The 112,925-nt window shown below is 53.4% G+C and carries 115 protein-coding genes, 5 tRNA genes and 1 pseudogene (1 of these 121 running past the window's edge); 48 read left to right on the top strand and 73 right to left on the bottom strand.

The window, feature by feature from the left end; translation table 11 throughout:
* The 7 genes from ABKW30_RS15955 to ABKW30_RS15925 all read right to left on the bottom strand — a co-directional run.
* Window positions 1–352 carry the 5' end (the start) of a type VI secretion protein ImpB gene (locus ABKW30_RS15955; RefSeq protein WP_348599927.1) on the bottom strand. 893 nt of this gene lie to the left of the window's left edge, so only the first 352 of its 1,245 coding nucleotides appear in the window; the start codon lies at window positions 350–352; its stop codon lies off the left edge, out of view.
* Window positions 353–420: 68 nt separating this feature from the next.
* Window positions 421–2,211, bottom strand: coding sequence for a single-stranded-DNA-specific exonuclease RecJ (gene recJ / locus ABKW30_RS15950; protein WP_348599926.1), 1,791 nt, complete (start codon window positions 2,209–2,211; stop codon window positions 421–423).
* Window positions 2,212–2,273: 62 nt separating this feature from the next.
* On the bottom strand, window positions 2,274–3,263 hold the full coding sequence (gene glpX, locus ABKW30_RS15945; RefSeq protein WP_115051677.1) for a class II fructose-bisphosphatase: 990 nt from the start codon (window positions 3,261–3,263) through the stop codon (window positions 2,274–2,276).
* A 169-nt stretch (window positions 3,264–3,432) separates the two neighbouring features.
* Window positions 3,433–4,749 (bottom strand): homoserine dehydrogenase, encoded by a 1,317-nt coding sequence (locus tag ABKW30_RS15940; protein ID WP_348599925.1) that lies wholly within the window; start codon window positions 4,747–4,749, stop codon window positions 3,433–3,435.
* A gap of 72 nt (window positions 4,750–4,821) precedes the next feature.
* Entirely contained in the window at window positions 4,822–6,039 is a 1,218-nt protein-coding gene (locus ABKW30_RS15935; RefSeq protein ID WP_348599924.1) for an LL-diaminopimelate aminotransferase, read from the bottom strand.
* 184 nt (window positions 6,040–6,223) lie between these two features.
* Window positions 6,224–6,406 (bottom strand): Flp family type IVb pilin, encoded by a 183-nt coding sequence (locus ABKW30_RS15930; RefSeq protein ID WP_348599923.1) that lies wholly within the window; start codon window positions 6,404–6,406, stop codon window positions 6,224–6,226.
* 246 nt (window positions 6,407–6,652) lie between these two features.
* Window positions 6,653–7,426, bottom strand: coding sequence for an SDR family oxidoreductase (locus tag ABKW30_RS15925; protein ID WP_348599922.1), 774 nt, complete (start codon window positions 7,424–7,426; stop codon window positions 6,653–6,655).
* A 136-nt stretch (window positions 7,427–7,562) separates the two neighbouring features.
* On the opposite strand from ABKW30_RS15925, the gene ABKW30_RS15920 reads away from it, so the two are divergent.
* Window positions 7,563–8,468, top strand: a complete 906-nt coding sequence (locus ABKW30_RS15920; RefSeq protein ID WP_348599921.1) for a LysR family transcriptional regulator — start codon at window positions 7,563–7,565, stop codon at window positions 8,466–8,468.
* A 163-nt stretch (window positions 8,469–8,631) separates the two neighbouring features.
* On the opposite strand, the gene ABKW30_RS15915 is transcribed toward ABKW30_RS15920, so the two are convergent.
* Window positions 8,632–8,708, bottom strand: a tRNA-Asp gene (locus tag ABKW30_RS15915).
* A 190-nt stretch (window positions 8,709–8,898) separates the two neighbouring features.
* Between ABKW30_RS15915 and ABKW30_RS15910 the strand changes: the two genes are divergently transcribed.
* Together ABKW30_RS15910 and ABKW30_RS15905 are read left to right on the top strand one after the other, a co-directional pair.
* Window positions 8,899–8,974, top strand: a tRNA-Val gene (locus ABKW30_RS15910).
* 181 nt (window positions 8,975–9,155) lie between these two features.
* Entirely contained in the window at window positions 9,156–10,142 is a 987-nt protein-coding gene (locus ABKW30_RS15905) for a Dyp-type peroxidase (RefSeq protein ID WP_348599920.1), read from the top strand.
* Window positions 10,143–10,212: 70 nt separating this feature from the next.
* On the opposite strand, the gene lon is transcribed toward ABKW30_RS15905, so the two are convergent.
* The 9 genes from lon to ABKW30_RS15860 form a co-directional block, all read right to left on the bottom strand.
* The gene (gene lon, locus ABKW30_RS15900; protein WP_348599919.1) at window positions 10,213–12,633 is read right to left on the bottom strand and encodes an endopeptidase La; all 2,421 of its coding nucleotides are present in this window, start codon (window positions 12,631–12,633) and stop codon (window positions 10,213–10,215) included.
* A gap of 329 nt (window positions 12,634–12,962) precedes the next feature.
* The gene (clpX, locus tag ABKW30_RS15895) at window positions 12,963–14,237 is read right to left on the bottom strand and encodes an ATP-dependent Clp protease ATP-binding subunit ClpX (RefSeq protein ID WP_008120789.1); all 1,275 of its coding nucleotides are present in this window, start codon (window positions 14,235–14,237) and stop codon (window positions 12,963–12,965) included.
* 217 nt (window positions 14,238–14,454) lie between these two features.
* Window positions 14,455–15,084, bottom strand: a complete 630-nt coding sequence (locus ABKW30_RS15890) for an ATP-dependent Clp protease proteolytic subunit (protein ID WP_008120787.1) — start codon at window positions 15,082–15,084, stop codon at window positions 14,455–14,457.
* A 147-nt stretch (window positions 15,085–15,231) separates the two neighbouring features.
* On the bottom strand, window positions 15,232–16,335 hold the full coding sequence (locus ABKW30_RS15885) for an FAD-dependent oxidoreductase (protein ID WP_348599918.1): 1,104 nt from the start codon (window positions 16,333–16,335) through the stop codon (window positions 15,232–15,234).
* Between the two features lie 56 nt (window positions 16,336–16,391).
* Window positions 16,392–16,736 (bottom strand): cupin domain-containing protein, encoded by a 345-nt coding sequence (locus ABKW30_RS15880; protein ID WP_348599916.1) that lies wholly within the window; start codon window positions 16,734–16,736, stop codon window positions 16,392–16,394.
* Between the two features lie 4 nt (window positions 16,737–16,740).
* On the bottom strand, window positions 16,741–18,024 hold the full coding sequence (locus tag ABKW30_RS15875) for an O-acetylhomoserine aminocarboxypropyltransferase (RefSeq protein ID WP_348599915.1): 1,284 nt from the start codon (window positions 18,022–18,024) through the stop codon (window positions 16,741–16,743).
* A 250-nt stretch (window positions 18,025–18,274) separates the two neighbouring features.
* Entirely contained in the window at window positions 18,275–18,799 is a 525-nt protein-coding gene (locus ABKW30_RS15870; RefSeq protein WP_348600415.1) for a CoA-binding protein, read from the bottom strand.
* Window positions 18,800–18,804: 5 nt separating this feature from the next.
* On the bottom strand, window positions 18,805–19,629 hold the full coding sequence (locus ABKW30_RS15865; RefSeq protein WP_348599914.1) for an enoyl-CoA hydratase: 825 nt from the start codon (window positions 19,627–19,629) through the stop codon (window positions 18,805–18,807).
* 18 nt (window positions 19,630–19,647) lie between these two features.
* Entirely contained in the window at window positions 19,648–20,193 is a 546-nt protein-coding gene (locus tag ABKW30_RS15860) for a hypothetical protein (RefSeq protein WP_348599913.1), read from the bottom strand.
* Window positions 20,194–20,273: 80 nt separating this feature from the next.
* Here ABKW30_RS15860 and ABKW30_RS15855 point away from each other — a divergent pair, with 80 nt between their 5' ends.
* Both ABKW30_RS15855 and ABKW30_RS15850 read left to right on the top strand, forming a co-directional pair.
* Window positions 20,274–20,702 (top strand): PaaI family thioesterase, encoded by a 429-nt coding sequence (locus ABKW30_RS15855; RefSeq protein ID WP_348599912.1) that lies wholly within the window; start codon window positions 20,274–20,276, stop codon window positions 20,700–20,702.
* Window positions 20,703–20,799: 97 nt separating this feature from the next.
* The gene (locus ABKW30_RS15850; protein ID WP_348599911.1) at window positions 20,800–21,270 is read left to right on the top strand and encodes a hypothetical protein; all 471 of its coding nucleotides are present in this window, start codon (window positions 20,800–20,802) and stop codon (window positions 21,268–21,270) included.
* Window positions 21,271–21,365: 95 nt separating this feature from the next.
* Here the strand turns inward: ABKW30_RS15850 and mbfA are convergent, their stop codons facing one another.
* Window positions 21,366–22,349, bottom strand: coding sequence for an iron exporter MbfA (gene mbfA / locus ABKW30_RS15845; protein ID WP_348599910.1), 984 nt, complete (start codon window positions 22,347–22,349; stop codon window positions 21,366–21,368).
* 413 nt (window positions 22,350–22,762) lie between these two features.
* On the opposite strand from mbfA, the gene ABKW30_RS15840 reads away from it, so the two are divergent.
* Window positions 22,763–23,383 carry a LysE family translocator gene (locus ABKW30_RS15840; protein ID WP_348600414.1) on the top strand — a complete coding sequence of 207 codons (621 nt, stop codon included), beginning with the start codon at window positions 22,763–22,765 and terminating at the stop codon, window positions 23,381–23,383.
* Window positions 23,384–23,526: 143 nt separating this feature from the next.
* Window positions 23,527–24,501 carry a cysteine synthase A gene (gene cysK / locus ABKW30_RS15835; RefSeq protein ID WP_348599909.1) on the top strand — a complete coding sequence of 325 codons (975 nt, stop codon included), beginning with the start codon at window positions 23,527–23,529 and terminating at the stop codon, window positions 24,499–24,501.
* A 48-nt stretch (window positions 24,502–24,549) separates the two neighbouring features.
* Here the strand turns inward: cysK and ABKW30_RS15830 are convergent, their stop codons facing one another.
* The gene (locus ABKW30_RS15830) at window positions 24,550–24,837 is read right to left on the bottom strand and encodes a HigA family addiction module antitoxin (RefSeq protein ID WP_348599908.1); all 288 of its coding nucleotides are present in this window, start codon (window positions 24,835–24,837) and stop codon (window positions 24,550–24,552) included.
* A gap of 11 nt (window positions 24,838–24,848) precedes the next feature.
* A complete protein-coding gene (locus tag ABKW30_RS15825) occupies window positions 24,849–25,127 on the bottom strand; it encodes a type II toxin-antitoxin system RelE/ParE family toxin (RefSeq protein WP_348599906.1) in 279 nt (92 codons plus the stop codon).
* 301 nt (window positions 25,128–25,428) lie between these two features.
* On the opposite strand from ABKW30_RS15825, the gene rplM reads away from it, so the two are divergent.
* From rplM to ABKW30_RS15800, 5 genes are all read left to right on the top strand, one after another.
* Complete coding sequence (gene rplM / locus ABKW30_RS15820; protein ID WP_008120765.1) at window positions 25,429–25,893, top strand: 50S ribosomal protein L13; 465 nt, start codon at window positions 25,429–25,431, stop codon at window positions 25,891–25,893.
* A 2-nt stretch (window positions 25,894–25,895) separates the two neighbouring features.
* Window positions 25,896–26,372 (top strand): 30S ribosomal protein S9, encoded by a 477-nt coding sequence (gene rpsI, locus ABKW30_RS15815; protein ID WP_122084539.1) that lies wholly within the window; start codon window positions 25,896–25,898, stop codon window positions 26,370–26,372.
* A 261-nt stretch (window positions 26,373–26,633) separates the two neighbouring features.
* Window positions 26,634–27,587: an agmatinase gene (gene speB, locus ABKW30_RS15810; protein ID WP_348599905.1), complete on the top strand. Its 954-nt coding sequence runs from the start codon at window positions 26,634–26,636 to the stop codon at window positions 27,585–27,587.
* Window positions 27,588–27,779: 192 nt separating this feature from the next.
* Window positions 27,780–28,715 carry an N-acetyl-gamma-glutamyl-phosphate reductase gene (argC, locus tag ABKW30_RS15805; protein WP_348599904.1) on the top strand — a complete coding sequence of 312 codons (936 nt, stop codon included), beginning with the start codon at window positions 27,780–27,782 and terminating at the stop codon, window positions 28,713–28,715.
* Complete coding sequence (locus tag ABKW30_RS15800) at window positions 28,708–29,562, top strand: aminoglycoside phosphotransferase family protein (protein WP_348599903.1); 855 nt, start codon at window positions 28,708–28,710, stop codon at window positions 29,560–29,562. The genes argC and ABKW30_RS15800 overlap by 8 nt, the downstream gene beginning before the upstream one ends.
* Here ABKW30_RS15800 and arsK read toward each other — a convergent pair.
* Together arsK and ABKW30_RS15790 are read right to left on the bottom strand one after the other, a co-directional pair.
* Entirely contained in the window at window positions 29,551–30,768 is a 1,218-nt protein-coding gene (gene arsK / locus ABKW30_RS15795) for an arsenite efflux MFS transporter ArsK (protein WP_348599902.1), read from the bottom strand. The two genes, ABKW30_RS15800 and arsK, sit on opposite strands and share 12 nt — an antisense overlap.
* A 65-nt stretch (window positions 30,769–30,833) precedes the next feature.
* A complete protein-coding gene (locus ABKW30_RS15790) occupies window positions 30,834–31,931 on the bottom strand; it encodes a COX15/CtaA family protein (RefSeq protein WP_348599901.1) in 1,098 nt (365 codons plus the stop codon).
* Window positions 31,932–32,094: 163 nt separating this feature from the next.
* Between ABKW30_RS15790 and ABKW30_RS15785 the strand changes: the two genes are divergently transcribed.
* A complete protein-coding gene (locus tag ABKW30_RS15785) occupies window positions 32,095–32,304 on the top strand; it encodes a DUF2842 domain-containing protein (protein WP_348599900.1) in 210 nt (69 codons plus the stop codon).
* On the opposite strand, the gene ABKW30_RS15780 is transcribed toward ABKW30_RS15785, so the two are convergent.
* The gene (locus ABKW30_RS15780; RefSeq protein ID WP_348599899.1) at window positions 32,301–33,317 is read right to left on the bottom strand and encodes a polysaccharide deacetylase family protein; all 1,017 of its coding nucleotides are present in this window, start codon (window positions 33,315–33,317) and stop codon (window positions 32,301–32,303) included. The two genes, ABKW30_RS15785 and ABKW30_RS15780, sit on opposite strands and share 4 nt — an antisense overlap.
* Before the next feature lie 158 nt (window positions 33,318–33,475).
* Here ABKW30_RS15780 and ABKW30_RS15775 point away from each other — a divergent pair, with 158 nt between their 5' ends.
* Window positions 33,476–34,606, top strand: a complete 1,131-nt coding sequence (locus tag ABKW30_RS15775; RefSeq protein ID WP_348599898.1) for a GNAT family N-acetyltransferase — start codon at window positions 33,476–33,478, stop codon at window positions 34,604–34,606.
* Window positions 34,607–34,627: 21 nt separating this feature from the next.
* Here ABKW30_RS15775 and ABKW30_RS15770 read toward each other — a convergent pair whose 3' ends face one another.
* Window positions 34,628–36,799 carry an exopolysaccharide transport family protein gene (locus ABKW30_RS15770; RefSeq protein WP_348599897.1) on the bottom strand — a complete coding sequence of 724 codons (2,172 nt, stop codon included), beginning with the start codon at window positions 36,797–36,799 and terminating at the stop codon, window positions 34,628–34,630.
* A 232-nt stretch (window positions 36,800–37,031) separates the two neighbouring features.
* Between ABKW30_RS15770 and ABKW30_RS15765 the strand changes: the two genes are divergently transcribed.
* The 5 genes from ABKW30_RS15765 to ABKW30_RS15745 all read left to right on the top strand — a co-directional run bounded on the left by ABKW30_RS15765 (window position 37,032) and on the right by ABKW30_RS15745 (window position 42,007).
* Window positions 37,032–37,553 carry a polysaccharide biosynthesis/export family protein gene (locus ABKW30_RS15765; RefSeq protein WP_348600413.1) on the top strand — a complete coding sequence of 174 codons (522 nt, stop codon included), beginning with the start codon at window positions 37,032–37,034 and terminating at the stop codon, window positions 37,551–37,553.
* A gap of 9 nt (window positions 37,554–37,562) precedes the next feature.
* Window positions 37,563–38,699 (top strand): glycosyltransferase family 4 protein, encoded by a 1,137-nt coding sequence (locus ABKW30_RS15760; protein ID WP_348599896.1) that lies wholly within the window; start codon window positions 37,563–37,565, stop codon window positions 38,697–38,699.
* Window positions 38,700–38,744: 45 nt separating this feature from the next.
* The gene (locus ABKW30_RS15755) at window positions 38,745–40,280 is read left to right on the top strand and encodes an undecaprenyl-phosphate glucose phosphotransferase (RefSeq protein ID WP_348599895.1); all 1,536 of its coding nucleotides are present in this window, start codon (window positions 38,745–38,747) and stop codon (window positions 40,278–40,280) included.
* Complete coding sequence (locus ABKW30_RS15750; RefSeq protein ID WP_348599894.1) at window positions 40,277–41,530, top strand: O-antigen ligase family protein; 1,254 nt, start codon at window positions 40,277–40,279, stop codon at window positions 41,528–41,530. Before ABKW30_RS15755 ends, ABKW30_RS15750 begins: the two co-directional genes overlap by 4 nt.
* Window positions 41,531–41,770: 240 nt before the next feature.
* On the top strand, window positions 41,771–42,007 hold the full coding sequence (locus ABKW30_RS15745; protein WP_348599893.1) for a hypothetical protein: 237 nt from the start codon (window positions 41,771–41,773) through the stop codon (window positions 42,005–42,007).
* A gap of 14 nt (window positions 42,008–42,021) precedes the next feature.
* Here the strand turns inward: ABKW30_RS15745 and ABKW30_RS15740 are convergent, their stop codons facing one another.
* The 3 genes from ABKW30_RS15740 to ABKW30_RS15730 all read right to left on the bottom strand — a co-directional run bounded on the left by ABKW30_RS15740 (window position 42,022) and on the right by ABKW30_RS15730 (window position 43,466).
* Entirely contained in the window at window positions 42,022–42,411 is a 390-nt protein-coding gene (locus tag ABKW30_RS15740) for a hypothetical protein (RefSeq protein ID WP_348599892.1), read from the bottom strand.
* Between the two features lie 92 nt (window positions 42,412–42,503).
* Window positions 42,504–43,154, bottom strand: coding sequence for a pentapeptide repeat-containing protein (locus ABKW30_RS15735; protein ID WP_348600412.1), 651 nt, complete (start codon window positions 43,152–43,154; stop codon window positions 42,504–42,506).
* 235 nt (window positions 43,155–43,389) lie between these two features.
* Window positions 43,390–43,466 (bottom strand) — tRNA-Pro (locus tag ABKW30_RS15730).
* 305 nt (window positions 43,467–43,771) lie between these two features.
* Between ABKW30_RS15730 and ABKW30_RS15725 the strand changes: the two are divergent.
* From ABKW30_RS15725 to ABKW30_RS15715, 3 genes and pseudogenes are all read left to right on the top strand, one after another.
* Window positions 43,772–43,943: pseudogene (locus tag ABKW30_RS15725) on the top strand (DUF899 family protein); the annotation flags it as partial.
* Between the two features lie 526 nt (window positions 43,944–44,469).
* A complete protein-coding gene (locus ABKW30_RS15720; RefSeq protein WP_008128362.1) occupies window positions 44,470–44,721 on the top strand; it encodes a hypothetical protein in 252 nt (83 codons plus the stop codon).
* A 17-nt stretch (window positions 44,722–44,738) separates the two neighbouring features.
* The gene (locus tag ABKW30_RS15715; RefSeq protein ID WP_348599891.1) at window positions 44,739–45,056 is read left to right on the top strand and encodes a hypothetical protein; all 318 of its coding nucleotides are present in this window, start codon (window positions 44,739–44,741) and stop codon (window positions 45,054–45,056) included.
* 145 nt (window positions 45,057–45,201) lie between these two features.
* Here ABKW30_RS15715 and ABKW30_RS15710 read toward each other — a convergent pair whose 3' ends face one another.
* From ABKW30_RS15710 to ABKW30_RS15685, 6 genes are all read right to left on the bottom strand, one after another.
* On the bottom strand, window positions 45,202–45,759 hold the full coding sequence (locus ABKW30_RS15710) for a MerR family transcriptional regulator (protein WP_348599890.1): 558 nt from the start codon (window positions 45,757–45,759) through the stop codon (window positions 45,202–45,204).
* Window positions 45,760–45,929: 170 nt separating this feature from the next.
* Window positions 45,930–46,250 carry an integration host factor subunit alpha gene (locus ABKW30_RS15705; RefSeq protein WP_008128366.1) on the bottom strand — a complete coding sequence of 107 codons (321 nt, stop codon included), beginning with the start codon at window positions 46,248–46,250 and terminating at the stop codon, window positions 45,930–45,932.
* Between the two features lie 123 nt (window positions 46,251–46,373).
* Window positions 46,374–47,345 (bottom strand): beta-ketoacyl-ACP synthase III, encoded by a 972-nt coding sequence (locus ABKW30_RS15700; protein WP_348599889.1) that lies wholly within the window; start codon window positions 47,343–47,345, stop codon window positions 46,374–46,376.
* Window positions 47,342–48,430, bottom strand: coding sequence for a phosphate acyltransferase PlsX (plsX, locus tag ABKW30_RS15695; RefSeq protein WP_348599888.1), 1,089 nt, complete (start codon window positions 48,428–48,430; stop codon window positions 47,342–47,344). Before plsX ends, ABKW30_RS15700 begins: the two co-directional genes overlap by 4 nt.
* A gap of 201 nt (window positions 48,431–48,631) precedes the next feature.
* The gene (locus tag ABKW30_RS15690; protein ID WP_348599887.1) at window positions 48,632–49,198 is read right to left on the bottom strand and encodes a DUF177 domain-containing protein; all 567 of its coding nucleotides are present in this window, start codon (window positions 49,196–49,198) and stop codon (window positions 48,632–48,634) included.
* Window positions 49,199–49,208: 10 nt separating this feature from the next.
* Window positions 49,209–49,769 carry a ubiquinol-cytochrome C chaperone family protein gene (locus ABKW30_RS15685; protein ID WP_348599886.1) on the bottom strand — a complete coding sequence of 187 codons (561 nt, stop codon included), beginning with the start codon at window positions 49,767–49,769 and terminating at the stop codon, window positions 49,209–49,211.
* 112 nt (window positions 49,770–49,881) lie between these two features.
* Between ABKW30_RS15685 and ABKW30_RS15680 the strand changes: the two genes are divergently transcribed.
* Window positions 49,882–50,397 (top strand): outer membrane protein assembly factor BamE, encoded by a 516-nt coding sequence (locus tag ABKW30_RS15680; RefSeq protein WP_348599885.1) that lies wholly within the window; start codon window positions 49,882–49,884, stop codon window positions 50,395–50,397.
* Window positions 50,398–50,496: 99 nt separating this feature from the next.
* On the opposite strand, the gene ABKW30_RS15675 is transcribed toward ABKW30_RS15680, so the two are convergent.
* A complete protein-coding gene (locus ABKW30_RS15675) occupies window positions 50,497–52,653 on the bottom strand; it encodes a sodium-translocating pyrophosphatase (protein WP_348599884.1) in 2,157 nt (718 codons plus the stop codon).
* 448 nt (window positions 52,654–53,101) lie between these two features.
* Between ABKW30_RS15675 and ABKW30_RS15670 the strand changes: the two genes are divergently transcribed.
* Window positions 53,102–53,227, top strand: coding sequence for a hypothetical protein (locus ABKW30_RS15670; RefSeq protein WP_348599883.1), 126 nt, complete (start codon window positions 53,102–53,104; stop codon window positions 53,225–53,227).
* Here the strand turns inward: ABKW30_RS15670 and nusB are convergent, their stop codons facing one another.
* The 10 genes from nusB to ABKW30_RS15620 form a co-directional block, all read right to left on the bottom strand.
* A complete protein-coding gene (gene nusB, locus ABKW30_RS15665; protein WP_348599882.1) occupies window positions 53,228–53,734 on the bottom strand; it encodes a transcription antitermination factor NusB in 507 nt (168 codons plus the stop codon).
* A gap of 3 nt (window positions 53,735–53,737) precedes the next feature.
* On the bottom strand, window positions 53,738–54,199 hold the full coding sequence (locus ABKW30_RS15660) for a 6,7-dimethyl-8-ribityllumazine synthase (protein ID WP_122084642.1): 462 nt from the start codon (window positions 54,197–54,199) through the stop codon (window positions 53,738–53,740).
* Between the two features lie 44 nt (window positions 54,200–54,243).
* The gene (locus ABKW30_RS15655) at window positions 54,244–54,858 is read right to left on the bottom strand and encodes a riboflavin synthase (protein ID WP_348599881.1); all 615 of its coding nucleotides are present in this window, start codon (window positions 54,856–54,858) and stop codon (window positions 54,244–54,246) included.
* A gap of 10 nt (window positions 54,859–54,868) precedes the next feature.
* Window positions 54,869–55,963: a bifunctional diaminohydroxyphosphoribosylaminopyrimidine deaminase/5-amino-6-(5-phosphoribosylamino)uracil reductase RibD gene (gene ribD, locus ABKW30_RS15650; protein WP_348599880.1), complete on the bottom strand. Its 1,095-nt coding sequence runs from the start codon at window positions 55,961–55,963 to the stop codon at window positions 54,869–54,871.
* 5 nt (window positions 55,964–55,968) lie between these two features.
* Window positions 55,969–56,451: a transcriptional regulator NrdR gene (nrdR, locus tag ABKW30_RS15645; protein ID WP_008128388.1), complete on the bottom strand. Its 483-nt coding sequence runs from the start codon at window positions 56,449–56,451 to the stop codon at window positions 55,969–55,971.
* Between the two features lie 121 nt (window positions 56,452–56,572).
* Entirely contained in the window at window positions 56,573–57,868 is a 1,296-nt protein-coding gene (gene glyA, locus ABKW30_RS15640) for a serine hydroxymethyltransferase (RefSeq protein WP_348599879.1), read from the bottom strand.
* 172 nt (window positions 57,869–58,040) lie between these two features.
* Entirely contained in the window at window positions 58,041–59,321 is a 1,281-nt protein-coding gene (locus tag ABKW30_RS15635; RefSeq protein ID WP_348599878.1) for a L,D-transpeptidase family protein, read from the bottom strand.
* Window positions 59,322–59,663: 342 nt separating this feature from the next.
* Entirely contained in the window at window positions 59,664–60,179 is a 516-nt protein-coding gene (locus ABKW30_RS15630; protein ID WP_008128391.1) for a winged helix DNA-binding protein, read from the bottom strand.
* A 161-nt stretch (window positions 60,180–60,340) separates the two neighbouring features.
* Window positions 60,341–60,769, bottom strand: coding sequence for a DUF6163 family protein (locus ABKW30_RS15625; protein WP_348599877.1), 429 nt, complete (start codon window positions 60,767–60,769; stop codon window positions 60,341–60,343).
* The gene (locus ABKW30_RS15620) at window positions 60,766–61,821 is read right to left on the bottom strand and encodes an enoyl-CoA hydratase/isomerase family protein (RefSeq protein ID WP_348599876.1); all 1,056 of its coding nucleotides are present in this window, start codon (window positions 61,819–61,821) and stop codon (window positions 60,766–60,768) included. Before ABKW30_RS15620 ends, ABKW30_RS15625 begins: the two co-directional genes overlap by 4 nt.
* Window positions 61,822–62,049: 228 nt before the next feature.
* On the opposite strand from ABKW30_RS15620, the gene hemB reads away from it, so the two are divergent.
* The 5 genes from hemB to ABKW30_RS15595 all read left to right on the top strand — a co-directional run bounded on the left by hemB (window position 62,050) and on the right by ABKW30_RS15595 (window position 65,913).
* On the top strand, window positions 62,050–63,087 hold the full coding sequence (hemB, locus tag ABKW30_RS15615; protein WP_348599875.1) for a porphobilinogen synthase: 1,038 nt from the start codon (window positions 62,050–62,052) through the stop codon (window positions 63,085–63,087).
* Between the two features lie 68 nt (window positions 63,088–63,155).
* The gene (locus ABKW30_RS15610) at window positions 63,156–63,626 is read left to right on the top strand and encodes an RDD family protein (RefSeq protein WP_348599874.1); all 471 of its coding nucleotides are present in this window, start codon (window positions 63,156–63,158) and stop codon (window positions 63,624–63,626) included.
* 47 nt (window positions 63,627–63,673) lie between these two features.
* Window positions 63,674–64,087 carry a hypothetical protein gene (locus ABKW30_RS15605; RefSeq protein WP_348599873.1) on the top strand — a complete coding sequence of 138 codons (414 nt, stop codon included), beginning with the start codon at window positions 63,674–63,676 and terminating at the stop codon, window positions 64,085–64,087.
* Between the two features lie 102 nt (window positions 64,088–64,189).
* Entirely contained in the window at window positions 64,190–64,939 is a 750-nt protein-coding gene (locus ABKW30_RS15600) for an arginyltransferase (protein ID WP_348599872.1), read from the top strand.
* 74 nt (window positions 64,940–65,013) lie between these two features.
* Entirely contained in the window at window positions 65,014–65,913 is a 900-nt protein-coding gene (locus tag ABKW30_RS15595) for a DMT family transporter (RefSeq protein WP_348599871.1), read from the top strand.
* Between the two features lie 3 nt (window positions 65,914–65,916).
* Here ABKW30_RS15595 and ABKW30_RS15590 read toward each other — a convergent pair whose 3' ends face one another.
* Entirely contained in the window at window positions 65,917–66,591 is a 675-nt protein-coding gene (locus ABKW30_RS15590) for a TetR/AcrR family transcriptional regulator (RefSeq protein ID WP_348599870.1), read from the bottom strand.
* On the opposite strand from ABKW30_RS15590, the gene ABKW30_RS15585 reads away from it, so the two are divergent.
* Window positions 66,590–67,171 (top strand): DinB family protein, encoded by a 582-nt coding sequence (locus ABKW30_RS15585; protein WP_348599869.1) that lies wholly within the window; start codon window positions 66,590–66,592, stop codon window positions 67,169–67,171. The genes ABKW30_RS15590 and ABKW30_RS15585 overlap by 2 nt on opposite strands.
* A gap of 53 nt (window positions 67,172–67,224) precedes the next feature.
* Here ABKW30_RS15585 and parC read toward each other — a convergent pair whose 3' ends face one another.
* Entirely contained in the window at window positions 67,225–69,540 is a 2,316-nt protein-coding gene (gene parC, locus ABKW30_RS15580) for a DNA topoisomerase IV subunit A (RefSeq protein ID WP_348599868.1), read from the bottom strand.
* A gap of 226 nt (window positions 69,541–69,766) precedes the next feature.
* On the opposite strand from parC, the gene ABKW30_RS15575 reads away from it, so the two are divergent.
* Window positions 69,767–70,966 (top strand): hypothetical protein, encoded by a 1,200-nt coding sequence (locus ABKW30_RS15575; RefSeq protein WP_348599867.1) that lies wholly within the window; start codon window positions 69,767–69,769, stop codon window positions 70,964–70,966.
* 75 nt (window positions 70,967–71,041) lie between these two features.
* On the opposite strand, the gene aspS is transcribed toward ABKW30_RS15575, so the two are convergent.
* Window positions 71,042–72,832, bottom strand: a complete 1,791-nt coding sequence (gene aspS / locus ABKW30_RS15570; protein WP_348599866.1) for an aspartate--tRNA ligase — start codon at window positions 72,830–72,832, stop codon at window positions 71,042–71,044.
* A 142-nt stretch (window positions 72,833–72,974) separates the two neighbouring features.
* On the opposite strand from aspS, the gene rnd reads away from it, so the two are divergent.
* The gene (gene rnd / locus ABKW30_RS15565) at window positions 72,975–74,135 is read left to right on the top strand and encodes a ribonuclease D (protein WP_348599865.1); all 1,161 of its coding nucleotides are present in this window, start codon (window positions 72,975–72,977) and stop codon (window positions 74,133–74,135) included.
* Between the two features lie 236 nt (window positions 74,136–74,371).
* On the top strand, window positions 74,372–75,292 hold the full coding sequence (locus ABKW30_RS15560; protein ID WP_348599864.1) for an EamA family transporter: 921 nt from the start codon (window positions 74,372–74,374) through the stop codon (window positions 75,290–75,292).
* Here ABKW30_RS15560 and ABKW30_RS15555 read toward each other — a convergent pair whose 3' ends face one another.
* The 3 genes from ABKW30_RS15555 to ABKW30_RS15545 form a co-directional block, all read right to left on the bottom strand.
* On the bottom strand, window positions 75,293–76,354 hold the full coding sequence (locus ABKW30_RS15555) for a serine hydrolase (protein WP_348599863.1): 1,062 nt from the start codon (window positions 76,352–76,354) through the stop codon (window positions 75,293–75,295).
* An 81-nt stretch (window positions 76,355–76,435) separates the two neighbouring features.
* Window positions 76,436–77,467: a cupin domain-containing protein gene (locus tag ABKW30_RS15550; protein ID WP_348599862.1), complete on the bottom strand. Its 1,032-nt coding sequence runs from the start codon at window positions 77,465–77,467 to the stop codon at window positions 76,436–76,438.
* 169 nt (window positions 77,468–77,636) lie between these two features.
* Complete coding sequence (locus ABKW30_RS15545; RefSeq protein ID WP_348599861.1) at window positions 77,637–78,290, bottom strand: TetR family transcriptional regulator; 654 nt, start codon at window positions 78,288–78,290, stop codon at window positions 77,637–77,639.
* A gap of 109 nt (window positions 78,291–78,399) precedes the next feature.
* On the opposite strand from ABKW30_RS15545, the gene ABKW30_RS15540 reads away from it, so the two are divergent.
* Window positions 78,400–79,593 carry a TCR/Tet family MFS transporter gene (locus tag ABKW30_RS15540; protein ID WP_348599860.1) on the top strand — a complete coding sequence of 398 codons (1,194 nt, stop codon included), beginning with the start codon at window positions 78,400–78,402 and terminating at the stop codon, window positions 79,591–79,593.
* Between the two features lie 54 nt (window positions 79,594–79,647).
* On the opposite strand, the gene ppx is transcribed toward ABKW30_RS15540, so the two are convergent.
* The gene (gene ppx, locus ABKW30_RS15535; RefSeq protein ID WP_348599859.1) at window positions 79,648–81,159 is read right to left on the bottom strand and encodes an exopolyphosphatase; all 1,512 of its coding nucleotides are present in this window, start codon (window positions 81,157–81,159) and stop codon (window positions 79,648–79,650) included.
* A 58-nt stretch (window positions 81,160–81,217) separates the two neighbouring features.
* Window positions 81,218–83,353 (bottom strand): RNA degradosome polyphosphate kinase, encoded by a 2,136-nt coding sequence (locus tag ABKW30_RS15530; protein ID WP_348600411.1) that lies wholly within the window; start codon window positions 83,351–83,353, stop codon window positions 81,218–81,220.
* Window positions 83,354–83,590: 237 nt separating this feature from the next.
* Between ABKW30_RS15530 and ABKW30_RS15525 the strand changes: the two genes are divergently transcribed.
* Window positions 83,591–83,836 carry a zinc-finger domain-containing protein gene (locus tag ABKW30_RS15525; RefSeq protein ID WP_348599858.1) on the top strand — a complete coding sequence of 82 codons (246 nt, stop codon included), beginning with the start codon at window positions 83,591–83,593 and terminating at the stop codon, window positions 83,834–83,836.
* Window positions 83,833–85,131 carry an FAD-dependent monooxygenase gene (locus tag ABKW30_RS15520; protein ID WP_348599857.1) on the top strand — a complete coding sequence of 433 codons (1,299 nt, stop codon included), beginning with the start codon at window positions 83,833–83,835 and terminating at the stop codon, window positions 85,129–85,131. The genes ABKW30_RS15525 and ABKW30_RS15520 overlap by 4 nt, the downstream gene beginning before the upstream one ends.
* Before the next feature lie 239 nt (window positions 85,132–85,370).
* On the opposite strand, the gene ABKW30_RS15515 is transcribed toward ABKW30_RS15520, so the two are convergent.
* From ABKW30_RS15515 to ABKW30_RS15475, 9 genes are all read right to left on the bottom strand, one after another.
* Complete coding sequence (locus tag ABKW30_RS15515) at window positions 85,371–85,682, bottom strand: hypothetical protein (protein WP_348599856.1); 312 nt, start codon at window positions 85,680–85,682, stop codon at window positions 85,371–85,373.
* Window positions 85,683–85,762: 80 nt separating this feature from the next.
* Window positions 85,763–86,449 (bottom strand): TIGR02117 family protein, encoded by a 687-nt coding sequence (locus ABKW30_RS15510; RefSeq protein ID WP_348599855.1) that lies wholly within the window; start codon window positions 86,447–86,449, stop codon window positions 85,763–85,765.
* Window positions 86,446–87,249: an amino acid ABC transporter ATP-binding protein gene (locus ABKW30_RS15505; RefSeq protein ID WP_348599854.1), complete on the bottom strand. Its 804-nt coding sequence runs from the start codon at window positions 87,247–87,249 to the stop codon at window positions 86,446–86,448. The genes ABKW30_RS15510 and ABKW30_RS15505 overlap by 4 nt, the downstream gene beginning before the upstream one ends.
* 12 nt (window positions 87,250–87,261) lie before the next feature.
* Window positions 87,262–88,419, bottom strand: coding sequence for an amino acid ABC transporter permease (locus tag ABKW30_RS15500; protein WP_348599853.1), 1,158 nt, complete (start codon window positions 88,417–88,419; stop codon window positions 87,262–87,264).
* 2 nt (window positions 88,420–88,421) lie between these two features.
* A complete protein-coding gene (locus ABKW30_RS15495; protein WP_348599852.1) occupies window positions 88,422–89,615 on the bottom strand; it encodes an amino acid ABC transporter permease in 1,194 nt (397 codons plus the stop codon).
* Window positions 89,616–89,721: 106 nt separating this feature from the next.
* Complete coding sequence (locus ABKW30_RS15490) at window positions 89,722–90,750, bottom strand: amino acid ABC transporter substrate-binding protein (RefSeq protein ID WP_348599851.1); 1,029 nt, start codon at window positions 90,748–90,750, stop codon at window positions 89,722–89,724.
* A 287-nt stretch (window positions 90,751–91,037) separates the two neighbouring features.
* Window positions 91,038–92,066, bottom strand: a complete 1,029-nt coding sequence (locus tag ABKW30_RS15485) for an amino acid ABC transporter substrate-binding protein (RefSeq protein WP_348599850.1) — start codon at window positions 92,064–92,066, stop codon at window positions 91,038–91,040.
* Between the two features lie 153 nt (window positions 92,067–92,219).
* Entirely contained in the window at window positions 92,220–93,248 is a 1,029-nt protein-coding gene (locus tag ABKW30_RS15480) for an amino acid ABC transporter substrate-binding protein (RefSeq protein WP_348599849.1), read from the bottom strand.
* Window positions 93,249–93,352: 104 nt separating this feature from the next.
* Window positions 93,353–94,117, bottom strand: coding sequence for a phosphatase PAP2 family protein (locus ABKW30_RS15475; RefSeq protein ID WP_348599848.1), 765 nt, complete (start codon window positions 94,115–94,117; stop codon window positions 93,353–93,355).
* 94 nt (window positions 94,118–94,211) lie between these two features.
* On the opposite strand from ABKW30_RS15475, the gene ABKW30_RS15470 reads away from it, so the two are divergent.
* Window positions 94,212–95,381 carry a cystathionine beta-lyase gene (locus tag ABKW30_RS15470; protein WP_348599847.1) on the top strand — a complete coding sequence of 390 codons (1,170 nt, stop codon included), beginning with the start codon at window positions 94,212–94,214 and terminating at the stop codon, window positions 95,379–95,381.
* Window positions 95,382–95,464: 83 nt separating this feature from the next.
* Window positions 95,465–95,851 (top strand): DUF305 domain-containing protein, encoded by a 387-nt coding sequence (locus ABKW30_RS15465; protein WP_348599846.1) that lies wholly within the window; start codon window positions 95,465–95,467, stop codon window positions 95,849–95,851.
* A gap of 80 nt (window positions 95,852–95,931) precedes the next feature.
* Here the strand turns inward: ABKW30_RS15465 and ABKW30_RS15460 are convergent, their stop codons facing one another.
* Window positions 95,932–96,270, bottom strand: a complete 339-nt coding sequence (locus ABKW30_RS15460) for a hypothetical protein (RefSeq protein WP_348599845.1) — start codon at window positions 96,268–96,270, stop codon at window positions 95,932–95,934.
* A 530-nt stretch (window positions 96,271–96,800) separates the two neighbouring features.
* Between ABKW30_RS15460 and ABKW30_RS15455 the strand changes: the two genes are divergently transcribed.
* Window positions 96,801–97,133, top strand: coding sequence for a hypothetical protein (locus ABKW30_RS15455; protein ID WP_348599844.1), 333 nt, complete (start codon window positions 96,801–96,803; stop codon window positions 97,131–97,133).
* Between the two features lie 496 nt (window positions 97,134–97,629).
* Window positions 97,630–97,794, top strand: a complete 165-nt coding sequence (locus ABKW30_RS15450) for a hypothetical protein (protein ID WP_348599843.1) — start codon at window positions 97,630–97,632, stop codon at window positions 97,792–97,794.
* A 27-nt stretch (window positions 97,795–97,821) separates the two neighbouring features.
* Here ABKW30_RS15450 and ABKW30_RS15445 read toward each other — a convergent pair whose 3' ends face one another.
* Entirely contained in the window at window positions 97,822–98,808 is a 987-nt protein-coding gene (locus ABKW30_RS15445) for an MlaD family protein (protein ID WP_348599842.1), read from the bottom strand.
* A gap of 210 nt (window positions 98,809–99,018) precedes the next feature.
* On the opposite strand from ABKW30_RS15445, the gene chrA reads away from it, so the two are divergent.
* Genes chrA through ABKW30_RS15430 form a run of 3 tightly spaced genes read left to right on the top strand, consistent with a single transcriptional unit; the run spans window position 99,019 to window position 101,195 of the window.
* Window positions 99,019–100,212 (top strand): chromate efflux transporter, encoded by a 1,194-nt coding sequence (gene chrA / locus ABKW30_RS15440; RefSeq protein ID WP_348599841.1) that lies wholly within the window; start codon window positions 99,019–99,021, stop codon window positions 100,210–100,212.
* A gap of 58 nt (window positions 100,213–100,270) precedes the next feature.
* Window positions 100,271–100,903, top strand: a complete 633-nt coding sequence (locus ABKW30_RS15435) for a LysE family translocator (protein ID WP_348599840.1) — start codon at window positions 100,271–100,273, stop codon at window positions 100,901–100,903.
* 55 nt (window positions 100,904–100,958) lie between these two features.
* Window positions 100,959–101,195 carry a hypothetical protein gene (locus ABKW30_RS15430; protein WP_348599839.1) on the top strand — a complete coding sequence of 79 codons (237 nt, stop codon included), beginning with the start codon at window positions 100,959–100,961 and terminating at the stop codon, window positions 101,193–101,195.
* Between the two features lie 716 nt (window positions 101,196–101,911).
* Here the strand turns inward: ABKW30_RS15430 and ABKW30_RS15425 are convergent.
* From ABKW30_RS15425 to ABKW30_RS15400, 6 genes are all read right to left on the bottom strand, one after another.
* Window positions 101,912–102,304, bottom strand: coding sequence for a ribonuclease inhibitor (locus ABKW30_RS15425; RefSeq protein ID WP_348599838.1), 393 nt, complete (start codon window positions 102,302–102,304; stop codon window positions 101,912–101,914).
* Window positions 102,305–102,357: 53 nt separating this feature from the next.
* Window positions 102,358–102,434: transfer RNA gene (locus ABKW30_RS15420), tRNA-Arg, on the bottom strand.
* An 11-nt stretch (window positions 102,435–102,445) separates the two neighbouring features.
* Entirely contained in the window at window positions 102,446–102,751 is a 306-nt protein-coding gene (locus ABKW30_RS15415) for an ETC complex I subunit (RefSeq protein ID WP_348599837.1), read from the bottom strand.
* A 75-nt stretch (window positions 102,752–102,826) separates the two neighbouring features.
* Window positions 102,827–102,903: transfer RNA gene (locus tag ABKW30_RS15410), tRNA-Pro, on the bottom strand.
* A gap of 124 nt (window positions 102,904–103,027) precedes the next feature.
* Window positions 103,028–103,720, bottom strand: a complete 693-nt coding sequence (hdaA, locus tag ABKW30_RS15405; RefSeq protein ID WP_348599836.1) for a DnaA regulatory inactivator HdaA — start codon at window positions 103,718–103,720, stop codon at window positions 103,028–103,030.
* Between the two features lie 34 nt (window positions 103,721–103,754).
* Window positions 103,755–104,951, bottom strand: coding sequence for an AI-2E family transporter (locus tag ABKW30_RS15400; RefSeq protein WP_348599835.1), 1,197 nt, complete (start codon window positions 104,949–104,951; stop codon window positions 103,755–103,757).
* Between the two features lie 152 nt (window positions 104,952–105,103).
* On the opposite strand from ABKW30_RS15400, the gene purM reads away from it, so the two are divergent.
* Complete coding sequence (gene purM, locus ABKW30_RS15395) at window positions 105,104–106,180, top strand: phosphoribosylformylglycinamidine cyclo-ligase (RefSeq protein ID WP_348599834.1); 1,077 nt, start codon at window positions 105,104–105,106, stop codon at window positions 106,178–106,180.
* Window positions 106,181–106,191: 11 nt separating this feature from the next.
* Window positions 106,192–106,803 (top strand): phosphoribosylglycinamide formyltransferase, encoded by a 612-nt coding sequence (gene purN, locus ABKW30_RS15390; RefSeq protein WP_348599833.1) that lies wholly within the window; start codon window positions 106,192–106,194, stop codon window positions 106,801–106,803.
* Between the two features lie 13 nt (window positions 106,804–106,816).
* Here the strand turns inward: purN and ABKW30_RS15385 are convergent, their stop codons facing one another.
* The 4 genes from ABKW30_RS15385 to ABKW30_RS15370 form a co-directional block, all read right to left on the bottom strand.
* Complete coding sequence (locus ABKW30_RS15385; RefSeq protein ID WP_348600410.1) at window positions 106,817–107,119, bottom strand: addiction module antidote protein; 303 nt, start codon at window positions 107,117–107,119, stop codon at window positions 106,817–106,819.
* Entirely contained in the window at window positions 107,119–107,427 is a 309-nt protein-coding gene (locus ABKW30_RS15380) for a type II toxin-antitoxin system RelE/ParE family toxin (RefSeq protein ID WP_348599832.1), read from the bottom strand. The genes ABKW30_RS15385 and ABKW30_RS15380 overlap by 1 nt, the downstream gene beginning before the upstream one ends.
* A gap of 69 nt (window positions 107,428–107,496) precedes the next feature.
* Window positions 107,497–109,602 carry a molybdopterin oxidoreductase family protein gene (locus tag ABKW30_RS15375; RefSeq protein ID WP_348599831.1) on the bottom strand — a complete coding sequence of 702 codons (2,106 nt, stop codon included), beginning with the start codon at window positions 109,600–109,602 and terminating at the stop codon, window positions 107,497–107,499.
* Window positions 109,603–109,672: 70 nt separating this feature from the next.
* Window positions 109,673–110,515, bottom strand: coding sequence for an EamA family transporter (locus tag ABKW30_RS15370; protein WP_348599830.1), 843 nt, complete (start codon window positions 110,513–110,515; stop codon window positions 109,673–109,675).
* Between the two features lie 188 nt (window positions 110,516–110,703).
* On the opposite strand from ABKW30_RS15370, the gene ABKW30_RS15365 reads away from it, so the two are divergent.
* From ABKW30_RS15365 to ABKW30_RS15355, 3 genes are read left to right on the top strand one after another with little or no spacing between them, the layout of a single operon-like run.
* Window positions 110,704–111,564, top strand: a complete 861-nt coding sequence (locus tag ABKW30_RS15365; protein ID WP_348599829.1) for a 23S rRNA (adenine(2030)-N(6))-methyltransferase RlmJ — start codon at window positions 110,704–110,706, stop codon at window positions 111,562–111,564.
* Window positions 111,565–111,623: 59 nt separating this feature from the next.
* Complete coding sequence (locus ABKW30_RS15360; protein WP_348599828.1) at window positions 111,624–112,070, top strand: hypothetical protein; 447 nt, start codon at window positions 111,624–111,626, stop codon at window positions 112,068–112,070.
* 14 nt (window positions 112,071–112,084) lie between these two features.
* A complete protein-coding gene (locus tag ABKW30_RS15355; protein WP_348599827.1) occupies window positions 112,085–112,822 on the top strand; it encodes a ribonuclease T2 in 738 nt (245 codons plus the stop codon).
* Window positions 112,823–112,925 lie beyond the last annotated feature (103 nt).

The raw sequence follows: 112,925 nt of genomic DNA, 5'->3' as shown, positions 1-112,925 counted from the left end.
CGGACTCCAGCAGATGACAGGCTACCTCATCTATGGATCGAACAGCCGCTATTGGGACGCATCGCTCAATTGTTTCCAGAATACGATTGTGAAGCTTCACATAGACATCCGGCCTGGCGGCAATAAACACGATATCCGGGCACTTCTCCCGCGCCTCACGTACTGAAGTTCCCGTTTTGATGCCATAGGGCTTTGCCTGACGACTGGCGGCAATGACGCTCGTATGCGGTGAGTCCAGTGGGACGACAGCGACTGGTCGCCCCTGCAGTGCAGGATTAAGCTGCTGCTCGGCGCTTGCGAAAAAGCTGTCAAAATCCAGATAGAGCTTTTCTGTATGTGTCGGCTTTCGCATTCTGATGTTCTCGATTTAGAACAAAAGAAGAACACACAAGTTGCAAAAAGGCAAGTGAGTGGTTTAGTTCAGATGGCTTTTGCCGCATCAAGAATGCGAAATTGCGTCGTCGTTGAGCCGTTCCAATGGTTGAGAGCAAGATTGCCTGCAACGTGCATGGATTGCCCCAATTGATTAAACAGGAAGTCACCTAGAGGACCTCCCACAGCACGAAAAGCGATCGCATTAATCCGCTTGCCATCAGCACCAGCCAGCGTGACCTTGACGTGGCTGGTACCCACTGATCGCGCGTCAACCAATCTGTGATGAGGAAGAACCAGCACCGGTTGCGGATGCCCTGAACCGAACGGCCCGGCTTTTTCCATCGTTTCGTATAGCGGAACCGTGGCACCCGCAGCACTCAACGCTCCGTCAATGGCAAGTGACGCATTCTCCCGCAACTGTCCTACCATCTCTGTGGCCTGCTCTTCGAAGAATGCTCGCAAAGCGCCCATCTTTTCGCGCTCGACGGTTATTCCGGCCGCCATGGCGTGTCCCCCGCCTTTAACCAACAGGCCCTTTTCCACGGCGGCCCGAACAAGCTTTCCAAGATCAAAACCATTGATCGAGCGACCCGAGCCACTACCAGTGCCATTTGCATTGAAAGCGATTGCGAAAGCAGGGCGACGCGCGCGCTCCTTCAGTCGTGCAGCTATCAATCCAACTATTCCGGGGTGCCAGTCCTCATTGGCAGTAACAAGCACTGCTGGACCAGATCCTGAGGAAAGCTCGACCATTGCCTCCGCCTCGGCCTGTTCGAGCATGATGGTTTCCATTGCCTGACGCTCTTGATTGAGCCGATCGAGTTCTTCGGCAATTCGAGCCGCTTCATCAGGATCATCCAGCGTTAGAAGCCGGGCACCCAATCCAGCATCGCCAATTCGACCACCCGCGTTGATACGTGGGCCGATAAGATAGGCAAAATGGAATGCGTTCAGAGGTTCGCCAATTCGCGAGACGCGAGCTAGTGCTGCAAGGCCAGCGTTCTGCTGAGTTCGAGCTACAAGCGCTCCCTTTACGACGAAGGCCCTGTTTAGCTCTTTTAGCGGTACGACATCGCAGACCGTCGCCAACGCTACCAGATCGAGCAAGGAAAGCAGGTCTGGCGGGCGGACATCGAGTTTTGATTGACCCTCGCGTAATACCCTCGATATTTGCACCAACGTCAAAAACACCACGCCTGCGGCACAAAGGTGTCCTTGACCGGACAAATCATCTTCACGGTTGGGATTGACAACAGCATGCGCTGCCGCGGGCAAAACCCCGCCCACCTGATGATGGTCCAATACGACGACATCTGCGCCGGCCACCTTGGCAGCATCAATTGCCGCTGCGCTATTCGTTCCGCAATCCACAGTAACAATAAGCGAGGCTTCTTTTGCCAGTTCCTGCATTGCGGCAGGGTTGGGCCCATAGCCTTCAAAAATCCGGTCTGGAATGTAAATCCGGTTGGCAATGCCGTAATGGGTCAGAAAACGCGAAAGAATTGCAGACGAACAAGCACCGTCAACATCATAATCGCCGAAAATCGCAACTGTTTCCCGAGAGGTAATTGCATCGGCAATGCGGGCCGCTGCCTTTTCCATGTCCGTCAAGGATGCTGGGTCTGGCATCAGGCTCTTGAGCGTCGGCTCCATAAAGGCCGCAGCTTCATCCAGACCGACGCCCCGGCCTGCCAATACACGCGTCACGATATCCGGAAAGCCATGATTTTGTGCCATGGCCAGCGCGATATTCGCCTCACGCTGACCGAGCCGGTCGACCCATTTGAGACCGGTAGCCGATTGTCCAACGCCGAGGAAAAGCCGTTCAGATGTCATCTGAGCGTTCAATCACCCGGCGCGATGGAAAGCAATGGCCTGAAAGGCTAATCCAGTACCTATTACTGGAACTTGCTCATATCCTGATGCTTGGCCTTGATTTCGCGAACTGTCTGCGAATGCGAACGCATGACCACCGTGTGAGTCTGGATGTAGTCGCGCGCAAATTTGACACCGGAGAGCATATTGCCGTCGGTCACACCAGTGGCAGCAAACAGTACGTCGCCCTTTGCCATTTCTTCCATTGTGTAGATTTTCTTGGGATCACTGATGCCCATCTTGGCTGCACGGGCAATCTTGTCATCACTGTTAAGCTGGAGACGGCCCTGCATCTGTCCACCAATACAACGAAGCGCCGCGGCAGCCAGAACGCCTTCAGGTGCGCCGCCAATGCCGATATAGATATCGATGCCCGTTTCATCCGGATCGGTCGTATGGATAACGCCTGCAACGTCGCCATCGCCGATTAGACGAATGGATGCGCCAGTCGCGCGGACTTCCTCAATAAGACGCGCATGGCGTGGGCGGTCCATGATGCAGGCAGTGATTTCGCTGACAGGCACGCCCTTTGCTTTGGCAACAGCCATGATGTTTTCAATCGCTGGCGCATCCAGATTGATGATACCAGCCGGGTAGCCCGGTCCAACAGCAATTTTTTCCATGTAAACATCGGGGGCATAAAGCAAATTGCCCTTTTCGGCGATTGCAATAACAGCTAGCGAATTCGGAAGATTCTTAGCGCAGATTGTGGTGCCTTCCAGCGGATCAAGCGCAATATCAACTTCAGGACCGCTACGTGTTCCAACTTCTTCACCAATATACAGCATTGGAGCTTCGTCGCGCTCGCCCTCACCGATCACAACGGTTCCGGCGATCGGCAAGCGATTGAGTTCCTGACGCATTGCGTCAACTGCAGCCTGATCGGCGGCCATTTCATCACCTCGTCCACGTAGACGGGCGGCGGCAACGGCTGCGCGCTCGGTCACACGAACCAGCTCAAGGGTCAAAATACGGTCAAGGCCTACGTCAGTCTGGTCAGAAGTTTTCGGCATAGTTTTTCCTGCTTTTGTGGAGAGGGCCGCATTTCAAGATCAGCAATGCGGCTTTAGTAGCATCGCTATGCAAATCTTTTGTCAAAGTCGCAACCACGCGGCAAGGGCTTGAACCGAAGAAAAGCCACTTGCCGAAAAAGCTAATCGATTAAACGCACTATGCCGGTTTTCAACCTGCCCGTTCGATCCGAATCATCTGGGGTTTGTCGGTCGCATGACCGTCCTTGACGATACCGTCTAAGGCTTTTTTGACTGCAGCTTCCGTCGTTTCGTGCGTTACGAGGATAACAGTCTTTGTCGCCTCAGCCTGGCTGTTGGCGCTCTGCCGCTGCACAATAGATTCAAGCGAAATATCATTGTCAGCCATGCGTTTCGCAATAGCCGCAAACACGCCTGCCCTATCGTGAACTGTCAGGCGGATAAAATAGCCACCCTCATGGGCACGCATTTTAGCTCGCTTGTAAGGTGCCAAAGATTTGGCAGGCGTGCCGAAAACCGGGCCATGCTGAAATCCGGGGCGGCTCTTTGCAATATCGGCCAGATCGCCAATAACAGCGGATGCAGTCGCTGCTCCGCCTGCCCCAGGGCCGGATAGTAGCAATTCACCTAGAAGATCGGTTTCAATGGCGACGGCGTTGGTAACGCCATGCACCTGCGCGATAACCGATTCAACAGGTACCATCGTTGGATGTACGCGCTGTTCAATGCCGCTTTCCGTCTTCAGTGCAACCCCGAGCAACTTGATACGATAGCCAAGTTCATCGGCAGCCTTGATATCGGCCAGCGAAATATTGCTGATGCCTTCAAGATAGATATCGTCAGCAGCAATCTGCGTGCCAAATGCGAGACTGGTAAGTATCGCCAGCTTGTGAGCGGTATCATTGCCTTCGATATCGAAGGTCGGATCAGCTTCGGCATAGCCGAGACGCTGTGCATCAGCGAGGCAATCTTCGAAGGAAATACCCTCATCCCACATCCTTGTCAGGATATAATTGCACGTACCGTTCATGATACCGTAAACACGCGATACCGTATTGCCAGTCAAGGATTCACGAAGCGCTTTAATGACAGGGATACCGCCTGCCACCGCCGCTTCAAAGTTCAACAACACGCCTTTTTCTTCAGCAATCTTTGCGAGATAGACGCCGTGCTTTGCCAAGAGAGCTTTATTCGCAGTGACGACATGGCGTCCGGATTTGAGTGCGGCTTCAACAGCAGCTCGCGCAGGTCCCTCATCGCCGCCGATTAACTCGATAAAAACATCGATCTCGTTTGACTTGGCCAGTTCAACCGGATCATCAAACCAAGTTGCCGATGAGAAATCCACACCGCGGTCACGCTTGGCATCGCGCGCCGATACTGCCGTGACAACCATCTGCTTTCCGCACTGACGGGTGAGCATTTCACCCTTGTCCCGCAAAATTTTCAGGACCGAGGCACCAACAGTACCCAATCCGGCGATTCCTACGCGCAGCGCTTCACTCATTGTTCACTTCCTTGGATTTTCATTGATGCGGCGCCAGACAGCGCCGCGAATTCCGCTTTGATCTACGTCTGTTTAACGACGAGCATTCAACGGAATAACGTTGTGCAGCTTTTCATCAGCGGTACTGAGGAAACGCTTCAGGCTGCGGGCCGCCTGACGAATACGATGTTCGTTCTCGACCAAAGCGATACGAATGTAATCGTCACCATGCTCACCAAAACCAATACCGGGTGCAACTGCCACATCCGCATGCTCAATTAAAAGCTTGGAAAACTCCAATGAGCCGAGGCTGCGGAACTTCTCAGGTATCGGTGCCCAGGCAAACATCGTAGCGGCTGGAGCAGGAATATCCCAACCAGCACGCCCAAAACTTTCCACAAGCACATCGCGGCGATGCTTATAAATAGCGCGGACCTCTGCGATATCCGATCCGTCACCATTCAGGGCTGCAGATGCTGCCACCTGAATCGGTGTGAACGCACCGTAATCGAGATAGGACTTGACCCGTGTGAGGGCTGAAATCAGGCGCTCATTGCCGACAGCAAAGCCCATACGCCAACCAGGCATCGAAAATGTCTTCGACATTGAGGTAAACTCAACTGCAACATCGATTGCCCCGGGGACCTGTAGAACAGACGGCGGCGGTGCCCCGTCAAAGTAAATTTCCGAGTACGCCAGATCCGAAAGAATGATGATTTCATTCTTTCGGGCAAAAGCCACGACATCCTTGTAGAAATCGAGCGAAGCAACGTGAGCAGTAGGATTGGACGGATAGTTCAGGATCAATGCCAACGGCTTTGGAATTGAGTGCCGAATTCCGCGCTCCAGAGCTGGAATGAAATGATCGTCGGGCTTGGCGGGAATCGAGCGGATAACACCGCCCGACATGATGAAGCCAAAAGCATGGATCGGATAAGTGGGATCAGGACAAAGAACGACATCACCCGGCGCAGTAATCGCCTGCGCCATATTGGCGAAGCCTTCTTTGGAACCGAGCGTAGCTACAACCTGCGTATCCGGATTAAGCTTTACTCCAAAACGACGCTCATAATAAGCCGCCTGCGCGCGGCGCAGGCCGGGAATACCTTTCGAAGAGGAGTAGCGATGCGTTCGCGGGTCTTGTACCGCCTCACAAAGCTTGTCGACAACACTTTGCGGGGTTGGAAGATCCGGGTTGCCCATGCCGAGATCAATAATATCCGCACCCGCGGCTCGCGCGCTGGCCTTCAGGCGATTAACCTGTTCAAAAACATAAGGCGGGAGGCGGCGAACTTTATGAAATTCTTCCATATTTTTGGGTCCGGTTAAAAAGGCTGCAATGCGCGTGCGCTATACACCGAAACGGACCTATGGTCGAGAGTTCATTGTGATGAGTTAATCGTTCACTCCAACAATGAAAAACCAGACCGTCGGGAAACGGTCTGGTTTCTGATGCCAGGACTATAGAATAATCATGGTTGTCTTTTAATTCTTATTATGGGGCAGCAGCGCCTGGAACCAACTTCTCAGAAACCTTGCCGAAGGTAGCAGCAATATTTCCGCCCAATGTTGTTGCTGCAGTGATGATGGCAACGGAGATAAGAGCTGCGATCAGGCCGTATTCGATTGCAGTCGCGCCGGATTCGTCTTTGAGGAAACGTGTGAAAAGAGTTGTCATTTGCCTGTCCTGTTTGTCTCGTTTTTAATTTGCTGGTTTCGTTGAACCGTCGTGAACATAGATCGACAGGAATTGAGCGGTCCTTAAGGGAAATGGTTACCGAAAACTATCTGATTTTGTTGATTAATCGGCCTTTACCGAGCATGATTAAATCTAATTAAAAATCGAAATGAACCAAGCGTGAAGGCAGTTAGAATGCTCCGGCATCATCCTTACGCCGGAGCTAATAGTAAAATAGAGAGCGCTTTACTTGGTTGTGTAGCCACCATTCACGAGAATGGTCTGGCCGGTCATCCACCAGCCTTCCGAAACCATGAAGCGAATATAGGGTACGATATCCTCGATGTCGGTCAGCCCGGTCTTTGAGAAGTTTGAAAGCGATGCGGCTGTCTTGTGATAAGCGACAGCATCGTCACCTTCGGCAGGATAGAAGAATGGCGTGTCCATCGGGCCTGGACCAATCGCTGTCACCGAGATGCCTCGTTCACCAAATTCCTTCGAAGCGGCACGCGTGAAATGTTCGACTGGCGCTTTCGTGCCGGCATAGGCCGCGTAAAATGGTGTGAAAGCTCCCAACAGCGAAGTAACAAGAGTGCAAATCTTTCCGTTGTCATTGAGATTTTTTCCAGCTTCCTTGAGGAAGAAGAAAGCAGTTTTCGCATTAACTGCACTCATCTCGTCGTATTCAGTTTCTGAAATCTCTGCGATGGGCTTCTTCAACACCTTCCCTACAGTGTTGATGGCAATATCCGGGCGACCAATGGCAGCTACCACGTCGCCAAAGAGCTTTTCCATGGCACCAGCAGTGGTCAAGTCTGCCTGAAGCGCCACTCCATTCGCGCCAGCATTTTTAATTGCGGCTACCGTTGCCTCTGCTTCAGCCTTGGTTGCCACACTATTATAGTGAACAGCAATCGATTTGGCCCCATGCGCCGCCAGATCGCGCGCAATCAATCCACCAAGGTTCTTTGCGCCACCAGCGATAATGACCGTTTTTCCTTTAATACCGTGATCGGGCATACAATCAGTCTCCTTTAATACGACCTGCATTTTGCAGCCGCTTTCAAGGATCAAAGATATCGGCTAGATTTTCCGGATAAAGCCTAAGATTTTAACATCACCTGTCAGATTTTCTGCACAATGGAGACACCAGCATTTGGATCGTATCGACCTTTTCCGTATCTTCTCTCGAGTTGTCGAGTGCTCCAGTTTTACTCGAGCAGCGGACACGCTCGGTGTTCCACGCTCCTCGGTTTCCGCCGCAGTTCTGGAGCTGGAAGGGCGAGTCGGGGCTCGCCTGCTACACCGCACTACCCGCAAGGTGTCACCCACTCAGGATGGCATTGTGTTCTATGATCGTTGCCAACGGCTCATTTCCGACATGGAGGATGCCGAGAACCTCTTTAAACAAACGGCGGCCCAGCCTTCCGGCAAACTTAGAATTGACGTTCCCGGCCGGATAGGGAGATTGATCATTGCCCCGGCGCTGCCAGACTTTCTTGATCGCTATCCACAAATTCACATTGATCTTGGCGTTACAGATCGTGCGGTCAATCTCGTGGAAGACAATATCGACTGCGTGCTGCGTGTCGGACCACTTTCCGACTCGGGGTTGATTGCAAGGACGATCGGGTCACTAAGCCTTATCAATGTTGCCGCCCCCGAATATCTGAAGCGCTATGGCATTCCCGAATTCCCAACCGATCTGAATTCACACTGGGCAGTGAACTACGCATCACCGTCTACCGGGCGCACGACGGAATGGGAATGGATTGAGAATAATGAAAAATTCGTGTTGGAAATAGACAGCCGCGTTACCGTCAACAGCGCTGAAGCTTATATAGCCTGCTGCCTTGCAGGTCTCGGCCTCATTCAAATACCTGCCTATGATGTCCAAGCCCATATAGATGCTGGTGATCTCATGGAAGTTTTGCCTGGATATCGTGCCGCTCCCATGCCCATGACCTTGCTTTACCCTCATCGCCAACACCTTTCCCGGCGATTGCAGGTTTTTGCCAATTGGCTTGAGGACCTTTTAAAGCACGAACTGCTGGCTGTTTAGCTGCCAATTTTTGCATTATTTGCCGGAGACAACGGGCGATATCAGCAACATTCCATTCACTGGAGGCTCTTGTGCTGCGGGGTCATGAGATCAAAAAAGAAAGCTGCGGGGCTCGCCACTTTTCCGGTAGTCAAACAAGATATTGATTTGTCTAGGGGAAAAGTGGCGCGAGTGACGGGGCTCGAACCCGCGACCTCCGGCGTGACAGGCCGGCACTCTAACCAACTGAGCTACACCCGCGCACTTTCGTACCGAACAATTTGTCCGGCGTGAGCGGTCGTTTAAGGGGTTCGCGGGGGAGTGTCAAGCGCAAGTAGCCATGAAAAATGCGATTGTGAAAAACTCTTCAAACAATTCATAAAAGTGCTACATCCCCTCTTGCCAATATCGTTCGAAACGCCTAAACGCTCCGGAACGCACCCTTTGCGAAGGGCGATTAGCTCAGTTGGTAGAGCGCTTCGTTTACACCGAAGATGTCGGGAGTTCGAGTCTCTCATCGCCCACCATTCCCTTTCCGTTATGTATAAATGCTACAAAATGGCCCTTCCGGGTCCAGTCCTTTCATCTTTATTTTCAAGACGTAGCATCTGTTTTCAATCAATCAAAATTTGTTTTTGCAGTTGCAGTTCCCCGGCCTGCTAACGTTTAATCTACGAGCGTTGGAACAAGAGGAAGGACTGCCGAATCGTGCCTAAACAAAAATGGGACAGGGTAACCATTGATGCGCAAAGCATAGATGCGCCTCTATCGCTTTCAGCTATTTTTCTGGTTGTCACCATCCATGATGATCAGTCAGCACTGGAGCAGACCTGCGAGGCGCTAGACGGGTTGAACGACCTTGTGAAGACCGTCGGATTCCGTGATCTATCAGCGCGCTTGTCCTGCATTGTCGGTATTGGACGAAGTGCATGGGATCGCCTTTTGCCGAATAAAAGGCCACTGGAATTGCGCCCATTCAGCCGCATGGAAGGTCCCGTCCATGTTGCTCCTTCCACCCCCGGTGACCTGATATTTCATATCCGATCAGAGCGCGTGGACATTTGCTTTGAGCTTGAGCGAATGATTCTCGACAGCCTTGGCGATGCAGTCACGGTCATTGATGAAGTTTCAGGCTTCCGTTATTTTGACTCACGCGATCTGCTTGGCTTTGTAGACGGCACGGCTAATCCAACAGGGATTGACCTTCCTCAAAGCACGCTCGTTGCGGAGGAGGACCAAGAGTTTGCCGGTGGCAGCTACATTGTCGTGCAGAAATATCTGCATGACATTAAAAATTGGACGGATCTTCCGACGCATCTCCAGGAAGAAATCATCGGCCGTAAAAAAATAGACAATGTCGAAATCAATGACGATGATGCACCACGCAAATCGCATAAGTCTTTAGCTACAATTGTAGATGCTGATGGCAATGAGCATGACATCCTGCGCGATAACATGCCTTTCGGCCAACCCGGGCGTCAGGAATACGGTACCTATTTCATCGGCTATTCGAGATATCTCTGGGTTATCGAGAAGATGTTGCAACGTATGTTCATAGGCGACCCGCCGGGCAACTATGACCGATTATTGGATTATTCCACACCATTGACCGGAACGACGTTCTTTGCCCCTGCCCGGCCCACTCTGGAGGCTATTGTAAGGGATGTGCAGGCGCGGCGGGCGACACGCAGCTAAGCTTCGTAGATGCCAATGAATCAAAATGGCCGGGCAATTGCTTGCCCGGCCATTTTGAATAGTTCAGATGCTAGTGAGCGATCTGTGCAGCGGCATCGTCTTCGACGGCAGCCGCAGGAACATGAGCTGGCTCAGTCCACTCAATTGCCTCCGGCTGGCGAACCAGCGCATGCTTGAGAACCTCATTGGCATGCGAGACTGGAATGATCTCAAGACCGTTCTTCACATTATCCGGAATTTCCGCCAGATCCTTGGCGTTTTCCTCTGGAATAAGAACTGTCTTGATGCCGCCACGCAGGGCCGCAAGCAGCTTCTCCTTCAGCCCGCCGATAGGAAGTACCCTGCCTCGCAATGTGATCTCACCCGTCATGGCGATATCCTTGCGAACCGGGATACCAGTCAGTATCGATACAATGGCCGTAACCATTGCGACACCGGCTGATGGACCATCCTTGGGCGTCGCGCCTTCCGGCACATGCACGTGGATGTCGCGACGATCAAACAATGGTGGCTCAACTCCGAAATCAATGGCGCGGGAGCGGACATAGGATGCCGCAGCCGAGATTGATTCCTTCATTACATCGCGCAGGTTGCCTGTGACAGTCATGCGGCCCTTGCCGGGCATCATGACGCCTTCAATGGTCAGCAATTCGCCGCCCACCTCAGTCCAGGCAAGACCAGTAACAACACCAACCTGATCTTCGCCATCGATCTGGCCAAAGCGGAACTTCTCGACACCAAGATATTCGTCAATGTTTGTCTCAGTGACCTTCACAGACTTCTTCTTGGTCTTCAGGATTTCCGTTACCGCCTTGCGGGCAAGTTTCATCAACTCACGCTCAAGACTACGGACACCGGCTTCCCGCGTATAGCTGCGGATAATCGCGCGGATGGCACCTTCGGAAACCGAAAATTCCTTCGGCTGCAAAGCGTGGTCCCGGATGGCCTTAGGCAACAGGTGCCGTTTGGCGATCTCCAGCTTCTCATCTTCGGTGTAACCGGCAATACGGATGATCTCCATACGATCCATCAACGGACCAGGAATGTTCAGCGTATTGGCAGTCGTCACGAACATTACATTCGAGAGATCGTACTCGACCTCAAGATAGTGATCCATGAAAGTTGAGTTCTGTTCCGGATCAAGCACCTCCAGCAAAGCAGAAGAAGGATCGCCGCGGAAATCCTGACCCATCTTGTCGATTTCATCGAGCAGGAAGAGCGGATTGGACTTCTTCGCCTTCTTCATCGACTGAATGACCTTGCCGGGCATTGAGCCGATATAAGTGCGGCGGTGACCACGAATTTCAGCCTCGTCACGCACGCCGCCAAGCGACATACGGACATATTCACGGCCTGTAGCCTTGGCAATCGAACGAGCGAGCGAAGTCTTACCAACGCCGGGAGGACCAACGAGGCAAAGGATCGGACCCTTGATCTTGGTGGAACGAGCCTGCACTGCCAGATACTCGACGATACGGTCCTTGACCTTGTCCAGACCGTAATGTTCGGCGTCCAGCACCTCGTCAGCAAGGTTCAGGTCATTCTTGACCTTCGACTTTTTGCCCCACGGAATGGACAGCAGCCAGTCGAGGTAATTGCGAACAACCGTGGCTTCAGCAGACATCGGGCTCATCTGACGCAGCTTTTTAAGTTCGGCATTGGCCTTTTCACGGGCTTCCTTCGAAAGCTTTGTCTTCTTGATGCGATCTTCCAGCTCAGCTGCTTCATCACGGCCATCTTCGCCGTCACCAAGCTCCTTCTGGATAGCCTTCATCTGCTCATTCAGGTAGTACTCGCGCTGGGTCTTTTCCATCTGGCGCTTGACGCGCGAGCGGATACGCTTTTCTACCTGCAGAACCGAGATTTCCGACTCCATGAAAGACATTGCCTTTTCCAAACGTGCACGCACGGAAAGAATTGAAAGCATGTCCTGCTTTTCAGGAATCTTGATCGCCAGATGCGAGGCGACCGTATCGGCAAGTTTCGAGTAATCCTCGATCTGACCGGCGGCACCCACAACTTCAGGCGAAATCTTCTTGTTGAGCTTTACGTAATTCTCAAAATCCGACACGACAGAGCGTGCAAGCGCTTCAACTTCAACCGGGTCTTCTTCCGGTTCAGCAAGCGTCGTTGCATTGGCTTCGTGATAGTCGGTGCGGTCGCTGAAACTTGTAATTTCAGCGCGGGCGATACCTTCAACAAGTACCTTGACCGTACCGTCCGGCAATTTCAGCAATTGCAGGACGTTGGCAATTGTACCAACCGTGTAGATGGCATCGGCTTGGGGATCGTCATCCGCAGCATTTTTCTGTGTGGCAAGCAGTATCTGCTTGTCAACGCCCATGACTTCCTCAAGCGCGCGAATTGACTTTTCGCGTCCGACGAAGAGTGGAACGATCATGTGGGGGAAGACAACGATATCGCGCAATGGCAAAACGGCATAAAGCCCGCTCTCGCCACCCGCCAGTGTCTTCTTGCTTGCAACCGTCATTTCAATGTCCTTTCTCAGGCCATTCGGCCAGATCACCGCTTCCGGGTACCCTTTGGTTGCATGACTTCCCGAAATTGGATGGGAGAAAAACCCCAATTGCGGATCATGTTTTGAGCGGCGTACTACCGGTTATTCGGCTTAACTATTACTTGGAGTGGCGACCCTTCGGTTTCAAGTCACCCGCATCCAAGCATCTTCACAGAATCGTAATCCATCCTGCGCCCCGGATGGTTGGAGCGCAATCTTTTGCAAGGCCGTACACAGCTTTGAAAACAGAAAAGCTCCGCACGACGCGGAGCTCCTCGTTATTCTGCGCTATCTCCGGAGGATTACGCGGAAACATTGCCTTTTTCTTCCTTGCGTTCGGCATAGATGTATAGCGGACGTGAATTGCCCTCCACCACATCACCCGAAATGACAACTTCCTGAACACCGTCAAGCGTCGGCAGTTCGTACATCGTATCAAGCAGGATTTTCTCCATGATCGACCGCAAGCCACGAGCACCCGTCTTACGCGCAATAGCACGCTTGGCTATCGCTTTGAGTGCGTCCTCATGGAATGTCAGCTCGACATTTTCCATATCGAACAGACGCTGATACTGTTTTACCAGAGCATTCTTTGGCTCCGACAATATCTGTACCAGAGCAACCTCATCGAGATCTTCCAGCGTAGCAATAACAGGCAGACGACCGACGAATTCCGGTATGAGACCGAACTTCAACAGGTCTTCCGGCTCAAGTTCGCGGAAGATAGCGCCAACGCGGCGATCATCCGGAGCCTTGACGGCAGCACTGAAGCCAATCGACGTTTTTTCACCGCGAGCAGAGATAATCTTGTCGAGACCGGCAAAGGCACCACCACAAATGAACAGGATGTTCGTAGTGTCCACCTGCAGGAACTCCTGTTGTGGATGCTTGCGGCCGCCCTGCGGCGGTACAGAAGCTACAGTGCCTTCCATGATCTTCAGCAAAGCCTGCTGAACACCCTCACCCGACACGTCGCGAGTGATCGAAGGATTATCAGACTTGCGGCTGATTTTGTCGACTTCGTCGATATATACGATACCGCGCTGTGCCCGTTCGACGTTATAGTCGGCGGACTGCAGCAGCTTCAGGATGATATTTTCGACGTCCTCACCAACGTAACCTGCTTCCGTCAGCGTCGTCGCGTCTGCCATTGTAAACGGCACGTCAATGATGCGGGCGAGCGATTGCGCCAGATAGGTCTTGCCGCAACCGGTTGGGCCAACAAGAAGAATGTTGGATTTTGCCAGTTCGACTTCATTGTTTTTCGATGCGTGGGCCAACCGCTTGTAGTGGTTGTGGACCGCGACAGAGAGAACACGCTTGGCATGGTTCTGACCGATAACATAATCATCCAGAACAGCCATGATTTCCTGCGGCGTCGGGACGCCTTCACGAGATTTCACCATCGAGGATTTGTTTTCCTCGCGGATGATGTCCATGCACAGTTCGACGCATTCATCGCAGATGAAAACAGTCGGGCCCGCAATCAACTTGCGAACTTCGTGCTGGCTCTTCCCGCAAAACGAGCAATAAAGCGTATTCTTGGAATCGCCGCCGCCGTTGCTGACTTTGCTCATTGCAGTTTCCTTTCAGTATCGACCCCTCCACTTGCGGGGGCCGCCACCTCCGTTAGATGGAAGTGATTCGATCAGTCATTGGTAGAATAAGCTCTTCAAACTCACCAATAACTTAACGTAGCGTCTGCTCATCTCTATGCAAGCCGCTTATGTGGCAGAAAGTCCCCACATGGGTCAAAAAAAGTTCATTTTCGACCCATGAGAGCAATTTAGCCGGTTACTTTACGTCGCCTTCGACTGCAGCACGTGATTCGAACATCTTGTCGACCAATCCAAAATCAAGTGATTCCTGTGCGGTCATGAAGTGATCGCGATCAAGAGTACGTTCGATTGTCTCGTAATCCTGACCGGTATGCTTGACGTAAATTTCGTTCAGGCGACGCTTCATCTTGATGATATCCTGAGCATGACGCTCGATATCGGAGGCCTGCCCCTGGAAACCACCAGATGGCTGGTGAAGCATGATACGGGCGTTAGGAAGAACGAAGCGCATATCCTTTTCACCAGCAGTCAACAGGAGCGATCCCATCGATGCGGCCTGACCGAAGCAAAGTGTCGATACAGCAGGACGGATGAACTGCATCGTATCGTAAATCGCCATGCCTGAAGTCACCACGCCGCCTGGCGAGTTGATATACAGATTGATTTCTTTTTTCGGATTTTCAGACTCGAGGAACAGCAACTGCGCGCAGATCAGCGTCGCCATGCCATCTTCGATTGGTCCGGTAATGAAAATAATGCGTTCTTTCAGCAGGCGCGAGAATATATCATAGGCCCGCTCGCCCCGATTGGTCTGTTCAACGACCATTGGAACGAGGTTCATAGCTGTTTCGATTGGATCTCTCATCGGGTGGGCCTCAGCTTTTAAGAGAATACGGGGCGAAAAACGCCTCAGATTCGTGGAACAAGGATTCGATACATAGGGTGTCGGCACCCGTTTCCGCAAGATGTTCACGGTATGATGCGGCTCAATATAAAGGCAAATCGCCTGCGATTAATGGGATTCGGCCCTCAGCCACCGCTTCAACCCCGGCACATCGCCACTTTCGATGGTTTGTGCGACGCGACGACCAACGGCTGCACCAAACTTGTAACCATGGCCCGAACAGGCCGAAACCACGATACATTTGCCCATTTCCGTGGCAAAAAAGCGCTCGTCAGCAGTGAAAGTATAGGCGCAGGTCACAACGTTTGTTACCCGATATTCTGAAAGGCGCTTCAAAGGCGGCGTGAAAAGATCGCGGATGATCTCGCCCTCTCCTTCGACCGGAACACGATCAAGGTCGGCGCTGGCAGTTTTGCGCTTATGCAGGCCGGAGCCGAATTTCAAACCACCGCCGCCACTCGGCGGCAGGATATAACCATCGGTACGACCACCGACATCCAGCACAACAGGAGAAGCATCCCAAGCCGCTTTCAAGTCTGCCGGAGGTTCCAGATAGACAACTGCTGTACGATACGTGGTCAATTCCGAAGTGATATCCGGAAACAGTTTTGTCACCCAAGCACCAGCCGTCACGATGACTTTATCTGAAACGATCTTCGTTCCATCGGCGATAGTCACCGAACCATTATCGGTATCGACAGCGGTAACTTGCGTGTTTTCAAGGATTTCCGCACCGTTTTCACGAAGCCAGCGAACCATATCCGTTGCAATCCTCTTGCAATGTAAAGCTCCACCTTCCGGCGAGAAGAAAGCATATTTGAAAGTACCTTCTTCAAGGTAGGCATAGCGCTTCAAAGCTTCAGCAGGATCATAGATTTCAAGAGGATAGCCGCCATGTTCGAGGCCTTCGCGATACTCTTCCGCCTCGTCACCAGCCTCACGTGAAACGGCGATAAAGCCGCGCGCATCCAGATGCACAGCACCGATATCGACCCAAAGTTCATCCCATGCCTCGTAGGCTTCGGAAATCGCATTGGCATAGCCACCCGCAGCGCCATAAGCACGGCGGATGATGCGATGATGATCGCCAGAGGCTGCAAGGGGATTAGGGATCGCACCCTGCTCTATGAGCGTTACGGAGTGACCCGCTTTGGTAAGCGACCAAGCCGAGGAAAGGCCGCCTATACCGGCGCCAACAATAGTGATTTTCATGATAAGACTCTGTTTTTATTGCCTTTCAGCAAGGCTAGCGAACACGCCGCCATTCGTCAAAGCCTTATCACATATTCCTTCCGCGTTGTTTCGAGGACTTCCCATGTTCCGCGAAACCCCGGGCGCAAAACAAAGCTGTCGCCAGCCTCGATATGGCGTTCCTCACCACCATCCTCTGAAATAATCGAGCGGCCGGAAAGGATGTGGCAGAACTCCCATTCGTCGTAGGCGATACGCCATTTGCCCGGTGTCGCTTCCCAAATCCCGGCATATATGCCGCCTTCGGCCTCGTCGCAATTCCAGGTCCGGAATTGCGGATCGCCGGAAATAACGCGATCCGGCTTCGGTGAGCCATGCTCTGGATCGATACTGCCAAAATCTATTTTTACAAGGTTTGCCATAGGCTTAGACCTTCGCCAAAGCCTGTTCCAAGTCAGCAATAATGTCCGCGACATTCTCGATGCCAATGGACAGGCGCACGACATCCGGACCTGCTCCGGCAGCAGTTTTCTGCGCATCGGCCAACTGGCGGTGGGTGGTAGATGCAGGGTGAATCACCAGCGATTTGGTGTCGCCGATATTCGCCAGATGCGAAAAGAGTTCCAGATTTTCGACAAGCTTCACACCGGCATCATAGCCGCCCTTCAAACCGAAGGTGAAAACAGCGCCGCCGCCATGAGGCGAATACTTCTTTTGGAGCGCATTATAGGGATCGTCCGGTAGACCGGCATAACTGACCCACCCAACTTTATCATGTTCTTTCAACCACTTGGCCACGGTTAAGGTGTTGTCTACGTGACGCTGCATCCGCAGTGGCAAGGTTTCAATACCGGTAGCGATCAGAAAAGCGTTGAAGGGTGAAAGGGCCGGACCAAGATCGCGAAGGCCGAGAACACGCGCCGCAATGGCAAAGGCAAAATTGCCAAAAGTTTCGTGCAGGACAATACCGTTATATTCGGAACGAGGCTCGGAAAGCAGCGGGTAATTGCCGGATTTCGACCAATCAAACGTGCCGCCATCAACAATGATTCCACCCATGGAATTACCGTGACCACCAAGGAATTTCGTGGCAGAATGTATAACAATATCAGCACCATACTCGATAGGGCGGATCAGATAAGGCGATGCCAGAGTGTTGTCGACGATTAACGGAATACCATGCTTATGAGCAATTTCCGCGATAGCCTCGATATCGGAAATGATGCCGCCCGGATTGGCAATGCTCTCGATGAAAATAGCTCTGGTGCGCTCATCAATCTGGCCTTCGAAAGCCGAAGGATCGGTGCCATCAGCCCAGCGGACACGCCAGTCGAAAGACTTGAAGGACTGACCGAACTGATTGATGGAACCACCGTAAAGTTTGTTGGAAGCAACGAAATTATCGCCTGGCTGCATCAGCGTATGAAACACCAGAAGTTGTGCTGCATGGCCTGACGCAACCGCTAATGCCGCCGTGCCGCCTTCAAGCGCTGCAACACGTTCTTCCAGTACCGCATTGGTTGGATTGGTTATTCTCGTATAGATGTTGCCGAAAGCCTTGAGGCCGAATAGAGACGCGGCATGATCGGCGTCGTCGAAAACGAAAGCTGTGGTCTGATAAATCGGAGTTGCCCTCGCCCCGGTTGCCGGGTCAGGTTGGGCTCCGGCGTGAATCGCCAAAGTTTCGATTCCGGGTGCGCGATTTGCCATATTCGATGTCCTCCAAAGCAATTGATCGAGGCAAGCTAGGGGATAGACGAGCGCACGCCAAGGAAAGATTTTTCCAATGCCGGAAATGGCAACATTTCAACCTGACACAACCAAATTACATCCGCAGGTTACGAATTTGCTCGCATTTTCGGTCATTTTGCTGCGGAACGGGCGCAATTCGCTGCAAAATCCGTTTCATTTGGTATGAAGCGGCTACGGAACTTCAAAAAAGATGTTCCAAATTCTGCGTTCATTTCGAGCGGTTTAACCCAAAGCTTTGAAAGCCTTTTCCAAGGATCGGTTTTTTGGAAGAAAGCACTCGCGAGTTCACGCCGCTCCATCCAATCTCGCCGCAAAGTCGCGCATACTCGATTTTTGGACAACGGTTCATCACGACCTGCATTCCGGCTGCTTCAGCTTTCACCGCAGCCTCGTCATTACGTACTGTAAGTTGTGTCCAGATGACTTTTGGCAGAGGGCTCAAAGCCAGCACTTCATCGACAATGGCAGGCACAACATCAGACGCACGAAAAACATCGACCATATCGATTGGTTCAGGAATGTCTGCAAGCCGCGCATAAGTCGGCTGACCAAGGATATCTTTGCCAGCTTGTCCCGGATTAACGGGGATAACCCGATAACCCTTGGAGAGAAGATATTTCATCACGAAGAAACTCGGCCGCACCTCATTGGCGGAAGCGCCAACCATGGCAATGGTTTTTACCGATGAAAGAATACTGCGAATGTAATCGTCAGAATAATGATCGTGATCCATGACGCTCACTCACCCGTCCATTCGGGCTTGCGTTTTTCAATGAATGCGCCAATGCCCTCTTCCGCATCACGGGCCAGCATGTTTTCGACCATGACCTGCGCCGTATAGTCATAGGCGTCCGCCAAGCCCATTTCAGCCTGCCGGTAGAATGCCTCCTTGCCGATTTTCAGAACCAAAGGCGATTTGGTGGCAATGGCTTGCGCATATCTTCTGACAATCTGATTCAGATATTCCTGTGGCACAACCCTGTTTACCAAACCGAACTCGCGTGCTGTGGAAGCATCGATAGTTTCGCCGGTCAGCAGCATTTCCATCGCCTGCTTGCGCGATACATTTCGTGACAGGGCCACCATCGGCGTTGAGCAGAAAAGCCCGATATTAACGCCCGGCGTGCAGAAGGTTGATTTATCGGAGCAAACCGCGAGATCGCACGAGGCCACAAGCTGGCAGCCGGCAGCAGTTGCGAGGCCATCGACGCCGGCAATTATCGGCTTTGGGTGGTGGACAATGGCCTGCATCAATTCAGCGCAAAGATTCATAGTCTTTTCAAAGAAGGCACGACCGCGATCATCGTCCGAGCGATGGCTCGATAATTCCTTGAGATCGTGACCGGCAGAAAACAGCTTCAGCGCTGAATCAATAATGATAACGCGAACCGCCTTGTCTTCCCTTGCCGATTGGAGATGCTCCAGCAGCAATTCCATCATTGCAATTGAGAGCGCATTGGCCGGGGCATTCTGCATGGTAAGGCGCAAAACACCGTCCAACACCTCATAACCAACAATTGGGCCGACTGGCCCTTCCTTGCGGATGGCGTGAACCTCTCCCATGTCATTCCTCATGTTATTTTATTGCTGCTTGGCCCATTGATTATAGAAGGGCTTCAATGAGCGCAAATGGCGCTCGACAACAGCCAGATTTTCAGCCGTGGGCCTCGCATTTTCCACCCGGGCCAAGCCTGTCTTCAGGTCGTTGATCAAACTTACCTTATCAGCTTCCGACAGGTTGACCCTGGTTGGCACTTCGGCAATTGCCTTGTCAACTTCCTGTTTCGGCTGCGGATGAATAGCCCAATGATAGGTGACCATGATGGTATTATTGATGTTGAGCCAGTCAGAATAGCTGGCAAAACCGAATTCCCGTGCCTTGGCATCGAGCAGCGCGGCAGACTCCACCGTTTCAGGTTTGCGCTCCAACTCCCGTGCGGTGGCAGCTACCGGGGCATAGCCATAAAGATAACGCCTGATGAGATCCTCGTTCAAAGCCACGGCTTGTTCAGGCAAAGCATAACGCTCGACGACAGGCGCCAAAGGCGGTGCGGGCTGTGTCACGAACAGACCGGCATAACCAATTGTTACAAGCAGCGATGTTACAACAATTCCTGGTGGTTTCATGAACAAGCCCATCCTTGCAAAGACGATGCAGCGCCAATAGTAACAGCGAAATTGTAAACAAAACAGCAAGGGACGCGATAATGGCTGCAATGATGGATGTCGAAGCCCTGACTGCCTTCCTCGAACAGGAATTTCCGCAGGTCAATGCGGATGGCATTGCCTATACTGTAACCGATGCCGGTGATGGCTACGCCACGATGCGGCTCGACCCGACAGTAAAGCACTTGCGACCGGGCGGTACAGTTTCAGGACCAACCCTGTTTGCCTTGGCAGATATCACCGCCTACATCGCCATACTGGCGCAGATCGGTCCCGTCGCGCTGGCAGTCACGACAAATCTCAACATCAATTTCCTTCGTAAGCCGGAGATCGGCCCGATCGACGCGAAAGCAACACTGTTGAAATTGGGCAAGCGGCTGGCCGTTGTCGATATCGCCCTGACCAGCGCTGGAAGCGGCGAGCTTGTGGCTCACGCCACAGCGACTTATTCGATACCGCCTGTAGCTTAGAGCATCAACGAAAAGTACTTATAATAAAGTCTAATTGAAAATCATTCCGACTTAGGGCTCACTATCATTTTTAGCACAAGTATATTCGGAGTTGAAAATGATATTCTTGAGTTTAAGATTAAGTCACGCATGCGTTATTTTAAGCGCAATAGTTTTATCAGGTTGTGAAACTACCACGCAAACCCAGTCTGCCAAAGATCTACAAAGGCAAAAATGGGCAGAAAGCGTTATAAAAGGAACTCTGCAAACTTGTAAATTTGTACCTATATTGGGTGATATCGCGGTCTTCTTCGAAATTCCTTTGGCCACAAAAGCCAAGTTTGTAGCCGATAAAATATGTGCGGCGGTTGAAATCCGCCAAAAACAACTGGCGGAAAAGCAACTCGAACAAGCCAAAAAGCTCCTAAAGACGTCGAAAACTTCGCTTTTCACAACAACGCTAAAAATCGACGGACTGGACTTGGTGGACGCTGGAGAAACTCAACTCGTCAAGAAGCCTGTCACCGCCGGTACGAAACTGTCGATCACAGTTGACGGCAAAACGATCAATGGAATAACGACACCCTGACAGGTCATAAAAAGTGGCGGGTTTTGGTTAATTAAACCCGCCACTTATGATGGAGGCAAGTAACCCGCTCCATGCCAGCGATATGCCCTTGCCTACTACGCGTTGCCGATCAATATGCCTGTCGCCAGCACCAGTCCGCCGCCAAGCACGACCTGTATCGCAGCACGGAAGAAGGGCGTTTCCATATATTTATGCTGGATAAAGGCAATTGCCCAAAGCTCTACGAAGACGACCAGCGCGGCAATTGTCGTTGCAGTCCAGAAATTCGTGATGAGATAAGGTAAAGCGTGGCCGAGACCGCCAATCGTCGTCATAAGACCATTGGCAAGACCGCGCTTTAGCGGCGACCCGCGACCGGACAGCTTGCCGTCGTCATGTGCGGCTTCGGTAAAGCCCATGGAAATACCGGCCCCGAGCGATGCGGACAGACCGACAAGAAAAGTCTGCCAAGTATCCTGCGTAGCAAAGGCCGCGGCAAAGATTGGCGCGAGCGTGGAAACTGACCCATCCATGAGGCCAGCCAGACCCGGCTGAATATATGTCAACAGAAACTGGCGGCGTTCAGTCTGCTTTTCGTCCTGCTGCACATTTTCAGGGGTGTGTTGTAGTCCAAGCCTGTGCGCCAGTGATTCATGCACCTTTTCAGCAATGGCCAGATCGCCAAGCAACTTGCGGGTCGATGCATCGCTGACGAGCTTTATTGCTTCGGTATAGAACCGATAGGCCTGCTCCTCCATCTTTTCGGCCATCTCACGCACCTTGTCGATGCCAAGCGGGCGAACCAGCCAGTCGGGCTTGCGCTCGATATAACCACGCACATGCTCACGCCGGATCAGGGGAATCCGACTGCCGAAGCGTTCGACATGCAGATCGATCAATGCCTGGCGATGGCTGTTCTCCTCCTCCGCCATATCTTCGAAAACCTTGGCGCTTTGCGGAAAATCATCCTTTAAACCATCCGCATAGGCGAGATAGATGCGCGCATCATCCTCTTCCGAGGAGATGGCAAGCGCGAGAATCTGCTGTTCAGAAAGAGAGGAAAGGTCGTGACGGCGGTGACCGAAGAAACGGCTGAGCATGATGATGTCCTAAATTAGAATAATTCTAAACTAGAGATTTTGAGGTGATATTTCAAGGTATGCGCTGCTTATCTCCCCCTTTGTGGGGGAGAAAGTGATTTCAGCACCTTAGCTCTTGCTAAGTGCTAGAAATCGCAAGAGAGGGGGTGATGTGTCGTAAAGAACAATCCCCTCTCTTGGATTTTCTAAGGATTTAGCAAGAAGGCTAAATCCAAGAAAACCCTTTCTCTCCCACAAGGGGAGAGATAATCGGCATTGCCTGTTGTAATTGTAACGATCTTCACTGCAACCCGGTGCACCGCTCTAATAATGATCAATAAAATTGATAATCACTGTTGAAATCAGCAGATAGACAGAGTGCTGACGCGGGAGTAATTTCCGCCTCATTCACCATCAATATCAGAGCTTTCGTCATGACACTTGCCGGTTTTATTGCCTATTCGGGCGCACTTGCTATTGCCGCAGCCATTCCCGGGCCGGGTGTTACCGCCCTTGTCGCCCGCGCACTTGGCTCCGGCTTCCGCTCGTCGCTGTTTATGTCCATTGGACTTGTGCTTGGTGACCTGACCTACCTCACCGCGGTTGTGCTTGGTCTTGCGGTCGTAGCGCAGACATTCGGCACGCTGTTCCTCATCATCAAGTGGGCTGGTGTTGCCTATCTGAGCTATCTGGCATGGAAGCTCTGGACGACCGGTATTTCGACCGAAAAGATCGAGGCGAAGAAAAGCCGTGGCGGCAATATTTCGGCAATACTGGCAGGGTTAACCCTGACGCTCGGCAACCCGAAAACCATGCTTTTCTATATCGCCCTCACCCCAACGCTCGTCGATCTGCATTCGATCACATTAGCCGACTATTCCATACTTGCGGTGATAACCGTCATCGTACTGATGATCGTGCTGGTGCCATATCTTGCACTGGCGGCAAAGGCACGGGGGCTTTTGGCATCACCACGCGCGCTGAAGCGCCTGAACCGTACTGCTGCCGCATTCATGGCGGGCGCGGCGCTGGCGATAGCCGGTCGCGCGGGCTAGTGCGGATTTTTATTCTACCGCATATGGATTATTAGTTTAATTTTCCAACAGCATGCTCCTTTGTGCATGTGCCCGACTATGAATTTTCAGCCGGTGACCATAAGATCGCCACCAGCAAAAAATTCAAATCGGGAGACCATTCGATGAGCAATGATGCGCAACGCAAACCGGGCCGTGGCCGAATCTACAACTCCATTGTCGATACGATCGGTGACACGCCGCTTGTACGTCTCGATAAGTTCGCCAAGGAAAACGGTGTTGTTGCGAACCTTCTCGGCAAACTCGAATTTTTTAACCCGATCGCGAGCGTCAAGGATCGTATCGGCGTAGCGCTGATCCAGTCACTGGAAGATCAGGGCAAGGCCGTTCCCGGCAAGACAGTGTTTGTGGAACCCACTTCAGGCAATACGGGTATCGCGCTTGCCTTCGCCGCTGCTGCAAAGGGCTATCGCCTGATACTGACCATGCCGGAAACCATGTCTGTCGAACGACGCAAAATGCTCAAGCTGCTTGGAGCAGAACTGGTGCTGACTGAAGGCGCAAAGGGCATGAAAGGCGCAATCGCCAAGGCAAACGAGCTGGTTGAAACCACTCCGGGCGCAATCATCCCCGGCCAGTTCGATAATCCCGCCAACCCTGAAATCCATCGCAAGACAACTGCCGAAGAAATCTGGAACGATACGGATGGCACGGTAGACATCCTTATTTCCGGCATCGGCACGGGCGGCACGATCACCGGCGTCGGACAGGTGCTGAAGCAGCGCAAGCCGGAAGTTCAGATCATTGCAGTCGAGCCGAAAGATTCGCCCGTCCTGTCCGGCGGCAACCCCGGCCCGCACAAAATTCAGGGTATCGGCGCTGGTTTTGCGCCAAGCGTGCTCGATACCCATATCTACGACGAGGTTATTCAAGTTTCCAATGAGGATTCCTTTGCCAATGCACGTCTGGTTGCGCGCATTGAAGGTGTGCCAGTCGGCATTTCCTCCGGTGCAGCGCTTACCGCAGCAATCGAAGTTGGCAAGCGCCCCGAAAACAAGGGCAAAAACATCGTTGTCATCATCCCCTCCTTCGCCGAACGCTACCTTTCAACGGTGCTGTTCGAAGGACTGGATGGTTAAATAATAAAGAGGAATGCCCCGTCTAACGGCATTCCTCTGCTTTCCCGCTCAGGTCAAGTTAGCAAACCGCTCTATTGGCGGTTGCTCCCGGCGTTCCGCCTGCCAAAGATCATAATCCGCCTGGACGCCCAGCCAAACTTTAGCCTTGCCAATGCCCGCACGCTCCAACCGTACGGCAAGATCCGGGCTGACGGGTGCATGCCCGTGCATGATGCGCGACATAGTTTCCCGCGCAAAACCAAGTCGTCTCGCCAGCTCTGTTGCTGTAATAGCAAGCGCCGGCAAAACATCTTCCAGAAGAGTTTGACCGGGATGTGGTGGATTGAATTGCCCCATGTCTTTATTCCTCAATGATAATCCAGATAGTCCACCAATTCGACATCGCTTTCGACAAACCGAAATATAATACGCCAGTTGCCGCTGACCGAGATGGACCAGAAACCATGGAACGAACCATGCAATTGATGCAGCCGCCAACCGGGAATATTAAGGTCATCAGGCATTGAAGCACGATCGAGAAAGGCGAGAATTCGCGCCAGCCTCTTTGAGTGAGCAGCATTTATGCCCCGGAGTGAGCCAGTTTCAAAAAACTCCTTCAAACCCTTATGGCGAAAACTTCTGATCATGCTTTTGTGTGATGCAATAGATCACATAATGCAACCAACGTCAGGTTGCAAGGGTCAATTAAACGCATGGATCAATGTGGTAATATAATACCTTTAACGTAAGTATTTGAATTTGTTTATCTATTTATCATTAAGCCAGAAACTTACAACTTGACGCCCTGCACTTCAGTCTTTATTGAAACCCATGACTGCGGTGGGGTTTCCCGCCGTTTTTCATTGTTGTGAGGATTTCAACGATCCTCGCAACCCAAGCAACAAGAAAAGCCTTCTTTTATGAAGGATGATCTCAAGGACAACACAAATGGCTACCTTCACACAGAAGCCGGCAGATGTGACGAAAAAGTGGATTTTGATTGACGCCGAAGGTCTCGTCGTCGGCCGTCTCGCCACCATCGTCGCAAACATCCTGCGCGGCAAGCACAAAGCTACCTTCACTCCGCATGTTGACGATGGCGATAACGTCATCATCATCAATGCCGAAAAGGTTGCCCTCACAGGCAAGAAGCTTTCGGACAAGATTTACTACTGGCACACAGGCCACCCAGGCGGCATCAAGGAACGTACAGCTGGTCAGCTGCTTTCCGGTCGTTTTCCTGAGCGCGTCGTTGAAAAGGCAGTTGAGCGCATGGTTCCACGTGGACCGCTCGGCCGTCGCCAGATGAAGAACCTGCGCGTTTACGCCGGTTCCAACCACCCACATGAAGCTCAGGCACCTGAAGTCCTCGACGTTGGCGCGCTGAATTCCAAGAACAAAAGGAGCGCATAATAATGGCTGAGCTCAACTCGCTCGCAGAACTCGGTACTGCTGCCGCATCGACGCAGGCTGCTGCACCAGTTCATGTCCAGAAGCTCGACGCCAAGGGCCGTGCATACGCAACCGGCAAGCGTAAGGATGCGGTTGCCCGCGTCTGGATCAAGCCAGGTTCCGGCAAGATCGTTGTCAACGACAAGGAATATGGCGCTTATTTCGCCCGTCCGGTTCTGCAGATGATCCTGCAGCAGCCAATCGTTGCTGCTAACCGCGCTGGCCAGTACGACATCATCGCTACCGTTGCCGGTGGTGGTTTGTCCGGTCAGGCCGGTGCAGTTCGTCACGGCATCTCCAAGGCCCTCACCTATTTCGAACCTGCACTGCGCGGCGTTCTGAAAAAGGGCGGCTTCCTTACACGCGACAGCCGCGTTGTAGAACGCAAGAAGTACGGCAAGGCGAAAGCCCGTCGCTCGTTCCAGTTCTCGAAGCGCTAATATCGCTTTATACGGACAGAACAGAAAGCGGGCCCTCGGGTCCGCTTTTTTGTTGCGCTGAGATTTGCTTGAGATAGCTTCGCCGCTGTGCGTGGTTCGACAAGCTCACCATGAGGATGCGGGTTGCCTTCCATTGGCAGCAACCTTGAAGAAACTGCAAGGCCGCCGATTATGCGACCCTGCAAAGCACCACCTTCCTCGTGGTGAGCTTGTCGAACCACGCACAACCGAGATGCCAAAACTCCCGGAGTTATTAATCCAATGCCATCGAAATCCATTGATCATGCTTTTACAGCGCGGACATTGACCAGCGCAGCAACCGACCCGACCCATGCGGGCGCGCTTTCATTCATGCGCAGGCGCTACACCAAGAACCTCAATGGTGCCGAGGTCGTGGTCTGGGGTATTCCGTTCGATGCGGCTGTTTCGAACCGGCCCGGTGCGCGGTTCGGCCCGCAGGCCATCCGCCGTGCCTCGGCGATTTTCGATAATGACCCGCAATATCCTTTCCAGCGCGATCTCTTCGAAGATTTGGCCGTTATCGACTATGGCGATTGCCTGCTGGATTATGGCAATCATCAAAAGACGCCTGCTACAATAGAGCGCGAGGCCGCGAAGATCATCAAGTCCGGCGCATTCCTGTTGTCGCTGGGCGGCGATCACTTCGTTACATGGCCGATCCTGAAAGCCCATGCTGCCAAGCATGGCCCGGTCGCTCTGGTGCAGTTCGATGCGCATCAGGATACTTGGTATGATGACGGCAAACGCATTGATCATGGCTCCTTCGTTGGCCGCGCCGCGCGCGATGGCGTCATTGATCCCGCCCACTCCATTCAGGTTGGCATTCGCACCCATGCGCCCGATGATTGCGGACTCAAGATTGTGTATGGCTACGAGGTCGAAGAGCTTTCGGCAGCTGAAATTGCAAAGCAGATTATTGCGCGCACAGCGGGCAAGCCGGTTTACTTGACGTTCGATATTGATTGTCTTGATCCGGCCTATGCACCCGGAACGGGAACACCCGTTGCTGGCGGCCCATCCTCGGCAAAAATTCTATCGGTCCTGCGCCATTTGACAGAACTCAACATTGTCGGCGCCGATGTGGTGGAAGTCGCACCCGCTTATGACCATGCGGATGTAACGGCCATAGCAGGTGCCACAATAGCGATGTATTATCTGGGTATATTGGCCGAACAAAAAGCCAAACGACGATAAAATCTACCCTGATGGTCATCTGATGCGATTTTCTGCGCTTCCGGTGCTCATGGACAAGAACGTCCACTGCGCTCCGGTTCTCGAAAACCACACCAGCTAACTCATCAGGTTAAATTTCAAGAGCGGCACCTTCCATATTGAATCCGCTTCCTCCGCCAACTATCTGAATTCAAAGCTTCCAAAGGCATTTCCATGAAACCGAAAATCTTTATCGACGGCGAACACGGCACCACCGGTCTGCAAATCCGCACACGGCTGGCAGGTCGCGACGATCTTGAGGTTATCTCCATTCCAGAAGCCGAGCGGCGCAATAAGGATTTGCGCGAAGAGTTCCTGAAAGCTGCCGATGTTGCAATCCTGTGCCTGCCGGATGAAGCGTCGAAAGAGGCCGTGACGATTCTTGAAGGAACCAATTCCACCAAGATCATCGACACGGCAACCGCACATCGCGTTCATCCGGATTGGGCTTATGGCTTTGCCGAGCTTGACAATGCACAGCGCGAGAAGATCGCCAAGGCGCGGCTTGTCGCCAATCCCGGCTGTTACCCGACAGGTGCAATTTCGCTTATCCGCCCGCTTCGTGACGCGGGGATATTGCCTGCCGACTATCCGATTTCGGTCAACGCAGTTTCCGGTTATACGGGCGGCGGCAAGCAGATGATTGCCCAAATGGAAAATCCGGACGCTCCCGATCACATCGCAGCCAATCATTTCCTTTATGCCATGCCGCTCAAGCACAAGCATGTCGCTGAGCTTCAGGTGCATGGCCTTCTAGAGCGCAAGCCGATCTTCAGCCCCAGCGTTGGCAGATTTGCACAGGGCATGATCGTGCAGGTGCCGGTTTATACGGGCGATCTTAATGGTAACGCTTCCATGGCTGATATACACGCGGCGCTGACAGCCCATTATGATGGCCAGAAGATCGTGCAGGTTGTCCCGCTTGAGGAAAGCGCCACCCTGCCCCGTCTCGACCCCGAAGAGCTGCGCGATACCGATATCATGAAGCTGTATGTGTTCGGCACGGAAGGCGCAGGACAGGTCAATCTTGTCGCCCTGCTTGATAATCTCGGCAAAGGTGCTTCAGGCGCGGCCGTGCAAAATCTCGATCTCATGCTGGGTCATGGCTGATACACTTCTTCAAAGCCTGCCAGCCGAATGGCACCTTTCTGAACCGGAACTGTTCACCGAAACCCACACCAGCCGCATCATCATGGTGCGGTTGGAGGATGGGCAGCAGGCGGTGGTCAAGCAACTCAATGCTACAGGCATGGAGAATGAGCTTCGCGGCACGCATTATCTCGAATGGCATGATGGCCATGGTTGCGTGCGCGTACTCAAGCAAAAAGATAACAATGTGCTGCTGGAATATGGCGGATCTCGTACCCTGCTCGATCATCTGAACGAACATGGCGATGAATCGGCGACGTTGATCTTCACCGATGTGTTCTTACGGTTGCAGGAAACTTTTCGCAGCAGAAAGCCGGTCACGCCCGGTTTCGTGCCACTGCGCAAGCAGTTCGCCAGCCTGTTCAAGAAGGCAGAGAAAGACCGAAACTCTGGTGAGCAGAGCATTTTTGTCGAAGTCGCGGCCATCGCCGACCGACTGTTGAGCAACCAGCGCGATATCCAGCCCTTGCATGGCGATATACACCACGAGAATATTCTATTCGGCAAACGCGGCTGGCTGGTTATTGACCCACAGGCGCTGCTAGGCGATCCCGCTTACGATGCTGCGAACATGTTTTATAATCCGGTGGAGCGGACCGACCTGCGCACTGATCAAAAACGTATTGCCGCCATGGCGGAGATTTTCGAGCGCGTTTTCAAGCGGGATCGCAAAGACTATCTGGAGTTTGGCATGTCGCATGCTTGTCTTTCCGCATCATGGCATGATGAGGACGAGAACTTTGAGGAGCGGGATCGCAGCCTTGCCGTGACTGAGGCAATTCGCGACATATTAAAATCACTCGCTTGATCGCTGCACCAGCTTTGCTACCACGATGAATGTCATGACGCCGAGCATGCCCACGGCAGCGACGGTGACAAGTGCTGTCGTCGGGCCGAAATGTTCAAGCAGAAATGCAAGAATGAAAGGCGCGACCGAGGATACTATCAGCCGGGACGATGTGATCTTGCCAAGGATTTCGCCATAACCCTGATGACCGAACAGGGCCAATGGCAGTGTCCCAAGCACAATGCTGTTCAACCCGGAACCCATGCCAAACAGAATGGCGAACAGTATCGCTCCGGCAATCAATGGGACGGATGAAGGCAGCAACAACATCATAAAGGCCAGCGGAAGCATCGCAGTCGAGATAATCGCGATGTTCAGAGCCGAAAACCGGCCGCCCAGAAGCATATTGATGAGGCGGCTGGCAAATTGCGCAGGGCCGAACATTGTTCCGACGAAGACTGCGGAAGCGCCAAGGCCAACCGCGCCGAGCACAGGCACGAAATGAACCAGCATTGATGAAAGCGCAAAACTCGCCAGAGAAAAGCCCGTTGCGAGAAGAATTAGCGCGGTTTTCCTTTTGTCCTGACGCAGTGTTCCCCCGCTTCGCACGACAGCCTGCTGCGGCGTGTTATCGGCTGCGGCCTTCGGCGAACGGCGCGTCATCTGTGACAACCAGAAATGGATCGGGAGGCACAGGATAATTTGCAGCACCGCGTAAACCAGAAAGATTTCACGCCATGTGAAGCTGTTTAAAAGTGCTGTCACCAATGGCCAGAAAAGGGTCGAAGAAAACCCGCCCATCAGCGTCAGATAGGTTATCCTGCGCGGAGCGAGCTGCGGATCGACCTGTACCAGTACGGCAAAGGCAGTGTTATACAATATGAAAGGTGTGGCGAGGCCCGTTGTGACCAAAGCGGTCGCAAACATCCACCAGTTGGTCGAGACTGCGCAAAAGACAAGCGAAAGCGCAGCGGCGAGTGAACCAAACGTCATGACACGCCCTGCCCCGAACCTGTCAGCCCAGCGACCTGACCAGGGCGAGATGATGCCGCCGATCAGCAATGTTCCAGAGAAGGCGGCGAAGAGCCATTCACGCGTTTGGGCGAATTCCTGCCCTATGACAGGAGCCATAATACTGAAGCTGTAAAACAGCGTGCCATAACCGATGATCTGCGTGATACCGAGGCCAACTACCGTAGCCAGCGACCGTCTGGCGCTGATGATCATGGTTTTAGTTTCCGGTATTTAATACGTGTTCGACACGACTAAACTGAGTCTCTTGCCAAGAACAGTCAGCGACCCGCTACTATTTCCGTTTGAAGCGGATAGGCGCCTTTCGTTGCGCGCCAATGAGCAACAGCAAAGCCGAGCAGCACAATCGCAAAAAACTGATGCAGCAATCCAAGCCCGATCGGAACCTGCATGAGCAATGTCGTGATGCCGATTGCGGCTTGAGCAGCCACGAGCAAAGCGAGGAACACTGCACGGCGCGCATGTGTCGTGTCCGGTGCGCGGCGCACAGTCGAGACAGCATGCCAGATCGCCATGACGAAGACAAAATAAGCAAAGAAGCGATGGACGAACTGCACCGTTTTCGGGTTCTCGAAGAAATTGTGCCAGAGGGGCTGGATCGGGAACATATCGCCCGGAATGACGGAGCCATCCATCAGCGGCCATGTATTATAGGATAATCCGGCATCAAGCCCGGCCACCAGCGCGCCGAGATAAATCTGGATGAATACGAGCAGGACCATCCAACCGGCAAAACGCTGTATCGGGCGCTCCGCCGGTTTGTCCGTATAGGTTGCCAGTCCCCTTGCCACATACATGACCGCTGCAAAAATGATGCAGGCCAGCGTTAGATGCGTAGCGAGGCGGTACTGGCTGACATCGACCCGGACAGACAGCCCCGACGCGACCATCCACCAGCCTACCGCACCCTGCAAGCCGCCAAGTGCCAGAATCCCGATCATTGGCCAACGCAGACGACGCTCAAGGCGTCCGGTGAGCCAGAAAAATGCCAGCGGTAGTGCGACGAGGAAGCCGACGCCGCGAGCGAGGAAACGATGCGACCACTCCCACCAGAATATCTGCTTGAATTCAAAAAGGCTCATGCCCTTGTTCAACTGCTGGTATTGGGGAATCTGCCTGTACTTGTCGAACTCCTCCATCCACTGGTCGTAACCTATAGGCGGGATAATGCCGTGGATCGGCTTCCATTCGGTGATCGACAGACCGGAGCCGGTCATGCGTGTGGCACCACCGACAAACACAATGGTCGCCAGCACGATCAGCACGAGATACAGCCAGATACGGATATAGTGGCGGTTTTTCGCTTCGCGATCCTGCTCCGAGACGAGCACGTCTTCGGATGTGATATGGGCGGCCATGTAAAACACTCCTGTAGCGTCGGATAGGTGAAGCATCTGGAGAGTGATGACAAGCACCGCTTACGCGACAAGCAGTCGCGTTTACCAAACATGCAGGGCTTTTTTACTTTTCGCCGGGAGATTTTACAGATAGATCAGGCACAACGCTAAATTGGAAAGCATTATGCCCGTAAGGCTGAAGAAACTCATCGGAACATTCTTCCTCGTCGCGCTGGTCTGCGTTTACGCAATCGTCGCTACGATCTTCGCCGTGGCACTGCTCGGTGATGCCAGCCCGTGGATACACCTGCTGTATTTCTTTGGAACAGGTATTCTTTGGGTAGTGCCGGCAATGTTCATTATCAGCTGGATGGAAAAGGCGCCCAAAGCCTAGGCTTGCACGACGCGCCTGCCCGCATTGGCAATCGGCGTCGTTGCGCCGCTCATCATGGTTTTCGCGTAGACCAGCTTCTGAAAACGGCCATTGATGGAGATACGCGGCAGTATGTGCATATGCGCGCGATGTTCGGCGTGAATAGTGCCGTGGCGCGTCGTTACCGCCGAAGCGAAACCTTCCTGCGCGGCGAGTATTGCTTCGCGTTCACCCGCAGCCCTTGCCGAGCCATAGGGATATGCAAAATGTTGCGGACGCCTGCCGAGTTTTTCTTCCAGCATATCGGCTGATTGCCGCATTTCGAAAGAAACCATTTCGGCGGTCAGTCGCTTGAGATTGTAGTGATGAATCGTATGCGCGCCGATAGTGCATAGCGGGTCGCTGGCAATCTGGTGTAACTCCTTCCAGCTCATCACATCCCAGTCTGCCCCAACACCGCAGATCATCCCTTGGGCATCACACATCTGGCGCAGAACCGGCATCTGCTGAAGCTCGGTCAATGTCTCGGTGAAATAGCGCATGAGTGCGTGAAACGTCGCACGCTTCTGGAACATGGTCGTGCAGCGCCACTCCTGCCCGTTCGGCGCTTTGATGAAATCAGCCTTTGCGACCAACAGTTCCAGCACTTCCCACCACAGAACAGCCGCGCCTTCCACAAGCCCGGGCGTCGTGTAAATTGTGAAGGGCGTGCGGTGCTTTTGAAAGACCGGATAGGCATGATGGAGATTGTCATTATAGCCATCGTCCAGTGTGACTGCTGCAAAACGCCGTCCGCCCTGCTGCCCTGATGCAATACGCGCAACCGCCTCATCCATCGAGACAAGCTCGATGTCTTCCGACTTCAGCGAGACCAATATCTGATCGAGAAAGGCTGGCGAAATGGAGAGAGAACGATTGACGCCGAGCGGGCTGGTGCAATCCGGGCGTACTCTGTGAAGCATGATGATCGAGCCGAGCCCACCAAGGCGCGCGCGGGCACGCGATGCAAAGCCGCTATGCCAAGCGAGCCTCATCACGGCCTTACGTATTAAATCGGCCGCGTGGACCATTCCTTCACCAATTTTACTTTATGTAGAAGCAACCAAATAGTTATTGCTCAAATAGAGCAGACTAAATGCTAACAAGAGATTGATCACCCTCGTCGTAAATTGTCTTTTCGTGGAACGCAAGAATGAACAATCGGCAGCTTGAAGCAAAAATACTCGTCGATTGCCACGATATCCGGACCGCATGGGCTGAATTTGGTACGGATTTCACATCAGGCGCCTCTCAAACAGCGCGCTGGATCACCCTTTGGCAATCGTTCGTCAATCGCGATTGTTTGCTTGCAGCGCTATATCTGGAACAGCGGCCCGTCTTCATTCTACCGCTTGAAGTTGAAAAAACCGGGCCACTTCGCATCGCGATATTTGCTGGCGGACCTCATGCAAACTGTAATTTCCCCGCCGTTTCAACAGGTCAGAGCGTAAACGTTGGTGAACTCCGCCTGTTGTTCAGTGCCCTGCACGAGGCTCGCCCGGACATTGACCTTGTTTCACTGACCCGGCAGATGAGTGAACTTGACGGCGTTGCCAACCCGTTGATGCAACTTCCAAGCCGGGTGAATGCCAATGTCAGCCTTGGCATTACGCTTGAGGGAAATTTCGAGACGGTTCTTGCCAGAAGCAATTCGAAACGCAAAAAGAAAAAGCACCGGCACAATATGCGCAAGTTCGAAGATGCTGGTGGTTTCAACATCCTTGCCGCGACAACGCCCGATGAAACGACGGCAATGCTTGACAATTATTTCGAGTGCAAGGCAACACGACTTGCCAAAGCGGGCATCAAAAACACTTACGACCCTTACGGCGTGAAGGACTTTTTCAAGAGGCTATTTGCGGAGGAAGTTACCACGCCCTCACCGCGCTTTCAGTTGAAAGCTTTGAAGGTTGCCGGACAGTATCGCGCTGTGCTCGGCAAATCCCATGCCGCGCGCCAGACCTTCATCGACTTCGTCGGCATTACGGAAGACGAGCTGGTTAGCGCCAGCCCCGGAGAATTCCTGTTCTTCGAAGATATAGCTGCGAGCAGCGAAACTGATCTTGAGATTTATAGTTTCGGTATCGGGGACGAACCCTACAAGCGAAGCTGGTGCGATATAGAGTTACCAACCTATGACACTGATATCAGCCTGACAGCAAAAGGCCGGATTTTTCAGGCGTGGCTGCGCGTCCGCCGCAAGCTGGTGCGCATGATCAAGAAAAACGAGCTTGTCTGGTCGAAGGTAAAAAAACTTCGCTCAATGCTGCGCGGCGCGCGCTAGAGCATTTCCCAGGAAATTGCTCTAGCCACGTCGCACGAGTTTTCCTGCATCAAGCCGCAATTCGTCAGGCTCGAATGGCGTGAGCAAATTTGGCTCAAGGATGCGCGCTTCGTAAACAGCCTTTGCCGTAACGGCGACATCAGGATCGTCGGGGTTGACCACGCCGAGAATAAGCTCGGTGCCTTCAGCCAGCAAATGTTTCAATTCATCTACCGTCGCAGGTCCGCTATCGACCACAACGAGATCGTAAGCAGATTGCAATGCATTCAGGATCATCGGAAGCCGACCCACAGATTGCATGGCTTTGACCGGATCGTGATTTCCGAGCGGAATGATCTCGGCATGAGAATAATGGTCAAGGTGGATGACGTCGCTGAAATGCTTTTCCGAGACAAGCAGATTGGTGATACCGGGCAGATTGCCGTCATCAAGCATGGAACGTCCAATTTCAGGCGATCCGGTCATATCAACAAGAATGACACGTACACCCCTGTCTGCAAGTTCGCGCACCAGCAGGATGGTCAGTGCAGAAGCTTCATCGCCTTCCGGTGAAACGACAACCGCCCTTGCAGCACCACTCGCCATGAGGCGGTCAGCCACATTGTCGATGCCGGTATGATCAGCCTCAATCGGCTGCGCTGCCTGCGGCAAGACGGCAGCAGAAGGCATAGTCTCCGGTTCCGGCTCCTGGACAACGGGAGTTTCTACAACCGCTTGTACAGGTTCTTCTGCAACATCCGGCATGATTGCAGGCTGAACCAATGGCCGGATCGGCGCTTCCTCAAAGCCGGATGCCGGACGCAAGGCGCGGCCACTGAACAGGGCATGAAGCAGCGTGCCGATGCTCAAGATCAACAATGAAGCGACGAAGGCCGCAAGTGTCATCGGAATCTTTTTGGGGAAATAAGGCTCAACGGGCCGGTCCGCGCGCGAGAAGATGCGGGCATCGGCTGGCATGTAACCCCGGTCATTGCGTGAGGAAGCTTCGCGATAACGCGTCAGATAGGATTCCAGCAATTGGCGCTGCGCTGTTGCTTCACGTTCCAGCGCCCGCAATTCCACTTCTTCTTCACCGGCGCGCGATGACTGCGCCTTGAGCTGATTGAGCGAGCGGTTCAGCTCTGTTTCACGTAAGCGCGCCGTCTCCGCCTCGTTTTCAAGGCTTGCGAGCACCTTGCGCGCTTCGAGCCTTATTTGCCCGTTCAGATCGGCTAGCTGTGAGCGCAATGCCCTGATCCTCGGGTGCCCGCTCAGCAAGGAGGCAGACAAATCGGCGATATCATTATTGAGCTGAACCTGACGTTCCCGCAGTCTCTGGATCAATGGTGAAGCAATGACATCAGGCAGGGTTTCTGCCTGCGCTCCACTTTGCAGGGCAGCGCGTACGCTTGCGGCGCGCGCCTCGCTTGCTGCCCTGTTGGCCCGGACCCGTGACAATTCACTGGAAAGTTCTGAAAGCTGCTGCGTTGCCAATACGGCATTGTTCTGGCCGATCAGAAGATCGGAAGAGCTGCGATAGGCGGCAACTTTTGCCTCCGCATCCTTGACCCGCTTGCTGAGGTCGGCAATCTCCGGCTGTAGCCAACCTGTAGCGTCCGTATTGATCTCGGACTTCGCCGCTTGCTGCCTGGCCATATACTCATCGGCAATGGCGTTTGCGACAGAGGCAGACAGGGCCGCATCTTTAGACGAGAACTGCACAACGATGACGCGGGATTCCTGAACGCTATAAATGAGCAACCGGTCGCGCAGCGCCTGTAATATATAGTCCGTGCGGGTTTCGTCGCTCATGCTGCGGACAAGCCCGACAGCACCCAGGAGTTTGGAAATTGAAGAAGGCTCCGCAGCCGCTGTCAGCTCGGCATTTTTTGCCAGGTCAAGTTTGGCGATAACACCGCGCAGCACTTCGGACGAACCAATCAATTCGACCTGGCTTTTGATTGCCTCCTGATCAACCACAGGCCGGTCATCCGTCTGCTGGTTGGACGGGCGGGTGAATACAGATTCACGAGCTTCGATGAGTATGCGTGTCTCGGCACGATATTTGGGTGACACCATGGACAGGGCAACAAATGTCAAAGCTGTGATGAGCAACGTACCGACGATAATGCGGCGCCTGTTTTGCCAAAGACTGGCAAAGAGCGCACCCATATCAATATCCACATCATTGCTTGCAGACTTGGCCTGAGCCATGCGACCACCCCATTACATAAGCCTTAATAGTAAAGACGTATGGTAACCACCAAGTTAAGACATTAGGACCCGAACCCCAGCCCCTAAAACACCCATAGATACCGCGGGCTTTACCAGCCATTAACCCTAATGAATTGATAATGCGACCAGAGAATCGACAAGCTCGTTGCAAGTTAGGGTCCGAACCGTGTTCAGCAAGCAGATATTTCTGGTAACCATAGGCGTTGTCTGCATGACGCTTGGCGGTTGCGCCAGCTACCGCCCCGCCCCTCCTGCTTTTAACGAGGCGATCAACAAGCCTTACATGCTCGATGCCGGTGACCGCATCCGTTTGACGGTCTTCGAACAGGAAGGCATTACCAACATTTATAGCGTCGATCAGGCCGGCTACATTTCCATTCCGCTTATCGGCAGCGTGCCTGCACGTGGCAAGACCATCCAGCAGATCGAGGCAGCCGTGGCAGCCAAGCTCAAGCAAGGTTATCTGCGCGATCCGGATGTTGCTGTGGAGATCGACCGCTATCGTCCGGTTTTCATCATGGGCGAAGTCGGAGCTGCCGGACAATATTCATATGTTCCCGGCATGACTGCTCAGAAGGCGATTGCAGCGGCGGGTGGATTTAGCGCCCGTGCCAACCAGAAGGATGTCGATATTACACGACAGTTCAACGGCGAAAGCCTAACCGGCCGCGTGACGATCTCCGATCAGGTGTTGCCGGGCGACACGATCTACGTGCGCGAACGCTTTTTCTGATTTCCGGTAATGACGACCAACCGGTCACTTCGGATTGTTCACTGCTTCCGCGCTCCGGTTGGCGGCGTTTTCCGTCACGTTCGCGATCTGGTTTCAGCCCAAAATGCAGCAGGCCATCAGGTCGGCGTCATTTGCGACGCAACGACCGGCAGTGCGCTTGAAGAAAAGCTCCTCGCTGATCTTGGCAATAATCTTGCACTGGGACTGGTACGCATCCCGATGCAGAGAAAAATCGGGCCAGGAGATGCCGTTTCTGCTTTTCGGACATACAAGACAATCAAGAAATTGAAGCCTGACATTTTGCATGGGCACGGCGCCAAAGGTGGCACTTATGCAAGAGTTTTCGGCTCACTGTTACGGGTATCTGGTGTTAGCGTTGCCCGTTTTTATTCGCCGCATGGCGGCAGTCTCCATTACGATCCGACAAAACTTTCCGGAAAGCTCATTTTCCGGATTGAACGACTAATGGAGCGTATGACTGATCGCATTATATTTGTTTCGCAATTCGAGCGTGACACCTATGTACGAAAGGTCGGAGAGCCGCGTTGTGCCAGCGCGCTCATTCACAACGGCCTGTCGGTACAGGAATTTGATCCGGTAGTGGAAAACGATCCGGCAGCGGACTTTCTTTTTATCGGGGAACTACGCGCTCTGAAAGGTCCTGACATTTTCATCGAGGCTCTGGCCAAAGCAGGTTCATCGGGCGGGCGGAAGCTGACGGCAGCCATCGTTGGAGACGGTAAAGATCGTGCTGCCCTCGTTGAGCAGGCAAAGCATATTGAACAGCAGGCAGAGATTACCTTTCTGCCGCCTATGAAGGCCCGTGAAGCGTTTCGACTGGCCAAAATAGTCATTGTACCATCCCGCGCCGAAGCCCTGCCCTACATCGTGCTGGAGGCACTGGCCGCAGGCAAGCCACTGATCGCCAGCCGGGTCGGCGGAATTCCAGAAATTCTGGGTGATCAATCATTTGCACTGGTGCGGCCTGACGCAACCGAACTTGCGCAGAAAATGACCACTGCGATTGGCGATATTGCCGCCTACCGGCGATGCCTGCCGGACGCTGATACGTTGAGAAAAAATTTTAGTGCAGACAGCATGGCCACCCGACTGGAAGCGGAATATTTCGTCTCACTTAGTCGCTAAATATCAAGTCTTTTTTAGCGCATCTATGCTACTTACAGTGGCATCATGAAAGATAACAACCAAAAGCTCACACGAGAGTCCGTTCGCAACCTGCCGCCGGACGCAGATCAATTGTCAGCGACCAGGAATACACTCAGCCCAGTCGCCTACACGATAGCATCGCAGTATGCACAGTCGACCAATTCGCCAGTAATGATCAGCGGGATCATGCGCATTATCGAATTCATGATTGTCGCTGTGTCCGGCATTGCTGTTTATATCTATTATGTGGGTGCATCGCCGAGTCTCTTCCTGCATTATCTGCTGGCAGTTTTGTCGACCGCGACCGTGACCGTATTCATGCTGGAGCTGACTGACAGCTATCAGCTGGCAACGATGCGCGACCCTTTCAGCAAATTCGGACGGCTTGTGCTTACCTGGTCCGGCACTTTTGCAATAATGTCGCTTGCGGCTTTCTTCCTCAAAATATCCGAGGACTACTCGCGTGTCTGGTTCGGGGTATGGTTTCTGTCCGGACTGATACTCTTCGTTGCATTCCGGCTGATCATGTCGCGACTGATCCGGCGCTGGGCCCGCAACGGAAAAATGGAACGGCGTGCCGTTATTGTCGGCGGCGGCAAGCCTGCCGAAGACCTCATTCGTTCCATTGAGCAGCAGCCATACAACGATATTCGCATTTGCGGCGTTTTTGATGATCGCGATGCCAAGCGCTCGCCGCCTATCGTCGCCGGCTATCCGAAACTCGGCAATATCTCCGAGTTGATCGAGTTTGCGCGTATTGCCCATATCGACATGCTTATCGTTTGCCTGCCGATAACCGCAGAAGAGCGCGTGCTTTCGCTTTTGAAGAAGCTGTGGGTTTTGCCGGTCGATATCCGGCTGTCAGCGCATAATAATCACCTCCAGTTCCGTCCGCGCGCCTATTCCTATATCGGGTCGGTCGCAATGATCGACCTCTTCGACAAGCCGATCAATGATTGGGATTCTGTCGCCAAACGGGCGTTCGATATATTTTTCAGTCTGGTTGGCATTGTTGTCTTCAGCCCGATCATGCTCGCAACGGCGATTGCGATCCGGATGGAAAGCAAGGGCTCCGTCATCTTCAAGCAGCAGCGCCATGGCTTCAACAACGAGATAATCGAAGTCTGGAAGTTCCGCTCCATGTATACGGAAATGTGCGACCCGACAGCACGCAACGCTGTGGTAAAGAACGATCCACGCGTTACCCGTGTCGGGCGGCTCATCCGCAAAACTTCCATCGACGAACTCCCACAATTCTTCAACTCGCTGATGGGTACATTGTCGCTGGTCGGCCCCCGCCCTCATGCCATTGCCGCCCACTCGCATAACCTGCTCTACAACGATGTCGTGGATGGCTATTTCGCCCGGCACAGGGTCAAACCCGGCGTGACCGGATGGGCGCAAATCAACGGTTGGCGCGGTGAAATCGATACAAACGACAAGATCAAGATGCGAACGGAGTTCGACCTGTATTACATCGAGAACTGGTCACTCTGGCTTGATCTTAAAATTCTGTTTCTCACGCCCGTACGGCTGCTGAACACGGACAACGCCTATTGAGCACCGTCACCCATCAGGCTTTGCCAAGCGGGATTGATCGCGCTGCCAAGAACAGGGCGCTGATCAGGCTGATTTCAAATTTTGCGGTTGGATTCGGCGTATTTCTCAGCGGGTTCGTTATCGATGAGCCTGCGCCCTATGAACTTTACATGGTCGGACTGATAGCGATTTGGGCCCTGTTCGGATTGCGGCTTTCGCAGGTCAGTAGCGTACTGCTCGCCATTCTGGTGATATTCAACATTGGCGGCGTCATCTCCATGGGACAAATGTCCGATCTGAAGACGGCTCCCATGTATCTCGCCGTCTCACTGTTTCTTTCGCTGACCGCTGTGTTTTTCGCAGCGATCATCAACAATGATTATCGCATTCTGAAAGTCATTTTCGGCGGCTATGTGCTGGCAGCAGTCTGTACGTCACTGCTCGGCATACTTGGTTATTTCAGTGCTTTCCCCGGAGCAGAACTTTTTACCCGCTATGGGCGGGCGATGGGCGCTTTCCAGGACCCGAATGTTTTCGGGCCGTTCCTGATGCTGCCTTTTGCCTGGCTGATACATGGCGTGCTGGCTGGGAGCCTGCGTGCCCTACCCCTGCGCCTGATACCAATTCTCATTCTGACGCTGGCAATTTTCCTCTCGTTCTCCCGCGCCGCATGGGGCATGGCTCTGCTTATCATCGCCGGATTGGCGATACTGCTGTTTATCCGCAATCCAAGCCCGCTCTTCCGCATGAGAATCATCATCATGGCAATCGTGGCGGTTGCGGTAGCCCTGATCGCCATCGTCATTGCATTGCAGATTCCCAGTGTGGCTGAACTCTTCAATGCACGCGCACAACTTGTACAGGACTATGATGATGCGCAGTTTGGGCGTTTCGCCCGCCATTGGTATGGATTGCTGCTGTCGATCGACCATCCGCTCGGCATAGGGCCTTTGGAGTTCGGACCTATCTATGGAGAAGACACCCATAACATCTGGCTGAAAGCCTCGCTGGACTACGGCTGGGTCGGCTTTATAAGCTATTTCACACTGACAATGCTGACGCTTGGGTTCGGGCTGCGGTATCTGTTTCGTGACAGGCCATGGCAGCCATATCTCTTATGCGCCTACCTCGCCTATGTTACCCACGTGGTCGTAGGCAACGTCATCGATACGGATCACTGGCGTCATTTTTATTTACTGGTCGGGATAATCTGGGGCTGCGCCGCACTTGAGTTAGGCAAAAAATACCAAGAAAAGCGACAACGATACTGACGTTGCTTTAAGATGAAAATAGTGCTCGACTTTCGTTTTTTATAATGCTCGTGACGTTTTCCGGAATTGAACGGATCAACTTTGAATGATATCGTTTTAGCTGTAGTTATATTTTGATGCCCGCAGGACGTGATCGTAATATCCAAATTGTATTCTTGCATGCCGCATATTTTGCCAGATAGGCCATTCGCATTTATGACGAGCGACATCCAGAACAAAAAAATAGGATGGAAGCCATAATTGACATTTTTGAATGAAGGTAATCCGAACTATTCAAAGTCTGAGGGGGAACTCATGCAGCGTGCGCTCGACCTTGCTGCAGAAAAACTGGGGATTCCTGACGAGAACAGCAGCGAGCGCAACTCGTTGATGCGCTTTGTTCGTGCAGCCTTCATAATCGGAAATCGCGATGTCAACGCAATCGCGAGCTTTACCGTGGATGCAATCCTGATCCGGCGCAAAAATGCGCACCACTAGAGCACGGGAGCGCCTTAGTTGCCGATGCGCGCTGTGCCAGCTGCGCCGTCATCGCGTAACCACGAGATAGTGTTATCTCCGGTCTTGGCAATAGTGAAACAGAACTGGCGGCCCTTATACCAGGTTGGCCATTGCTGGCAGAGTTTCTTGCCTTCGACCCACCATTTGCCGACCTCTTTGGGCGCAAACATGCTCGCGGCCGATATGCCGGATACATCACCGGAGACCTGGCCATTGCTCTTGTAATTCAATGGCAGTTCCGTACCGAACGGCGTCGACAGGAATATTCTTTCGCCGCTAACAAGCTTCTTGATTTCAGGACCGGAAAGGTCGTCCGCAATGGCGGGGCCGATAACAGCAATTATCGCCCCCGTAACGATAACTCTTGCTAAAACATTCCTCACAGCTGCACTCCATCAGCAATCCAACTTGATCTCCTGAAAGGAATACGGCTCTGAGCGCCGACCGGTTCACCGGGAAATGCTGTTAGTATAATCTAGTCCGGCAAATCAGGCGGGCATGGCCAGTTGGCTGGCGCAGCAAGGCCTTCCGGCAGTTTGGTTGAACCATCCCCACACGCCAGATCGAGCTGTGCCTGCTGCAAACCCTTGGCCAATGAAAGGTCCAGCCCTTCTATGCGCGTGCGAAACATGAAGGCCTTGTCGAAATTGAGGACGCCTTGGGTGATTGCCCCGGTAAGATCAGCGCGCGACAGATTGGCCAAGCTGAAATTGACGCCGGACAGGTTGGCTTTCTGGAAGTTCGTACGCCCAAGTTCAGCCTTGGCGAGATTTGCCGACGACAGATCAGCTTCGGTAAAGTTTGCCCGCTGCAATTCGGAACTGCCAAACGTTGCATTGGCTGCGGACAGCTTGGAGAAGTTTGAACGATAGGCCTCGATGCGATTGAAATTCGCTTTCGCAGCAGTCGCTCCGGCCAAGGACGCGCGTATCAGTGTGGCCTTTTCGAAATTGGCAGAACCCACATTGGCTGAGCTGAGATCCGTTCCGGTAAAGTCGGCTCCCGAGAGATTGGCGCCCTCAAGGTTGCTTCCGGGGATAATGATGCTTCGCTTGGTGCACTCGCTCCAGTCGAGACCGGGTTTCGCCATGCTTCCGCACTGTGCGGCAGTTGCCTTGCCGGCCATCAACGCCAGTACTGCAACCACCGCAAATGGTATCGCGAAATGGCGGGCAGTTTTGGTTTTAGTGGCAAGGATACGCATTTCGTTCACTCCCCATGACCTATTGAAGCAAGTCATATTATTTAGCTAACGATGCGCGTCACAGAATACCAGAGCAAATGGCAAAAAAGCCGGGCAATCACTTGCTCCGGATTTTTGAGTATAGTTTTTGCCAATTATTTGTAATCATTGCAGAAAATGGTCGGAGTGGCCGGATTCGAACCGACGACCCCTTGACCCCCAGTCAAGTGCGCTACCGGGCTGCGCTACACTCCGACATTTTCTGCACTCGCGTTCTGCAACCTGACCTTGGCTGGCTGCATAATACGCAATCACGGCGAAATCCCTAGATTACCAAGCTTTTTATAGCAATACCCAAAGCCAAAGAAATAGAACAAACTACACACAAACACATGTCGCCACCGCTTTTGGGCACCCTTGGAAAGGCTGCTCAATACTCCAAATGGCGTCGCCATACCGATAGCTACTCTTTGGAGAATCGCAAACCACTCCTCTTCCCTCCCCATGCCGAATAATCCATCCAGTCGTTGCTCATCACCCTCGTTAGCGCTGAGTGCGAAGATGAAGCAGCCATGAATGTGTTTACCCGGCGCGATGGTGTGATCCATCATGTCTGGAGTGGCGGGATGGGCGGCAAACTGCCGATCCGGGGCAAGACCCTCGCGGAGCGCCGGACCCGATGCCGCTCTGGAACATTCTGGACATGACGCCGGAAGGACGGGCAGCGACTGATATCCCAAACTCGATCACGAAAACTACGTGGATAGAAGCCGATTAATGACCACAAGATGCGTTTTCTGTCGTTATTCGGGTTGATTCATGACTAGGACATCGGCACACTTTTTCCAAAAACAGGGGAAGAGGTGCCATGTCCATGCTTACCATCTCCGTCGCATTCATCATCGCCACCTGGGCGGCGTGTATGCTGTTTCCGTATGAAGGCTAGTCTGGAGACAACTTCAAACGGAGTGAATACTCAAATTATATATCAGATTGGTGCCCTCTATGCTCGCCAATGTGGCTGCAAGCCCTTCTGAGACACATATTGCAAAGGCATTTGAGGTTGCTGCGTACATGATCCGGGGGTTGAATATACCAAGCTCGATGGCAGCTTTTAAGATAGTCCATGTTTACCAGCGTCCAGATCCATCAGCGTGATCGGCGCTTTGTACGCGTTTCTTATGGCAGCCATTTTGATGCGGAACATTCAGCAGAGCAGACCGTTATAAGCTCGTGTGTTAAACAGGAGCATTGAACTATGGCAATTTTTTCCAAGAACGCAGACGACATCCAGGGTGACGTAGAGGCGCAGATTGCTGCCCTACGCAAGGAAATCTCAAAGATTTCTGCAAGTCTGTCGGATTTGGGCTCCGAGCGGTTTGACGAGGTAAAGCGTGTTGCAACCAAGCAAGCCCGCTATGCCGCCGATACGGCAAAGGAAAACCCGGTTGCCACTTTGGCTATTGTCGCGGGTGCGGCACTATTGATTGGTCTTTTTTCCCGCCGTTAAACTGAAGGATCAGCATCATGGACGATATAGCCGATACAATTCAAAGCGAGGCTGATAAGGCACGCTTGAAAAGTGAGATCGCCCAGCTGAAGCGCGACCTCGCCGCCATAACCAAAACATTGGCCGATAAGGGTAGCAGGGTCATTGACGATCTGACCGAGGATGAAGACGAAGATTATTCAACTGCGCGTGCCATCGGACGTCGGGGAGTCAGGGCTGCCAACGCAATTGGTCATCAAGCCAAACGCGTCGGCGATATCCCGACACAGAACTCAATTTCTACACTGGTCATGATAGCTGGGCTTGGCGTCATCATCGGAATGCTGGCACGTTAAAAATTTTAGATGAGCCGGAACCATTATGTTTCTGGCGCATTTTATAAGTACACTGGTCCCCCAACCAGTCAGGCTGTTACCCCGCAGCCACAAAACCCGGCCATCGTGCCGGGTTTTATTTTGACCTGGTTGAGTTTTGAGACGCTTAGCGCACCTGATCCAATAGCCGCTTGCATTCGAGCAGGTCGAACAATGTTTCCTGAAGCAGCGCGCGATTGTCCTTGGAAAGGCGTTTGCCGTCTGCTGCTACCGGTCCCTCGTCATCGCCCTTGATCAGCCCGAACAAGCGTCTGCCATGCGGAGAAGCTTTCGGAGCACCCATGACAGCTGCCTCCTCATCGGCGTCTGCACGGCTTTGTTCTGCCGCCAAGGCTTCTTCCTGACGGGCGTGAGCCTGCTTCTGCTGACTGATGGTTTCGGCTGCAGCAATATCACCGCTGCCGAGCGCTATGATGAATTGCGTGCCGTTCTCTCGCAGAAGGCGCTGGACGCCCTTTATTGTGTAACCCTGATCGTAAAGGAGATGGCGGATGCCCTTGAGCAGGTCGACATCCAGCGGACGGTAATAACGCCTTCCGCCGCCACGTTTCATCGGTTTGATATGCGTGAAACGGGTTTCCCAAAATCTCAGGACGTGCTGCGGCAAATCCAGATCTTCGGCAACTTCGCTGATGGTTCTAAATGCGTCGGGACTCTTGTCCATGATTTCACCTTTGAGCCAAAGCGTTACTGCGTCCTTTTATGCGCTATGCGCACGGCGCAGTAAGGAGAAATTCTGATTCGACGTGTATTTCAGCGGTTTATCAGCAATTTTTCAAGCTTGGTGCGAGATTACCCCACAGCAATCTCGCCAAGCGCGCATCAGACCGGCTATCAGGCGGACTTTTTCTTGCGTGTTTGATGCGAGCGCAAAATGCGCTGTTTCAATACATTGGACGCTTTGAACGTCATCACACGACGCGGCAGGATCGGAACTTCCTCACCCGTTTTCGGATTGCGCCCGATTCGTTCGTTTTTGTCCCGGACCTGAAATGTCGCAAATGACGACAATTTAACGGTCTCGCCGCGGACGATTGCATCACAGACCTCATCAAGGATGGTCTCGACAAGTGACGCTGACTCAGTGCGTGAAAGCCCTACCTTGCGATAGACTGCTTCAGCCAGATCAGCGCGCGTAATGGTTTTACCCCCCATACGATCTCAAAGCTCTCGTTTGTTGCAAAACTATCGGTGACAGCGGAAGTTATAGGATGAAAACTAATCGGGCAAGCAGGATGGGAAACTTCGTTACCTAATCTGCAAACCCGACCGGGTTGGCTACCACCGTAGCAGAACTGCACCCCACGTAAAGCCCCCACCCATGGCTTCAAGCAACACCACGTCACCCTCTTTGATCCGGCCGTCAGCGACAGCCGACTCAAGAGCTAAGGGTACTGAAGCGGCTGAAGTATTTCCGTGCTGGTCGACTGTTATGACGACCTTCTCCGGGGGCAAGTCCAGCTTTTTGGCAGTGGCATCGATGATACGCTTGTTTGCCTGGTGCGGAACAAACCAATCGATATCCGCCGCCGTAATTCCTGCGTCGGAAAGCGATGCTTCGATGACATCCGTAACCATACCGACAGCGTGTTTGAAGACTTCGCGGCCTTCCATGCGCAGGTGACCGACAGTCTGCGTCGATGACGGTCCGCCATCAACATAGAGCTTCTGCTTATGCGAGCCATCAGAGCGGAGATTGGCCGTGAGGATACCGCGATCGGACGTCAAACCCCGCCCTTCATTGGCTTCCAGAATGAGCGCACCGGCACCATCACCGAAGAGAACGCAGGTCGTGCGATCATTCCAGTCGAGAATGCGCGAAAATGTTTCAGAACCAATGACAAGCACGCGCTTGGCCATGCCGCCGCGAATATAAAGGTCCGCGGTTGTGACGGCGTAGACAAAACCCGAGCACACTGCCTGCATGTCGAAAGCAAAACCGTGCGTCATGCCGAGGCGAGCCTGAATATCCACTGCGGAGGCAGGGAATGTGTTGTCAGGCGTTGAGGTTGCCAGAATGATCAGATCGATATCATCAGGCGTCATGCCCGCATTGTCGAGCGCAGCGCGTGCTGCTGCTTCGCCTAGCGATGCGGTCGTCTCACCCTCGCCTGCTATATAGCGCTGGCGGATTCCCGTACGCTGGACGATCCACTCATCGGTGGTTTCAACCATACCTTCGAGATCGGCATTCTTTACAAGACGAGCCGGCTTGGCCGACCCTATCCCTTTAACAACGGAGCGGATCATTTAATTTCCTGTTGCTCTGTTTCGACATCAGCCTCTGCATCGGCTTCACCTTTGAAGGCGACCCCGACAGGGCTCTTGTGAAAATGGCTGAGATCGGCTGCGATCTTTTCGAGCAACCCGTTCTTGGCCATATCGTAACCTACATCAATGGCAGCAGCAAAACCGAGTGCATCGGTACCGCCATGGCTTTTGATAACAATGCCGTTCAACCCGAGAAAGACACCGCCATTGGTCTTGCGAGGGTCGAGCTTCTCGCGCAGGCGATCAAATGCGCCCTTGGCGAAAATATAACCGATCCTTGCCATCAGAGTGCGACTCATGGCTTCGCGGAGATATTGAGCGAACTGCTTCGCGGTGCCTTCGGCTGCCTTCAGCGCAATATTGCCGGTAAAACCTTCCGTAACAACCACGTCAACCGTGCCTTTACCGATATCATCGCCTTCGACGAAACCGTAATATTCGAGGCTCGGCAATGGAATTTCGCGCAGTATGCGCGCCGCATCCTTCACGTCATCCTGCCCTTTGATTTCCTCAACTCCAACATTCAGCAAGCCGATTGTCGGGCGTTTGATTTCAAACAGCGCACGCGCCATGGCAGATCCCATGACCGCATAATCTACGAGCTGCTGGGCGTCGGCACCGATTGTTGCACCAATATCCAGCACAATGCTTTCGCCGCGCAGCGTCGGCCAGATGCCCGCAATTGCCGGTCTTTCGACGCTTGCCATGGTTCGCAGACAGAATTTCGACATTGCCATAAGCGCGCCGGTATTGCCCGCGGATACACAGACATCAGCCTCGCCGGTCTTCACCGCTTCAATCGAACGCCACATTGACGACTTCCACCGGCCATTGCGCAGGGCTTGGCTGGGCTTTTCATCCATGCGCACAGACACATCGCAATGATGAAACGTCGACGCATTGGACAGCGCCTGATGCTTTGCCAAGAGCGGCTGAACTTCTTCTTCGCGCCCGAAAATCACAAAATGGATACCGGGGTGGCGCTCCAGCGCCGTCGCCATGCCGGGGACTACGATCTCAGGACCGAAATCGCCGCCCATGGCGTCAATCGAAATTCTAATCACTCTTGATTGTCCTGTCCTGTTCAGTTCTTAAGGTTTTTTGAAAAGACTCGGCGAAAATAGCCATTTTGCTCGCGGGCACAACCGGATTCTGCCGGCCATAAACTCACTAAGCTCAATAATCGTCCAATTCTCCCCCACACCGGCACCAAATTTTCATCGTATACCGGTAAACCGCTACTTAGTCGCAACAGGCACTACCGATCAAGTCTTCTGTTTCCAGTCCTTCAAGCCAGCAAAAGGATTGACCGGCTTTTCGTCAGGACCATCGGTTCCAAATGTCACTTCCACCGGCGGAGCTGCTTCCGCCTCGGGTTTGCGCGGGTAAGGATCGATTGCCAGTTCGAAAAATTCCTCGGCTATTGCACCTGCATCAAGGCTATCGCCAGAAAATGTCTCCGGTATGTCCGGACCATCGGCGTTTATGATCAGCTCACCATTGTCATCCAACGGCAATTTCGCCAGACGCGAATCCTGCGGAACGAAAAGGCTGTCGATTTCCGCATCGACTCTGGCGTCGATCGGCTCGAGTGTCACAACGCAGGATTGAACGATATCCGCCTTTACGGAACCCTTCACCCGAATGCCATCCTTCTTCCAGGGGATGATCTGCAAATTCGCCTTGAACGACTTCACCTCCTCAAGCTCATGAAAATCGCGCAGGGCGTCGCGCTCTTTGGCATCAGCCTCGATTTTTATCGTCAGGCCTTTTTGCGGCAATCGCTTTACCTGAACAGGAAAACTCAGCGCGCCATCCATTTTTCTAGTCATTGATATCTCCTTAAGCCTGCGGCTCGGATAGAGTGGCGGCGGCGTCTGGAAACACCAGTTTTCCGCTCGCCAAAACGTCATCGGGCTGTGTTTCCAGCAGCAATACTACCTGTTCAACATAATTTGCCAGCGCAGTGCTACCGGTCCAGCCGGCATTATCGGGACGTATGTTTCGTGCCAATGCAATTGCCAGTTCAGTCTTATCATCATTTTCGAGAGCTTTATCGTAGGACTCGATGCGGCCATAAAACATTCTTGCAAGTTTCTTCATGCGCTTTGGCACACCGGAATCGCCAATTCCAAGCTCCCGCAGTGAATGATCGACATCACGGAAAAATTCGTCGATAACTTCCTGACCAATCGATTTCAATGCATCGCCCCTGCCTTTGATACGCCGGATAAACAGAAAAACGTGCAAGGACAGCATTTCATAGCGGCCCAGAGGTGAATCCGGCACATCAAGGTCAGAATAAAAATAAGGCTGCCGCGCCGCCGCCACGATTGTTTCGTAGATGGCGATAGTTATCGCCTCATTTGCCTTGGCTTTACGGCTGAATAAACTGAGAATCATTGATTAGGCCTTCACTTGAACCGGGGACACAGCACGAGTCGCGTGTTGCATCGGACTTCAAGGTGGTTTACCGAAGTTCTGCGGGCAGCGAAAGACTTGCGCCCACTTTGAAATGGAGATGTCGTTGCTGCAGCGGATTTTCAAGACCCATAGTTCACGCGGTTATTTTCTCGCGGGAACTTTCGTTTTGGCTACAGGACTTGCCGGTTGCAATACCGCGAGCCTCAATCCTTCGGAAACATTGAGCCAAGGTTATGTTCTTGACGAGAAAACCCTAGAGTTTGTTCCTGTTGGGTCAAGCCGTGAACAGGTCATCCTTACGCTTGGCAGCCCATCGACAACGGCAACCTTCGACAACGAAGTTTTCTATTATATTTCGCAGAAACGCCATCGCAGCGTAGCCTTTTTGCAGCCCAAAGTTACGGACCGGCGTATCCTTGCGGTCTATTTCGACAAGGACAGCAAGGTTTCCAGTATAGCCAATTATGGCCTGCAGGATGGCAAGGTCTTCGATTTCATCAGCAGAACCACCCCAACGGGCGGCAAGGATCTTTCCTTCCTCGGTCAGTTGCTGCAGGGCGTTGGCAAAGCTCCTCCATCGCTTGGCGGCGGCCCAACCGGCCAATAAGGTTTCGAACAAGAAAAACCCGCGAAACCAAGTTTCGCGGGTTTTTTGTTGTTTGTGGGATGGACGCAGTTTCTTCGGAAAACTGCATCCATATTGTTGTTATTGATGAGCCAGGACAGCCAATAGCAGCAAGGCCACGATATTGGTGATCTTGATGGCAGGATTGACCGCAGGACCTGCAGTATCCTTGTACGGATCGCCAACGGTATCGCCGGTCACCGAGGCCTTGTGAGCATCCGAGCCTTTAAGGTGGCGAACACCATCCTTGTCGACGAACCCATCTTCGAAGGACTTCTTCGCATTATCCCACGCACCACCACCGGATGTCATCGATATGGCAACGAAGATACCATTGATGATAACGCCAAGTAGCGACGCGCCGAGCGCAGCAAAGGCGGAAGCCTTGGAGCCGGAGATGAGCAGCACGCCGAAATAAACGACGAGCGGCGCAAGAACCGGCAGAAGCGATGGGATTACCATCTCTTTAATCGCTGCACGCGTCAGAATATCCACTGCGCGGGCATAGTCCGGACGCTCTGTGCCCGCCATGATGCCCGGCTTTTCCCGGAACTGGCGGCGAACTTCTTCCACAACAGAACCGGCAGCACGACCAACCGCAGTCATCGCGATACCACCGAAGAGATATGGAATAAGACCACCGAAGATAAGCCCGGCCACGACGTAAGGGTTGGACAGTTCGAACGAAACCGCACCGATTCCCTTGAAGTAAGCGAACGCCGTGGAGCCAGCCTTGTCAGCCTCTGCAATGAAGAACTTCAGGTCGTTGGAATAGGCTGCGAACAGAACCAGTGCACCAAGACCTGCCGAGCCAATGGCATAACCCTTGGTAACGGCCTTTGTTGTGTTGCCGACCGCATCAAGCGCGTCGGTCGACTTGCGAACTTCCGGATCGAGACCCGCCATTTCCGCGATACCACCGGCATTGTCGGTTACTGGACCGAACGCATCGAGAGCAACGATCATGCCGGCAATACCGAGCATTGCTGTGACGGCGATACCGGTCCCGAACAATCCAGCAAGCTGGTATGTCCAGATGATGCCGCCAACGATGACCAATGCGGGCAGAGCAGTCGATTCAAGCGATACTGCGAGGCCTTGGATCACGTTTGTACCGTGACCAGTGACCGAAGCCTGAGCGATTGAATTGACCGGACGCTTGTTGGTGCCGGTGTAGTATTCCGTAATCACGACGATCAACGCAGTGACGACAAGTCCGAGAATACCGCAATAAAACAGGTTAAGCCCGGTGATGGCCTGACCATCTACAGTACCGATTTCACCCCAGCCTATTGTCGCCCATGTTGCCAAAGCAAGACCAACAATGGAAAGCAGGCCGGTTACGATCAGGCCCTTGTACAGCGCGCCCATGATGGAGTTATTCGCGCCAAGCTTGACGAAAAACGTGCCAGCGATTGAAGTAAGAATGCAGGCACCGCAAATTGCCAGCGGATACAGCATGATGCTGCTCAATACAGGTGTCGCTGCAAAGAAGATCGCTCCGAGCACCATGGTGGCAACAATCGTCACCGCATAGGTTTCGAACAGATCGGCAGCCATACCCGCACAGTCACCAACATTGTCGCCGACGTTGTCTGCGATTGTTGCAGGGTTGCGTGGATCATCTTCGGGAATACCGGCTTCCACCTTGCCGACGAGATCGCCGCCGACATCCGCACCCTTGGTGAAGATACCCCCGCCGAGACGGGCAAAGATCGAAATCAGCGAAGCACCGAAGCCGAGCGATACGAGAGCATCGATCACCGTCCGGTCAGCTGGCGCATATCCGAGAATATCGGTCAGTATCCAGTAATAGACAGCAACGCCAAGCAAAGCGAGGCCCGCAACCAGCATGCCGGTAATAGCACCTGATTTGAACGCGATCTCAAGCCCGGCAGCGAGACTGCGCGAAGCCGCCTGTGCCGTGCGCACATTGGCTCGAACCGAGACATGCATGCCAATAAAACCTGCCAGACCCGAGAGTACCGCCCCAATGAGGAAGCCTATAGCCGCCGTCCCTGTAAGCAGGAACCAGACCGCTATGAATACGACCACGCCGACAATGGCGATCGTGGTATATTGACGTGTGAGATATGCCTGTGCGCCTTCACGAATTGCACCGGCGATTTCTTGCATGCGCGCATTGCCCTGATCCGCAGCAAGCACCGATTTGGTAGCTAAAACCGCATAGACGATGGACAGCAGACCGCAGGCAATGACCAGAAACAGTATTGTCATGCCACTCCCTCAGATTTGACCGGAAAAACCCCTCCCCGGGTCAGGTTCGGTACGGCACACGCAGCTGCCAGGCCGGCAGAAACGCGACCGTATGTGTAAGGAGTAGCGAAGCAAATGCGAAAACGTCAAGGTCTTTCGTATTCAGATCAAAACGATAGACCAAAGTAGGGATTGCTGGCGGGCGAACGAAGCGCCAAAGTCGTACCTATGTTGGTCAGGAGAGGCAGCTGTTGGACGCGATTTACAATGAAAGAATCAAACTGTTTGCAACATTCCTAAACGGTGTTGGGATAGCCACGCTTGCCGTCGGCGGTTTGGCACCATTGATTGCGAGTCTCAATGGGCGAGCGGGACCAACTTTATTTCTCTCTTTTTTGAGCGCAGTTTGTTTTCTTACTGCTATTGCACTACATTATATAGCGAGCCGCTTCCTGAAGAGGATGAAGCAATGACAACCCTGCAAATGATTTCATTTATGGTTATGCCAGCAGCTGGCTTGCTGCTTGCGGGTGCGGTTCTTTTTTATGACTGGAGATATCCAGCAAAACACCATCACCGCCACGACACAAAATAATCAGCGCTTCGGGCCTTTGACGCCCTTGCTCTCACCACGAAGCTCGAACGCCAAACGATCCAGAACAGCATTGACCAGCTTTGGCTCGTCTTCGGAATAGAACGCCTTGGCGATATCGACATATTCGGAAACGATAACAGCAGTTGGCACATCAGCCTTGCCACGAAGCTCCCAAATCCCCGCACGCAATATGGCACGCAGAGTGGAATCAAGACGCGATAGCGGCCAGTCTTCCGTCAGAGCCTGCCGGATCATCGGATCAAGGGTCGTCTGATCGGCGACAACGCCAGATACAATCCCCCTGAACCATTGCGGATCGGCATCCAGATATTGCTTGCCGTCAACTTCCTTGCCGAGCCTATGTTCCTCATATTCGGCAACAACTTCAAGCACGCCGGTTCCGGCGACATCCATTTGATAGAGTGCCTGCACAGCAGCGAGCCGCGCTACACCGCGTTTATTAGCGGTCTTCACCGCCGGGGTCTGTCCATCGTTAGAAATGACCATGGTTCAGGCTCCGAGCTTATCCTTGAGGGCGATCATGGTGAGCGCCGCACGGGCAGCGAAACCGCCCTTATCCTTGTCTTCGCGGCGGGCACGTACCCATGCCTGCTCTTCATTTTCGACAGTCAGAATGCCATTGCCGATAGCAATGCTTTCCGCAACAGCCAAATCCATCAAAGCGCGGCATGATTCATTGGCAACGATATCGAAATGATAGGTCTCGCCGCGAATGACAGTGCCGAGCGCAACATAGCCATCATACTTTTTGCCGCCTTCTTCCGCTCCATCAAGGGCAAAAGAAATGACAGCAGGCACCTCAAGTGCACCGGGAACGGTCACGACATCATAAGTCGCATTGGCTTCGTCAAGCGCGAGCTTTGCGCCATTGAGCAATGCATCGGACAGTTCTTCATAGAAACGTGCTTCCACAATCAACAGATGTGGCGCACGCGCCTTGTTTTTGGACATGCTGGCTCCAGGAATTTTGTGCGGCTAAGGCCGTTTCCCTCGTCCTAGGCTGATTTCGGATATTCTGCAAGTCGCGCCGCGTATCTCGCCATCTGATCAATCTCGATATTGATCCTGTCTCCGACCTTGCGGTCGCCCCAAGTCGTCACTTCCAGCGAGTGGCGGATGAGCAGCACATCAAACTCATTGCCACTGACTGCATTGACTGTCAGCGACGTACCATCAAGCGCTACGGAGCCTTTCGGAGCAATGAAACGGGCAAGATTTTCGGGCACACGCAGGGTAAAACGAACCGCATCGCCCTCTTCCTCACGCTTGATCAAATCAGCCATCGCGTCGATATGGCCGGATACGAGATGGCCACCCATTTCATCACCAAGCTTGAGCGAGCGTTCCAGATTGATATGCGTTCCTGTTTTCCATCCGGAAATGCTGGTCAGGCGCAGCGCCTCTTCCCAGGCCTCAACCTCGAACCAGCGAGCATTGGAGCCATTTTCCGGCAATGTAGTTACGGTCAGGCAAACACCAGAACAGGAAATCGAAGCACCAATTTCGATAGTCTCGGGGTCGTAATTGGTCTCGATACGCAGAAGCACGCCTTCATTAAGCGGCTTGACCTGTCCGATCCTGCCAATATCCGTAACAATCCCAGTGAACATGCGCGGCTCCTTAAAGCGGTCTTATATACTCGCTGTAACGGTCATCGCCGAATTGGGATTCGTACAACAGCTTGAATTCATGAGCCATATGGGAGCGAAGGTCGGGGGCTGCAACCCCACCCTCACCGATCTCCACCGGACCTTCAAACAGCACGATGCGATCGACCAGATTTTCCTCAAGGAAGGAAGCCGCCACCACCGCCCCTCCCTCGACTATCAATGTCGCAATGCCCTGCGCGGCAAGATCATCCAGCAATTCCGGAAGTGCCGTCGCGCCGCAATCGACTTCAGTGGCAAGTATTTTGCACCCGGCAGCGATAAGAGCCTGACGTTTGGCGGAATCCGCCTCTGCACTGGCGGCAATCCAAACAGGGACACTTGCCGCAGTTTTAACCAGTTCGCTATCCATCGGTATCCGCAGCTGGCTGTCGAGGACAATACGTATTGGCGAGCGATGCTCAAGCCCCGCCAACCGGCAGGTCAATTGCGGATCATCAGCAAGCACGGTCCCTATTCCGACGAGGATTGCATCGGTTTCAGCACGCATGACATGCGCCTGCGCTCTCGACACCGGCCCGCTGATTGCTATCTGCCCCTCGCCTTGCCTGCCAATGAAGCCATCGGTGGAAAGCCCAAGTTTCAGAGTCACTTCCGGACGTTTCCTGGAAGATCGAATCAAGTAACCCGCCAGTTCATCGGCGGCTTCGTCAGCCAGTACGCCTGTCACCACTTCGATGCCAGCATCGCGCAAAATGGCATAGCCTTTTCCGGCAACGCGCTCATCAGGATCATTGGCCGCCGATATAACTCGTGTCACCCCTGCCGTAACGAGGGCATTGGCACAAGGCGGTGTTTTTCCGTGATGCGCGCAAGGCTCCAGCGTGACATAGGCTGTCGCACCGCGCGCTTTGTCTCCAGCCTCAAGCAAAGCCTGCGTTTCCGCATGGGGACGCCCGCCAATGGCCGTAACGCCGCGCCCGACAATGACATTATCCTTGACGATGAGCGTTGCCACAGAAGGGTTGGTGCCCGTCAAGCCATGATGGCGGCGCGAAAAACGAATAGCCGCGGCCATATAGCGGCGATCAAGACCAGTCGCTGTCATATGGATCAATCGTCCTCAATCGGGCCGGTTGCAATGTCACTGGCGGTGATCTCATCGATCACATCGTGAAAGTCTTTGGCTTCGCTGAAATTGCGATAAACCGAGGCAAAGCGGATATAGGCGATATCGTCGATGCCCTTGAGTGCATCCATGACCAGACGGCCGATCTCGTCGGAACTGACTTCCGGTTCGCCGGAGCTTTCCAGCTGGCGCACGATACCGGACACAGCGCGTTCAACGCGTTCCTGATCCACTTCGCGCTTGCGCAAAGCCACTTCAACGGAACGCATCAGCTTGTCGCGATCAAACGCAACCCTGCGCCCGCTTTTCTTGATGACCGACAAATCCCGCAACTGCACACGTTCAAATGTCGTAAACCGTCCGCCGCATACAGTACAGATGCGCCGCCTGCGAATGACAGCGCCGTCCTCGGCAGGACGCGAATCTTTCACTTGGGTGTCTTCAGACTGGCAATATGGACAACGCATCGAGGAACTTTCCGGAGATGATTCTGAAATCACCGCGAAGATAGTGTTTTTCGAAGCGAGATTAAAGCGCCCCGGCGATACGCACTGTCAATGAATTGCGATCGCCGGGACGAGAATGTTCTTACTGGCCGAGATATGGGTAAAGCGGGAAGCGGTCAGTCAACGAAATGACTTTCTGCTGGACCGCCTTTTCCACTGCGGCATTGCCTTCGTCGGAATTGGCGACCTTCAGGCCGTCGAGAACTTCCGAGATGAGGTTGCCGATTTCGGTGAACTCTGCCGCGCCAAATCCGCGTGTCGTACCGGCTGGTGTTCCAAGACGCACGCCGGAAGTGACAAATGGCTTTTCCGGATCGAACGGAATGCCGTTCTTGTTGCAAGTGATATTCGCACGGCCAAGGGCCTGTTCCGCACGCTTGCCCGTTGCATTCTTTGGACGCAAATCAACCAGCATCAGATGGTTGTCCGTACCGCCAGATACGATATCGAGACCGTTCTTCTTCAAGGTTTCAGCCAAGGTCTTGGCGTTATCGGCAACGTTCTGTGCATAGACCTTGAAATCCGGCTTGAGCGCTTCGCCAAAGGCAACTGCCTTTGCGGCAATAACGTGCATCAACGGACCACCCTGCAAGCCGGGGAATACGGCGGAGTTCATCTTCTTCGCCAAATCTTCGTCATTGGTGAGGATCATGCCGCCACGAGGACCGCGCAAGGATTTATGCGTCGTAGTGGTTACAACATGCGCGTGGGGCACGGGTGACGGGTGAACACCGGCAGCAACCAAACCTGCGATGTGGGCCATGTCCACCATGAGATAGGCGCCAACGCTGTCGGCGATCTTGCGGAAACGTTCCCAATCCCAAACGCGCGAATAGGCGGTGCCACCAGCGAGAATAAGCTTTGGCTTGGTTTCCTGCGCCTGCTTTTCAATGGCATCCATATCAAGCAGGTGGTCATCCTGGCGCACGCCGTAGGAAACAACCTTGAACCACTTGCCGGACATGTTGACGGGCGAACCATGGGTCAAGTGACCACCTGAATTCAGGTCGAGGCCCATGAATGTATCGCCGGGCTGCAACAAGGCCAGAAACACGGCCTGGTTCATCTGGCTGCCGGAGTTTGGCTGCACATTGGCAAAGTTGCTTCCGAAAAGCTTTTTGGCGCGCTCAATGGCAAGTTCTTCAGCAATATCAACGAACTGGCAACCGCCATAATAGCGCTTGCCCGGATAACCTTCGGCATATTTGTTGGTCATGATCGAACCCTGCGCTTCAAGAACAGCGCGCGAGACAATATTTTCCGATGCGATCAACTCGATTTCATGGCGCTGGCGGCCCAGCTCCTTACGAATGGAACTGAATACTTCCGGATCGATATCTTCGAGCGATGCGTTGAAAAATGTATCTGCATTCGACATGGTGCCTGAACCCTCATTTGCCATCTGGATATTGGTGGGTAGTTGCCGCGCATTATCATACTTAAATAACAGACGCCAATGGCCGATGGGCGAAAACCAATGGTTTGAAACCGCCATAACGAAAAAGACCGCTAATAAGCGGCCTTTGTCTATTCTCAGTTGAAAAATGCAATCAGGTGTTGGTGCCGATCGAAAGAGCTGCCTGACCATCCATCTCGTAAATATCGTCGCGCAGATGAACAACGCCATCACCTGTTGACCACGCCGAAACATATACGAAATGCACCGGCACAGGATTGCTGACGGCAATCGGTGTGTTGACGCGGGAAGCAATCGTTGCCTCCATGGTCTGACGGTCCCAACCCGGCGTATCACGCAGCAGCCAGACATTAAGATCGCGAACGTTCTGAATGCGGACGCAACCGGAAGAGTCAAAACGCATCAGCTTGTTGAACAGACCCTGCGATGGCGTATCATGCATATAAACCGCATATGGGTTCGCAAAGTTGATCTTGGTCGAGGACATGGCGTTGATCTTGCCCGGGTCCTGACGGAACATAAGCTTGACCGCATCATCTGTTGACCAATCAACGCTTTCCGGCGGCACCTCCTCGCGGGTGCGTTCATCGAACAGGCGAATCTTGTTCTTTTCCAGATAGGTCGGGTCCTTGCGCATCAGCGGAATGATATCCTTCTGGATGATCGACTTTGGCGCAGTCCAATAAGGATTGAGGATGACCTCGTGGATTTTTGAGTCGAGGATCGGCGTCTGGCGGTCGATCTTGCCGACAATGGCCGTATGGCGCTGGGCAACACGGCCCGCTTCAACCGCCTCAATCTGCGCGGCCGGAATGTTGACCATGACGTAGCGGGCACCTTGATCTTCCGATGAAAGCTTGCGGACACGCTCAAGATTTGTCTGCAACTGACCAAGGCGAACATCAGCGGTCACGTTCATGGCAGCGAGTGAGTACTGACCCATGACGCCATCGGCAGGCAGGCCGTGACGGGACTGGAAGCGCTTGACTGCCGCATCGACATAGGTATCGAAGGAATTGGAAACACCGGCGCTCTGGGAAAGATCGCCCGCAATGATGAGGCGCTTGCGCATGACGGAAACCGCAGGATCGACAACGCCGAGCTGCATTTTCACATTGCCGGGAACACTTGGCCAGCCACCATTGCCAACAATCTGGCTATAGGTGTTGATGGCGTTTTCGATGAAGGAAACTGTTTCACGGCTTGCAATCGGCTGGAAGCTTGCAACCTTACCGCGATTTGTGGAGCGGGCATCAAACTGGTCATCCCAGTTGCCACGCTTTGGAGCAGAAAGGATATCGCCAATATCGGATTGTTGAGCAAAGGCGGACGAAGCAACTGCCGCCATGCCTGCTGTTGCAACACCGGTCAAAAATGCGCGGCGGTCCAGCGCTGACGATCCAAATTTTTTCATGTTCTTGTCCAACCTGTTGGAAGCTCTGTATTCAAGCTGCTCACAGCAATGCGCAGAAGCAGATTTGGTTTCCAAAAATATCAGGAACATCCTTAATAAACATCAACTTTCCGCGGAGTATAGCGCGATTGTGATGTTTACGCGACACACGTCCCGTGAGACGTAACAGATGCTGCACTGACATGAAGTATCGGAGCGTGCATTTGCATTCCATTATGGCGGATTGATGACTGTTCTGCCGCAAACCTGATGGCTCTGTATTTTGAGGGCTCGAACAAAAAATAGACAAAGCCCGCCTTTGCTGCCTGCAAAGCCGGGCTTTTGTTATTATGCTACCGCAGATTACATGCGGTAGGCGATGCTGTCGTTCCAGAAGCGGTCAAGACGCTGCAAAGCCTTGTTCATCGACTGGAATTCTTCTGCCTTGATGCCGCCAACGTGTTCGATGGATGCAACGTGGCGCTCGTAAAGACCGGCAACGAGTTCGGCAACTTCCGAGCCCTTCTCAGTCAGGCTGACGCGAACCGAACGGCGATCGGTGCGTGAACGTTCATGAGAGATGAAGCCAAGTTCGACGAGCTTCTTCAGATTGTAGGAAACATTCGAGCCCAGATAGTAGCCGCGGCTGCGAAGTTCACCGGCCGTCAATTCCGCATTGCCGATGTTGAAAAGAAGCAATGCCTGAATGGCGTTGATGTCGCTGCGGCCATTGCGGTCGAATTCGTCCTTGACCACATCAAGTAACCGGCGATGCAAGCGCTCGACCAATTGAAGTGCTTCAAGATATAGTGTGCGCAATGCTGTATCATTTATTGTAGAATTCGAGCTTGCGCCAGACTTTCTCTGTACGTTGTTCATAATACCTGCCTCACTGTTGTTTCGGTGTATTTTTCTCACCGTTGAGCAGACACTATCGAATACGCATAAAATTCGACTTAAAACATAGACTTAACAGTATCTTACCGGCACTGAATCAATTTCTAACTTAATGAAGACTTACCGACGGGCAATAATGGAGTTCAGCGCACGGGCATCGCCTGCTGGCGTTTCTGCAAAAACAGTACGACGCGGAAAGCGATATAAAGCAAAGCTACACAGCCATGAATGATGGCAATCTGTGGCCGGTAGAAGAAGAATTCCGAGAACACCGTGAACATCAGGGTTTCGCCGAGTGCGGCAACAAACCAGATGACCGGTCCCCATGAAACCATCATCCAAAGACCTGTCGATGCGACGGGATAAAGCATTGCCAAAGAAACTGAAGCGACCTTCCATTGCCAAGGCATGAGATCAAAGCGCCAAAGCAGACCTTCATAATAGCCGCTGATCTGCGCCCAGTAGCCCACTCCGGAGACAAGGGAATAAATAGCCACAAGCCGGAGGAACCAGACAAAGCCGGTTTGGGCCATTGTCGGATCGAACGGCAGATGGGTGGGCTTATCGTTCATGTCAGTTGCAATTCCCGCTCGCCCAGTGATGCAAAATAGGCATCGATCATTTCAGGCGTTATATCTTCGATTTTCGCGGGACTCCACACGGGCGAATTGTCCTTGTCCACAAGAAGTGCCCGCACACCTTCATAAAAATCGCGATTCTCAAGCATGCGGGAAAGAATGCGGTACTCCATTTGCATGCACTGATCCATATCGAGTTCACGCCCCTCCTCTATCTGGCGGAAGCTAACATGCAGACTTGTCGGCGAGCGGGTCTTGATGAGATCAAGAAGTTTCTGCGCTTCTTCGCTGCCATTGACCCCAGCCGCGGCGAGGCGGATGAGACAACCACCCAAAGTTGGCGAGTCGAACAACACGCTGATCATGTCGCGCATCGCTTCCGATGTTTCAAAGTCAGGATTCACGGTTTTACCCTTGAGCGCCTTTTCCGGGTCGCCTGATCTTATCAGGCTGCGTTTGAGCTTTTCCTTGTCTTCCGCCTTTATCGCATGGGTGGCAATGCCGCTTTGCAGGCAATCGCCCTGCTTTATCCTGTTGCCGGTCAAGGCAAGATAGGTGCCGAAATGTTCGGGCAAATGCGGCAGGAACGCACTGCCGCCGACATCCGGGAAAAAGCCGATGCCGACTTCCGGCATGGCAAAAGTAACGTTCTCGGTAACGATACGGTGCGAGCCATGAACAGAAATGCCGACACCTCCGCCCATCACAATGCCATCGATCAGTGAAATATAGGGCTTGGGATAATGCCTTATATAAGCATTGAGGCGGTATTCATCGGCAAAGAAATCATAGAGCGGCGCACCTGAGCGGCCAGCATGGTAGACAGCAAGAATATCGCCGCCCGCACAGAAAGCACGCCCCTCACCTTCAACAATGACGCAATGGACCCCTTCATCGGTTGCCCAGGCAATGAGTGCTTTATGCAGCGCGTTGACCATCACCCGCGTCAGCGCATTTAGCGCTTTGGGACGCGTCAATCGAACAAGGCCAGCTTTACCGCGCCGTTCGAACGCGATCTCCCCCATGCCGCCAAAATCGATTTCCATGCATTCTCCATTATTTGCGGGCAAGGTTAGGAAAATACGACAGGCCGCGTCAATGGATCACATATTTATCACGAGACGGATTTGCTGCCTCGCGAGGCATATATTCTGGCGATGAAAAAGCAAACGTCATTCGATGGCTGGGCAATTCGTCCAATAGCCAGAAATAATTTTGGGGTTATGTGAAGGTGACGATCCTGTTAAAACCATTCTAAACAGCAGGCAGGAAATATGAACAAGCATCCAGCATTCCAAAGGCACGCGCCAAGGACCGTTGACGAAATTACCCAGAGCCGACGCTTGCGCCGCATGCGTAAGGCTGATTGGTCACGCCGACTGGTTCAGGAAAACCAGCTGACGGTAAACGATCTGATCTGGCCGATTTTCCTTTGTGAAGGTGAAAACCGGCGCGAAGATATCGCAGCGATGCCCGGCGTGCAGCGTTTCTCAGTAGACATGGCTGTGCGCGAAGCCGAGCGTGCGGCCAAGCTTGGTATTCCCGCTATTGCAACATTCGCCAATATTGCCTCCGAACTGCGCGATGAGGCAGGCTCGGGCATTCTCGATCCGGATAATCTGATCAACCGCGCAACGCGCGCGATCAAGGATGCAGTGCCTGAAATCGGCATGATTACCGATGTGGCGCTAGATCCTTTTACCAGCCACGGCCATGATGGCATTCTGCGCGACGGTATTATTGTCAATGACGAAACCGTGGCGCAGATCACACAAGGCGCTGTGCTGCAGGCGGCAGCTGGCGCTGATATCATTGCGCCGTCAGACATGATGGATGGCCGTATTGGTGCCATCCGCGATGCGCTGGACCAGAACGGTTTTCAGGACGTGGCTATCATGGCTTATGCCACCAAATTCGCGTCCGCATTCTATGGCCCATACCGCGAAGCTATCGGCACTTCCGGCCGGCTCAAGGGTGACAAGAAAACCTATTATATCGATCCTGCGAACAGCGATGAAGCCGTACGCGAGGCCGAACAGGATCTCGCCGAGGGTGCGGATTCGCTGATGGTCAAACCCGGTCTGCCTTATCTCGACATCATCCACCGGCTGAAGGAAACCTTTGCCGTTCCAACTTTCGCTTATCAGGTGTCCGGCGAATATACGATGATCAAGGCCGCCGGTGCCAATGGCTGGATAGACGAAGAGCGCGTCATGATGGAAACGCTGCTTGCGTTCAAACGCGCTGGCTGCGATGGCATTCTTACCTATTTTGCACCTTTGGTTGCAGAACGATTGAAGGCTGGCACTTGAATTTATCGTCCTGAATTCCCAATTTCAGGAGAATGGCCGTTCGGCCATCACTTGAAACAGGAAATGAAATGAACGCGAAAACCCTTGATGGCGAAATAATTACGGATCGTCTCGAAGATTGGCGCTTGTATCAGGGCGTACGCACAAGCCGTGTATTCGCCTTTCTGATCGACTATGCGATCGTGTTTCTTCTGTGTATTCCGGTAGCAATCCTGGTCTTTATTCTTGGCATAGCAACACTGGGGTTGGGCTGGATGCTCTATGGCATCATGTTTCCGGCTGTTGCTCTGCTCTATGTTTACAGCACTCTCGGCGGTTCACGACAGGCGACCAAGGGCATGCAGATGATGGGGCTGAAGCTGGAGCGCCTTGATGGCGAAAAGGTCGATGGCCTGTTTGCAGTTGTGCATACAGTTCTCTTTTGGGGCCTCAACGTCGTATTGACGCCCTTCATACTGCTCGCCACATTCTTCCTCGACCGCAAACGGACCTTACACGACCTTCTGCTCGGAACTGTTGTGGTCAGGGCTTACAATTAAACTTTCAGGGCTCCCATCCGGGAGCCTTTCTTCTTGGCATTGAAATTATGAAAAGATTCAAACTCGTTGCTGCGGCAATTGCCCTGCTCGCCCTATCGGGCAATGCTGGCTACGCGGCCTCACCCGCAGGTAAATTCTGCGGCGAAGTGATATCCTATGGGGACTATCAAGACATACAGACCAATCTGAATGTTGACAGGGATGGCCGTATATCAGGAACCTACAAAATAGACGGACAGGCCGGACGCACCGACGGCAATATCGTTGAAAAAGACCGGACGAGCCCCACAGAACGCACCCTGATCTGGACTGACAAGGATGGCACCGGGTTGTTGTTATTGCACTTCAGCGAAAACTATCAGGACTTCAAGGCTGCCTGGGGCGGTTCGACCAATGGACGTTTTGACCCGCCGATCCATTCATGGAACGGCTCACGCTGTCCGGTAAACCCGGCGCCTTAATACGACACACGCGACATTCACTCTGCGATGCAATATAATTGAATTGACGTTTTAGGCGGTCATACGATTCTATAGCTGTTACAGAGTATTCCAGGAACATGGATGACCCATCAACCGCAGCAATCTCCGCAGTTCTTTCTAACAGCGCCCTCGCCGTGTCCCTATCTGGACGGACAGCTTGAACGCAAGGTGTTCACTCATCTTGTCGGTGGACGCGCCAGCGAACTGAATGATCTGCTGACCCAAGGTGGCTTCCGGCGCTCGCAGAACATTGCTTACCGACCAGCCTGTGAGAATTGCAGGGCTTGTGTTTCCGTGCGTATTCTTGCAGGTGAGTTCGCTCAGGATAAATCCATGCGCCGTGTGTGGAACCGCAATCGCGACCTGATTGGCAATATCCATCACGCCGAACCCTCCACCGAACAATATTCACTGTTCAGGCATTATCTGGATGCGCGCCACAATAAGGGCGGCATGTCGGAAATGACTGTGCTCGACTATGCCATGATGGTGGAAGACACGCATGTGCCCACGCAGATCATCGAGTATCGTCGCCGTGGACCTGACAGCTTCATTACGCAAAAGGGTGAAGGCGAACTGATCGCTGTCGCCCTGACCGATATCATGGGCGATGGGCTATCCATGGTCTATTCGTTCTTCAATCCCGAACATGCAAGCCGTTCGCTCGGCACATTCATGATCCTCGACCATATCCAGCGAGCTGCTGCTGCCGGCCTGCCGCATGTCTATCTTGGATATTGGGTCGAAGGCTCCCGCAAGATGCAGTATAAAATCCGTTATCAGCCGCAGGAACATCTCGGCATGAAGGGTTGGGAACGCCGCACGCCCTGACGGCTCTGGACGGCAAGGCGCCTTGCCGCTAGACCACGCGGCACAATCAAAAGAATCCCCGGAAATCCCGCCGCATGTCACAACTTCATCTCGACCACCGCAAAGGCTTGCTCATTACCGGCATCGGAGGTCTGGTGCTTTCCGCAGACATTCCTTTACTGCGCCTCGGGCAAGGTGAAACGTGGTCGACATTGCTGCTGCGCAGTTCGACGACCTTCATATGCGCCCTGATCATCTGGGCCGCGTGGAACATGATCACCGGCAAACGACGCCAGATGTTGCCGGGCAAAACTGGTTTTCTGGTTGCTGCACTCTACGGCATGGCCTCGATTGCGTTCATGACTGCTGTATACAATACAAAAACAGCCAATCTCGTTTTCATCCTCGCCTTCAACACGGTGTTTGCTGCGCTACTTTCATGGATATTCCTGAAAGAACGCCCAAAGGCTGTTACCTTTATCGCCATGTTCCTGATGCTGATAGGCGTCGGGATTATCGTGCGCGAAGGGCTGTCCGCAGGCCATGTGTTCGGCGATCTGATGGGTCTGCTTTCAACCTTCATTCTCGCCTCGGCAATTACAGTTACCCGCGCATCGGGCAAGGATATGAGCTTCGCCGCCATGATGGGAACTGCAGTGCCGATAGTGGTTGCTGCGTTCATGGTTTCTCAGAATGGTTTTAGCGTTGCCGTGCCAGGCTGGATCATCTTCAACGGTGCGGTGGTGACGACAATCGCCTTCATCTGCCTCGCAACCGGACCGCGCTTTCTGTCAGGACCGGAAGTCGCGATGTTCTATCTGCTCGAAACAGTACTTACGCCAATCTGGGTTTGGCTGGTGTTTTCCGAACGTCCGACTGATGCCACGTTGATTGGGGGCATTATTATCATTTCAGCGCTGATAGGGCATTCGCTCTGGCAAATGTTTCACTCGCACAGGCGAGCACGGACGACGGCAATCCGCCATCCGATTTAAAAGTCACGATTCACTATCCTGAGCCGAGTTTTCCCGATTGGAATAGCTTAGATAGCCCCGGATCATACGAACGAGTTGCTGTTGCAGCTCCACTGAATCGAGCATTCCTCTTCTGGCAGCATTGTGAATAACCCCGTCAAGGGCATCTGATAGCACGAGTGCCATGCTCTTCATCGGCGCACTTTCCGCAGAGGTTAGATAGGCAGCAATAGCGGATTGGTAGTGCCCCATATATTCCGCTTCGAACGCATCGTTCGGATCATCAAGGCCTTTATAAATCGGCGCTTCATCAAGAAGTACCCGGTGAAGCCCGGGGTGCAGGCGATGAGCCGCAATAAGTTCTTGCACAAGGTTTTCCGCAAACTGTTTGAGTGGCATCCGCTCACCGCCCAATTTCCGCATAATCATCAAACAATCATCAAGATGCCGACGGCGGATTGCTCCGACCAGCGACATTTTATCCGGAAAGTACTGGTACAGGGAGCCGATGCTGACACCCGCAACATTCGCCACCTTATTGGTCGTAAATCCGGACCATCCCTGATCGCTCAAAATGCGAGCACCAGCACTGATTATGGCTTCAACTGTTACTTTCGAACGAGCTTGCCGAGGCTCTTTTCGCATAGCTGCTGCCTCTTTCTGTACTGTATGGTCTATGGAGGGAATGCGAGTAGACATGGACCGCGCTCTCAACGAAGATGTGAGCATATCACTCACATTTTTCGACGAGAAAGGCTACCTGATTATGAGTGCTTTAAACCTATTGCAGACGCTTTTTAGCTATCAGGCCTGGGCAAATAATGACCTGTTTGAAAAAATTGAAAGCCTTGATCTGGGGTTACATTTCAAGGAGCAGCAAACCGCAGTAAGGCTTATCAACCACGCCTATATTGTGGGGCGGATTTTTGCCGCACATTTGCAAAACATCAGGCATGATTATTCCAGCGACAACACTCCGGAAACCCCGGCATTGGCTGAATTGCGGGCAGCCGTTTCAGCGTCAGATCAATGGTATTTGGATTATCTGGCACAACTTGGTGATGAACAATTATCCAAACCCATCCCATTCATATTTACCGACGGCGACAAGGGCTCGATGACGCGGGAGGAGATGCTTCTGCATATCGTCACTCACAGCGGTTATCACCGTGGCGAAATCGGTCGTTTGCTTGGCAGTATTGGCATTACACCACCATGGGATACGCTTGCTGTCTACCTCCATAGCAGCGAACCGCACCGCAGGCTGTCCATCGCTTAATCAGAACCTGCTTGCAGGTTCAGAACGGCAACTCGGGTATCCATTCTATCAGATCAAGAGAACTTACCTGAGCGCGGGAACCCCTTTGGAACCATACGGCCAGCAGTTGCACGTGGGCCCACCCATTCCAGCAATTCAAGTTTTCCACGTGTGAAACTGCGACCGGAAGCATCCTGCCATGTCAGCCCCTGCTCCATCGTAAAGATGCGAATATCCGCAACACCGCCGTCCTTGTAGCGTTGCAGACGCACGCCCTTGCCGCGTCCAAGCTCCGGCACATCAGCCAGCGGGAAGACCAGCAGTTTGCGGTTCTCACCGACAATGGCAACGCTATCGCCGACGACCGGCACGCAATGACGCGCTTCGTCCGGCGATTTGACGTTCATCACCTGTTTGCCTTTGCGTGTATTGGCAATGACATCCGCTTCAGGAACGATAAAGCCATTACCGACGTGCGAAGACAGAAACAGCTTGCGCTCCGGATTGTGTACGAAGGCCGTGACGATATCCTGATCATTTTCCATATCGACAATGATCCGGATCGGTTCGCCATGGCCGCGTCCACCCGGAAGGCTGTTCGCGCCAATGGTGTAGAATTTTCCACCGGTCGTCAGAACGAGGATGCGGTCGGTCGTTTCCGCATGGAAAGCCAGCTTGAGCTTGTCGCCTTCCTTGAAGGTCAGCGTGGCAAAGTCCGCCAAATGCCCCTTCATTGCCCGCAGCCAGCCCTTTTCCGACACGACAACCGTTACCGGCTCACGCTCGATCATGGCGTGGTGGATATCGGTCAAATCATGCGTCGGAGCATCGGCAAAGGTTGTGCGGCGTTTGCCGACAAGCGTGTCCGGGCCGTACTTCTTCTGCATTTCGGAAATTTGCCATGAGATCGTCTGCCATTGCTTTGGTTCTGATCCCAGCAGTTCCTCGATCTGCTTCTTTTCAGCGCTCAATCCATCGAATTCCTTGCGGATTTCAAACTCTTCAAGCTTGCGCAAAGAACGCAGGCGCATGTTGAGAATGGCTTCCGCCTGATTATCGGTCAGTTCAAAGCGGCGGATCATCTCCTGCTTCGGCTCGTCTTCCTCGCGGATGATGCGAATGACTTCATCAATATTCAGGTAGGCAATCAACATGCCGCCGAGGATTTCCAGACGGCGCTCGATTTCACCGAGGCGATGCCGCGAGCGGCGGATGAGCACTTCCTTGCGATGCTCAAGCCATTGCTTCAGCACCTCACGCAGCGAAAGAACGTTTGGCACCTTGCCATGCGACAGAACGTTCATGTTCAGCGGAAAGCGGGTCTCAAGCTCGCTCAGCTTGAACAGCGATTCCATGAGAATATCGGGATTGACGCTCCGGCTCTTTGGCTCAAGCACAAGGCGAACGTCTTCGGTCGATTCATCCCGCACATCATCCAGCAGTGGAAGCTTCTTGGCGATCAGAAGTTCGGCGATCTTTTCAATGAGGCGTGATTTTTGCACCTGATAGGGAATCTCGCCAATGACGATATTCCACGTGCCTCGTCCCAGATCCTCCGTAGCCCAACGTGCGCGCAAACGGAAACCGCCACGACCAGCCTTGTAGGCTTCGACAATTGCATCCCAGCTTTCAACAAGAATGCCGCCTGTGGGGAAATCCGGGCCACGAACCTTGCATTTCAACAGGGCTTTAGGGTTGTCTTTGCTTTCCGCTTCGAGGGCGGCCCATTCATCCGGCGAGGTCATCAACTCCTCAACCGTCGCGTCGGGATGCTGGATCAGATGTAGCGCCGCCGCACAAAGCTCGGAAACATTGTGGGGAGGAATCGACGTAGCCATGCCTACCGCAATGCCTGACGAGCCATTGGCAAGGAGGTTCGGGAAAGCACCGGGAAGAACGATTGGTTCTTCGTCTTCCTCATTATAGGTCGGCCGGAAGTCGACCGCATCTTCGGTAATGCCTTCCAGCAGCAGCATGGCAACATCGGTCATGCGGGCTTCGGTGTAACGCATGGCAGCGGGGTTATCGCCATCAATATTGCCGAAGTTCCCCTGCCCGTCGACAACCGGGTAACGTACCGCAAAATCCTGGCTCAGGCGCACAAGCGCATCATAGATCGACTGATCGCCGTGGGGATGGAACTTACCCATGACCTCGCCGACGATACGCGCGCATTTTGCATAGGACTGATCGGGGGAAAGACGCAGCAAACGCATGGCATGCATGATGCGGCGATGAACGGGCTTCAAACCGTCCCGCACGTCCGGCAAGGCACGGTGCATGATCGTTGATAGAGCATAGGCAAGATAGCGCTCTTCCAGCGCTGCCTTCAGATCAACCGGTTCGACATTATCATCGCCATCGTCTGGCGGAATCAGGCTTTTTCCCATGTGAATGGACTATCAAGACAAGGATTCACGAGCAAGCAATGATTCGCTCAGATCACAGGCTGATGTGGCCGGAAAGCTCGTTCTGTTGAACAAAGCTTGCCTTCGAGCGCCAAATCTGACTTTCTAGCGCCCGAATTGCAATTATTGCCGTTTGACCAGTGGCTGTCACAGTTTTGCCGCGCCTCATGTAATAGGTACGATTATTGATATTAACAAGGAACAAACTATGCGTCCAACCACCCCTGTAAAATCCGGCTTGCGCCTTCTGGCTGCAACCTCTGCTCTCGTTGTCGTATTTGCCGGTTCAGCCTTTGCCGTCGACGGAAATGCTGTCGCTGCACGTTTGAAGGCCGTTTATGCCGAACAGGGTGGTGTGATTGAGTACAGCAATGTTGAAACCAATGGCTCGACCATCGTTCTTAAAGAAACGAAAGTTTCAACAGCGGGTGTCAAAGAAACCTTTACTGCCGGTGATGTAACGCTTTCCGATGTCAGCGATGTTTCCGGCGGCGGCTTCAAAATCGGCTCCATGACCATTCCAGACATCAGTTTCTCCCCTGAGGGCGATGACAAGGGCAAGGTAACCGTCGAAGGCATCGCGCTCGAAGGCATTACATTGCCAGCCGAGGGTGCGACCGAGCCCCTCGCAAAAATCCTTCAATATGAGAAGGCTGAGGTGAAGCACATTGGTGTTAATGCCAAGGGCAAGGACGTTTTCCTTGCCGATGGCATCACAGCGACGATTTCACCGCTGACAGAGACATCGCCTGTCGCTTTCACAACGAATGTTGAAAGCTTCAAGGCTGATCTGTCAGATGTAGAGGATCCAAAGACCAAAGAAGCATTGACCGCTCTTGGTTATCAAACGCTGTCCGGCAAGATCGACGTCAACGGCACATGGAATGTTCCGGATGGTCGTCTAAACATCGAGAAAATGGACTTTATTACCAATGATGCCGGTACACTTGGGATCAAATTGGACATTTCCGGTTACACACTTGATTTCATCAAGGGTCTGCAGGAAGCCACCAAGAACATGGAAGGCAAGCCTGACGATGCACAGGGCATGGCAATGCTCGGCCTGATGCAACAGTTGAGCTTCACCGGCGCTTCGGTTCGTTTTGAAGACGATTCGGTGACGTACAAGGCGCTCGATTATGTTGCCCAGCAGCAGGGTGCCAAGCGCGGAGACCTGATCAATCAGGCCAAGGCAATCGTTCCAATGGCCGCAGCGCAGTTGGGTGATGCAGAATTTGCCCAGACTCTCGGCACGGCAGTCGGTGCTTATCTCGATGATCCAAAGACAATCGAGATCAAGGCAGCTCCGCCAAAGTCGGTTCCATTCGCGATCATCGCAGCGGGCGGCATGGCCGATCCAAAGTCGCTGCTCAAGACACTTGGCGTTACAGTAATCGCGAACCAGTAAGGTTGACGGAGACAACAAAAAGCCCGGCAGCAATGCCGGGCTTTTTGTTTGTCCAGAGTCGGTTAGAAGAAGTTTTTAAACCTCTTTCTTCACCGGATTAAGGCGAATGTTCAGGTCACGCAACTGTGCCTGCGACACATCCGATGGCGCATTCATCAGCAAGTCATAGGCCTGCTGGTTCATTGGGAACATGGTGATTTCACGCAGATTCTTTGCGCCAACGAGCAGCATGACAATACGATCAACACCAGCAGCCATGCCGCCATGGGGCGGTGCGCCATACTGGAATGCGCGGTACAGACCGCCGAAGCGCTCTTCCACAGTTTCACGCGAATGACCGACAGTCTCAAAAGCCTTGACCATCGTGTCCGGCAGATGGTTGCGGATACCGCCGGAAGCGATTTCGAAACCATTGCAAACCATATCGTACTGGAACGCCTTGATTGTCAGCGGGTCCTGATTTTCCAGCGCATCCATGCCACCCTGCGGCATCGAGAACGGGTTGTGAGCAAAATCGATCTTCTTCTCGTCTTCGAGCCACTCGAAGAACGGGAAATCAACAATCCAGCAGAGCGCGAACTGATCGCGATCAACAAGGTTCAATTCCTCACCAGCACGGGTACGAGCCGCACCTGCAAAGGAAACGAACTTTTTCGGATCGCCAGCAACAAAGAATGCCGCGTCGCCATCATCAAGGCCGAGCTGAACACGCAAGGCTTCCGTACGTTCCGGCCCGATGTTTTTGGCCAGCGGACCAGCGCCTTCAAGGCTCTCGCCTTCTTTACGCCAGAAGATATAGCCAAGGCCGGGCTGGCCTTCGCTTTGCGCCCAGGAGTTCATGCGGTCACAGAATGCGCGCGAACCGCCGGTTTTTGCCGGAATAGCCCAGACTTCGACCTTTGGGTCATTGGCGATCATGTTGGCGAAGACTTTGAAGCCCGAACCAGCGAAATGCTCGGTCACAGCCTGCATTTCGATGGGGTTGCGCAGGTCTGGCTTGTCTGAGCCATATTTGCGCATGGCGTCGTCATAGGCGATGCGCGGAAATTCCTTGGTGACGCGCTTGCCCTCGGCAAACTCTTCGAAAACACCACGTAGAACAGGCTCCATCGTGGCGAGAACATCGTTTTGTTCAACAAAGCTCATTTCAACGTCGAGCTGATAGAACTCACCCGGCAGACGATCGGCACGTGGATCTTCATCGCGGAAGCAAGGCGCAATCTGGAAGTAACGGTCGAAACCGGACATCATGATCAGCTGTTTGTACTGCTGTGGCGCCTGCGGCAAAGCGTAGAACTTGCCGGGATGAATACGGCTCGGCACAAGGAAGTCGCGCGCGCCTTCCGGCGAAGAAGCAGTCAGAATCGGCGTCGAAAACTCGGTAAAATTGATCTCGCTCATGCGGCGGCGCATCGCAGCGATGATCTTCGTGCGCTGCATGATGTTTTTATGCAGCGTATCACGGCGCAGATCGAGGAAGCGGTACTTGAGGCGGATGTCTTCCGGATAATCGAGTTCACCAAACACCGGCAAAGGCAGTTCCTTCGCAGCCGAGAGAACTTCGATCTCGCGGGCAAACACCTCAATCTCGCCTGTTGGCATATTGGCGTTTACAGTGTCTTCCGTACGCGCCTTAACTTCACCGTCAACACGGATAACCCATTCACCGCGCAAGGTTTCTGCCAGTTTGAACGCTGGCGAATCCGGATTGGCGACGATCTGCGTCAGACCGTAATGGTCGCGAATATCAATGAAGAGAATCCCGCCATGGTCGCGGACACGGTGGACCCAACCGGAAAGACGAACTGTCGAACCAACGTCCGATTTACGCAAGGCGGCGCAGGTATGGCTGCGGTAACGGTGCATGATATGTGCCTCTGATTAGATATGGCGAAAAGCTCGAGGGAAAAGCCCCCGACACGCCAAAGAATTTGGGCGGACAAGCGCATTTTGGAGCTGATTTGTCAAGAACCGAGACAAACCCATTCTCATTCGCTATAGAAAAATCATGACCATGATTACAACTACAGATCAGCTTGAACAGGCTGTTGCCGCCCTTTCCCAATCAGACTTCGTGACTGTCGATACGGAATTCATCCGGGAGACCACGTTCTGGCCGGAGCTTTGCGTAATCCAATTGGCGTCGCCCGATCACACGGCGATAGTCGATGCGCTAGCGCCGGGCCTTGATCTTGCTGCGTTTTTTAAGCTGATGGCTGACGAAACAATCGTGAAAGTGTTTCACGCTGCCCGTCAGGATATTGAAATAATCTTCCATCTTGGCAATCTGATACCGCATCCGGTATTCGATACGCAGGTTGCGGCAATGGTTTGCGGCTTTGGTGATGCCATTGCTTACGACCAGTTGGTACAACGTGTGGTTGGGGCGCAAATCGACAAATCTTCGCGATTCACAGATTGGCGCCGCCGGCCTCTTTCCGAGAAACAGCTCGATTATGCTTTGGCGGATGTGACGCATCTGCGTGATATCTACCTCCATCTGAAGGAAAGCCTCGAGGCGGAAGGTCGTACCGACTGGGTGTTGGACGAGATGAAAATTCTCACCGCGCGCGAAACCTATGACATGCATCCGGACGATGCGTGGAAGCGACTGAAGATGCGTTTGCGCAAGCCTGTGGAGCTTGCAGTTTTACGCAGTGTTGCCGCCTGGCGTGAGCGGGAAGCGCGTGAACGCAATGTACCGCGCGGACGCGTCATCAAGGATGACGCCATCTACGAAATCGCCCAGCAGCAACCGCGCGATGCGGAAGCCATGTCACGTTTGCGAACAATTCCAAAGGGTTGGGAGCGTTCCAGCATGGCAACAGGCTTGCTCAATGCCGTTAATCTGGCGCTCGACCTGCCAAAGGAAGAGATGCCCCGCCTGCCAAAACAGACTGCATCACCCGAGGGTGCAGGGGCTGCTTCCGAGCTTTTGAAGGTACTGTTGCGACTTGTCACGGAAGAGCATGGGGTCGCGGCAAAGGTGGTTGCCACCTCGGACGAGATCGACCGGATTGCCGCTGAAGGCGATGCGGATGGCATCCCCGCACTGCAAGGCTGGCGGCGTGAAGTCTTCGGTGAGAAGGCATTGCAGCTTATCAATGGCGAGCTTTGCCTGAAGTTCGAAAACAAGAAAATTCGCACACTTATCCTGCCCGCCCAGTAAAACAACTCAACCGGCCGCAACTATTTTGCAGCCCTGGGTTACGAAAATGCTCTAAAAATGGCCGGTTTTTCTCTGAAACCCGGCCGTTTCTCCGCGAGCCCTCGGCAAATTCAGCAGTGATTGATCAATATCAGATAAGTGATCCATAAATTTTGATAGTTTGACCCTCATCGAAACATCGGGCAGGAAATCAGGGCATTGATCATACAAATGATCGATGCTGTGAAAGTGAAAAAATGACTGCCTTATCCACGCCAACTCCCTTCCTCGCAAAAGAAGTTGCACTACTCGCTGTCCTTGCAACTTTATGGGGTGCTTCCTACACGTTCATCAGAATTGGTGTGGAAACGATCCCGCCAATCACTTTCATCGCCGCGCGGACATTGATTGCCGGCGGCCTGCTCCTTGCCATCATAAAAATGCGCGGACTTTCGTTGCCCAAAGACCCGGCCATCTGGAAGCGCTTTTTCATTCAGGCATGCATCAACAGCGTTATCCCTTTCACGCTGATCGCATGGGCCGAACAATCGGTGAATGCCGGACTGGCAACGATCCTGAATTCCACAACGCCGATTTTCGCATTCCTGCTGACGGTGCTGATCACCCGGCACGAGACAGTGACAACCCGTAAACTTTTCGGGACTTTTGCCGGTGTAATCGGGATCAGCCTGATCATCGGCATGGAAGCATTTCAGGGAGTTGGCAAAGAACTGCTGGCGCAACTGGCAATTGTAGCGGCGACAATCTCCTATGCGGTGGCAGCCATCTTCGGACGGGGCTTCAAAGGGCTCGACCCGATGATGCCAGCGGCAGGCTCGATGATCTGCGGAGCAGTTATACTTATCCCCATCAGCCTGATCGTTGATCACCCATGGACCATCACGCCATCAACTGACTCGATTCTGGCTTTGCTCGGTCTTTCGATCTTTTCGACCGCTCTCGCCTTCGTGATTTACTTCCGGCTTATCCATACGCTTGGCTCAGTCAGCACCACCTCACAGGCCTATCTTCGCGTACCGATAGGCGTTGGTATCGGAGTGATCTTCCTTGGTGAAACGCTGGCCAGTACCGCATGGCTTGGATTGGTCTTTGTCGTGATAGGCGTTGCCGCCATGACCTTCCCGTCCCGCAAGAAGATTGCGCCTACAGCCGGATGATCAGCCGATTGCGGCTTCCGCCGCCGGCACGATCTGAGTGGCGAGGAGATTGTGCAATTGGCGCACATAGCCTGAACGGCCCGAGGGCGCAGCTGTATTCGAGGTCATCACCGCGACGACCGAAGCATGTGGCACGACATAGATCATTTGACCACCATAACCCCACGCATAATAAAACGGCTTGCCATCGGGTGTGCGGGCAATGAACCAACCCAGACCATAACTGTCACCGGTGAACGGCGAGCTGGTTCGCGGCTTCCATGATTCCGCTATCCATGCGGCAGGCACGATTTGCTTGCCGCCGCTCTTTCCCTCTTCAAGAAACATCCTGCCGAAGGCCAGCATGGCACGCGGCGAAAGCTCCATATCATTGCCGCCGAAATAGATGCCCTGCGGATCGCGAGGCCATGGCGGAATGTTTATGCCCAGCGGCTCGCCCAGCCAGTCGCGGGCATTTTCCAAGGTGGAGCGTCCGGTTTTGCGGGTCAGCATCGCCGATACAAGATGCGAATTGCCGGTCGAGTAAAGCATCCTCCCGCCCGGCTCATCTACGAAATCACGGGCGAGCGCATAGCGTACCCAATCGGAACTTTCTACCCATCGCCCGTAATTGGGGCCGGAGGTCCGATCCAGACCAGCCTGCATGGAAAGCAGATTACCCAGCGTAACCTGCGCCAGCCGGGGGTCGCGCTCCTGTGGCAGCTTGTTCGACAGGATCGGCGCAACCGGCTCGTCCAGCCCGGAAAAGACTTTGCGCTCGATGGCGATGCCAGCAAGTGTCGCAATGATTGTCTTGGAGACGGATTTTACATTGACCGGACGGTCGGCGGCAGGGCCGTGAAAACGGTGCTCGATCTGGGTCTTGCCTCCGGCATGGACGATCATTGTTTGCAGCGCGGGAAAAGCCGACGCCTGATCGATGATACGGCTGATGGCGGCGCTGTCCAAAGCGGCAACTGCCTTTATCTCCTGTCCGATGGCAAGCGAAGGAGCCAGAGCACTCGCTCCACCAGCAAGAGTGGCCAAAAGGAATTTGCGGCGATTGAACGGATCGGTTTTCATGCAGCGACATTGACCAGCGCGTGGCGTGGCGGCAATACAAATGCTCTCACATGCGTGTGAACAGATGAATCTCGTCAGGAATTATTCATCACGTGCGTTGATCCGGTTTACCAGCAGCGGGTCCGCTGGTGTGAATGGCAACTGCGGCAGGTCATTTACACCAATGCCGAGCGTTGCGGCAATGACCTCGCGGGAGAATGCCGAGGCAGTTGCGCGATAGCCGATATCACCGGGCGTTGGCTGATCGAAGAAGATGAGGAAGTGAACTTCGTCGCTGCCTAGTTGTTCAATATGGTGCGGATAGGCGCGCGGAATGAAATAAACATCGCCGGGGCTCAGTTCATATGTATCGGTATTGCCATCAGGATCGAGAACTGTCATCCGGGCATGACCACGCTGAACATAGCCCATTTCTGCAGTTTCGGGATGCCAGTGCGGCTCACGCATGCCCTTGGCTGTAATGCGCAAGGAGTACATGGAAATATCTTTCAGAACGGGCCAGAACTGTACGCGTGCAAACCGCGCTGACCCGGCGGAGGAATCCAGCAAAGCATTCTGCGCTTCGATATCGAAGCTATGCGGGCTGTTATACAAGGCGGACGGCGGAATAACTGCAGATCCAACGCGCTTCACAATATGGGTGCCCATGGTCGTGCGCGCGATAGACTCAAAGGCACTGCCAGGCAGATCATAAGTATTGCCAAGGACCGCATTAGTCATGGCACCGAAAGCAGCGTGCATCGAAAAGTCTTCCGGCAAATCGCTTCGGAATGCGATGATGAATTCCGCCTCGACTTCTCCAATATTTTCAATGTGATGTACCGCTCCGGATGGAATATGGAACATCTGACCAGCACCGACGATGAAGGAGGAAAAGACGCTGCCATTGTCAAGAACGCCGATAAGCGCTTTGCCTGAAACACAATATGCGAGTTCTGTGGCATTGGCGTGCCAATGAGGCTCGCGGATCGCTCCCGCACCAAGAATCAAACGCTTTATGGACAGGCCTTTGAGGATGGGCAGATGATTCTTGCAAACCCGGATTATAGAGCCAAGTTCGGTGTTAAATTCGAATTCACCATGCTTCAAGGAATGCACGTGTTTGCTTTGCATCAGTGCCAACCCACTTTTAATAACTATTGAGACTCCGGGGTGAGTAACACTACCGGCCACTCAGACTGCCTGCAACAATTAAGGGAAGCCCCGTTAAAGTACGTCCTTGGTTTTAAGCATCTTACAGCTCAACTTACGGCGACCCCTCATTGATGAAGCTGCGGTCCTTTCAAATGTAGGGCGTGCCTGCCAAAATGGCCTTCAAGCCGACAGTGCCCTTATCGACAATGCCAAGGAACATGGCTTCTGCTGCCTTTGTATCTGCGCTTTGCCGGAAGGTCCGATGGGCCTCGATGAAGGCAATGCTCCACGTTGCCAAAAGTACAGCAGCAGCAAGACGTGCATCAGGATCGTCGGGGTCCCGCCTTACGCTTTCGGACAGGGCAACGGACACAACTTGCGCGAGTTCGTCACGTATCGCTCTGGCCCGGGCTTTAAGGGTTTCACTGCCCTCAATCGTCCGGATAAAACCTTGGCTTCTCCTGGAAAACTCGACGTAAGGGCGCTGTTCCGCCAAGAGCTGGTGGGCCAGAAGGCGCAAAGCTTCGATTGGAGAGGTTTCGGAATTTCGATTCAGCAGGGTGTCACGCAAAATTTCGCGCCCCTCTTCATCGCGGTCGAAGAACATATCTTCCTTGCGGGGGAAATAGTTGAACACCGTCATCCTGCCCACGTCGGCAGCAGCCGCAATGTCATCTATCGTTACATTATCAAAGCCCCGATCTTGAAAGAGACGGTCGGCAACGAATGAAATGGCTCGTCGTGTGGCGAGACGCTTACGCGAGCGAAGGTCGGACGGTTTTGATTCGGATGATTTACTCATAATACCCTGATACTGCATTTTTTGTACTGAGTACATATTTACCATTGACACATCTCAGCGATCAGCACATTTATATACTCAGTATATTTTTAATCTCGGTACAAACTCCATGAACAAAGCTCTTCTCATCATTTTTGCAACAATAGGCCTTGATGCCGTAGGGATCGGCCTGATCTTCCCCATTCTTCCGCGACTGATCGAGGACGTGACCCACACAAGTAATGTGGCTTCCTATATCGGGATCATGACTGCGCTTTACGCCATGATGCAGTTCGTGTTTGCTCCCATGCTTGGAGCACTCAGCGACCGGCTAGGCCGCAGGCCGGTTCTGTTGATTTCAATGGCAGGTGCGGCCATAAACTATCTGATCATGGCCTTTGCGCCGCGGCTATGGATGCTATTGATCGGCCGCGCCATTGCCGGACTGACCAGCGCCAATATCTCCGTTGCCACGGCCTATATCACCGACATTTCAGCCGAAGACACGCGTGCGCGGCGCTTTGGACTCTTGAACGCGACTTTTGGCATCGGTTTCATTATCGGGCCGGTTCTCGGCGGGATTCTCGGCGACCACTGGCTGCGACTGCCATTCATCGCCGCTGCGGTTTTCAATGCCGTAAACCTGCTACTGGCGATGTTCGTCCTGCCAGAGTCCCGCACGCCCAACCGCGAGCGCATCAACTTTGCCGCGCTCAATCCGCTCCGTCCATTCCGCTGGATATTCTCGATGAAGGGACTAATGCCGATCATCGTGGTGTTCTTCATTTTCAGCGGCGTCGGTGAAGTTTACGGCACTTGCTGGGCCCTTTGGGGTCACGACGTGTTCGGGTGGAACGGCTTGTGGATTGGCCTTTCACTCGGCACTTATGGTGCCTTTCAGGCGCTCGCCCAAGCCTTTCTGCCGGGACCAGCCGTGAAGCTGCTCGGGGAACGCGCCACTATTCTAACAGGCATTGCAGGGACCTCGCTGGCGTTGATCGCCATGAGCCTTACGACACAGCCTTGGGTGGTATTTGCCGTGATGCCGATATTCGTCCTTGGCGGAATTGGCGTCCCATCGCTCCAGTCCCTCGCAACCCGCATGGTCGACGACGACCGGCAGGGCCAGTTCCAAGGGGTCTTGGCCTCGGCAATAAGCCTCGCATCGATTATCGCCCCGCTTGCCTTTTCCAGCTTCTACTTCGTCGTGCAGAAGCAATGGCCGGGTGCAATCTGGCTCTCCGCGATAGTTGTTTATGTGATCGCCGTGCCACTGGTGCTCGGGTTGCATATTCCCAAAGCAAAAACGGTTGAAGCCACTTGATCTCCAGCCATTCAGAAACGAAGATTCAATGTAATCTTGGGCTGGTGAAAGGTTTTACTTGCCGACTTCCATTTTCAGCGTCTTGCCGGTGAGCTTCGCCAATTGCTGCAAACGTCCTTCGGTCACATCACCAATCAGATCGGCCTTCGATTTGTCAACGACGAGGTTAATTCCCTCGGAGGTGTTCTTCCACGACAGATTGGGAACAACGCCAGACATGGAAGCCGAAAACGGATAGGTGATCCGCATGATTGCAGCAAGCAGACGCGAGAACTCCAGAAGCCTCGGGCTGGCAATAGCAGCCAGATCGGGGTCCGGCACGCTGTTGGCAACGCCTTCATGGCGGAAGAAATTGGCAAGGGCGATATAGGCGCGGCCCGGATGATCAATGCCGATAAAATTGGCATTTGAGATCATATTGAGGGCCTGACTGCCCCGATAATCCGGGTGGGCACGCCAGCTGATATCCGCAATCAGGCATGCAGCACGGCGATAACGCTTCTCGTCATCGGTTTCGTCATAACCGAGCGCAGCGAAAGCCTCGCCGCTCCAATCTGCAAGCTCACGCGCATAGGCGGGCGACCGGGCACGCAAAGTCGCCAGCTCTTCCGACGCCGAAATGAGCGGGTCACTCAATTGCTCGCCGTCCGGAAGAAGCGAATAAAGGAAGCCCTCACGTACGCCGAGTGCCGAGAACACGACCTTGGACGGCTTCATTATCTTGATGGTTTCAAGCAGTGCTATGGCACCATAAGACAGGAGCGCGCGGCGGTTTTTCGAGACATCCTCGATGCCGCGCATATTGTCGACATCACCGACTGCGACGCGTTTCAGGAAGCGCTGCGCTTCTTCGAAGGGGATTTCGTAGTGATGCATAACATGCAGCGGATAGTGCTCCGCGCTCATATGCAGCTTGGCAAGGTTTCGCCATGTTCCGCCGACCGCATAGAAGGCCCTGCCCTTGCCATTGGCGAGAAGCTTTGCTGTGCCGAGTGTTTTCTGGGCGATGCTTAGCGCCTCGGTCAGATCGCCTTCGGACATATCCTGCAGGCGCAGACCACCGAGCGGCAGAGTTATGCCGTCACCGATCTGGCGGCCTTTGACATCAACCAATTCAAGACTGCCACCGCCAAGATCACCGGCAATACCATCCGGATCGTGGAAACCGGAAATAATGCCGAGCGCCGAGTAATAGGCTTCTTCCCGGCCCGATAGAACCTTGATTGGCTCCTTGAGGATGGCTTCGGCTTCCTTGATGAACTGCGAGCCGTTCTCCGCTTCACGCGCGGCGGCTGTGGCAAGCACATCAAGCGAGACAGCACCCGCTTGCTCTGCCAGTGCCCGGAAACGGCGCAATGCGCGTAAAGCGCTCTGCACTGCTTTGGCATTCAACTTTTTGGTTTTGACCAGCCCTTTGCCGAGACCGCACAGTATCTTTTCATTGAAAAGCACCGTGGGCGAGCGGGTCACCCCTTCGTAAACAACAAGACGCACAGAGTTTGAGCCAATGTCGATGACAGCGGCTGGCCTGCGTCCCTGCACACGTCCCTGTGCTGCCGATATCATGCAGTCCGGATTCCTGGACTTATAATTCGGCAGTCGCAGTCAAGAGTCGCATTCAAATTCATTTTTCTTTCGCTGCTTTCCGCTTGCGATGGGCAATCAACCGAGGCGCAGAAGATTTCAGCGATTTGCCACGGCCGGAAAGGCTGGGGTTGGTCATGAAATATTCCTGCGCATTAAAAGCATCCTCCCCATCGGCAGGAGCGATCCGCCGCGAGGTTCCATCTGCAAGTAGCTCATAACTCTGCTGGTTGTCGAGAAGGTTGGCCAGCATAATCTGTGAAAGAACCTGTTGGTGCACAGTTGGATTGGTGATCGGCACCAAAGTTTCGACCCGGCGGTCAAGATTGCGGGTCATCATGTCGGCCGAGCCGAAATAGACCAGAGCATTTTCGGAAGGCAGCGGTTTGCCATTGCCAAAACAGAAAATACGGCTGTGTTCGAGAAAACGTCCGACAATCGACTTTGCCCGGATATTCTGCGAAAGCCCCGGCACCTGCGGTCGCAGGCAGCAAATGCCGCGCACGACAAGATCAATCTCGACACCGGCGCGACTAGCCTCATAAAGCGCATCGATAATCTTGGCATCGACAAGCGAATTCATCTTCATCCAGATCGCGGCGGGACGACCGGCCTTTGCATGTGCGATTTCCTCGGCGATATGCTGGAGAATGCGCGGGCGCAGGGTGATCGGCGACACAGCAATCCGCATCTCGCCGGATGGCGGCGTATAACCAGTAATGTAGTTGAATATCTGCGCCACATCGCGGCCGATTGCCGGTTCGCAGGTGAAGAAGGAAAGATCGGTGTAAATCTTGGCTGTGATCGGATGATAGTTGCCCGTACCCAGATGCACATAGCTGCGCAGCTTACTTTCTTCGCGGCGCACAACCAGCGACATCTTCGCATGGGTTTTCAATTCAATGAAGCCGAAGACAACCTGCACGCCAGCACGTTCCAGATCGCGTGCCCAACGGATATTGGCCTCTTCGTCAAAGCGTGCCTTCAACTCGATCAACGCGGTAACGGACTTGCCGGCATCGGCAGCATCAATCAGCGCACGGACAATCGGGCTGTCGTTTGAGGTGCGGTAGAGTGTTTGCTTAATCGCGACGACATCCGGGTCGGCAGCGGCCTGACGCAGAAACTGCACCACCACGTCGAAAGACTCGTAAGGATGGTGGACCACGATATCCTTCTCACGGATCGCGGCGAAGCAATCGCCGCCATGTTCGCGCACACGTTCCGGGAAACGTGGATTATAGGGTACGAATTTCAGGTCCGGACGCGGGATGCTGACGATTTCGGAAATCATGTTCAGCGCAAGCAATCCGCCAAGTACGCTGATGCGGTTATCGGGTACACCCAGTTCTGTGGCGACGAAGCTGCGCAATGTCTCCGGCATTTCATCGTCAAACTCTATGCGGATCACCTGACCGCGGCGGCGGCGCTTCAACGCGCTTTCAAACAGACGGACCAGATCTTCCGCCTCTTCTTCAACTTCAATATCGCTGTCGCGGATGATGCGGAATGTACCGGCGCCCTTTACCTCATAACCGGGGAAAAGTCGCCCTGTGAAAAGGCTGATCGCATCTTCCAGTGACAGAAAGCGATAGCGGCCGCCATCATCCGGTATCTGGATGAAGCGCTTGAGCGCTTGCGGCAAGCGCAGCAGTGCCGTCATCGGGCGGTTGTCGGTGCTACGGCTGAGCAGCATGGCGATGGTGAAGCCGAGATTCGGAATAAACGGAAAAGGATGCGCCGGATCGATAGCGAGCGGCGTTAGCACGGGATAGATGGTTTCGAGGAAATGATCCTCCAGCCATTCCCGCTCGGACTTGCTCAAACGGTCAGGACGGACAATCTCAATGTTTTCCTTGAGCAGTTCTTCGCGCAATGCACCAAGACGCAACTGCTGGGCAGCCTGAAGTTTGCCGACTTCATCAAGAACAAACTCCAGTTGCTCCTGGGCGGTGCGTCCATCATCACTACGGCTCGACACGTTTTCACGCACCTGCCCGGCAAGACCCGCGATGCGGACCATAAAAAACTCGTCAAGATTGGCCGCAGAAATCGACAGGAAACGCAGGCGTTCCAACAAGGGCTGATGTGTGTTCTGGGCTTCTTCAAGCACGCGGCGATTGAATTGCAGCCATGAGAACTCGCGATTGACAAAGCGATCAACGCTGGTGTGCATATCCGGCAGAGAGACGTTCTCGACAGGCTGCGGAATGGCGGGCGATTGGTCGTTCATCAATATTCTCCAGCTAAGAAACTACCCGTCAAACACGGACTTATGCGCGCACCATAGAGAAGTCTTTTGACAGTTTGATAGCAATCGTCTTGAAATCGTAATCAGGATGATACAAACCGAAGCGAAAGAGAAGTCAAATGCCGCGCAGACGCATTTGATGTGACGATTCAGGAGCGAAACATGGCTGGCCACAGCATCCCTCATTTCCAGAACAGCGCAGGACATGCGAGCATCGCCATCGGCGTGAAGGAATTCATGTGCGTAGGTGCCAATGCTCCTTTTGATCATCCGCACGTGTTTCTCGACCTTGGCGATGACAACGAAAAAGTCTGCCCCTACTGCTCCACGCTCTACCGTTATGATGCATCCTTGCACGCCGATGAGACAGTTCCGGCTGGCTGCACCTATGTGGATAGGGCCGCTTGAACGCATCGCTGATCGATCTGAAGACAGAGCGAAACAGACGCGATCCCAATCCTGAGCAGATTATTATCGCAGGTGCCGGCATTGCCGGGCTTACGCTGGCGCTGGCGCTGAGTGGCAAGGGCTTTCCAGTCCAGATATTCGAGAAGAGCGCAACTCTGGCCGAGGTCGGCGCGGGAGTCCAGCTTTCACCGAACGCAACACGTATTCTCCAGCGTATCGGCGTATTTGAGCAATTGGCGCCCTCCTCGGTTGAACCTCAAGCGATCTGCCTTGCTGACGGCTTAAGCGGCGAAACGCTGCTTTCACTTGGCGTCGGCGATGTAGCCCGAACGAGATGGCGCGCGCCTTACATCGTCTGCCACCGTGCCGATCTGCAGAATGCTCTGCTTGAAAAAGCGCGGAGCCAGCCGAATATTGCAATCCAGCTGCAATCAGCCGTGACCCAATATCGATCCGACGCGAACGGCATTCTGGTTCGCGTGCAGTATCACGACCGCATTGAGGAACATCGCGGAGCCCTGCTGGTGGGTGCCGATGGTGTCTGGTCAAACATGCGCAATGCCATGTCCGATATGGAGCGTGCACGCTATACATCAACGATTGCCTGGCGCTCGACCATTGCGGCTGACCAGTTGCCGGAGAGTTTTGCCGCCTTGCTGCCGCAAGGCACCAACGTGGTTGCCTGGACAGGCTCGAACGCTCATCTGATCGCCTATCCGATCCGCTCAGGGAAAATGTGCAACTTTGTTGCTGTTGCTCCAGATCGCCAAGGCGGACGGCGCTGGGATGCTGGCGCAATACCGGAGACCCCAAGCCAGAATTTTATCCGGGAGTTCAATCATTGGCACCCCGGCATTCGCGAAATCATGCGGACAGGAAGACCTTGGACGCCGTGGCCGCTGTTTGAAATGCGCAAATGCCGGTATCGGTTGGAAGATCGTCTCATGCTGATTGGCGATGCAGCCCATGCGATGACGCCTTATGCTGCACAAGGCGCGGCGATGGCTATTGAGGACGCGTGGGAGCTGGCGGCAAGTCTAAGCGAGAACACCAGCGAGTGGCCTGCAGCGCTGAACAATTTTGACAAGCAGCGCAGCAAACGCATCAAGGCTGTTGTCCGGCGCGGTGCGCTCAACCACCTTGCCTATCGCGCAAGAGGTCCTGTTGCCATGGCGCGAAACATGATCATGCGCAAACGCCCTGCCGAAAAGTTCATCGAAGGGCTGGATTGGCTTTATGGGTATGATGCGGGTGAGAGCCAGATGCAAAAAACCTCGCCGAAGCGAGGGTCTTGAGCGCCCAAAAGGGCTTGCTATGCGTTCGCCAAAAAAGGCTTGCCAAAGTCATACGCAATGTCGAGATCAGTAACGACAATTATTCCGCTGGAGTTGCCCGACGCTTCAACTCGTGAGCAATGTTTGCGAGAAGAATATCTGTATCTTTCTGGCTTTGTTTCACTTCATAGTTTCCAAGCAGTAATGCACCGACTGTCACAACTAGAGGCATCATAATCCATGTTAGAACCCAATAAGTCTCATAGGTGAACATTAAGATAACCTCTTTTAAGAACCAGTCTGCCACCGATATGCAGCCCAAAAGATAACACGACGCACAATACCACGGCAATAAACTTCATAAGCAACCAGAAGTTGTTGTCGTGCTGCAAAATATCGGGGCTGGCCATAACGGCCACTAGAGGCCCAAGGAAGCCAACCACGATTAACGCTGTCGATAATCGATCAAGTGCCGCAGCCACATATTTACGTAACTCGTTGTTCCACATTTGCCGGGTTGTTGCGATTTCTCTCAATTGTTCGCTTGTTTTTTCTGTAAGATCTTCCGTCATAATAATTCCAACTGAAAATAGCTTTATAAAAAATAGACGCTTACTAGCATTGCCGAGAAAACCGGAGAAATAAAGAGTTTTTAAAAGGTATTATAACGCTTTAGCGACCAGACCAAGCTCTGCGGCATCGGATTCCAAAAGCCGGTCCGCAAGCCACCTGAACGCAGAATTGCGCTGGTCCATGTATTGCAACCGACGATAGCACTGAATCTTCCATTGGCCTCAAAGAAGCGGTCATTCAAACCGTATTGGGCACCGGCAATCATCAGTGCGTTGCCAGTATTATCGGTTTGAAAGCTGGTAACGACGTTTTGCAGCATTGCATCGAACGCCTTACCGGAAACGGACAACTGTTCGATGTGGGGCTGATTAATGTCGAAAGCTCCCGTGGGCTCCACATGCATCACCGAATTATCAATGCTGATGCCGCGCATGAGCGGCATGAACTTCAGCTGCGCCCAAGTTGGTGTTTCGAGATAAAAACTACGCCCTCCCCAGCCGACGATAATCCATTTGATACGCGGATCGGTCAGCTGAAAATTATCGTTCGTCAGAAACGACAAGCGCTGCAAAACATCCGGATCAGCAGGGAAAGCCAGATCCGTATGGATAGGATTGGACAGGAGCAGAACCTGCCGTGGCTGCGTGACTGGATTTTGTTCAACTGGCCAGAAGGGCCGAGGCACCAAAGCGCCAACGATAAATATGATTGCAGCGGCCACCAGGACCGCTGCAAAAGATTTCAGGATAATGAGCAGATATCTCAATGAAGAATCTGGCTGAGGAACAGCTTGGTGCGTTCATGCTGGGGATTGTCGAAGAACTCGGCAGGCGCGTTCTGTTCAACGATCTGGCCCTGATCCATGAAGATAACCCGGTTTGCTACCTGACGGGCAAAGCCCATTTCGTGGGTAACGCAAACCATGGTCATGCCTTCTTCGGCTAGCTGCACCATTGTGTCGAGCACTTCCTTGATCATTTCCGGATCGAGCGCCGAAGTCGGCTCATCGAACAGCATGATGCGTGGGTTCATGCAGAGCGAGCGGGCAATTGCTACGCGCTGCTGCTGACCACCGGAAAGCTGGCCTGGATATTTGTTGGCCTGTTCAGGGATCTTGACGCGTTCGAGGAAGTGCATCGCAACCTCATCCGCCTTTTTCTTCGGCATCTTGCGAACCCAGATCGGTGCAAGCGTGCAGTTTTCAAGAATGGTCAGATGCGGGAAGAGATTGAAGTGCTGGAACACCATGCCGACTTCGCGGCGAACTTCATCGATCTTCTTCAGATCGTTGGTCAGCTCAATGCCATCAACGAGAATCTTGCCGCTCTGGTGCTCTTCCAGACGATTGATGCAGCGGATCATTGTCGATTTGCCCGAACCTGAAGGACCGGCAATAACGATACGCTCGCCGCGCATCACCTTGAGGTTGATGTCCTTGAGAACGTGAAAGTCCCCGTACCACTTGTTCATGTTGATGATCTCGACAGCAACGTCTGTCTTGGAGACCTGCAGGAGCGAATGGTCGACGTGGATTTCTTCCGGGTCGATAATGTTTTCAGTTGTCATATGCGTATGCTCCTAACGTTTGTGGCCAGTGTCGAGACGGTTTTCCATGAAAATGGAATAGCGCGACATGCCGAAGCAGAAAATCCAAAAGACGAAACCGGCAAAAACAAGACCGGACATGGGGGTTTGCGGCGATGCCCAAGTTGGATCGTTAAAGTGCTGACGCACGGTTCCGAGCAAATCGAACATGCTGATGATGGAAACAAGTGATGTATCCTTGAACAGGCCGATAAAGGTGTTGACGATGCCGGGAATGACCAGCTTCAACGCCTGCGGGAGTATAATCAGCCCAGTCTTCTGCCAATAGCCCAATCCGAGCGAATCCGCTCCTTCATATTGACCTTTTGGAATGGCTTGAAGACCGCCACGCACTACCTCCGCCATATAGGCCGAGGCAAACAGGGCAACACCGATAAGAGCCCGGAGGAACTTGTCGAACGAAACGCCCGGCGGCAGGAACAGTGGCAGCATGTAGCTGGCCATGAACAGGACCGTCACCAGCGGGATACCGCGCACCATTTCGATGAAAATGACGCAAAGCATCTTGATGACCGGCATTTTTGAGCGCCGTCCAAGTGCCAGAGCAATACCCAGCGGCAGCGAAACTGAGATGCCGACAAAAGAGATGACCAGCGTAACCAGCAGTCCGCCCCAGCGTGAGGTTTCGACATAAGGCAGACCGAACCAGCCGCCGACCAGAAGGAAGAAGGCAATGATCGGAAAGACGAAGAAGAAAATCACTGCATTCGGCACCTTGTAGGGCACTTTGGGCATGAGCAGCGGGATCAGGAGGACAACGAATATAATGCCCACAAGATTGACCCGCCAGCGCTGATCGAGCGGATAAGGCCCATACATGAACTGGCCGAACTTGGCATTCACGAAAGCCCAGCACGCACCCGACCAGTTTTCCGGTTGAGTACCGCCCTGAGCTGCTGTTGCGCAGACGGAACGGTCCGCACCAACCCACGATGCCTCGACAAAAAGCCAATTGAGCAGAGGTGGCAGGAACCAGGCCAGAGCCAGAAGTGCCAGAATGGTCAGTACGGCGTCCACGGGTGTGGCGATCAGGTTAACCCGGACCCACCGTATAATTCCGCGCTCTCCCCGAGGGGGAGTCTGGCCTTGCAGCATTTCCTGACGAACAAAACTAATATTGGTGTCTGTCATGATCAGCGCTCCACCAGTGCCATTTTGGCGTTGTACCAATTCATGAACAGCGAGGTCAGAACGCTGAGGCTCAAGTAAACGATCATGAAGATGACAACCACTTCAAGCGAGCGGCCTGTCTGGTTCAGTATCGTGCCGCCCACTGCAAAGAGGTCCGGATAACCGGCAGCAATCGCAAGGGACGAATTCTTGGTCAGGTTCAGATACTGGCTGGCCAGCGGAGGTGTGATGATGCGCATTGCCTGCGGTACAACGACGAGACGGGTTGTCGTACCAGCGCGCAGGCCGAGAGCATGAGCTGCTTCAGTTTGCCCCTTGCCGACACCGCGAATACCGGCGCGGACGATCTCGGCGATAAAGGATGCCGTATAGAACGAAAGCGCCAGATAAAGCGAGATAAACTCAGGGCCGACCTGCGAGCCACCTCTCAGATTGAAGTTACCGAGAATCGGGTAATCCCATGTTAGCGGAAAACCCTTGATGGCGAGCGCCAGAAGCGGCAGGCCAATGATCAAGGCAATAGCCGTGAGATTCGAAGGAAACGGCTGGCCCGTTGCCATTTGCCGCTTATGCGCCCAGCGCCGGACGAAGAAGGCAGCTACGATGGCAATGATAAACGCCACGCCGGCAAGCCATGCGCCCTCGCCCAGAATGAGCGATGGAACGTAAAAACCGCGATTGTTGAGATAGGTACCAAATGGCAAGGCAACGCTCTGCCGCGCCTGTGGCAACACAGCCAGAACGCCCGAATACCAGAAGAAGATGACCAGCAGCGGCGGAATATTGCGGAAAATTTCCACATAGACCGTGCATATCTTGCGGATAAGCCAGTTATGCGACAAGCGGCCAATACCGACGATAAAGCCGAGGATGGTTGCGGTGATGATGCCTGCGACAGCCACTGTCAGCGTATTCAGGATACCGACCAGAAGCGCCTTGGCGAAAGTCGAATCGCTCGAATATGTCAGATAAGGGCTGCTGCTGATGTCAAAACCGGCGCGGCCATCGAGAAAACCAAAACCTGTAGCAAGACGCGCGCGCTGCAGATTTTCAATAGTGTTATTGACGATCCAATATCCCAGCACAGCTATGACGAGCACGGCCAGAATCTGAAAAAGATAACCACGGAATTTGGGATCGTTTAAGAGCGAAGCTTTGCCGCTATCTGTGCCAGGCGAAATATCCTGCGATGCCATTGGCCCCTCATTTCTGCTAAGTTCTTGTTCTTATTATTCTTATATTTATAGGAAATGGAGAGGAGGCAAGAGCCCCCTCTCCGATGCTATCTTTAAGAGTATCAGATCAGCGAATTGGCATCGCGTATTGCAGGCCGCCCTTGGTCCACTGAGCATTGATGCCGCGTGCAATCTTGAGCGGACTGCCGGAACCGAGGTTCTTTTCGAAAATCTCGCCGTAGTTGCCTACAGCCTTGACGATGTTGACAACCCAATCATTGGTCAGGCCGAGGTCTGTACCAAGCTTGGTATTCGCTTCCTGACCAAGGATACGCTTGACCTCAGGGTTTTCGCCGTTCTTCAGCTCATCCACATTTGCTTGCGTGATGCCGAATTCCTCAGCAGTCAGCAGCGCGTAGTGAGTCCAGCGAACGATATCAGCCCACTGAGGATCGCCCTGACGGACGACTGGACCAAGCGGCTCCTTGGAAATGATTTCCGGCAGAACAACGTGGTCATCCGGAGCGGTCAGCGCCAGACGATAGGCATAAAGGCCGGACTGGTCAGTGGTATACGCATCGCAACGACCGGAGTCGTAAGCTGCGTTGACCTCTTCTACCTTCTCGAACACAACAGGATTGTATTCCATCTTGTTGGTACGGAAGTAATCGGCAAGGTTAAGCTCGGTTGTTGTACCGGCCTGAACGCAGACAGATGCTCCCGAGAGCTGTAGCGCCGAGTTGATGCCCGAAAGCTTCTTGGCATTGATCATGAAGCCCTGACCGTCGTAATAGTTGACGCCCGGGAAATCAAAACCCTGCGTATCGCGGCTGAGTGTCCATGTGGTGTTGCGAATCAACACGTCGATTTCGCCGGACTGCAGCGCTGGAAGACGATCCTTCGCAGACAATGGCGTGTACTTGACCTTGCTCGCATCGCCAAAAACAGCTGCGGCAACGGCCTTACAGTAATCAACGTCGAAACCGGACCATTCGCCCTTATCGTTTGGCGCTGCAAAGCCAGGAAGACCTGTGTTCACGCCGCACTGCAAGAAGCCCTTCTTCTTGACATCTTCGAGCACAGTTGCCGAAGCGACGTTGGCAAGAAGGACCAACGCCGACGCTGCGAGTACGCCCTTCAAAACAAGATTTTTCATAATTAATTTGCCCTTTGGTTGTTGTAGTCGTTCCCAGAGAGATAGGTTTACATCGGTTAATTACCCCAGCCCCGAAAAGGGCCCCAATGCCTCTCCCATTCACCCATCTATCGAAGGGCATTCTGAAGGTTTGGTCAAGGGAGAATATTTGCTCAATATTGAAGCAAGAGCGTCAAAAATGCTGCACAAGAAGCAAATGTTCGCCGTTTTTCTATACAATCTGACTTTTTTTAATGAAAACGGGTGCCAAATTCTCTTCTTGGCACCCGTAAGGCTTAAAATGGAAATCAGCGGATAGGCATCGCGTACTGCAATCCACCCTTGTTCCAAGGCGCGTTGATTCCCCTTGCAATCTTTAGCGGGCTGCCATTTCCGATATTCTTGTCGAAAATCTCGCCATAATTGCCCACAGCCTTGACGACATTGACCACCCAATCATTGGTCAGGCCGAGATCTGTACCAAGCTTGGTATTGGCTTCCTGACCGAGGATACGCTTGATTTCCGGATTATCGCCGTTCTTCAATTCATCGACATTTGCCTGCGTGATGCCGAATTCTTCAGCAGTGAGAAGCGCATAATGGGTCCAGCGGATGATATCTGCCCATTGCGGATCGCCCTGACGCACAGCGGCACCAAGCGGTTCCTTGGAAATGATTTCCGGCAGAACCAGGTTGTCCGCCGGAGAAGACAAGGCAAGGCGAGCGGCATAAAGACCGGTCTGGTCGGTCGTATAGACATCGCAGCGACCCGAATCATAGGCAGCCTTGACCTCTTCCAGCTTCTCGAACACGACGGGATTATATTCCATCTTGTTGGCCTTGAAGAAATCGGCGGCGTTCAGCTCCGTTGTCGAACCAGCCAGAAGGCAGACCGTTGCACCGGAAAGCTGCTTTGCAGAGGTGATTCCCGGCAGCTTCTTGGTGTTCACCATGAAACCCTGCCCGTCATAATAGTAGACAGCCGGAAAATCGAAGCCCTGTGTATCGCGGCTCAGGGTTACGGTTGCACTGCGGAACAGCACGTCAATCTCGCCTGACTGGAGCGCCGGAAGCCGATCTTTCGATGAGAGCGGTGTAAACTTCACCTTCGAACCATCGCCGAAAATGGCAGCGGCAACTGCACGGCAGTAATCCACCTCGAAGCCTGTCCACTCACCCTTGTCGTTCGGCGAGGCAAAGCCACCCAGCGAGGTATTTACGCCGCACTGGAGGAAACCCTTACTCTTCACATCGGAGAGCGTTTCTGCCGAAGCGCCAAAACCGAGAAAGGCCAGAGCCGCAACGGCAATGGCCAGTTTACTTGCAAAAATATTCATTCGTGAAACCTTTTGAGTGACTTTTAACCGTAGGGAATACGGAAAGCCTGTGCTGAAATGCGCGGACACCGGAACGCGATTCCGCGCGCTCCGTCAATTTAAATACGATGGATGAAAATTTAATGACGGAATGTGGCTGTTTCCCGTGGAAAATCAGCGTATCGGCATCGGATATTGCAGCCCGCCCTTGGTCCACAAAGCATTGATGCCGCGGTCGATTTTCAAGCGGCTGCCCGCACCAAGATCACGATCGAAAATCTCGCCGTAGTTGCCCACAGCCCTCACCATGTTGACTACCCAGTCGTTGGTCAGTCCAAGATCGGTTCCAAGCTTGGTATTCTCTTCCTGTCCGAGCACGCGGCGTATTTCCGGACTGTCGCTTTTGACCATCTGATCGACATTTGCCTTGGTGATACCAAGTTCTTCGGCCGTCAGCAGCGCATAATGCGTCCAGCGAATAATATCGGCCCATTGCGGATCGCCTTGACGCACAGCGGGGCCAAGCGGCTCTTTGGAGATGATTTCTGGCAGCACGATATGATCGGCCGTGGATGCAAGCCTCAAGCGAATCGAATGCAGGCTGGCGCGGTCGTCGGTATAAACATCGCAGCGACCGGAATCATAGGCGTTGTTCACTTCTTCCAGCTTCTCGAAGACCACGGGATTATATTCCATCCGGTTGGCCTTGAAGTAATCGGCGACATTGAGTTCGGTCGTCGTGCCTGCCTGAAGGCAGATCGTGGCTCCCGACAGTTGCAGGGCAGATGTGATTCCAGTCAGCTTCTTGCCGTTGATCATGAAACCCTGACCATCATAGTAGTTCACGCCGGTAAAATCGAAGCCTTGCGTGTCGCGGCTCAGCGTCCATGTCGTATTGCGGATCAGAACATCGATCTCGCCCGACTGGAGCGCGGCGAAGCGATCTTTTGATGAGAGTGGCGTGAACTTGACCTTGGTTCCGTCCCCGAAAATGGCAGCGGCAACGGCGCGGCAATAATCCACGTCGAAACCAGCCCATTCACCCTTGTCATTGGGCGATGCAAAACCGGCTGAACCCGTATTCACGCCGCATTGCAGGAAGCCTTTTTCCTTAACGATATCGAGGGTCGCTGCGGAAGCCCCGCCTGCGGCCAAAAGCAACGCGGAGGCTGCCACGAGAATTTTCGATATGGAAACGCCCATTGAACTTCCTTTCACAAAGCTTGGCCAATAAGGACAGCACGAGTAAATCACTGATAAGGAAGGATATTCTGGCTTTGGGGTCAAGGATTAATATTAACGGGCATTCAAGAACGTATCACCGGGAGAAATTGTCCCTGCTCACAGCGGAATATCGCGCCCCGACTGGCAAGAAATCTGGCCAGCGTTACCGCCATCAGGAAACCGACCGTATAGCCTGCGACCGTATCTGTTGGATAATGCGCCTGCGCCACAATGCGGGTGAAGGCGATGAACATGGTCGCAAGGATGATAGGCACCCGCCAGCGCGGAAACCACAGAGCCAATATAGCGCCAACCGCGCCCATTGTGGTGGAATGGCCGGAGGGAAAGCTTGCAAGATCATCACCACCGGCAAACGGCGAAAACGAACCGGTACCCAGTGTGTCAATGAATGGCGGACGTGCACGGCCGATCATGAATTTGGCAAGGGCAGTAAATGTACCTGCCAGAGTGATGGCCCAAAAGGCGAAACTTGCCTGTGTATAGACCAGATGCAACCTCCGGCGGCGCGAATGGGGCAAATTCTGCCAGTCCGTCGCGATCAGACACATGGCGATAATCAGCGCCGGAACCACATACCATTTCGACAAGCCGATATCGGTAATTCTGCGCAGATGATACAAATCGTTGTCGGGCGATGTGAACATGCGCGACAGATATTCATCGTAGGGATGAAGGGCGAGTACCAGAAACGCGATAAGCGCAACAGCCATGGACATTGATGCAGTCCAGACCGGCCCAGTTTCAGGATGCGGTCGGGCGGTGATGATATGCAGGTAACGGGCGAGAGAGTTTCCCAATCGTTGCACGATGGATGAGCTATCAGCCAATCAAAAATCCTTCTCCTGTTGCAACCGCCGTGCGGTGCGATTATCGACGTACTCTTACAGCTCTAAAATAAGCCGACAATTTGGAGGACCTGCCATGGATAAGCAATCTCGTTCGAAACTTGGGATAAACACGAGACTTGCCCATGGCGGATATGATCCGATGGATTATCATGGCTTCGTCAATCCTCCTGTCGTCCACGCATCGACGGTACTTTTTCCTGATGCGCAAACGATGGCGACAGGTAACCAGCCCTATACATACGCAACACACGGCACACCAACCACCGATGCGCTTTGCCGCGCCATCGATGAGCTTGAAGGATCAGCCGGAACTCTGCTCGTCCCATCAGGCTTGCTGGCTGTGACGCTGCCGCTTCTGGCATTTCTTTCACCGGGCGATCATCTGCTAATGGTCGATAGCTGCTACGGCAATACGCATTATTTTTGCAATACCACGCTGAAGCGGCTCGGTGTTGAGGTCGAATATTACGACCCGCTGATTGGTGCGGATATCGAAGAGCTCATCAGGCCGAACACCAAGGTGGTCTTTACCGAATCGCCGGGCTCAAACACGTTCGAGATGCAGGATATTCCGGCAATTGCCGAAAAGGCACATGCTGCGGGTGCCGTTGTCATGATGGACAATACCTGGGCAACACCGATTCATTTCAAGGCCTTGGACTTTGGCGTTGATGTTTCGATTCATGCCGTGACCAAATATCCATCCGGCCATGCGGATGTTCTCATGGGGACGGTTTCCGCCAATGAAAAGCACTTCAAGACGCTGGAGCAGACCTATACGGCATTGGGTTTGTGCGTGAGTGGTGACGACGCCTATCAGGTGCTGCGCGGCCTTCGGAGCATGGGCCTGCGCATGGAGAGACACGCGGAAAGTGCGCTGGCGATTGCCGAATGGCTGGAAAATCAGGACGGCGTTGTGGAAGTGCTTCACCCCGCACTGCCCAGCCATGCTGGACACGCGATTTACAAACGTGACTTTACAGGCGGCGGCGGGGTTTTCTCCATCGTTATTGAGGGCGGGAAAGCGCAGGCGCATGCCTTTTTGAATGCGCTTGAAATATTCGGCCTCGGCTACTCATGGGGTGGCTTTGCGAGTCTGGCCGTGCATGTGCGCCTTGCCGACAGGCAGATCACCGGCAAGAATTATGCAGGCGCAGTGATCCGGCTGCAGATCGGCCTTGAGGACAAGGAAGACCTGATCGCCGATATCGCGAAGGGTTTGGCTGCCGCCAAAGCTGCATAACCCGAAGTTGATTTCAACTTGATCAGTGCGGGCTGGTATGAACTGCCTGCCAACATCCAATTTTTCAGATGAAAGATTATATTATGAAGCTGAAACACTTCCAAACTGCCGCGTTCGTTTGCCTTGCCGCCTTTGCCTCGCCCGCGCTGGCGCAGGATCACAGCACGCACGAGCCAATGAAGCATGACGCCATGAAGGCGCAGGTGGGTGATCAAAGCCCCTCTTCCAAGGCTTTTGTCGAAGCCAACACCAAAATGCATAAGGACATGGCCATTGAGTTCACCGGCAATGCCGACAAGGATTTCGTTCGCGGAATGATTGCGCATCATCAGGGCGCAATCGACATGGCCAAGGTCGAACTCGAGTATGGCAAAGATGCTGAAATCCGCAAATTGGCGGAAACGATTATCGCCGCTCAGGAAGGCGAAATCAAAGACATGAAGGCATGGCTGGAAAAGAACGGTGGCTGAGTTCTGCTGGTAATCATTGGATAAGAAAAGACCCGCCGGTCAGACCGGCGGGTCTTTTTACGCAAACTGTTGTTTAAGCCCTACTGGCGTATTTCACTGCTTGCAGCACGTTTTTGCAGGCACAGTTCCCAAAGGCTGTAAGCAGCATCGGCATAGGTCGATGTACCAGCCCTGAATTCAGCTGAACGCAGAGGCAACAGATCCTCCACGACAGCCAGCGTGCGTGCTGGGAGAATATCCGTACAGGTTCCCAAACGCCGAAACACGGTGCTGATCGCAACCTGCCTCTCATTGACGTCTATTACGGGTTCGTCCCTGCCGAGTTCCCAATCTTCCAGGGCGTCAATCGCGTCCTGAAAGGCGTTATGCAAGATGATGGGCGCGTGGCCCTCATGAAGTGGGTGCAGCAAACCAGGCATTCCTGTCTCCTCACTTTTGTGTTGCAATGCCGGGGGCTCCCGGAAATAGAATCATACGTGTGACAAGCCACAAACCGCAAGCCAAAATTATTAATCCATACCTATTCAATCGACATTTTAAATTAAATCGAGATATCGCACCGGGCTTACTGTTCATTATTAATCTATATACTGATGAAAATCTCACAACCAGTTTATATAATTATATTTTTCCCTGAAATCCTACGAAAAATCTAATCGTTTAGATTGTTTGGGGCAAGTTTCTGTAAAAGATAAACGGTTATCGTCCTCTTCCGTTCCGTGCTCCAAACACTCTTAAACCCGAGGTTTGACAACCTTAAAGCGAATCCGGTCAAAGATACCGACCTTGGCCTGTCAAAGGACTGCTTTCGGAGCTTGTTTGAGTGCCAATTTTCCGCCTAAACACAACCATAACTAGTAATTTGGTGCGGATTCCCCTGTTTCAACTTGCCAAAACAGTATCATTGCCCCATTCATGTCCCGCTGCCCACGATCAAGGATATTGGCATATGAGAATGCGACTCTTTCCAGTAATCATATTCACCGCCCTGCTTGCAGGTTGCGGTAATATTCAGGGCCAGCTCGACAACGAAAAAATCTCGTCTCTTCGCTATGATACCGTGGAATGCCCGGCTTTGATTGCGCAACGCAATCGGGCCGCCGCCGAAGTCAGCCGGCTTACCAATGGCCAAGGTTATCAGGACCCCAACGTCATAACAGGTCTGGGACCCGTCCTTCCGGACTATCGCGCAGAAAACCAGAAGAAGGCCGGAGCCTTGCAAGGTCAGGTTGAGTCGATGAGCCGTTCAATTGACCGCAGGAAATGCGGCGCGCCAGCCTAGAGGCAGGACCCTAGCCAATCTTCCCATGAACTGAGCTTTTGCGGCTATCACGGCATGTTGAATGCATCCGTGGCGTTGATTGATTCGTTTATGTCAAATTTTATTGTGCCCATAAATAATTGGGCGTACGCTATCAGCATCGGGTGGAAAGTACCGGCTTAAACCGGAGTTATTTGTTCTTCTTCAGGGAGTGACAAACATGGGAGAAGTGATCCTTCATACGCCCCATAATGCAAACTGCGCGACCCCACAGATACTTCAGAAGGTTCGCTCGGAAATGCCTGACAAACCCGCCAGCAGCAATAAGCTGTCGGATATTCTGAAACGCGCAAAGGGTGGTTTTACTCACCGCCGTTTCAAACAGCATTCTAAATAATTATAAGTGCTTGAAGCCACTATGCTTCACAGACCATTATGTGGCATTGTATGACAAGTCGATCGCCGTGTTTGCACGGCGATCTTCTGTGTTCGCCAATGGTTAGCAGCTGTGATCCCAGTGGACATAGGCCACGTTCAACCGATGATGGATGAGGGTGAAAAAGAAAAAGACGATTATGCGCCCTACCTGACACCAGTCTGGGGCTATCTGATCTTGTTTCTTATCATCATACCCGTCGTATTATATCTCGGTCACCAGTATGGCGGACACCTGCACTTCTAGCTCCTGCACTTCTAGCTGAAGTATCGGTCAGCGCTTGGGCGTGTATTCCGGAACAGTGTTGTCGTCTCCAAAAAGCATCTTTTGCGGATTATCCTGAAAAGTCGACACGCCTCTCTCGATACTTTCGACAGCACGGCGGCTTTCGGAGATCACTTTTTGTGCGTTCCGCAGCTTCTCGCCGGTTAAATTATCGAGATTGCCTGCTACCCCCTGAAGTGTTGTATTGAGTTCCTTTGCCTGTTTTTGATAATCCTCAAGCTTGCCGCGTATTTCGCTTACAGTGCTGTCCTTATCGTCGGACAATTGTTTATCGACCTTGCCAAGCGATTCATCGATCTTCGTCGAAGCCTCATTCACACGGGTTATGACATCGCGCGCGTCGTGCATAGTTGCTTCGAGTTTCTGTGCTCTCCGGCCATACTCATCGATGGTTTCCGTACTGCTGGCCAATTCTTCGGAGAAAGCCTTGGCATTGCGTACGCTTTCCAGAAGAGGCCCTCGCGTCTCCTCGATGTATTTCTCAGTAACGTCGGTTGCCTTGTCTACGCGCTCGATCCAGTCCTGCGCGGTTTGCACCAGCGTTTTCAACGAAGTCGGATCGACATCCACTCGTGCCACGGTATCTTCCTTGGCGGCCTCTTCGAGCAGCTTCGGCTCATAGGATTTACCGCCAGTCAGTTCGATACGTGCTGCGCCAGCCAATATCTCGAAAGCAAGGGTAGCTACTGTCGAACGAGTGATGGGCGTTGTCGAAACAATTTCGGTCTGGACGATCACCGCTTCTGGATTACTCTGATCGATAAAGAGCCGCGTGACATCACCAACTTTCAGGCCATTGAAGAAAACCGGACTTTTAACCGTTAGGCCAGTGACAGAACCCGGCACCCGGATTTCCAGAGTGCTCGTATCGCGCCGGTCGCCGTAACGGCCGATCCAATAAAAGAAACCGGCAGCCAGCAGCGCTACCACGAGCGTAAACACTGCTACCAGAAAGTAATTGGCTTTGGTTTCCATTGATTATCAGGCGACTCCATAATTCACTGTCCAGCATTACCGCTTTAAGTCGCGGCAAATCAATGGCGAAGGCACGGCAGTTGACCGAAGGCCTTGGACGCTTCGTTGGAAGAGTTGAATTCGCCCGATAGAAATTGGTTCCCCATATGAGTGCGATGTACTAAGCAAATTGTGCTGCGATCCGCATCCAAACTCTGCCGGAATCTTTCAATGAACACAGAGCGTCAACGTACAAGCCGCCTGTTGGAAATCCTGATCGTGTTCCTGCGGCTAGGTCTGACTTCGTTTGGCGGCCCCATTGCTCATCTCGGATATTTCCGCGACGAGTTCGTTACCCGGCGCAGGTGGCTCACTGACAGCGCATATGCCGACATTGTTGCCCTGTGCCAGTTTTTGCCCGGCCCTGCTTCCAGTCAGGCTGGCTTTGCAATTGGCGTGCAGCGAGGCGGCCTGTTGGGTGGCATTGCTGCATGGGCAGGTTTTACACTGCCCTCGGCACTTCTGATGCTTGCATTCGCCTATGGCACTTCGGTTTTTTCGGGCCCTTGGGGAGAAGGCATTCTGCAAGGGCTGAAACTGGTAGCGGTAGCAATCGTCGCACAGGCCATCTGGGGCATGGCACGAACCCTCACCCCGGATATTGTGCGCGGAGCGATCGCCGTTGCTGCTGCGGTGGCAGTTTTATTTCTCGAAACCGCAGCAGTCCAGATCAGCGTAATCGCAGGCGGTGCAGTTCTTGGCCTCATCTTTTGCAGGAATGGCGATCCAACGACCACTACACATATGCATTCCGGTGTGAAACGCAGAAAGGCAATCGTCGCCCTCGTGCTATTTGCGGCAATCTTCGCAATCCTGCCGCTCTTCGACAAACTCAACTCGCCTGCGCTATCCTTGTTCGGAGCATTTTACCAAGCCGGAGCGCTCGTATTCGGCGGCGGTCATGTTGTGCTGCCATTGCTTGAAACGAGCCTTGTCGGACCGGGCTGGGTCGATCATGAAACCTTCCTTGCAGGCTATGGCGCCGCGCAAGCCATGCCCGGCCCACTCTTTACCTTTGCGGCTTACCTTGGCGCCGTGGCCTTTGCCAACCCGAACAGCCTTGCCGGTGCGGCCATTGGACTCATTGCTGTTTTTCTGCCCGGTCTGCTGCTGGTTTACGGTGCAATGCCATTCTGGGATGCGCTGCGCCGCCAATCCCTGGGACAAGCTGCAATGAAAGGTGCCAATGCCGCTGTCGTCGGTATTCTCGTTGCAGCATTCTACGATCCTGTCTGGACCAGTGGCGTTTCGGGAGCAGTAGATGTGGTTTTGGCGCTCGCCGGTTTCCTCGCCTTGGTGATTCTGAAGGCCCCGCCCTGGACCGTTGTATTGGCATTAGCTGCGGCTGGTGCAATTTTCCATTGATGCGTGAGGCGAAAGCGGTCACGATCTGGCAGGTATTTGGCAATCGGGGGATAGAGCCATGACAGGTTTGACAATTCTTGCATTCGCATTGGTAGCATTTATTGGCATAGCCACGCCCGGACCAACAGTATTATTGGCACTGACCAATGGCTCGCGATACGGCCTCAGGATCGCTACTTTGGGGATGGCGGGCGCAGTTATCTCAGACTTCGTGCTCATCGGCGCCGTTGCGCTTGGACTTGGCGCCCTTCTTGCGGCATCGGAGTTCTGGTTTGCCGTGGTTAAATGGATCGGCGTTGGCTACCTCACCTTCCTTGGCGTAATGCTTTTGCATTCAAAAGGCACACTCGACGTAACGAATGCGAGTGCAGAAAACGGCATTGGTCCCTCCTCGCATTCCGTGTTCCTCAAGAGCTTTCTGATCGCGATCACCAATCCGAAGGGCTATCTTTTCTTCTCGGCGTTCCTGCCGCAATTCGTTGTTCTGGACCAGCCGCAATTACCGCAGTATCTGGCGTTGGCATTTACCTTTGCCCTGATCGATTTTATCGTGATGTTTAGCTATGCGCTTCTTGGTTCACGCGCCGTGAAGCTGTTGAAGAAATCCGGCGCTTTATGGTTGGACCGGATCTGTGGTGGCGCCCTTCTGGCACTTGCCGGTTCGCTGGCGTTCTACCGGCGCGCAAGTTGACGATAACAAAGCTTATACAGGCAGGGCCACAGCGAAACGCGGAAGCCAAAACGAAATGATGCAGGACATCTACGACCTGTTGCATATGATGATGCTAATCTTCACGGTCGTTGGCGGGTTTTATTATTTGTACGGCCTTGCGTTCATTTTTGCGGTTGTCGCAGCCAGAAAAAGCAAAGCGGGAACAGCTTACCGCGGCTGGCTTATTGTCGCGTTGATTTGTCTGGCAGTGGGTTTGGGAACACATTTGGCAGCCAGATATGTGCTGAACGGATTTTATATTCCGGGATAGCCATTTGCTGGGCAGTACATGGGCGGAACATATCAATCTTCAGAGTCGTTCAGAATCATGAAAGACTTTAATAAAGTTCAGTTGACAACCGCCACTTCGGCAAATGCCGTAGAACGGCGGTATAAAACCATGCCCGGCACAGAATCAACTATGCTGGATAAAGGATTTGGTTCGGAGCCATAGCATGGGAATTATGCACAGCGAGTTTGTCGAAAGACTCCGACAGGCCGTTCGGGAGCATGAAGAACGGATCGTCCGATTGGAAAGCGGCGAAGAAAAAGTATATCGATCATCCCGCAACGGGCAGAAAGAAGACATATCCCTGCAGACAGCAGACCACTACCGGCGTTTATCGCACCATTTGAGAGAAATCATCTCGCGGCATGATCTGAAGAACTCTCAAGATACCAAAGCGAAAAAGCCCGAGCATCCATAAAGAATCTGCATGGATTCTATCCAAATCCCGGCTTGGTCAACTCTCCCCACAAGCAAATGAATGAACCACATTCCGGACAATGAACCGGGGATTGCAATTCAGCTTCGATAAGAATTTCTGCGAATGATGATTGACACTCTTCGCACACGATTGGCTCTGGTGGCCTGAAATAATCCTGCTTCCCCATGCGACATTTAACTTTTGAAATTTACAGAAGTTCCCGCGCAATGACGATTTTGTATCCTCATTAGGCCAAGCGCTTTTTGCGAGAGTTCAGCTCTTAACGCGGAAGCAGCGTGATGTTGGGGTGATCAGCGATGACTTGCAGCACGATTTCAAAATAAGTCGGACCTGTGCCGTTTTCCAATTCGGCGAGATCCCGCTTAATTCTCATGACATCGTACTGCTCGGGGCTTTCCAGCTTCCCCAAATAGAACCGGCGGGTGACTTCCACTCCCAGATCGGTCCTGTTCTTCTCCATCTCTTTCCAGATCAGCGTGACAGGCCCGTTGCCTTTGATTGCGCCAACGCCGCCGTGGAACATATCGTTCAACGCATCCAGACTCGGGCCAAGCTTCCAGTCCTCGTCCGCCATGAACACACGATTGATCTCATCGTAAAACGAGGAAATGTCGCTGACGTTTTTGCCATCGATTGTGAAAGTATCGGTCAATCTGCGCCAATCGCTAAAGTGATTCCGAAAACCAATGGAAGCTATTGAAAAGATGGCGATCCCGACTGGATTCGAACCAGTGACCGTCGGCTTAGAAGGCCGGTGCTCTATCCAGCTGAGCTACGGGACCAATCTGTATAATCAATGCGTCCAAGGCTGCTTGCGGTCGAACTTGAAGTTCTCCGAATAGGATACGACGCGACGGCGTGTTTCCTTCGGTTCCTGAACCGAATAGGCAATACCGTTCTTCTGGGCGTAGGCTATCGCCTCTTCCTTGGTCTCGAAGGAAAGGCGAATCTGGCTCTTCATATCGCGCGACGACGTATAACCCATCAGCGGCTCAACCTTGCGGGGCTGTTCCGGCTCAAACTCAAGCATCCATGCTTCCGTTTTGGCTTTACCGGACTGCATTGCTGTTTTTGCGGGGCGATAGATGCGTGCGGCCATTGAAGAAATCCTTTTGTCTGCAATTCCGATATATTACAGGCTTTGCTTCAGTTCCAGCAGCAATCGAGGGTGAAGTGGTCGGAGCGGAGAGATTCGAACTCCCGACCCTCTGGTCCCAAACCAGATGCGCTACCAGGCTGCGCTACGCTCCGTGTTCTTCAACGGTTGCCTGACTAGAGTTTCCCGAGACGAGAAGCAAGCTATAAATTGAACAAATCCAATAAAAAACTGAACCGTGCGAGAACGTCGCAGGTTTGATGGTGGTTTTGACGGCTATCAGAGGTCGAAAGCCGCCTGCCCTTCGTCCAAAGCAGTCACTACACCCGCCGCCAAAGCACGGGTAATCTTCGATTTCTTTTCAAGCGCTGCGCGGTCGAGTCGTTCGACAATCCGGTTTGCCGTGGAAAGCGAGCGTTCGATATGGCTGACAAGGAAACCAATGACATTGGGTTCGACTGCAATCTGGCGATCTGAAAAAAGCTTATAGAGAACGCCGGAGAGGAGCATGTCGTCCGGCTCACCAATTTCCACCGTTGTTGCCGCCTTCAGGCGTGAGGCAAGATCCGGCAGGGTCACGGGCCAATTTGCCGGCCATATGCGCGAGGTCATCAGGAGACTGCTGCCGCTTTGGCGCACATTGTTGATCAGATGAAACAGGCCGGCCTCATCAATCGGGCCTGTTCCGATATCATCAATCAGAAAAGGGCCGGACTGTCCCGCAGCGGCGGCAATGTTTCGAGGGTCAACAATGGTTGCGTTCGACTCTGCCTTCCAGACGGCGGCAAGATGAGTTTTCCCCGAGCCGGTGGGTCCGGCGAGTATCACGACAGGAGAAATCCAGCTCGGCCAGCGATCTACGATGTCTACGGCGGCCATGTTGGTGCCGGAGACAATCAGATCGTCACGCGAGTAACCAGGCTCGTGGCCAAGGTCTAGCGGCAGCTGGCGGGGCTTTGTCGTGTCATTCATGGCGCGAACAAATACAGCCTCGGCTGCAATACTGTCACCTGATTTGTTTGGTCTCGTCGGTTTTGCGGAAATCGCCTGTGTAGAGCGGGGATTGCTGATAACGATTAATGACAAAGCGCACCAGAACGCCAATGGCAGCCGCAGTGGGCACGGCGATAAGCATGCCTGTAAAGCCCATGAGCGAAGCGAAGGCAAAGAGTGCAAACATCAGCCATACCGGGTGCAAGCCGACGGACTGACCGACAAGCTTGGGTTGAAGAATATTACCCTCGATGAACTGGCCGATACCGAATGCAACAGCAACGCCGACAATGCCGCCCCATTCAGGCCAGAACTGCACCAAAGCGACACAGAGCGCCAGAACCAGACCGACCAGCGAGCCAACATAGGGAATAAAGCTGATGAGGCCTGCGAAGAGGCCGATCAAAAGGCTGAAATTCAATCCGACAATGGTAAGACCAACCGCATAGATCATACCGAGAAGCAGGCAAACTGTTCCCTGCCCGCGCACGAAACCGGCAATTGCCTTGTTCATGTCCGTTGCTATGGCTCGCACGGTATATACATGCTCACGCGGGACGAGCTGGTCGATCTTTGAAACCATGCGGTCCCAATCGAGCAGCATGTAAAAGGCAACCACCGGCGTCACGACGAACAACGCCACCACGTCAATCAGCGTTTTACCCGAACTCCAGATCGATTGCAGCAGTGTCGTAAGGAAGCCGGCGCCCTGCTTGAGCAGAGAATCCAGACTGTTGCGGATGACAGAAGCGTCAACGCCAATGAAGTCTTTCAGCCATTGAGAATCTTTGCTGGCAATGAGTTCCTGCAAGCGCGAGACATAGCTCGGCAGCCGTGCGATGAAATCGCTCATCTGTGACGCAAGCACCGGCACAAGAATTATGAGCAATACTGTGAAGGTGACGACGAACAGGACGAGGATGACAACAGTTGCGAGCAGGCGCGACAGACCAAGGCGCTGAAGCCTGTCAGCAACAGGATCAAGGAAGTAGGCAAGCACCATACCGGCAACGAACGGCAGCAGGATCGATGAAAAGATGAACAGAAACAGGGCAAATACAACCATCGCAGCCGTCCAGAACACGGCTTGACGCCTGAAACTGCTGGTGAGCGAATTAAGCTGAACCTCGACATGGATATCCTGATCCGGAATCTCGACCGGAACGGGAGGTTTCTTTGTCGCTACAGCCTTGCCCGGAGTTTTGCTCATAACCTGCCATTCTCGTTGTTCAATCTGGGAGATAGGCAGTGGTTACCGCCACGGTCAAGGCTCTAGAGTAATTTTATGGGCGCTGACGGCACTCAGACCTTGCAGCTTGGGCGGAGTCGTGTCATTTCGCGGGCAATAATCTGGAGTTGACCATGAGCACCGAAAAACAGCCCGGCAAGAATGGCCTCACCTATGCGCAGGCGGGTGTCGATATCGATGCAGGTAATCTGCTTGTCGAGAAAATCAAGCCGCTGGTCCGTTCAACACGCCGTCCGGGCGCAGATGGCGAAATCGGCGGCTTTGGCGGTCTTTTCGATCTGAAAGCTGCAGGTTTCAAAGATCCTGTACTCGTCGCGGCCAATGATGGCGTAGGCACCAAGCTGAAGATTGCCATCGATGCGGGCGTTCATGACACGGTCGGTATCGATCTTGTCGCCATGTGCGTTAACGATTTGGTGGTGCAGGGCGCGGAGCCACTGTTCTTCCTCGACTATTTTGCGACTGGCAAGCTTGATCCGGACCAAGGCGCTGCGATTGTCGGCGGCATTGCTGAAGGTTGTTTACAGGCGGGCTGCGCGCTGATTGGCGGCGAAACGGCGGAAATGCCGGGCATGTACCGCAATGGCGATTATGATCTTGCAGGTTTTGCTGTGGGTGCTGCCGAACGCAACCAGCTTTTGCCAACCGGCGATATTTCTGAAGGCGATGTTATTCTCGGACTTGCTTCGTCCGGTGTCCATTCCAATGGCTTCTCGCTGGTACGGCGCATTGTTGAGCTTTCAGGCCTTGGCTGGGATGCGGACGCGCCTTTCCAGACAGGAACAACGCTTGGACAGGCACTGCTGACACCGACACGCATCTATGTGAAGCCATTGCTTGCGGCGATCCGCGAAACCAACGCAATCAAGGCACTGGCACATATCACCGGCGGCGGCTTCCCCGACAATATTCCCCGTGTATTGCCGAAGGATTTGACCGCGAGCATTGATCTTTCGGCGATCAAGGTTCCTGATGTATTCTCATGGCTGGCAAAGACCGGCGGTGTAGAGCGTGATGAAATGCTGCGGACATTCAATTGCGGCATCGGCATGATCGTCGTTGTTGCGCCCGAAAATGCTGACGCGGTTCTGGCTGCGTTGCAGGCTCAGGGCGAAGAAGCCGTGCGACTCGGCACCATGGTTGCGCGCACTGACAGCGGTGTCGTCTATCAGGGCACATTGGCGCTGTGAGCCGGGGCGCTGTGAGCAAGAAGCGTATAGCTATACTGATTTCCGGGCGTGGTTCCAATATGAGCGCGCTTGTTGAAGCAGCCAAGCACGCCGACTATCCAGCGGAAATCGTGGCTGTTATCGCTAATAAAGCAGATGCTGGCGGGCTGGAGACAGCGCGTAAAGAAGGCATCGCAGCAATTGCCATTCCTCACCGCGATTATACCTCGAAACGAGAACATGAAGCGGCGGTTTCCGCAGCACTTCACGAAGCCAAGGCCGATCTGGTTTGCCTCGCCGGGTATATGCGGATCATCTCGCCGGAATTCGTGGCTGAATGGGAGGGAAAGATGCTCAACATCCACCCCTCGCTGCTGCCACTGTTCAAAGGCCTGCATACGCATGAGCAGGCGCTGGAAGCGGGAGTACGCGTTCATGGCTGCACGGTGCATTTCGTGACCGCCGGTATGGATGATGGCCCGATCATCGCCCAGACTGCGGTGCCGGTTAAAACCGGCGATACGCCCGATACGCTTTCCGAGCGGGTGCTAAGTGTTGAGCACGAAACCTATACGCGTGCACTCGCGCTCGTTGCAGGTGGCAAAGCCGTGATGAAAGACGGCCGGACCGTTTTCAGCGATTAGCAACACGGCGACGTTATGCGGCGTCTTGTTCATTTTTGGGTGCACGAACCAAAGTTAATCTTAGGCCAAGCGCATCGGCAACTTTGCTGATTGTTGCTAGTTCCGGATTGCCCTGACCGCTTAGTGCTTTGTAAAGCGTCTGGCGTGTCAATCCTGTTTTGCGAGCAAGATCAGCCACTCCTCTTGCCTTGGCGATGGAACCTAGGGCACGCGCAATCTCTGAAGCAGTTCCATCTTCGCAAACAGCCATCAGATACTCTTCGATCATTTCTTCTGAATCAAGATGTTCGGCGGTATCGTAGGGACTTACTTTCATCAAGTTCTCCTCTCCTTCAGCTCACGTGACATCAGTTGAGCTTTTCTAATATCTCTGGCCTGCGTGCTTTTATCACCACCACACAGCAGTAGGATCAAAACATTCTCCTGCTTGGTGAAGTAAACTCTATAGCCCGGGCCAAAATTGACCCGCAATTCACTGACATCACCGCCAATATATTTGCAATCACCGAAATTTCCGTCAATCAGCCGGCTCAAACGCACCATGATTTTCGCGCGACCCCGAAGATCTGATAAATTATCAATCCAACTTACAAATGTAGCTGTCTTATCAATTTTATATATCAAAAATGTAAACCATAGTTGTCAAAATGTCTAGATTCTAAAATGTAAAATGCAGTCTCACTCAAACTCAGTTCAAGCCAATCTCACCCAGACCTTGTTGTCGTGGAAAGCTGCGCCGCCATAGGGCGCGGGGGCATCGGCGCCGGTCAGGACGTTAATCCCCTCGCCGCGCTCGAACGACGAATTGGCGAAGATGCCTTCGGAAATCACCACTCCGCGCTTGGTCAAAGGCTGTACGCGGGCATGCACAACCACTTCACCGCGATTGTTCCCGACCTCAACGCGTGCACCTTCCTCAATGCCGAGCATTTCTGCGTCTTCCGGATGGATCAGCAGTTCCGGCCTGCGTTCTTTCTGGCCGGATGTCGGGGTTTCAGCAAAGGTGGAGTTCAGGAAATTATGCGCTGGCGATGTCGCCAAACGGAACGGATGCTTGTCGTCAGCCAGTTCGATGGAACGGAAATAATCCGGCCATTCCGGCAATGTTTCAAACGGCCCTTGTGGTCCCATGGATTGTGGTGGCCGGTTTGGTGACAGGGTGCCCAGCCAATCCGGCTTGAAACGGAACTTGCCATCGGGCCAGCTAAAACCCTTCTGATAGTGAGCTGTTTCAAAATCGGGCTGCACATCAAGCCAGCGCAACTGCTTGAGCATGTCGAAGCCCGGCAAATTGCTGGAATGCATCATATTGTCGATAAGGGTCTTCTCATCGAGACCAAACCCGGGCAAGTCACCAACTCCAAGACGATCAGCCAACTCGTTGATAACAAACACATTCGGGCGTGTTTCACCGGGCCCGTCGATCAGCTTTGGACCAAGCACAATATGCTGCTGGCCGCCTCCGCGATAAATATCGTCATGCTCCATGAACATGGTCGCAGGCAGCACAACATCGGCAAGCTTGGCCGTGTCTGTCATAAATTGCTCATGCACCGCCATAAAGAAATCGTCACGCAGCATGCCCTGCCGCACAAGCCGCTGCTCCGGCGCGACATTGGCCGGGTTGGTGTTCTGCACCAGCATCGCCATGACTGGCGGTCCGCCATAAAGTGCGGAAGGATCGCCCGTTAGCGCGGCACCAATGCGGCTCTGGTCGATGTGGCGAATAGTCGGATCGGCAAAGGCCCGCCCCTCGATCTCGCGCTTGTCCATGACATAGATGCCGGAGTTTGAATAGAATGCGCCGCCGCCTTCATATTTCCACGCGCCAGTAACAGCAGCGATGGATAGAGCAGCGTGCATATTCACTGACCCATTGCGCTGCCGGGTGAAGCCGAAACCCAAACGGAAGAAGGTCTTCTTTGTTGTTCCTACGAGCTTGGCAAACTCCTCGATCTCAGCGACCGAAAGGCCAGTGATAGCTGCAGCCCATTCGGGATTGCGGCTTTGCAGATGCTGCTCAAGGCCTTTCGGGTCATCCGTATAGGCAGTCAGATAATCCCAATCAGCAAACCCATCGCGGAAGAGCACATGCATGACCGCGCAAGCCAGAGCACCATCTGTGCCGGGCTTCAACACCAGACCGAGATCCGCCTGACGTACCGTCGCGGTTTCATAAATATCGATGGCAACGATCTTCGCGCCGTGATCCTTACGGGCACGCACGGCATGGGTCATGACATTGACCTGCGTTGCAGCAGCATTGGTGCCCCAGATCACAACGCAATCAGATTTGGCCATTTCGCGTGGATCGACACCGGCAAGCTTGCCTGTCCCGACGAAAAAGCCGGTCGTCGCAAGGTTGGTGCAGATGCTGTCGAATGTATTGGTGTATTTCTTGGCGTGGCGAAGCCGGTGCACGCTGTCGCGCTGTACCAGTCCCATCGTGCCTGCATAAATATAGGGCCAAATGCTTTCAGAGCCAAACTCGGCCTCAGCCTTGAGAAAACGCTCGGCGATCAGATCGAGCGCCGTTTCCCAACTCGCTTCTTTCCAGATGCCCTCTCCCTTTGCACCACCGCGAACCAAAGGTTTCAACAGGCGTTCGGGGTGATGGATACGCTCCGCATAACGTGCAACCTTGGCGCAGATAACTCCGGCCGTATAGCTGTTATCCTTGGCACCGCGCACGCGCCCGATCATGCCTGAATCGAGAATTTCGATATCGAGCGCGCAAGTCGAAGGACAATCATGGGGGCAAGCCGAATGCCCGGTGCGAAGAAGGACAGGTTTGTTCATCCGCTAGGCATAGCGCAAAAACTTTACGACAGAAATGCAGCTTTTTGTCTTGGTGACAAGCTTTGGGATTCTAGGCTAGCCGCATCACCGCAGCACCAGCAGCGATAAGCGCAACTGCAGCAAGCCGTTTCGGGCCGACGCTTTCTTTCAGGATAAAAGCAGAAATGGCCACTGCGAAGAGAATTGACGTTTCGCGCAGTGCCGCCACGGCGGCAACGGGTGCCATGGTCATTGCCCATAGAGCGAGGCCATAAGAACCGAGCGTACCAACACCGCCTATCGTTGCCAGACGGGTTCGCTTCAGAAAATGCGGCCAAAGCTCGCCCCGGCGCATAACCAGCGTCCATAAAAGAAGCGGCACGGCATTCAAAACAAAAACCCACATTGTGTAGGCAGCCGGTGCGCCGGATTGGCGTACGCCAAGTCCGTCGATCAAAGTGTAAGACGCTATAACCAGCGCATTGATCAGCGCAAACATTGTCGCGGCACGGTTTGCACCGGCCCGCCTGCGCGATTCCAGCGCGAGCGCCAAAACACCACTGCAGATCAGCGCAATACCTGCCCATTTTTGCAAGGAAAGCACCTCCCCGATCAACGGTCCGCTGGCGATGGCGACAATCAAAGGGGCTGTTCCGCGCATGATAGGATAGGCTTGGCTCATGTCACCACTACGATAAGCAGCAGCAACCAAGGCGAGATAAATGACCTGCGCTACGCCTGATGCAGCCAGAAAAGGCCAGCTTTCGCGCGCGGGTGCAGGCAGGAACGGCAGGCACACAGCCGCAATCAATCCGGCAGAAGTGACCACGACAACGGTATTGAGAAACTTGTCGCCCTCGGATTTGACGACAGCATTCCAGCTTGCATGCATAAGCGCTGCAAACAGCACGACGAGAACAACAGTTCCGGACATTTAATCATCTACCTGTTGCAGGCCGCGAAATGCGGCCTGCCGCCTTGCTCTATGACAGAATAATGAACGCCAGCAAGTTGTATAATCTCATCTTTAACATCAACGATTCTCATGAATTTTGCCAAAAGCTCGGCAAAGACCATGCCAACCGGCTTGCGAGCAGACACACATCATGAAACAAGCGGCGCATGAACTATCGTCACGCTTATCATGCCGGCAATTTCGCCGATGTGGTCAAACACATCATCCTGACGCGTATTGTCCTCTACCTGCAACGCAAGGAACACGCATTTCGTGTGATGGATACACATGCCGGTATCGGCCGTTACGATCTGAAGGGCACAGAGGCCGGTAAGACCGGCGAATGGCTGAACGGTATCGGGCGCCTGATGAAGACCAAGCTGGATGCTCCCGTCGCGGAGCTGCTTGCCCCCTATCTCGATATTATCCGTGCTGAAAATCCCGATGGTGAGATGAGGCATTATCCCGGAAGCCCACTTGTCGTGCGACATCTGTTACGCAAGCAAGACCGGCTTTCTGCGCTGGAACTGCATCCTCAGGACGCAAAATTGCTGGCGGAGGTTTTTGAAGGTGACTTTCAAACCCGTGTCACCCAGCTCGACGGGTGGCTGGCGCTTGGCGCGCATCTACCTCCCAAGGAAAAGCGCGGGCTTGTGCTGATTGATCCCCCATTCGAGATTGGCGGCGAATTTGACCGGCTGGTTGATGGCTTGTCGCGGGCGCACAAGCGCTTTTCAGGCGGCACCTTTGCGCTTTGGTATCCGATGAAAGACCTCCAACAGGTTCGAAACTTCGCTGACATGCTGTCGGACACCGGCATTCCCAAAATACTGCGGGCAGAGTTGATGATTCGATCTCCTTCGTCTGATCCGAGACTCGATGGCACTGGCATGATCATCATCAATCCGCCATTTACACTCGAGGCGGAGCTTCGCACCATCCTGCCGGCGTTGTCGAAAATCCTCAGTGAGCAACCGAATGCAGGCTTCAGGCTCGATTGGATCAGGGGTGAGCAAGTTGACGCTTGACCTGACGCAATGGGTGGTTGAAATTGCAACGCATAAAAGATGTTCCGGAGAATAGATCCATGTCACGCCTTTCGTCATTCATCGCCGCAAGCTTCGCCGTTGGCGTTGCCCTGTCATCTGCTGCTCCTGTGATGGCCGCAGACTATGTCGAAGGCCCTGCTCAGAGCTACGACGAGACCTGCGGACAGGCACGTGTACTGAACCGTATCGTCAACAAGTTTTCCTATCAGGTAAGGCATGTTCCAAACCTGCCACAGGTTGGCATCGATAATTTCAGCGACGTGCAGCAAACACGTTACGAGCCGAGCCGCGATCCTGAGCTGGACGCCGTTGAACGGCACTATTGCCGCGCCACTGCACATCTTTCAGACGGTAGCCAGCAGCCTGTCTGGTATCTGGTCGAGCATGGTCAGGGCTTTGTAGGCGTTGGCAACAATGTCGAGTTTTGCCTTGCCGGGTTTGATCGCTGGCTGGTCTATAGCGGAAGCTGCCGCACACTCCGCTAGTCGAACTTCAGCTGATGCCTATCGGTAAGCTTGCCCGCTATCTCTTGTTTGCGGCACTGATCGGCATCAGCATTTTGACCTATCTGCGCGAACAAGACGCTCCTGCCCTTCGCCCGGTCGCGGAGGAAGTTCCCATTGAAAAGCCGCGAGGCCAAAGTTCAGGCGAGAATCTCGCAAAGGGAACAGGTTTCGACTATTACGTCCTCTCTCTTTCCTGGTCTCCAAGCTATTGCGCCGCAGAAGGTGCTCGCGCTAACCGGCAGCAATGCGATACCGGTAGGCCCTATGGTTTTCTGGTGCATGGCCTATGGCCGCAATATGAGCAGGGATATCCGCAGGATTGCGACACGTCACAGCCGCGCAACGTACCCTTTGCCCAAGCCAAACAACTTTCCGATATCATGCCTTCTACGGGTCTGGTCACCTATCAATGGCGCAAACACGGCTCTTGCAGCGGCCTGACACAGCGGGATTACTTTGCAACGATGCGGCAGGCAGCGAAGCGCGTTTTGATTCCGTCCGCCTATCGCCAGCCCAATCAGCGCGGCCCGGTCAATCCGCAAGTTCTCGAACAGGCTTTTACGGCGGCCAATCCCGGCATGCAAAAAGACGGTATCGCTGTGACCTGCGATCGTGACTATCTGCGCGAGGTGCGCATCTGCCTGACAAAAGATCTGAATTTCCGTTCTTGCCCCGAGGTCGATCGATCATCATGCCGCAGCCGATCAGTAGACATGCCCGGAGCATTGTAGCTTGCGTAGTTCGCGCTTTGACAAGCTGTCTTTCAGGATAAAACACGCCTGCAGTATTGTTGGTGCGTGGTTCGACGGGGCTCACCATGAGGAAGGTGAGCCC

It is taken from the genome of Phyllobacterium sp. SB3 (assembly GCF_040009165.1).
Taxonomy (GTDB): Bacteria; Pseudomonadota; Alphaproteobacteria; order Rhizobiales; family Rhizobiaceae; genus Phyllobacterium.
Note: the sequence above shows the minus strand (reverse complement) of the source record. Positions and strands in the feature narration are given on the sequence as shown.

Bases quoted from the DNA above. Each gene is read 5' to 3' on its own strand.
- recJ (WP_348599926.1), bottom strand. From the start codon at position 2,211: ATGACATCTGAACGGCTTTTCCTCGGCGTTGGACAATCGGCTACCGGT.
- glpX (WP_115051677.1), bottom strand. From the start codon at position 3,263: ATGCCGAAAACTTCTGACCAGACTGACGTAGGCCTTGACCGTATTTTG.
- ABKW30_RS15940 (WP_348599925.1), bottom strand. From the start codon at position 4,749: ATGAGTGAAGCGCTGCGCGTAGGAATCGCCGGATTGGGTACTGTTGGT.
- ABKW30_RS15935 (WP_348599924.1), bottom strand. From the start codon at position 6,039: ATGGAAGAATTTCATAAAGTTCGCCGCCTCCCGCCTTATGTTTTTGAA.
- ABKW30_RS15930 (WP_348599923.1), bottom strand. From the start codon at position 6,406: ATGACAACTCTTTTCACACGTTTCCTCAAAGACGAATCCGGCGCGACT.
- ABKW30_RS15925 (WP_348599922.1), bottom strand. From the start codon at position 7,426: ATGCCCGATCACGGTATTAAAGGAAAAACGGTCATTATCGCTGGTGGC.
- lon (WP_348599919.1), bottom strand. From the start codon at position 12,633: ATGACGGTTGCAAGCAAGAAGACACTGGCGGGTGGCGAGAGCGGGCTT.
- clpX (WP_008120789.1), bottom strand. From the start codon at position 14,237: ATGAGCAAAGTCAGCAACGGCGGCGGCGATTCCAAGAATACGCTTTAT.
- ABKW30_RS15890 (WP_008120787.1), bottom strand. From the start codon at position 15,084: ATGAGAGATCCAATCGAAACAGCTATGAACCTCGTTCCAATGGTCGTT.
- ABKW30_RS15885 (WP_348599918.1), bottom strand. From the start codon at position 16,335: ATGAAAATCACTATTGTTGGCGCCGGTATAGGCGGCCTTTCCTCGGCT.
- ABKW30_RS15880 (WP_348599916.1), bottom strand. From the start codon at position 16,736: ATGGCAAACCTTGTAAAAATAGATTTTGGCAGTATCGATCCAGAGCAT.
- ABKW30_RS15875 (WP_348599915.1), bottom strand. From the start codon at position 18,024: ATGGCAAATCGCGCACCCGGAATCGAAACTTTGGCGATTCACGCCGGA.
- ABKW30_RS15870 (WP_348600415.1), bottom strand. From the start codon at position 18,799: ATGGATCACGATCATTATTCTGACGATTACATTCGCAGTATTCTTTCA.
- ABKW30_RS15865 (WP_348599914.1), bottom strand. From the start codon at position 19,629: ATGGGAGAGGTTCACGCCATCCGCAAGGAAGGGCCAGTCGGCCCAATT.
- ABKW30_RS15860 (WP_348599913.1), bottom strand. From the start codon at position 20,193: ATGAAACCACCAGGAATTGTTGTAACATCGCTGCTTGTAACAATTGGT.
- ABKW30_RS15855 (WP_348599912.1), top strand. From the start codon at position 20,274: ATGGCTGCAATGATGGATGTCGAAGCCCTGACTGCCTTCCTCGAACAG.
- ABKW30_RS15850 (WP_348599911.1), top strand. From the start codon at position 20,800: ATGATATTCTTGAGTTTAAGATTAAGTCACGCATGCGTTATTTTAAGC.
- mbfA (WP_348599910.1), bottom strand. From the start codon at position 22,349: ATGCTCAGCCGTTTCTTCGGTCACCGCCGTCACGACCTTTCCTCTCTT.
- ABKW30_RS15840 (WP_348600414.1), top strand. From the start codon at position 22,763: ATGACACTTGCCGGTTTTATTGCCTATTCGGGCGCACTTGCTATTGCC.
- cysK (WP_348599909.1), top strand. From the start codon at position 23,527: ATGAGCAATGATGCGCAACGCAAACCGGGCCGTGGCCGAATCTACAAC.
- ABKW30_RS15830 (WP_348599908.1), bottom strand. From the start codon at position 24,837: ATGGGGCAATTCAATCCACCACATCCCGGTCAAACTCTTCTGGAAGAT.
- ABKW30_RS15825 (WP_348599906.1), bottom strand. From the start codon at position 25,127: ATGATCAGAAGTTTTCGCCATAAGGGTTTGAAGGAGTTTTTTGAAACT.
- rplM (WP_008120765.1), top strand. From the start codon at position 25,429: ATGGCTACCTTCACACAGAAGCCGGCAGATGTGACGAAAAAGTGGATT.
- rpsI (WP_122084539.1), top strand. From the start codon at position 25,896: ATGGCTGAGCTCAACTCGCTCGCAGAACTCGGTACTGCTGCCGCATCG.
- speB (WP_348599905.1), top strand. From the start codon at position 26,634: ATGCCATCGAAATCCATTGATCATGCTTTTACAGCGCGGACATTGACC.
- argC (WP_348599904.1), top strand. From the start codon at position 27,780: ATGAAACCGAAAATCTTTATCGACGGCGAACACGGCACCACCGGTCTG.
- ABKW30_RS15800 (WP_348599903.1), top strand. From the start codon at position 28,708: ATGGCTGATACACTTCTTCAAAGCCTGCCAGCCGAATGGCACCTTTCT.
- arsK (WP_348599902.1), bottom strand. From the start codon at position 30,768: ATGATCATCAGCGCCAGACGGTCGCTGGCTACGGTAGTTGGCCTCGGT.
- ABKW30_RS15790 (WP_348599901.1), bottom strand. From the start codon at position 31,931: ATGGCCGCCCATATCACATCCGAAGACGTGCTCGTCTCGGAGCAGGAT.
- ABKW30_RS15785 (WP_348599900.1), top strand. From the start codon at position 32,095: ATGCCCGTAAGGCTGAAGAAACTCATCGGAACATTCTTCCTCGTCGCG.
- ABKW30_RS15780 (WP_348599899.1), bottom strand. From the start codon at position 33,317: ATGAGGCTCGCTTGGCATAGCGGCTTTGCATCGCGTGCCCGCGCGCGC.
- ABKW30_RS15775 (WP_348599898.1), top strand. From the start codon at position 33,476: ATGAACAATCGGCAGCTTGAAGCAAAAATACTCGTCGATTGCCACGAT.
- ABKW30_RS15770 (WP_348599897.1), bottom strand. From the start codon at position 36,799: ATGGCTCAGGCCAAGTCTGCAAGCAATGATGTGGATATTGATATGGGT.
- ABKW30_RS15765 (WP_348600413.1), top strand. From the start codon at position 37,032: ATGACGCTTGGCGGTTGCGCCAGCTACCGCCCCGCCCCTCCTGCTTTT.
- ABKW30_RS15760 (WP_348599896.1), top strand. From the start codon at position 37,563: ATGACGACCAACCGGTCACTTCGGATTGTTCACTGCTTCCGCGCTCCG.
- ABKW30_RS15755 (WP_348599895.1), top strand. From the start codon at position 38,745: ATGAAAGATAACAACCAAAAGCTCACACGAGAGTCCGTTCGCAACCTG.
- ABKW30_RS15735 (WP_348600412.1), bottom strand. From the start codon at position 43,154: ATGGCCGGCAAGGCAACTGCCGCACAGTGCGGAAGCATGGCGAAACCC.
- ABKW30_RS15720 (WP_008128362.1), top strand. From the start codon at position 44,470: ATGGCAATTTTTTCCAAGAACGCAGACGACATCCAGGGTGACGTAGAG.
- ABKW30_RS15715 (WP_348599891.1), top strand. From the start codon at position 44,739: ATGGACGATATAGCCGATACAATTCAAAGCGAGGCTGATAAGGCACGC.
- ABKW30_RS15710 (WP_348599890.1), bottom strand. From the start codon at position 45,759: ATGGACAAGAGTCCCGACGCATTTAGAACCATCAGCGAAGTTGCCGAA.
- ABKW30_RS15705 (WP_008128366.1), bottom strand. From the start codon at position 46,250: ATGGGGGGTAAAACCATTACGCGCGCTGATCTGGCTGAAGCAGTCTAT.
- ABKW30_RS15700 (WP_348599889.1), bottom strand. From the start codon at position 47,345: ATGATCCGCTCCGTTGTTAAAGGGATAGGGTCGGCCAAGCCGGCTCGT.
- ABKW30_RS15690 (WP_348599887.1), bottom strand. From the start codon at position 49,198: ATGACTAGAAAAATGGATGGCGCGCTGAGTTTTCCTGTTCAGGTAAAG.
- ABKW30_RS15685 (WP_348599886.1), bottom strand. From the start codon at position 49,769: ATGATTCTCAGTTTATTCAGCCGTAAAGCCAAGGCAAATGAGGCGATA.
- ABKW30_RS15680 (WP_348599885.1), top strand. From the start codon at position 49,882: ATGGAGATGTCGTTGCTGCAGCGGATTTTCAAGACCCATAGTTCACGC.
- ABKW30_RS15675 (WP_348599884.1), bottom strand. From the start codon at position 52,653: ATGACAATACTGTTTCTGGTCATTGCCTGCGGTCTGCTGTCCATCGTC.
- ABKW30_RS15670 (WP_348599883.1), top strand. From the start codon at position 53,102: ATGACAACCCTGCAAATGATTTCATTTATGGTTATGCCAGCAGCTGGC.
- nusB (WP_348599882.1), bottom strand. From the start codon at position 53,734: ATGGTCATTTCTAACGATGGACAGACCCCGGCGGTGAAGACCGCTAAT.
- ABKW30_RS15660 (WP_122084642.1), bottom strand. From the start codon at position 54,199: ATGTCCAAAAACAAGGCGCGTGCGCCACATCTGTTGATTGTGGAAGCA.
- ABKW30_RS15655 (WP_348599881.1), bottom strand. From the start codon at position 54,858: ATGTTCACTGGGATTGTTACGGATATTGGCAGGATCGGACAGGTCAAG.
- ribD (WP_348599880.1), bottom strand. From the start codon at position 55,963: ATGACAGCGACTGGTCTTGATCGCCGCTATATGGCCGCGGCTATTCGT.
- nrdR (WP_008128388.1), bottom strand. From the start codon at position 56,451: ATGCGTTGTCCATATTGCCAGTCTGAAGACACCCAAGTGAAAGATTCG.
- glyA (WP_348599879.1), bottom strand. From the start codon at position 57,868: ATGTCGAATGCAGATACATTTTTCAACGCATCGCTCGAAGATATCGAT.
- ABKW30_RS15635 (WP_348599878.1), bottom strand. From the start codon at position 59,321: ATGAAAAAATTTGGATCGTCAGCGCTGGACCGCCGCGCATTTTTGACC.
- ABKW30_RS15630 (WP_008128391.1), bottom strand. From the start codon at position 60,179: ATGAACAACGTACAGAGAAAGTCTGGCGCAAGCTCGAATTCTACAATA.
- ABKW30_RS15625 (WP_348599877.1), bottom strand. From the start codon at position 60,769: ATGAACGATAAGCCCACCCATCTGCCGTTCGATCCGACAATGGCCCAA.
- ABKW30_RS15620 (WP_348599876.1), bottom strand. From the start codon at position 61,821: ATGGAAATCGATTTTGGCGGCATGGGGGAGATCGCGTTCGAACGGCGC.
- hemB (WP_348599875.1), top strand. From the start codon at position 62,050: ATGAACAAGCATCCAGCATTCCAAAGGCACGCGCCAAGGACCGTTGAC.
- ABKW30_RS15610 (WP_348599874.1), top strand. From the start codon at position 63,156: ATGAACGCGAAAACCCTTGATGGCGAAATAATTACGGATCGTCTCGAA.
- ABKW30_RS15605 (WP_348599873.1), top strand. From the start codon at position 63,674: ATGAAAAGATTCAAACTCGTTGCTGCGGCAATTGCCCTGCTCGCCCTA.
- ABKW30_RS15600 (WP_348599872.1), top strand. From the start codon at position 64,190: ATGACCCATCAACCGCAGCAATCTCCGCAGTTCTTTCTAACAGCGCCC.
- ABKW30_RS15595 (WP_348599871.1), top strand. From the start codon at position 65,014: ATGTCACAACTTCATCTCGACCACCGCAAAGGCTTGCTCATTACCGGC.
- ABKW30_RS15585 (WP_348599869.1), top strand. From the start codon at position 66,590: ATGGACCGCGCTCTCAACGAAGATGTGAGCATATCACTCACATTTTTC.
- ABKW30_RS15590 (WP_348599870.1), bottom strand. From the start codon at position 66,591: ATGTCTACTCGCATTCCCTCCATAGACCATACAGTACAGAAAGAGGCA.
- parC (WP_348599868.1), bottom strand. From the start codon at position 69,540: ATGGGAAAAAGCCTGATTCCGCCAGACGATGGCGATGATAATGTCGAA.
- ABKW30_RS15575 (WP_348599867.1), top strand. From the start codon at position 69,767: ATGCGTCCAACCACCCCTGTAAAATCCGGCTTGCGCCTTCTGGCTGCA.
- aspS (WP_348599866.1), bottom strand. From the start codon at position 72,832: ATGCACCGTTACCGCAGCCATACCTGCGCCGCCTTGCGTAAATCGGAC.
- rnd (WP_348599865.1), top strand. From the start codon at position 72,975: ATGACCATGATTACAACTACAGATCAGCTTGAACAGGCTGTTGCCGCC.
- ABKW30_RS15560 (WP_348599864.1), top strand. From the start codon at position 74,372: ATGACTGCCTTATCCACGCCAACTCCCTTCCTCGCAAAAGAAGTTGCA.
- ABKW30_RS15555 (WP_348599863.1), bottom strand. From the start codon at position 76,354: ATGAAAACCGATCCGTTCAATCGCCGCAAATTCCTTTTGGCCACTCTT.
- ABKW30_RS15550 (WP_348599862.1), bottom strand. From the start codon at position 77,467: ATGCAAAGCAAACACGTGCATTCCTTGAAGCATGGTGAATTCGAATTT.
- ABKW30_RS15545 (WP_348599861.1), bottom strand. From the start codon at position 78,290: ATGAGTAAATCATCCGAATCAAAACCGTCCGACCTTCGCTCGCGTAAG.
- ABKW30_RS15540 (WP_348599860.1), top strand. From the start codon at position 78,400: ATGAACAAAGCTCTTCTCATCATTTTTGCAACAATAGGCCTTGATGCC.
- ppx (WP_348599859.1), bottom strand. From the start codon at position 81,159: ATGATATCGGCAGCACAGGGACGTGTGCAGGGACGCAGGCCAGCCGCT.
- ABKW30_RS15530 (WP_348600411.1), bottom strand. From the start codon at position 83,353: ATGCACACCAGCGTTGATCGCTTTGTCAATCGCGAGTTCTCATGGCTG.
- ABKW30_RS15525 (WP_348599858.1), top strand. From the start codon at position 83,591: ATGGCTGGCCACAGCATCCCTCATTTCCAGAACAGCGCAGGACATGCG.
- ABKW30_RS15515 (WP_348599856.1), bottom strand. From the start codon at position 85,682: ATGACGGAAGATCTTACAGAAAAAACAAGCGAACAATTGAGAGAAATC.
- ABKW30_RS15505 (WP_348599854.1), bottom strand. From the start codon at position 87,249: ATGACAACTGAAAACATTATCGACCCGGAAGAAATCCACGTCGACCAT.
- ABKW30_RS15500 (WP_348599853.1), bottom strand. From the start codon at position 88,419: ATGACAGACACCAATATTAGTTTTGTTCGTCAGGAAATGCTGCAAGGC.
- ABKW30_RS15495 (WP_348599852.1), bottom strand. From the start codon at position 89,615: ATGGCATCGCAGGATATTTCGCCTGGCACAGATAGCGGCAAAGCTTCG.
- ABKW30_RS15490 (WP_348599851.1), bottom strand. From the start codon at position 90,750: ATGAAAAATCTTGTTTTGAAGGGCGTACTCGCAGCGTCGGCGTTGGTC.
- ABKW30_RS15485 (WP_348599850.1), bottom strand. From the start codon at position 92,066: ATGAATATTTTTGCAAGTAAACTGGCCATTGCCGTTGCGGCTCTGGCC.
- ABKW30_RS15480 (WP_348599849.1), bottom strand. From the start codon at position 93,248: ATGGGCGTTTCCATATCGAAAATTCTCGTGGCAGCCTCCGCGTTGCTT.
- ABKW30_RS15470 (WP_348599847.1), top strand. From the start codon at position 94,212: ATGGATAAGCAATCTCGTTCGAAACTTGGGATAAACACGAGACTTGCC.
- ABKW30_RS15465 (WP_348599846.1), top strand. From the start codon at position 95,465: ATGAAGCTGAAACACTTCCAAACTGCCGCGTTCGTTTGCCTTGCCGCC.
- ABKW30_RS15460 (WP_348599845.1), bottom strand. From the start codon at position 96,270: ATGCCTGGTTTGCTGCACCCACTTCATGAGGGCCACGCGCCCATCATC.
- ABKW30_RS15455 (WP_348599844.1), top strand. From the start codon at position 96,801: ATGAGAATGCGACTCTTTCCAGTAATCATATTCACCGCCCTGCTTGCA.
- ABKW30_RS15445 (WP_348599842.1), bottom strand. From the start codon at position 98,808: ATGGAAACCAAAGCCAATTACTTTCTGGTAGCAGTGTTTACGCTCGTG.
- chrA (WP_348599841.1), top strand. From the start codon at position 99,019: ATGAACACAGAGCGTCAACGTACAAGCCGCCTGTTGGAAATCCTGATC.
- ABKW30_RS15435 (WP_348599840.1), top strand. From the start codon at position 100,271: ATGACAGGTTTGACAATTCTTGCATTCGCATTGGTAGCATTTATTGGC.
- ABKW30_RS15430 (WP_348599839.1), top strand. From the start codon at position 100,959: ATGATGCAGGACATCTACGACCTGTTGCATATGATGATGCTAATCTTC.
- ABKW30_RS15415 (WP_348599837.1), bottom strand. From the start codon at position 102,751: ATGGCCGCACGCATCTATCGCCCCGCAAAAACAGCAATGCAGTCCGGT.
- hdaA (WP_348599836.1), bottom strand. From the start codon at position 103,720: ATGAATGACACGACAAAGCCCCGCCAGCTGCCGCTAGACCTTGGCCAC.
- ABKW30_RS15400 (WP_348599835.1), bottom strand. From the start codon at position 104,951: ATGAGCAAAACTCCGGGCAAGGCTGTAGCGACAAAGAAACCTCCCGTT.
- purM (WP_348599834.1), top strand. From the start codon at position 105,104: ATGAGCACCGAAAAACAGCCCGGCAAGAATGGCCTCACCTATGCGCAG.
- ABKW30_RS15385 (WP_348600410.1), bottom strand. From the start codon at position 107,119: ATGAAAGTAAGTCCCTACGATACCGCCGAACATCTTGATTCAGAAGAA.
- ABKW30_RS15375 (WP_348599831.1), bottom strand. From the start codon at position 109,602: ATGAACAAACCTGTCCTTCTTCGCACCGGGCATTCGGCTTGCCCCCAT.
- ABKW30_RS15370 (WP_348599830.1), bottom strand. From the start codon at position 110,515: ATGTCCGGAACTGTTGTTCTCGTCGTGCTGTTTGCAGCGCTTATGCAT.
- ABKW30_RS15365 (WP_348599829.1), top strand. From the start codon at position 110,704: ATGAACTATCGTCACGCTTATCATGCCGGCAATTTCGCCGATGTGGTC.
- ABKW30_RS15360 (WP_348599828.1), top strand. From the start codon at position 111,624: ATGTCACGCCTTTCGTCATTCATCGCCGCAAGCTTCGCCGTTGGCGTT.
- ABKW30_RS15355 (WP_348599827.1), top strand. From the start codon at position 112,085: ATGCCTATCGGTAAGCTTGCCCGCTATCTCTTGTTTGCGGCACTGATC.